The following is a 115343-nucleotide window of genomic DNA, read 5'->3' on the forward strand; positions in this document are numbered from 1 at the left end:
CGTCTGAGCATCAAAGAATACTGCTTTGGATAGGTCAAAATGCAGTGGTGCCATTTGACCAACCGATACCTCAAATTCCGGTGACAAGCGACACGCGACTTCTTGATCGTTCACTTTGACCATCGCGATGGTATCGGGCCCTGTCGGTTCCAATACCTCTAGCTGTAAGTCTAGCTTTGTTGAGGCAGAGACATCATCGCTTTCTTGTTCGGTAATGTGTTCTGGACGCAACCCAATCACCAACTCTTTGCCATCTTGGTCGCGCATACTTTGTGGCAAACGAATGTGGTGTTCTTGATCTGCGGTACCAACCACTTTAATTATCGGATTCTGTTCCTCATCCAAGTCCACCATAGTTTTAATGAAGTTCATTGATGGTGAACCCATAAAGCCCGCCACAAACATGTTGTTTGGCTTGGTGTAGATCTCTTGTGGCGTACCGAGTTGCTGTAGCTCACCGTCTTTCATTACTGCGATGCGATCCGCAAGAGTCATAGCTTCGATCTGATCATGGGTTACATAAACAATCGTGGTATTCAGCTTCTGGTGCAGACGTTTAATCTGATGGCGCATTTCAACACGCAGCTTGGCATCCAAGTTAGAAAGCGGCTCATCAAACAGATACAGCTTAGGACGACGAGCTAGAGCACGTCCCATCGCGACACGTTGACGCTGACCACCAGAAAGCTGCGACGGTTTACGATCCAGCAACTGTTCGATTTGCAGCATTTCCGCCACTCGGTTTACCTCTGCATCAATCTCGTCTTGTGGCATCTTGCGAATCTTCAAACCGAAGGCGATATTACCGCGTACCGTCATGTTTGGGTAAAGCGCGTACGACTGAAACACCATAGCAATATCGCGATCTTTGGGCTCAACTTGTGCCACGTCGACACCATCAATCACGATTTCACCCGAGCTAATATTCTCTAGCCCAGCAATGGTGTTCATTAGGGTCGATTTTCCACACCCCGAAGGGCCGACAAGTATCAAAAATTCCCCCGAATCGATACTGATGTCGATGCCCTTTAACGTTTCGTTGTCCGCGTTGCGATAGGTTTTACGGATCTGTTTTAAATCTAATGTTGCCATGGGTAATTATCCTTTTACTGATCCTGCCGTTAGGCCACGAACAAAATATTTTCCTGCGAAGACATACACCAGCAGCGTTGGCAGTGCGGCGATGATCGCGGCAGCCATATCGACGTTATATTCTTTAACGCCAGTGCTGGTGTTGACTAAGTTGTTTAATGCCACAGTGATCGGCTGAGTTTCTGAGCCGGAATAGACCACCCCGAACAAGAAATCATTCCAGATTGCGGTGAACTGCCAGATCACCGTCACCATGATGATTGGCGTGGAGATCGGTAATAAGATCTTAAAGAAAATCGTAAAGAAGCCCGCCCCATCTAGCTTTGCCGCTTTGATCAATTCATCAGGAATCGAGATATAGAAGTTACGGAAAAACAGAGTCGTAAACGCCATGCCGTAGATAACGTGCACAATCACCAATCCGATAGTTGTGTTTGCTAAACCCATTTTGCCGAGCATGGTTGCCATTGGCAGCAGCACAACTTGGAACGGAATAAAGCAACCGAACAACAACAAACTAAAGAACAGGTTTGAGCCTCGGAATTGCCACTTAGTAACCACATAACCATTGAATGCGCCGAGCAATGTTGATATCGCTACAGCAGGAATCACCATTTGGAACGAGTTCCAGAAGTAGCCTTTGATGCCTTCACATTTCACGCCAGTACAAGCGGTATCCCACGCTTTATACCAAGCATCAAACACCCACTCTTTCGGTAAGCTCATCAAGTTACCTGCCTTTATGTCTGGCAGAGTTTTGAATGAGGTCAGTACCATTACGAACAGTGGCATTAGGTACACTAAACAGAAGAAAAGCAGTGCTGAATAGATAAACATTCGAGCAAAATTGATGTTATTCATCATGACTTTTTCTCCCTAAGTTCAGAGTAAAGATAAGGCACGAGAATCGCTAAGATACCGGCAAGCATCATCATGGCACTGGCAGCACCTAGGCCGATCTGTCCACGAGTGAATGAGTGTGCGTACATAAATAGCGCTGGAAGATCCGATGAATAACCCGGGCCACCTGCTGTCATTGCCGTCACAAGGTCGAAGCTCTTAATCGCAATGTGTGACGTGATGATCACCGCGCTGAAAACCACAGGGCGCAAGCAAGGCAGAATGATTTTGAGATAAATAGTGGGTAAGCTTGCCCCATCGATTTGCGCAGCTTTAATGATCGAAGAATCGATACCACGCAAACCCGCTAAGAACATCGCCATCACGAAGCCCGATGATTGCCAAAGTGCTGCGATAACCAAGGTATATACCGACATTTCGGAGTCGACTAGCCAATCAAATTTGAAGTCAGTAAATCCCCAGTCTTGCATCAACTTTTCAATGCCAAGACCTGGGTTAAGGATCCACTTCCACGCCGTACCTGTCACGATGAATGACAGCGCCATTGGGTAGAGATAGATGGTGCGAATCGCCCCTTCTTGACGGATATTCTGGTCAAGCAATACCGCTAAACCGACACCAAGCAAGATAGCAATCGCCATAAATAGAAAACCAAATACGCCGAGGTTGGTGATTGAAGTGATCCAGCGATCGTTGTCCATCAGCTTTTCATATTGGGTTAAACCAACGAAGTTGAAGCTCGGTAGAAATCGAGAGTTAGTGAACGACAACGCTGCCGTCCAAAAAATGTAGCCGTAGATACACACCACGGTCACTAACGCGGTCGGCGCTAGCACAATCTTAGGTAGCCAATGTTGCAACCTGTCAGCAAAACTCGGTTTCGGTGCAGGCTGGCTCCTTGTGGGTTTTGGAGTCGACTCAGTCAAAACATGCTCCATAACTTATCCTTGTTGCACAATCGAGCCAATGGCTTACCTTTCGGCACCACATCAGCATCACACATATCAGAATTGGGAGTGAAGAGTAGATAGGCTCCCTACGAGCCTACCTACCCTGGGGGTTTGGTAAAGCAACACAACCCGTCACTCACGTGCGTTGTGTGTCGCTTATCAAGTTAGATTAGATAGCCGCTTTCACTGCTTTCGCTAACTTAGCTGCCGCTTCTTTTGGATCGGCATCTTTCTCATTGAAGAAGTTGGTTACCACGTCGTAAATTGCGCCTTGCGCGTAACTTGTCGTCGCTAGGCCGTGAGCCATACTCGGAACAAGGTCACCAGATTCCGCACTCGCTTTGAAGGTTGCCATAGAGTCCAACGCACATTGGTCGAACTTAGACATATCCATATCGAGACGTACAGGGATAGAACCTTTGTTTAGATTAAAGACTTCTTGGAAATCTTTAGTAAGAATGGTTTTTGCTAGGTCTTGTTGCGCTTTTTGGTTCTCTTTGTCACTTAGTTCAAAGAACGCAAAGCTATCGATGTTGAAAGTGAATTGGCCATCAGTACCCGGAGCCGGTGCACAGATGTAGTCTTTACCCGGTACTTTACCTGCTGCAGTAAACTCACCTTTCGCCCAGTCACCCATGATCTGCATCGCTGCTTCACCATTGATAACCATTGAAGTTGCGACGTTCCAATCACGACCCGGAGAGTTGCTGTCGATATAGTCACGCATCTTTTTAAACTTGGTGAATACTTCCACCATTTTGTCGCCAGATAAAACGTCCATATCAAGATCAACGAACGCTTTGTTGTAGTCTTCACTGCCTAGTACATCAAGCGCCACCGCTTCGAAGACTGTCGCGTCTTGCCAAGGTTGACCACCGTGAGCCAGTGGAATGAAGCCAGCCGCTTTGATCTTATCTGCCGCCACGAAGAACTCATCTAATGTGGTTGGAACCGTAACGCCTGATTTTTCTAAAACAACAGGGTTAGCCCAAAGCCAGTTAACACGGTGAACGTTGACAGGAACCGCCACATATTCTCCGTCCCACTTCATCACTTTAGTGACAACCTCTGGCAGTAACTCATCCCACTGTTCTTGTTTTGCTGTTGCATCGAGAGACGTCAGAAAACCTAAACCACCCCACTCTTGAATATCATGACCTTTGATCTGCGCAGCAGATGGTGGGTTACCTGATACTGCTCGCGTTTTCAAAACGGTCATCGCACTTTCACCGCCGCCACCAGCAACAGCGAAATCTTTCCAAGTATGACCTTGTTCTTCAATCATCTCTTTCAGTACCGCAGCGGATTTTGCTTCACCACCGGCAGTCCACCAGTGAAGCACTTCCACTTCACCAGCTTGAGAAAATGTTGAGGCAGCAAGAAGAGATAGAGTAAGTAGGGTTTTATTGATTTTCATTATTATCTTCCATGTTTAGCGGACTCGACGTCCGGTTCAATACAGAGTCTACTTATTCTGATTTGTAAGATTGAAACAAAAGGTAAGCTCAATGTAACACAATTGTTACATTACACTTCTAGGCCTCTAGGGATATAGACTTTGGCTTCTAAGCCGCCTTGAGGGGAGTTACGAATAATGAGATCTCCGCCGTGTCCGTGCAGGATATTTCGGCAGATCCCGAGCCCTAAACCGTGTCCTTGGTCGTCGGTGGCAAGCCTAAAGTAAGGTTCAAACACCAACTCTAACTTGCCTTCAGGGATACCTTTTCCGTGGTCTTGAATCGTCACGATAACCCACACCGAATCACTGTTGATACCGACCTCAGCTGATGTTCCATATTTCACAGCATTGTCGATAAGGTTGGTTAGCACACGTTTAATGGCTAATGGTTTGGCGACTAGCGGTTCAACCACAGTGGGCTCAAACTCAACCAAGGTTTGATGTTGGTTGTGCAATTCAATCACAGAGAGCATCATCTCATTGAGGTCGATAATAGCGTTGTTTTCGTGAAGGTCAGTATCTCTTACCGCTTGTAATGCACCTTTGACCATCATCTCCAGCTCATCCAAGTCTTTATTGAATTTGTCTTTCTTTACTTCACTCTCCAACAATTCAGCCCGCAATCTAAGACGTGTTATTGGTGTCTTTAAATCATGAGAAATAGCAGAGAAAAGGTGCTCACGGTCGGCAACATAACGGCGAATCCGCTGCTGCATGCGGTTGAATGCTTGGGTTGCGGTAACCAGTTCTGTCGCACCTTCTTCGTTAAGTGGAGGCTGCTGAATATCCATGCTCATTTCGTTGGCTGCCCTTGCTAGCTTTTTAAGCGGGCGAACTTGGCGGCGAATCATTAAGTAGGTCAACACCAATAGAATCAGCGTTGAAGAGAGCAAAAAGATCACCTGTTCACGACCAAGAATGGTGTCATCAAGTTTTACATAGGGAGCTGGTAACAGTGCGGCAATATACACCCATTCGTGACTGGCTAGCTCTATCTGAACAATCAAAATAGGTGGATTAAGAGGTTCTAACGTTAAAGTATGATGTGCCCACGATCGCGGGAGATCGCTTAAATATATGTCATTTTTAAGCAAACGGAGATGTTCAGGGCGAGAGAAATCAACACGGACTGATTCCACTTTATTGAGCTTGCTACTCAAAACACTTTCTATCGCTTCTATCGAGGCGGTTTTTAAGCGAGTATCGGGGATCGATTCAACAATCAAAGCCTCTTTATTGAAAGAGACAAAAAATCGCGTGCCACCCATATTTCGAATTTGGTCTAACACGATGTGGCGATATTTGACGGGTAAAGACTGAAAGAAAGTCACCGTTGAAGCAAACATGTTCGCCATGCTAGATGAGGCTGAGCGAATCCCTTCCAGTTCTTTATGTTTAGATTCGCTATACCAAATAGAGGTTGCGATACCTTGAGCAATCACCACCGCTAACAGAGTCAACAACAAGGTTCTTGCGACCAAGGAATTTGGTTTTAATCGACTTAACCATTTCATACGAGATACTTCATTAGCATTACTTGATAAACATTAGATCATGCTCAGTGCTCATACTGAACAGGCACAGCGAGAATATAGCCATTGCCACGCATGGTTTTGATGTAGTGAGGGTATTTGCCGCTGTCGCCCAATCGGCTTCTCAGACGACTAAGCTGCACATCAATGCCTCGTTCAAAAGGCAACGCTTCGCGGCCTCTGGTAGCGAAAGAGATGGTGTCACGGTCGAGAACTTCGTTAGGACGAGTTAAGAACAGCATCAACAGAGAAAAGTCACTGCCCGACAAGTCCATCTCTTCTGAGTGTTCATTGTGGGAAATTCGATGTGCGAGCGTATCAAGCGTCCAATCACCAAAAATAATCTGCTTTGGCAGTGCATCACTCGGCTTGTCATCCACCACTTGAACACGGCGCAATAACGCTTTGATACGCGCCATTAACTGACGTGGACTAAACGGCTTGGCAATATAATCATCGGCACCAATTTCCAACCCGATAATCTGGTCGGTTTCATCCGACACCGCAGTCAGCATGATAATAGGCACATTCGATTGCTTACGGACACGTTGACACAAGGTAAAGCCATCGTCACCGGGCAGCATCACATCAAGCAGAATCAGATCCGGGTAACCTTGGTTTTGCAGATGAGTTTCTAGTTCAACACCGTCTCCCACCGAAGAAACATCGAAACCAGATTTTGTGAGGTACTCTTCCAGCAGCTCGCGGATTTCTTGATCATCATCCACTACGAGAATTCGAGTATTTGTTGGCATCGCCCAAACCTATTAAATTTACAACTTATTCACATAGTGTATAGGCTGGCCGATTGTTTGATTATTGACATGTTTGTAAAGTTAGAAGAACGAACAGATAAAGATCACAACTTAGTGACCTCTACCTGTACTTAGCGACTCACAGAATCATAGAAGGTTAAGAGGAACAGCTAATTTCCATGGCCTTGCCCCACTCTGGCGGCAAGGCGGCAAGGTGTTCGTAGTCAGGATGTTCCGCATAAGGGTCTGCCAGCACCACCATTAGTGCATCAATATCGCTGCTATCACCGCGCTCAGCTTTATCTATCGCCAGTTGAGCAAGGTAATTTCTGAGGATGTATTTCGGGTTTACCTGCCTCATCTTTTCACAGCGCTCTACAACTGAACACTCCTCAAGTTCACAACGTTGCAAGTAGTTATCCACCCACAGCTTCGCAGCATCACGATCGATAACTAAATCAATCACCTCCTGTGGTGGCAAGGTGTCCAAGTTCGACAACGTTCTAAAGAACCTTGGATAATCAACTTTGTTTTGCGACATTAACTCGAACATAGATTCAAACAAGCGGCTGTCACCTTCTTGTTTCGAAAGTAGCCCCAACTTACGACGCATCAGCTGACTAAAGTAACCATTCATTTGCGGTTCGTATTGTTCAAGTGCCGCTTCTAAGTCAGCCCTCTCTATCAACGGTGACAACGAGTGTGCCAATGCAGATAAATTCCACATACCAATTCTAGGTTGTTGATTGAACGCGTAACGACCTTGGTAATCCGAATGGTTACAGATCAAACGAGGGTCATATTCATCAAGGAAAGCGAACGGGCCGTAATCGAAGGTTTGTCCGATGATTGACATGTTATCCGTATTCATCACGCCGTGAGCAAAACCATTTGCTTGCCACAACGCAATCATCTCCGCGGTACGATCGACAATTTGATTAAACATGGCTGCGTATGGCTTTTCTTCTTCAAGACACTCTGGGAAGTGCCATTCGATGACTTTATCAGCCAACAACTTATGCTCAGCTAACTGATTGGTATAAAAAAGATGTTCAAAGTGGCCAAATCGAATGTGAGATTCTGCAGCACGCACCAGTAATGCGCCCCATTCTTGTTTCTCTCGGTAAACCGGCGTGTCACTGGTCATCATGGCTAATGCACGTGTGGTTTGGATATTAAGCCCTGCCATTGCTTCGCTACACAGATACTCACGAACCGTTGAACGAATAACCGCACGGCCATCGCCCATACGTGAATATGGCGTTTTGCCTGCACCTTTAAGGTGTAAGTCGAACGTTTCACCGCTTTTAGCGACAACTTGTGCCAAAAGTAGCCCTCTTCCATCACCTAAGTCGGGATTATAAGAGCCAAACTGGTGGCCTGCGTATTTCATTGCTACAGGCGAAAACGGCTCAGGTTCAACATTGCCAGATAACGTCTCAAGCAGCTCTTCGGAGGCGTCATCAAATGACGGAAAACCGAGTTCATCCGCAAGGTTATGATTCCATGCAAGCCATTGAACATTGTTTAGCGGTGTAGGTTGAATTGGGGTATAGAACAGTCGAGGTAATGCCGTAAATCGATTGTTAAATGAAATAGAATCCCAGAGAGACATGAGCGGTACACTGTAGATAAAAGATGATTTAAGATTATCACAGTTTGATAACAACTTCAGATGAGGTTACGTGATGAACTTGTTAGAGAAGATTGCTTAGCTGTTTTACGAAGGGAAAAAGCTAAGTGGCTAGACTGATGAGAAGAGCCACATTTACGAGAGTAAGAGTTCTGACTTTGAAGACTTTTTGAAAAGTGTATTCATAATAAAAACTGAAAATATAGAGCCGAAAAATAGGCTACATTAGAGCAAGAATACCCAGAAGAGAAAGGGTAGAGAAAATCCAAGTACGACTGATTACGCCAAAATTACTGTGTTGAATCATTTCTTGATGCTGCATATGTCTCTCCTTGAGAACGTGATGGTGTAACTACAATATATCGGCTTTTCACCAAAAGCGGCAAGCACATTAATATTAACCTTTTATGACAGCATTAAGAATTTTCTGTAACTATTCAGCCCTTTGATAAATAAAAAAGTTATGCTCGGCTTGTCGTCGAAAGCAGCGCGCCTGCACCAATAAACACGCCCCCTGTAACACGATTGAAGACCTTAGCTCTGCCCTTCGCAAATAGCCAGTTTGACGACTTCGCACCTAAATACGCGTACACCAATAGCCAAGACAACTCCATCACAGCAAAGGTTAAAGCAAACACGGTAAACTGGGGAAGCAGAGCGATCGACGGGTCAATAAATTGAGGGAAAAGTGCGGTAAAAAACAGGATAGCTTTGGGGTTACTCGCGCCAACAATAAAGCCACTTAGGTAATGTTGCGCAGCGCTTTCTTTAACAGATTTAGAATCGGCTTGTTGACTAGATAGCTTGTCATAATCTTGCTGACTGGAACGCAGAGACTTCCAACCAAGGTAGATTAGGTAAGCGGCACCGGTCCATTTAATAACGTTAAACACCACTTCAGACGACGCAATGATCACCCCTAAGCCGGTAAACGATAGGGTTAGAATGCCAGTAATCGCAGTTAAGCTGCCCAGCGCGGTAAATATCGATAATTTAAAGCCTGATTGCACGCCTTTAGTCATGCACAACAAAGAGCTTGGGCCTGGTGATGCCGTTAAGATCAGCACCGCTAATAAGTAATAAATCCATGTATCTAAGCTCATCGTGAATTCTCCTTAACTCACTAAAACGACCAAACATTAAGCATCAATATCTAATAACCTATCATATTAATCAACTAAATATTGAGCTGAACGTCTTCGATATAAATACAAACATCCTTAATCTAGGCAATAAAAAACGCCATGCATTGCTGCACGGCGTTTAAATAAAAACGTTTCAAATCGAACGTCTTACTAGATTTCAGTCTCTAAGCTTACAACCCGATGATCGGGTCAACAACTCAATAGCCGACACAACCTAGTCTTTGTAGATAGAGAACTCATCGGCGCAAGCAACAAGCTGCTCACGAGTGATCATGAATACGCCGTGGCCACCGTTAGAGAATTCAATCCAAGTGAATGGAATCTCTGGGTACTGATCCATCATGTGAACCATTGAGTTACCCACTTCACAGATAAGAATACCGTCATCAGTTAGGTAATCTGGTGCGTTAGCTAAGATGCGACGAACCAATTTCAGACCATCTGTACCCGCAGCTAGGCCAAGTTCTGGCTCATGAGTAAACTCATCTGGCAGGCTGTTCATATCTTCTTCATCCACATAAGGCGGGTTCGATACGATCAGGTTGTATTTCTCTTTTGGCAGATCACGGAAAAGATCTGAACGGATTGGGAACACTTGCTGCTCCATGCCGTGATCTTGAACGTTCTGTTCTGCAACTTGCAGTGCGTCTGTAGAGATATCAATCGCATCTACTTCAGCGTCAGGGAATGCGTGAGCACATGCAATAGCAATACAACCACTGCCCGTACACATATCCATGATGCGAGTTGGCTCTTCAGTTAACCAAGGTTGGAACTGAGCTTCAATCAGCTCACCAATTGGAGAACGAGGCACAAGAACGCGCTCATCAACGAAGAACTCAAGACCACAGAACCAAGCTTTGTTGGTTAGGTAAGCTGTTGGTGTACGATCATTAATACGCTTGATTACGCGCTCAACAATACGCAGACGCTCGCTACTCGTTAGACGAGAGTTCATCACATGCGAAGGAACATCAATCGGCAGATAAAGAGTAGGTAAGATAAGTTGTACTGCCTCATCCCACGCGTTATCAGTGCCGTGACCATAAAATAGGCCCGCTGCGTTAAAGCGGCTAACAGTCCAACGAATCACATCTTGAAGCGTGTGTAGTTCTGATACCGCTTCTTCTACAAAAATCTTATCCAAAATTGTCTCCGAAAAGCGCTACAATACTGCTAATTACGTTTCTAATTAGAATTCATAACCTGATGAGCAAAAAAGACACCGACTTCGATGACGATTTCGCCCTGTTCAACGATGCAGTAAAGGGCGTTAAAAAGTTGCAACAGGATACCATAGTCCAGCAGCCAAAAAGAAATCCCAAGCAAAAAGAAATTACTCGAACGGCAAGACAAGCCAGTGATAGCGAGTTTTATTTCTCGGATGAGTTCATTCCACACCTTAGCGAAGAGGGTCCGACACGCTATGCTCGCGATGATGTCTCGAAATATGAGGTAAAGCGCTTACGTCGTGGTGTCTACGTTCCTGATGTGTATCTCGATATGCATGGTATGACTCAACAAGAAGCTAAACGTGAGCTTGGCGCGATGATTGCGCACTGCGTGAAAGAAAGCGTAGCGTGTGCCTGTGTTCAGCATGGTATCGGTAAACACATCCTTAAACAGAAAGTGCCGTTGTGGCTAGCACAACACCCTGATGTGATGGCTTTCCACCAAGCGCCGTTAGAGTTCGGCGGCAATGGCGCACTATTGGTTCTGTTGTCGATTCCTGAGAAATAATTCTGGTTTTCGAATCCGCTCGACGTCAAAAACAACAAAGGGCATCTCAAATATTTGAGGTGCCCTTTTCACTTTGCTTACGAGAGACAACTTAGATTAAGCGTCGACTATGGATTGATATTCCAAAGTAACTCGCCTTTTTGTGTCTCAAGATTGAAGTCGATACACGCTAAGCCAGAAGTTGGAAACATAGGCGGTGCCATGCCTGTTGCAAACTCTGCTGTTAGGTAGCCCACTAGAGGTAAATGAGAAACAAATAAAATGGTCTCTAGTTTTTCTACTTCAGCCATTGCCACGGTCAAATCAAACACATCGTCGGACATTCCATAAGGCGTAATATCATCACAGGTTTCTACTTTCTTTCCAGAAAACACCTGAGAGATCTCTAACCACGTTTCTTGTGCCCTCAAATATGGGCTCACAAGTACTTTATCGAACTGGCTGATGCCCTGCTCGTTTGCAGCTTGAGCCACCGCAAGAGACGCCATCTTACCGCGCTTAGTTAACGCTCGTTCTGCATCCGAGTTAGCAAAATGTTCTGCTTCACCGTGGCGCATTATGAATATTTTCATGTTCAGTCCTGTCTACGTAACATTTCGAAAGTCGATATATCCCATATCAGCGATACGCTACTTAGCGTTTGGCCCTCAATCCAGAGGGAGCCGCAGTCTATATAAATAATTATATCAAGTCACTTGCTAAAGAGTTCGACTTTCTTAACAATCTTGTTAAAAGAAAATAAATTACTGATAAAAATCGATAAAAGTGATTTAGAAATCACCAAAAAGCACTTCATATCCCAAAATATGATCACAAGGTTTGCACGCCGAATCATCGGGTACATAATTTAAAAACCACCTTCTCTGGAGATGCTCCTGTGCACTTAAGCCCAAATGATGAACATCAATACCGCTACATAACCTTAAATAATGGGTTACGTGTACTGTTAGTTCAGGATCAAAATGCTCAAAAAGCAGCAGCCGCATTAGCCGTCAATGTGGGGCATTTTGATGACCCTATAGACCGAGAGGGTTTAGCTCACTACTTAGAGCATATGCTATTTCTAGGAACTGAAAAGTATCCAAAGGTCGGAGAGTTCCAAAGTTTTATCAGCCAACATGGCGGCAGTAACAATGCTTGGACAGGAACAGAACACACCTGCTTCTTTTTTGATGTTGAATTGAATGCCTTTGAAACCGCACTCGATCGCTTTAGCCAATTTTTTACCGCTCCGCTGTTCAACGAAGAAGCATTAGATAAAGAACGCCAAGCCGTTGATTCCGAATACAAGATGAAACTCAACGACGATTCGCGACGCCTGTACCAAGTTACCAAAGAACTGGTGAATCACAATCACCCATTCTCGAAGTTTTCTGTCGGTAATATCGATACGTTGGGCGACAGAAACGGCGAGACGATTCGACAAGAGATCTTAGCTTTCCACCAGCAACAATACTCGGCTGACTTAATGACGCTAACACTGTCTAGCAATCAGTCTTTAGATGAAATGCAAAGCTGGGTTGAGGGTCGCTTTAGCTCGATCACCAATCACAACCTACAAGGCAAGAAGGTTGAAGTACCCATTGTTGGTGAGTTAAGCACCGGCGTTCAAGTCCACGTTGAGCCAATTAAAGAAGTTCGCAAACTGATCTTAACCTTCCCTATGCCAAGCATGGACGAGCACTATGGCGTTAAACCATTGTCGTTCTTTGCCCATCTTTTAGGTTACGAAGGTGAAGGCAGTTTGATGATGCAACTTAAAGAGAAAGGTTGGATAACATCCCTCTCTGCGGGTGGTGGCGCGAGCGGCAGTAACTACCGTGATTTCACAGTCAGTTGCTCGTTGACCATTGAAGGTTTAACCAAAACCGATAACATCATCCAAGCGATATTTCAGTACATCAAATTAATCGAGCAACAAGGCATAGAAGAGTGGCGCTACCTAGAAAAACGTGCCGTATTAGAGTCTGCTTTCCGCTTTCAAGAGCCAGCAAGGCCACTAGATGTGGTTAGCCACCTTGTTATCAACATGCAGCACTATCAAGAGCAAGATGTGGTGTATGGCGATTACAAGATGTCGCATTTCGATGACGAGTTGCAACGCTCTTTGCTTCCTAACTTAACCGTCGACAACATGCGTGCGACCATTGTTGCTCAGGGATTCGAGTATGACAGAGAAGCGAAGTGGTATTTTACGCCCTACTCGGTCACACCATTTAGCGCTGAACAAGTTCAATGCTTTGCATGCATTAACCCCGGTTGGCAGTTTGAACTCCCAAGCAAAAACCCGTTTATTTGCTACGATCTAGACCCAACTGAACTCGAAGGTGACGCTAAGTTCCCACAACTGTTAGAAGAGCTCGATGGCTTTAAGCTATGGCACCTGCAAGACCATCAATTTCGAGTACCGAAAGGGGTGGTGTATGTTGCTATCGACAGCCCACACTCAGTCGCTAGCCCAAGAAATATCGTTAAAACGCGCTTGTGTGTAGAAATGTTCTTAGACTCGCTCGAAAAAGATACCTATCAAGCTGAAATCGCCGGAATGGGTTACAACATGTATACCCATCAGGGCGGCGTTACACTCACACTTTCTGGATTCAGCGAGAAGCAACCACAATTGCTCAATATGATCCTTGAACGCTTTCAAGCACGCGACTTTAGTCCAACACGCTTCGAAACGATTAAGCATCAATTGCTAAGAAACTGGAATAATGCGTCGCAAGACCGCCCTATTTCGCAGCTGTTTAATGCGATGACAGGGATACTTCAGCCAAATAACCCGCCCTATTCTGTATTAATTGAAGCGCTGGAAACGATAGAGGTCGATGAACTCTCTTCTTTTGTTCAAGCAATCTTGGCTGAACTGCACGTAGAAATGTTTGTGTATGGCGACTGGAAAAAAGCCGACGCACATAAAATGGCGGAAACGCTAAAAGATGCCCTACGTGTTCAAGACCAAGCCTACGAAGAGTCATTGCGCCCGTTAATTATGCTAGGTGAAAACGGCAGCTTCCAGCGTGAAGTGGTGTGTAACCAAGATGATTCGGCAATCGTGGTTTATTACCAGTGCGCTGATATTTCTCCTAAAAACATTGCGCTGTATTCATTGGCGAACCATTTGATGTCAGCCACCTTCTTCCATGAGATCCGTACCAAGCAGCAGCTAGGTTACATGGTCGGCACAGGTAATATGCCACTCAACCGACACCCAGGTATTGTGTTGTATGTACAATCACCGAATGCTGCTCCAGCAGACTTATTAGCCTCGATAGATGAGTTCCTCAATGCCTTCTATATGGTGTTGTTAGAGCTTAACGACTACCAATGGCACAGCAGTAAACGCGGTCTCTGGAATCAGATTTCGACACCAGATACGACTTTGCGAGGACGTGCTCAACGCTTATGGGTTGCGATAGGCAACAAGGACTTGGAATTCAATCAGAGAGAGCGTGTGTTGGAAGATCTTAAAGGGTTAACTCGCTCAGACATGATGCGTTTTGTGGTCAGCCAACTAAAACCACGCACCGCAAATCGTCTGATTATGCATGCGCACGGTAATGCCCATTATGAGGAAGAGAAGTTGTCGGCAGGTGTGGAGATTGGCTCTATTGATGAGTTTCAGTTGCGCCCGAAAGATACTGAGCTTGGTTGATAAGAGTGTTTTAGAAATCAAAGGTTGATGTGAAAGCATCAACCTTTTTTATTGGTCGAACATAAAGCAGATCTCCTATTACGCTCCTTCGTCGCTTTAGGAGATGACGTTAGTTTCAATTGCAATGCATTTAGCCATAATTTCCCTATTAACACTAATAGCTTACTTTCATCTGTCTTTCGTCATTCCCAAGAGGAAGGAACGACCGAGTTGGGAATCTCCCGACACACCGATAATATCTGGTAAAACACACCTCTCCCCGTAATTCCCTAGAAGGAAGAATGACGGAGTCGGGAATCTCATCCCTTCCACACTGTTCATAAAACAAAAAGCCCACATCAATCGCTTGATGTAGGCTTCGTAATCAATGAGTTAGAGAGTTACTTATAAAAAGACTCATCCAAACCAGCACGCGTCAGTAGGCCATCACATGGCGCGAAACGATCACCGTACTTCACAGCAAAATCGTTCATCATCTCAACCAGTGACTTAATACCGATTTGGTCCATGTAACGGAACGGACCACCTAAAAACGGAGGGAAACCGATACCGAAAATAGCACCAATATCGCCATCACGAGGGCTACGGATAATACCGTCATCTAGACAACGAACCGCTTCGTTTAGCATCGGTAACACACAGCGCATTGCAATATCGTTATCGCTCAGCTTAGGTTCAGGTTGCAGTTTAAGCAGCTTGTAAACTGACTTGTCGACTTCCTTCTTTTTACCCTTGTAGGTGTAGAAACCTTTACCACTCTTACGACCTTTACGGTTGTCATTCAAAAGAATATCGAACACGTCTGGGCCTTGGAAACGATCGCCAAGTTCATTTACTAGAATAGGAATAATCTTCGCGCCGATATCCACACCGACCTCATCTAATAAGGTAATTGGGCCGACCGGGAAACCGAAGTCCAATAAGGTGCTGTCGAGCTTTTCAATCGGCTCGTTCGCTAGTAACAAATGCGCAGCTTCATTCATGTACGGAGCAAGAATGCGGTTCACATAAAAACCTGCTGTGTCTTTAACAACAATCGGCGTCTTGCCTTGCTTCTTCGCTAATGCCACAACCGTTGAAATCGTCTCTTCTGAGGTTGTTTCATGAGGAATTACTTCTACTAGCGGCATTTTTTCTGCTGGGCTGAAGTAGTGAAGACCGACCACATTTTCTGGTCGCTGCGCCTTCTCTGCAATCTTATGGATTGGCAGTGATGAAGTATTCGTCGCGAAAATCGTGTCTGGCTTGGCATTGGCTTCGATGTCCGCAACCATTGATTGCTTAAGGTCGAGATCTTCAAATACCGCTTCAATCACCACATCGGTGTGGTTAAAGCTTGTAAAGTCGATACCACCAGAAAGCTGAAGCATCTTACCTTCAAGACCAGCTCGGCTCAGAATGCGACGCTTACGCTGCTTATCGAACAACTTGAAGTTGTAGTTCAGCGCGTTCAGAACGCCTTCATTTGATACGTCTTTAATACGAACCGGTACTTTCGCTTTTGCAACGCTTACATGACTAATACCTGCGCCCATAAGGCCGCCACCCAGTATACCAACACGCTTAACGGCCTTTGGCTCTGCGTCTGCGCCATGTTCTTTTTTCATTTCGGTGGTTGCAAAGAAAATCGAACGAAGGGCTTTTGACTCAGAGGTCATCACTAGTTCAGAGAAACGCTTCGCTTCGTACTGAAGGCCTTTATCAAAGCCGTTCTCTAGGCCATAACGAATGACGTCTAGAATCGCATCTGCTGCTGGGTAATTTCCGCGTGTTTTCTGATTCGTCTTCTTTGAAGCCTGTTCAAAAATCACTTTGCGACCAAGACCCGTGCGTGAAATCAGCTTTTCTTTAGTCGACGCTTGGCTTTTCGACGCCAGACGCTTACCTTTTTTACTGCCCGTATTCTTTTCAACAAAGCTTTTTGCTACTTCAAGCAAAATGGTATCAGGGACACAAGCATCCACAACACCAAGTGATTTCGCTTTCTTAGCGCGCAGTTGCTTGCCCGTTAGGATTAGATCGAGTGACGGTAGCAAACCAATCAAACGAGGAAGACGCTGCGTACCACCAGAACCTGGTAATAAACCTAGTTGCACTTCAGGTAGACCAAGACGCGTCTTATCTGAATCAGTACATACACGGTAATCACACGCCAGTGCGAGCTCTAAGCCACCACCTAAACATGGGCCGTGAATCGCTGCAACAACTGGGTATGGAAGATCAGATAATGCTTGGAACATCTCTTGACCTTGGCGAGCTAAAGACTGCGCTTCATCAGCGGTTTTACAAGCATCCAGCATTCTTACATCAGCGCCAGCGATAAAGTTATCTGGCTTAAGAGAATGAACGATTAAGCCCTTAACTCGGCTCTGCTTTTCTTTGAGTTGCTCGAAGATCGCTTTCATTTCTTCAGCAAAAGCCGCTTGTAGCGTGTTCATTTTCTCGTTTGGCACATCAATCGCCAACCAAGCAATATCTTGGTCATCGATGTTAAGAGAAAATGCTGTCGTTTTCTTTTGGGTTGATTCAGTCGCAGACGTTGAATCTGGTTGAGCCACTGTTTCTTTTTCTGTTGTTGCATCAAGAGTCGTAGACATTATTCTACCTCCAAGATCATTGCTGCACCTAAACCACCAGCCGCACACGCTGTGTTAAGTGCCAAGCCGCCACCGCGACGTTTCAGTTCACGTAATGTTTGAGTCATCATTCGCGCACCAGTTGCCGCAAACGGGTGTCCGTAAGCAATTGAGCTACCCAGCACGTTGAACTTCTCCATATCAATCTCACCGATCGCTTTGTCACGGCCAAGATTCTTCTGAGCAAACTCATCGCTCGCAAACATTTTTACATTCGCAAGAACTTGCGCTGCAAACGCTTCATGCATCTCGATCAGTGTTAGGTCTGACAACTCTAGACCCGTATTCTTCAATACTTGAGAGGTCGCGTAAGTCGGCCCCATCAACATATCCGTTTCAACACCAATCGCTGAGAATGCGTAGCCACGAATATAGCCAAGCACTTCTAAGCCTAGCTCTTTCGCTTTGCCTTCGCGCATCAACATCACTGCTGCGCCGCCATCGGTAAGGGGCGTAGCATTGGCTGCCGTTACACTGCCGTACTTTCTGTCAAAAGCAGGGCGTAGCTTAGCGTAGCCTTCAACTGTTGAGTCGTGGCGAATGTTGTTGTCTTCCGCTAGGTACTTTTTGTAAGGCGCCGGGAATGCTGTCATCACTTCGTCTTTGATCTTGCCTTCTTTCCATGCTTGAGAAGCCAAAGAGTGAGAACGGTGAGCAAGTGCGTCTTGAGCTTCGCGAGTAATACCATGTGTCTTCGCCATCTGCTCAGCCGTTTGTCCCATGGATAAACCGGTCGAGTACTCTGCAACAGCAGGCGGCACTGGCATCAAATCTTTTACTGAAAGCGTTTTAAGAATCTTCAGCTTTTGACCCATAGTTTTCGTTTTACTCAGCGCTAATAGATTTGCCGCTAACTTTTTCGAAACACCGATTGGCAATACAGAAGAAGAGTCCGCACCGCCCGCAATACCGACATCAATCGTGCCAGCCATAATGCTTTCGGTCACGTTAACTGCCGCTTGGAAGCTGGTCGCACATGCTCGTGTGACACTGTAGGCATCGGTATTGATGTCCATGCCTGTGCCCAACACGATTTCACGCGCAATGTTCGGCGCTTCTGGCATTTGCACGACTTGGCCGAACACAACTTGCTCGATAAGCGCAGGATCGACATCCGTTCTTGCAAGCATTTCGCTCACAACCATTTTGCCTAGGTCAACCGCAGGCACTTGGCTAAATTCTGTACTCTGACGAGCGAATGGGGTTCGTAATCCAGCGACAACGGCAACACGTTCTCCAGAACGCGTTTTGACTTCCTGTTTGCCCATGGTTTCTCCTTAAAGTTAAGAGGTCTGACCTGAAGCATTGTAAAGAAGTTGTTAATTAAATCAAACGAGCGTTTAAATAAACGTGATACGAGTATCTCACTGTTTGAAAATATAACTGCACATTCAGGCGAACCTTTTTGGGGGAAAGGTTGTCGTAAGAGACTAAACTATTGTAAGTAAATACTGTTATCGCTTTGTAGGGAATGGTTTTCTTGAGGTAAAAAAAAACCACACAAAGCTGTGTGGTCGGAATGTATATAAAGCAATTAACTTAGCGCCAATTGAAATAATCAGTTTCCTGATTAGGAGAAAGTAAAGTCAGCCTTCAAAAGGAAGTGTCGTCTTGCTCAACATGCTAGCCACGAATGACTAACTAGACGACAAGGTGTACTATAGCTTGTTCGAGGCCTTAGATTTTGAAGTAGATCAATTTTAATGTGATTTTACGATTTCCTGCCGATCGTTAGCTCTAAAAATATAAAAACAAAGCACAACGTATAGAGGACAGCTATACGCAGAGCAATTATGGAGGCTCGTGTGTCAATAATAAAAATGTTTGGAAAGAAAACAGCCAAGCGTCCGGTCAACTCTGATATGGACAAACAAAGAAAATACGAAGCACTCGTGCGTGCCTATCATCGTGACCTCTTTCGCTACGCCTATTGGTTATGCAAAGACAAAAGCATTGCCGAAGACTTAGTTCAAGAAACTTGCCTTCGTGCATGGAAGTCACTCGATAGCCTTCAAGATGAAAAAGCCGCTAAATCTTGGCTGATTACTATCTTGAGACGCGAGAACGCTCGACGATTTGAACGCAAACAGTTTGATCTGGTTGATATCGACGATCACGGTAATGATGCTAGTGTTAGCGATGACCCGCACCATCAGCATCAGTGGTTGCAAGCGCAGATCATGAAACTTGAAATCGATTACCGTGAACCGCTCTTCTTGCAAGTGATTGGTGGTTTTAGTGGTGATGAGATTGCCGATATTCTCGATCTCAACAAAAACACGGTGATGACACGTTTATTCAGAGCTCGAAATCAGTTGAAAGAGCTGTTGGATACAGAAGAGGCAGAGAGGGGGCAACATAATGGATGATTTGGAATTTCGTCGTCGTGTATTGTCGGAACCTAAACAACGTACACAAGATATTGTTGATGCAACCGCCAATAACGAAGCCAATAGTAATTTCTTAGACGATGTATTAGCGCTAGATAAACAGATCCACTCTGCGATGAATGTGGATGTGCCAGACGATCTTGCTGATCGCATTCTGTTCAATCAGACCTCAAGCGAAGAAAGCAAAGTGGTAAGGCCTACGTTTGCGAGAAGAGCAATGGCAATGGCTGCCTCGGTAGCATTCGTTGCAGGCTTATTAGTTGGCCAAGTAAATTGGGGCAACGCATTCGTTTCACCAGCTCAAGCTAGTTTGGTTGATACAGCGATGAAGCATGTTGTTGATGAAAAGAGTTTTGTTAGTTCCATCGATGAACAGGTCACATCGCAGCAAATCAACGCAAAAATGAACCCATTTGCTTTTCAGTTTGATGATGCTTTCCCTTACCACGTCTATTACCTAAACCACTGTGGCTTTGGTAAATCCAACGCAGTGCATATGGTCTTCCAAGGCGCAAAAGGCAAAGTAACGTTGTTTTTAACCGGTATTCCGACAGACAAACCTATCGACTTTGATGAAAAAGGCATGTCCGGCTCGGTAACACCCGTAGATGGCAGCAGCTTAATCCTTGTTGGTGAAAATGGTGAGGATGTTTCCAAAATCGCCGAAAAGCTGACAAAAATGATCAAACCGATGAGCTAATTCGCTCTTAAAGCCCCGTAATAAAAGGCCCAGCAATTATATCACTGATATTGCTGGGCTTTATTTATAAATAACCCGCCAAACCATTCACAAGACCAATAACTCTAGAGTTAAAACTCTAAAAAATAGCATTTCGCACCATTTTCGTGCCAGATAGGCGTCATTTCCATAATTTTCCACTCAAATTTCTCAATGGTCGGATTTGTATATCGTATACTTCCGAATAGGATCAGCCACCATTGAGCAATTGCTCGAATTAATCGCCCTGTAGAGGCGGATATATAAAGGAATAAATGAATGACTACCAACAACACGCGTCTGTTTAAAAAGTCTCTTTTAGCAGTAACAATTACACTGGCGTCTTCGCAAGCGATGGCAGCAGGTTTCCAACTTAACGCACAATCAGCAACCGGCCTTGGCCGTGCTTTCGCTGGTGATGCTGTAATCGCAGATAACGCGTCAGTAATGGCTCGTAACCCAGCTGCAATGTCAATGTTTGATAAAACTGAGTTATCTCTTGGTTTTGAAACAATCACTACAGACATTAAAGTATCTGATGCAACATACACTTCAGCAATGAACCCAATTAGTACTCCAACCTCATCAAACTACGATGACGCAGGCGGTACATCAGTTGCACCGAACATCCACCTTATCGTTCCAGTAAATGAAAAGTTTGCTTGGGGTGTAAATGCTTACTCGAATTTCGGTACATCTACAGACTTTGGTAGCGATTTTGCTGCTTCAGAATTTGGTGGTGAAACAGATATCATGAGCCTTAACTTCGGCCTTGCTGGTTCATACCGCTTGAACGACCAATGGAGCTTCGGTGCTGGTCTTGATATTATCTACGGTAAAGGTACGCTTAAACGTACGACAAGTAGTAACCTATCAGCAAATCCGAACAGTCCATTTAATGGCTTGAGCTTAGTTGATATCGACGGAGCTGATGGTTGGGGCGTTGGCTTCAACGTAGGTACTGTTTATGAGCTAGACGAAAACAATCGCTTCGGCTTATCTTACCGCTACAGCCCAGAAATCACAGCAGAAGATAGTAAAGGTCAGGAGATCAAACTTCCTCTACCAGATATGGCAGAATTCTCTGGTTACCACAAACTTGAAGATACCAAGTTTGCTGTGCACTACTCTCTGCAGTGGGTTGGTTGGAAAGCATTCGATAAAATTGAGTTCGGTGGTACAGCAACAACACCTGATGCCGCTTACGAGTGGAAAAATGCCGGTCACATCTCTGTTGGTACTACTTACTACCTAAACAACGACTGGGATCTACGTGCTGGTTACATGTATGACATCGCTGCACAAGATGACCTAAAATCAGTATCAGTACCTGATTCTGACCGTCAATGGTTCTCAGCTGGTTTCACATACCATATCGATACTGCATCTAACGTAGACTTTGGCTTCACTTACCTATTAGGTGAAGACGTTAAAAACGTAAATGAAAGTACACCTCTAGGCACATCTGTTTCAGCAACTACTCGTGCAGATGCAATCCTTCTAGGTCTACAGTACAGCCGTAGCTTCTAATATAATCGAAGTTATAAGTCTTAAAGGGTCGCTTTATGCGACCCTTTTTTATTGCCTAAGTCACTGACCCGCATCAATTTAAGCTTACAGCTGTAGCCTGCAAGACCAATATATGACTACAAGTGTACGCTCAAACTTCGCAACACAGCCGAAACATTTAGATTATTTCTCTAATAATTAAACACATTTACTCATTAAATCCCTAAAACACTGTTTTATTCGAATTTCATTTTTAAAGTAATGACTCTAAAAGTAGAATCACGCCACTAAATACTTATGATTCAGCGAACATAATAATGAAAATGAATAAGACTCTTCTATCTGCTGCTGTGGCAGTTGGACTACTTTCGACTTCTACCGTAACTCACGCGGCAGGTTTTCAACTAGCAGAATACTCGGCAACAGGCCTAGGCCGCGCATACGCTGGTGAAGCAGCAATGGCTGACGGTGCAGATGCTCAATGGCGTAACCCTGCAATGCTGACTTATCTAGAAGGCACTCAGGTTTCTGTTGGTGCTATCTATGTTGACCCGAACATCGATATCGACGGTACTTCTACGTCTATGATGGGCAAAACAACTTCATCAAATTCTAGTGATTTTGCACACAGTGCAGTTATCCCAAACTTTTACGTTTCTCATAAGTACAACGAAAAATTTGCTTTAGGTTTTGCTGCTGGTACTAACTACGGTATGGAAACAGACCTAGGGAAAGACTTTGGTGGCGCTAACCATGGTAACGAAGCAAGTGTTACTACAATGGAGCTAAACCTAAACGCTGCATACCAAGTACTTGAAAGTGTATCTATAGGTGGCGGTATTCGCTACATCATGGCTGAAGGTAGCTTTGGTGCGGTATCTACAGCAAACTCGCTTGTTCCATTACCAGCAGGTACTCCTTTAAAATATATGGAAGGTGATGACACTGCATGGGGCTGGCAAATTGGTACAGCGTGGCAGATTAATGAAAACAACCGCCTTGGCTTTACTTACAAGTCAGAAGTTGATCTAACTCTAGAAGGTTATGCACAAGGCTTTGGTTTCAACCAGGCAAACCCGGCGGCGCACAAAAATGGTTCAATGGATCTTGCACTTCCAGCAACAGCAGAACTTGCGAGCTTCCACCAGCTAACAGAAAAAGTTGCAGTTCACGCGAGTGTTAACTGGACAAACTGGAGCAGCTTTAAAGAACTTGTAGCGGATTTCCCTGGTGAAAACAGCGTTGAGATCAAACAAGAGAACTGGGAAGACAACTACCGCTTTGCAATTGGTACGACTTACCAAATGACACCAAAACTGGCTCTGCGTTCTGGTATTGCTTACGACACTTCGGCAGTAAGCGAAGAGCACCGCACTGCGACTATCCCTGAAACAGATCGTACTTGGCTGAGTATTGGTGCAGGCTACCAATGGTCTGAGCAGCTAACTCTAGATGCTGGTTTCACTTACATCCTAGCGAAAGACGCTAAAATGCATGAAACCGATGCTGCAGCGGATTTATTTGGTGGCAACTTCGAAGGTGAAGTGACAGGTAGCATCTGGTTAGTTGGTATCCAAGCTAACTACCGTTTCTAATCTACTCCTCTGAAAGTAGAAAGCATTAAAAAGGCTCGATGTTGTTTTCAACATCGAGCCTTTCTTTTATCGATTTTCTAGTAATCTTCTAGATAACCATCGATGAAGTCCTCTTCTTCAAGATCGACCTCTTCAGGTTCAATCTCCGCTTTGAAGTCACGACGTTGAATATAAACATCACGGGTTAATGCGTATGGATCTGGGGAATCATCCAACAGCGCTTCTTGTGACACTAATTGAGCACGTGTTTCCATGCCTTCAAATGCCCATTTGCCTAAGCTAGCCCAAAAGTTCAGAAACGACAGAGGCACATACAAGCCATCAACGGTTTCAGTTACTTCACGCGTTGTTATTGGGCCATAACCCGGCACCATGAAGTAGGGACCATTCCCTACCCCGTAATGACCAATCGCATCAGAGAACGACTTATCATCGTACTTAGTGATCCCCGCTTCGCTGGCAATATCGATTAAGCCTAACAAACCAATCGTTGAGTTAATCCAAAAACGATTGAAATGGTCGAGTGCTTTTTCGCCATTGCCCATAATAAGGTTATTCACCATGCTTGATGGTTCGTCTAAGTTGGCTAGAAAATTGGATATACCAGAACGTACTGGCACAGGGGTGTAGTCAACATAAGCGAGGGAAACAGGGCGAACTAAATAAGGATCTAGATATTCGTAGTTGATATCCCACATCGCTCGGTTGAAGCCTTCAAAAGGATCATTCGGGTGGGACTCTTCGACGTATTCAGAGGTTTCGAGGTTATCATCGTTAACACTTTCGTCCGGCGCACTTGAACACCCAACCGTTAAGCTTGCGATAAAAAGTAAACTCGAGAGTCTTAAAACACTGACAGACATATCACCTTTTCCATAAGGAATAATAAAAAAGGCCAGCAATCGCTGGCCTCAATTGTTTGGCTAAGTCTATACCGTTTATCTGCAAATCGGAATAGCTAACACCTATGCAAAGTGATGATTAATATTGCTTATTGATATCAATGGTAACTGGAGCACCCAGTTCAACCACTTCACTTTCACCGTACCAATCGCCTTCGCGAGTTGAAACGTTGCGGTCTGTATCAAGCCTAGCTCTAACCATCAGAGTTTCAAGGCTAGACAGCTCTTGTCCTTCCAGCATGCTGTTGCCGTCATCTAGCACAACAGTACGAGGGAAAGTCCCTAGTGGGTAACGAGCGGCTGCGATAGGCATTGGAGAACCATCTGCTCTGTGTACTGAAACAATTAACACTGAGTTAGGGTCAGCATTCACGTCTGCAGATAGATCGAGCGTTACAGCAACAGTCTTACCTTGGTCGACACCCATATTGTCGCCCATTTTCTTCTGAGCACTTTCAATACTGCGCGAAAGCATTTCATAGCGACTGTCTTGTGGACCAATCATCTGTTGCATGATGCTCCAGTACTTCACAGCACCTGGGTAGTCTTGACGCTCAAACGCATCAAACGCAAGCAGTGAGAACACACGAAGGTCAACGTAATCGTTTTGAATCAAACGGCTCAAAATCAAACGAGCTTGGTTTTGATCAGCTTCATCAGGAGAAAGCATCAGTGCTTGTGCGAAACCTAACTGAACATCTTCATTCTTAGGTTCAAGCTTGTAAGCTCGTTCCATAGAATCTTTTGCTGTTTCAGCGTCGCGGTTAGCCAGTGCAATACGACCGAGTAGCAACCAACCTGTTGAATCTTTTGGTTGGTAATGCAGACGAGTACGAAGCGCTAGAGTCAAATCTTCCAACTCATCATCCGTTAGTGCACCACCTTCCGATGACATTAGCTTTTTAGACAATTCAGGAAGGTTCGAGCTCACTTCTTGCCAGTGTTGAACTTTGTCCAACGCACCGAACTTAAAGTACATACCATAAGTCACAACGACGACAAGGATGATCGACGGTACAACCACACCAACCGTTGAGATTTGAGTCTTCTTCATCTCTTCTTGTGCAGGAACATCATCAAGCAGAGACTGTTTCAAATCATCGATCAGTTCTTGTTGGTTATCAACAAGACCTTCCTCTGCTTCTACTTCTAACTCGACAAGACGGTCTTTATAGAATGCTTTGTTCAACTCGTCGCGAAGCATTTCGTCATTGTTTGCCTTCTTGTTAATGAAAGGCAGAACAATTAAGAAAATTGCCGCTAGCGAAAGGATAATGGTAGAAATCCAAAATAGAGTCATTACTTCTTATCTCCGTCGTTCTCTTCATCGAGTAACGCTTTTAAGCGAGCTTCTTTGTCTGCATCCCAGTCTTTATCTGACTCTACTGCCGCTTTCGATTTTGACTTTCTGCTTCGCAAAATGATCAAACCAAATCCAAACACAACCACCGCAAACGGACCAATCCAAAGGATCGATGTTGCTAGTGTCAGTGGTGGATTGTAAGTCACAAAGTTACCGTAGCGAGCAATCATGTAATCAATGATATCTTGCTTCGACTTACCGTCTTTTGTCATCTCGTACACTTTTTGACGTAAGTCGACCGCTAACTCAGCGTTCGAATCACCAATCGTGTTGTTCTGACATTTAGGGCAGCGTAATGTATTGCTTAGCTCTTTGAACTGCTGCTCTTGATCTACGGTATCAAATTCATGAAATTCGATAGGTGCAGCAGAAACCGTCGCTGAGATTGCGAACGTAGCAAATAGAGTAATCAATGCCTTTCTAATCATTTCGATTCCTCCAACAACTCTTGATACATCGGCTCAAGCGTCGATGCCCAGTTGGTCGGGTTCACATCACCAACATGGCGGTAACGAACCACACCGTTAGCATCAATTAGGAAAGTTTCAGGTGCGCCATACACGCCGAGGTCAAGACCTAGCATGCCATTACCATCAAACAGGCTGATTAGGTACGGGTTACCCAGCTCTTTTAACCAACCAACCGCTTTATTGCGATCATCTTTGTAATTAAGACCAATGATCTTAACCCCTTGACCAGCAAGTTTGTTCAGGTAAGAGTGCTCTGCATAACAAGTAGGACACCAAGTCGCCCATACGTTAAGAAGCAGCGGCTCACCTTTAAAGATAGCTTGATCATGCAGCTTACCTGGTTGCTCTAGATCTTCTAGGTCAAACTCAGGCACAGGCTTACCAATCAATACGGATTCAAGCTTAGTTGGGTCATCGCCCGACTGGTTGCGCATTAATTGCGTTGCAAAGATTCCAGCTAGAACCATGAACGCAATCAATGGAATGAATAAAATCTTCTTGTTCATTCGGATTAAGCCTCCTGCTCTTCAGCCGACTTTTTTGTTGGCTTACGGAAACGGTAACGACGGTCACTGATAGCAATAGCGCCACCAATCGACATGATCAAAGAGCCTGCCCAGATCCAACGTACAAATGGTTTGTAGTAGATACGTACAGCCCAAGATTTGTTATCGTCTAAACGTTCACCCATTGCGATATAAAGATCGCGCGTTACACCACGGTCAATCGCTGCTTCCGTCATCATAGACTTAGCGGTGGTGTAGAAACGTTTTTCCGCGTGAAGCGTGTTGATGTATTTGCCTTCTTTAGTAATTTCAAAGTCGGCAATGTAACCATCGTAGTTAGGACCATCTTTGTCACGAACCCCTGTAAACAGGAAGCTGTATTCTTCAAGCTGGTAGCTTTCACCAGGTGCCAGACGAACATCGCGTTCGATGCTGTAGTTTTGCACCATCGCGATACCAATCACTGTCACAGCTAAACCGATGTGACCACACACCATCGCCCAGTGACTACGAGGCAACTTAGTTAGACCTTTCATAAACGTATGACGGTGAGTCGCACGTTCATGCAGCTCAAAGCCGTGCATGAAGATGATCCAGAATGCCATTACCCAGCCAGCAAACGCAGTACCACTGAAGCGGTCAGCCAATAGAGCAACCATTAGCGCACTTAAGCCCAGTGAGAATGCACCTGAAATCAGCATTGGTTTAACAAGCTTAGACAGGTTGTCACGTTTCCAGCGGATCAGAGGACCGATACCAAGCAAGAACGAGAACGGAATCATTAGCCAGAAGAACAGCATGTCAAAGAATGGAGCACCGATAGATACCGATCCCAAGCCTAACTGTTTGTGAACTAGTGGTAATAACGTACCTACTAACACAACCACTAGGGCTGCAATCAATAAGATATTGTTGCCAAGCAGTGCGTTCTCACGAGAAACCAGATCGAAGTTACCACGAACACGAACCGATGCGCCTTTAACAGCAAACAACAGCAGTGAACCACCGATAACGAAGACTAGGAAACCTAGGATAAACATACCGCGAGCAGGATCCGACGCAAACGCGTGAACCGATACCAAGATGCCTGAACGAACTAAGAATGTACCTAGTAAGCTTAGCGAGAATGCAGAGATAGCTAGCAATACTGTCCACGCTTTAAATGTGCCACGCTTTTCGGTTACCGCTAGTGAGTGCATCAGTGCAGTACCAGCCAACCAAGGCATGAATGAAGCGTTTTCTACTGGATCCCAGAACCACCAGCCACCCCAGCCAAGTTCGTAGTAAGCCCACCAAGAGCCTAGTGCGATACCTACTGTTAGGAATAACCAAGCTGCGATTGTCCAAGGACGAGACCAACGAGCCCATGCCGTATCTAAACGACCACTCATTAGAGAAGCGATGGCGAAAGAGAACGCTACCGAGAAACCTACATAACCCATGTAAAGCATTGGCGGGTGAATAATCAAACCCGGGTCTTGCAGTAGTGGGTTCAAGTCGCGGCCATCTACAGGGAAGAAAGGCAATGTACGTAGGAACGGGTTAGACGTTACGATAATGAACAGCAAGAAGCCGACAGTAATCAAACCCATGATAGCCAGTACGCGAGCCACAGACTCTTGAGGCATACCACGGCTAAACGTCGCTACTGCAACTGTCCAACCCGCTTGGATAAGAACCCAAAGCAGTAATGAACCTTCGTGAGCGCCCCAAACCGCCGTAATTCGGTAGTACCAAGGCAGTTGGCTATTCGAGTTACTTGCTACGTATTGAATCGTAAAATCATTGGTGTAGAACGCGTAACACAAGATAAAGAACGAAATCGCTAAGAATCCGAACATACCCCACGACAACGGTCGTGCGCTGTTCATCAATAATGTGTTATTTCGAGCGGCTCCATACAATGGGAGCACGCTTAGCAGCAATGCAAGTCCCAAGGACAGGATCATCGCAAAATGGCCGATCTCGGCTATCATTGAGCATTTCCTTCTTTTTGTTCAGTCGTGTATTGCAAAGGCTCATGGGTTTTCTTCATTGCTTCCGCAACTTCAGAAGGCATGTACTCTTCATCGTGCTTTGCCAACACCTCAAACGCTTCGATTGTCGTTGCATTTTTAAGCACACCCTGAGCAACAATACCTTGGCCTTCACGGAAAAGATCAGGAAGGATGCCATCGTATAGAATCGTTACTTTAGGGCCTACATCTTGCAAATCAAAGCTTACACGTAGTGATTCATTGTCACGGCTTACAGAGCCGACTACGACCATGCCACCAATACGTAGGCGTTGACCAACTTCAGGTTTTTTACCATCTTTGCCGTTGACCAGCTCAGTTGGTGTGTAGAACAGATCCATGTTCTGGTTAAGTGCGTAAACCATCAATCCAACAGTCGCACTGATACCAAAAAAGATCGCTAAGACAATGCCCAGCCTCTTTTTACGTCTTGGGTTCATAGAGTGTTCTCCATATTTTTTGCTGCATCGATACGAGCCTGACGATCAATCTTAGCTTGTACTTCATTTAGTAATTGCTTACCACGACGAACGCTTACGACCAGTAAAATGATCATCGCGAGAAATGTGATTCCAAATGCACTCCATACATATGAGGCGTAGCCCCCCATGGCAAAGAAATCACTCAAAGATTCAAAATACATAATTACCTACCCTACTACGCTTTTTCGGCCGCAAGCTTGCGAACCCATGGACGGTGACTCTCTTTACTGATGATTTCGTTACGGAAACGAACCATAGTCACAGCACCAAAGAAAAAGGCGAAGCCGAAGATGTTAAGAAGAAGCGGCCATAGCATGTCACTTGATATAGAAGGCTTGTCGAATTTAGTGATCGTCGCGCCTTGGTGAAGTGTGTTCCACCACTCTACGGAAAAGTGAATGATAGGTAGGTTGATGACACCAACGATTGCCAAAATGCCTGCTGCTTTAGCGGCTGTTTTTTGGTCATCAAATGCGTGGTGAAGTGCAATCACACCCAAGTATAAGAATAGAAGAATCAGCTCTGAGGTTAAACGTGCATCCCAAACCCACCAAGCACCCCACATTGGTTTACCCCAAACCGCACCGGTTAGCAGTGCAATGAAGGTAAATACAGCACCAATCGGCGCCATCGCCAATGCGGCCATATCAGATAGTCTCACCTGCCATACCAAACCGATAAAGGCAGCAATCGCCATCGACATGTAAACGCCCATCGACCAGATGGCAGACGGAACATGGATGTAGATGATTCTGAAACTATCACCTTGTTGGTAATCTGAAGGCGCAAATGCAAGCCCCCACACGGTACCGACGGATAGACACAATAGCGCTAGGATCGAAAACCATGGCAAAAGTTTACCAGCAAGCTGATAAGAGGTTTCTGCTTTGGCATAGGGATGGAGCCATTTCCACATGTTGTAATCTCACTCTTACTTCATATTGCTTACAGCTATTAAAGCTATAATTATAATAATTTTATTTGTCTTGCTTTCAGTTTTACTGACTCTATGAGTCCAATCGACACGTTTGGTTCACATTAGCTATACGATAACGGAACCCTTATCAGTTCACACTCACTCTAAGTGCGGCACTGATCGCAAAAGGTGTCAGAGTCATCGCCCCCATTAACATCGCCCCAAGCACCGCCAACTGACCGTTGTATGCAATGCCCAATGCCGCAGCGTCAATAGCTGACGTCGCGAAAATCAAAATGGGGATGTAAAGCGGCAGAATTAACAGGCTTAATAGGACTCCGCCCTTCTGTAACCCAACGGTCAACGCAACACCAATCGCACCAATAAAGCTCAATGCGGGTGTACCTACCAGCAAGGTCAACACAACTGAGAGCCATGTATCAAAATCTAAAGACAACAAAACAGCTAACAATGGGCTGATTAAAATCAATGGTAACCCGGTCAACAACCAGTGTGCTATGACCTTGGACAAGACTACCAACTGCAACGGGATGGGCATCAGCATCATCTGCTCAAGGGCACCATCTTGAAAATCATCGCGGAAAAGGCGCTCTAAAGAGAGCAATGCCGAGAGCAAAGCGGCCACCCAAACAATACCCGCAGCAATACGTGCAAGTAGGTTTGGCTCAGGGCCGATACTTAAAGGGAAAAGCGTGATAACAATGATGAAGAACCACAGAGGGTTAAAGATATCCGCTTGACGTCGGAATGCGATAAGCAGCTCACGTCGGATAATCGTGGTCATAGAAGAGATCATATTACTCACCCAACTTTATTTTTCTTAGTTTCGGGCTATCAGCAAACATATCTTGGTGCGTGGTTAATAACACAATGCCACCGTTGTCTGCATGCTGAGAAAAAAGAGATTCGAGAACTTTCACGCCCTGCTTATCAATCGCAGTCAGCGGTTCATCGAGAATCCACAACATTTGCTTACTCAACCAAAGACGAGCCAATGCGACTCGGCGCTGTTGCCCCGCTGAAAGTTGCCCCGCAGGTACGTCTTCTCTGCCCGCAAGCCCGACTTGAGCCAACGCGTGGTAAAGCTCTTCTTTGCTCGCACCACCACTGTGAATCGACTGATAGAAACTCAGGTTCTCATAGGCACTTAGCTCGCGCTTCACACCAGTTTGGTGACCAAGAAAAAGCAAATTTTGATGATACACGTCTCGACTCGATTCGATAGACTCACCATCCCAAGAGATAGTGCCGTCATCGCGATCACCTAAGCCAGTAATAATCCTAAGGAGTGTCGTTTTCCCGGTACCGTTACGACCTTCAACCTGAACCAGTTCACCTGGTTTCAATTGAAAAGACAACGATTCAAATAGAACCCTGTCGTCACGAATAGCAGTTAAATTTGAGACTTCTAGCATAGGTAAATTTAGTCGAGTAATGAGAGGGCTATAGTAGCACACCAACATGGTGACAAAACAGGACTAGGCGTTTTCGATAGAACAAAGTCGGTAAGAAACTGTTACCACCGCATCACAATTTACACATTTTCATCAACAAACAAGATATTGCCTTAGATACAAGCACTTATAAACATCGTTCTATATAGATAGAACAGGCATAAAAAAAGAAGCCGAAGCTTCTTTTAAAAGGAATACGTAATAAACATCAATTGTTCAATACGAATTAAGCGCTCAATTTAACGACGTCGAGACGGATCTCTGCGATCGCGAGAGGCATCGGGTTGATCATCGTACGATGAAGGGTTACTTCTCAACGAAGGGATTTTCTCCTTACCCGCGAGCTTATTCTGTAGAGACATCATTAGCTCAGCTTCCGCTTTAGGTAGTTCACACTCTTCAATCAGTTCGTTTATCCCGGCACCAAGCTGAACCATTTTTGTCGCACGCGTGTATAAGCGGCCGTCAGTGTCAGCATGTTCCAACTCAACAATACGCTCATTCAAGTGCTTTATCAGATCTTGCTGTTCAGTTACTTTTTGGCCAAGGCCAACCACAACCGAGCGAACCTCAAGTAATTGCTTACTCGATTTTTGAAGCTCTTTGTCCAAGTTACGAACTTGCAGGCGTGACTGATCGAGCTGCTTTTGAATCGCACGTTTTACTTTGCTAATCAAAATCAGGATGAATAACGTAAAAACCCCTACTCCTGCAATCAGAGCAACAGGGGTTAAAGGAAGCGCTTCAAACATTACAGGTGAGCCATCTCATCCCATTCGTCTTCGCTTAGTAGTTTGTTTAGATCTACTAAGATAAGCAGCTTGCCATCACGGTTACTGACACCTTGAATGAACTTAGCACTTTCGTCAGTGCCAACACTTGGCGTTGTGTCGATTTCAGAAGAACGTAGGTAAACCACTTCAGCAACGCTATCTACTAGAATGCCAATAACTTGACGCTCAGATTCAATAACGATGATACGAGTGTTATCTGTGATTTCACCTTGCATCAAACCAAAGCGAGAACGAGTGTCGATAACAGTAACAACATTACCACGCAGGTTGATAATACCTAGAACGTAGTCTGGAGCACCCGGTACAGGAGCAATTTCACTGTAACGCAGTACTTCACGTACTTGCATTACATTGATGCCGTAAGTTTCTTCTTCTAGCTGGAATGTCACCCATTGAAGTACTTCATCATTGGTTGGATCTTTTCTTACTTCAACTTCACTCATATGAGACATAGATAATCCTCTTGCCGTCGTTACCGACCACTATTATTAACTTGACGCTTATTGTTAGCCTAATGCTTATGACTAGCTTAATGCTTTTACATCTAGCCCTGCGTTTAGCATGGCGATTAATGCTTCAACATGGATCAAAGCACACATTTTTTCTTTTACCATACCAGCGAGCCATGGGCGTTTCCCTGCCATTTCTCGCCAACGTACTTTATCTGTATTAAGTAGCTCGGTGCCTTTTAACTCGGTACCTGCAAGCCCCCACAAGCTCTCTCCAAGCATCACTATATATTGATAGTTTTCTTTGTATTCGTCACTCGATAGTTTCTCAGACATCACCCATTTTGCGGTGTCGACCACATCTAGCTGACTATCACGGTCGGTTTGTAAACCTAAATACCAAGCTGGCTTACCAATGATATGGCTTAACTCTTCAAGGCGATGGATGCCGCCAAGCTCATCAAGTGGCACCGCAAAGGTCACGCCGTTTACATCAAAATACAAAACTTGAAAGTCTTCTGTGCGAACCGTACTTTCCCAAGAGGTAAACTGGTCAGCACCTCCTGCTTGAGTTTCAGGTTCAATAACTGTCTCGGGCTTAGGGACGTCAAGTTCAGGTTCAACAGCCTTAACTTCTACTTGTTCCATCTCCAGCGATTCAGCTTGTAACTCTTCAAATTGCTGCGTTTCAACCAGTGGCTCTGCAGCAATTGATAAATCAGGTTGTGGAAGATTCCAATCTTGAATCTCTGGCTCTTCAAACACCTGAACAGATTCAACCGCGGCATCAAACATTTGCATATCTGCTTGCTGGGCGATTTTCTGGGTGTTCTGATCCATCAACTCATCAAGGTTCAGTTCATCAACAACATTGGTCGCCTCTAAACGACTCAGTAGCTTCTGAACATCCTCAAGGTTAGGAACCTCAAACTCAGCCGCGCGTATTTCTGCGTAACTTGAGTGGTGACTCGAAAATTGGCGCTCTGGCTCTGGCTCTGGCTCTGGCTCTGGCTCTGGCTCTGGCTCTGGCTCTGGCTCTGGCTCTTCAGATTGTGATTCGTCGCTCGACTCGTCAACAAAAAAATCGTCAGATTCAAAGCTTTCATCGCCTAATAACGCAGTAAAGTAGTCATCCAGTGCTTGTTCACTGGAGAGACTTGGCTGCGCCAATACTGATTCTTTATTCGCGCTCATTTATCGCCAACCTTTCGAGATAAATAAGCAACTGTTTATAAGCAAATACACCACGGCTACCCGATGCAAAATGAGATGCTGGTAGGCGTTTTAGGCTCGCATCTCGAAACTTAGTATCTATCGGCACAGCAGACGTCCAAACTTGGTTTGGATAATCATCTTTGAGCTGCGTTAATGTTTGCAGTGAGGCTTTGGTTCGTTTGTCGTACATGGTAGGGACAATCGTCACCTTAAACGGTGTTTTGCGAGACTTCTGCATGATGGTCAAAGTGCGAATCATGCGCTCTAAGCCCTTCATCGCCAAAAACTCAGTCTGTACCGGAATCAATATACGGTCACTCGCAGCCAATGCATTGACCATCATCACACCCAGAATTGGCGGGCAATCGATCAACACATAGTCATAGTCACCTTTCAAAGCGGCCAAAGCGCGCTTCAAGATCAACCCCATGCCGCTTCGATTTCCCATTACACGGTCTAATGTGGCCAAAGACATGTGCGCAGGAATAATATCGATACCTTCAACTTCCGTTTGTAAAAGCAAAGGTCTTACTGTCTGCGCGTTAAACTCACGCAACTGAAACAAATCAAACAGGCTCGATTCCACCGTATCTGAGTCGTAACCCAGATAGGTGGTCAGTGATGCATGTGGGTCAGTATCAACCAACAGAACACGGTGCCCCTTCAACGCAAGTAAACCTGCTAGAGTCACGGTCGTGGTCGTTTTACCAACACCACCTTTTTGGTTTGCAACACTCCAAACAATCATTTCGATTTACCTAAGCTAACCCAACTTCAACCAAAATCCTTTCCGCGATGCGGTCGAGAGGTAGGTCTTCAGTAGAAATGCCAGCTTTTGCTACAGCTTGAGGCATACCATATACAACACAACTATCTTCGTCTTGTGCCCAAATCGTCGAGCCCGCGGTTTTCAACATACGCGAACCTTCTCGACCATCTGCGCCCATACCGGTCAGTATCATAGACAACACTTTGTCACCGTAGATCTTCGCTGCAGAGCCAAATGTGACATCCACACAAGGCTTGTAATTCATTCGGTCGCCGCCATCGATAATTCTTAGACGTGCAGACCCTGCACGGCCATCAACCATCATCTGTTTACCACCCGGAGCAAGATACGCCACTCCTGGTTTCAACACATCACCGTCTTGCGCTTCACGGACTTCAATCTTACACAAGGTGTTCAATCGACTAGCAAAAGCAGCTGTGAATGTTGCTGGCATATGCTGAACTAACACAATCGGATGTGGATAGTTAGCAGGGATGCGCGTCAAAATCTTCTGTAGCGCAACCGGGCCACCAGTCGACGTACCAATTGCCGTTAATTGATATTTCTTACCTGACGCTCTGAATTTTGCCGTTGATGCAACCGCTGGCTTCGCTGTCGAAGTCGCAGCTGCTGTTGAAATCGGTTGGCGTAATGGCGTAGATGTTGAAGTCGTTGCTGTCGCTCTCGGTGCAATAGGAGCACGACGCATAAACGCACGCTTTGCAGCAATCTGAATCACACGCTGTTGAAGCAATGCAACCGCATCATCGCGGTTACGTGCGATGTCTTCAAACTTCTTAGGTAGGAAGTCGAGAGCACCTGCATCTAATGCATCTAACGTTGCTCTCGCTCCATCATGCGTTAACGATGAAAACATCAAAATAGGCGTTGGAGACGCGGCCATGATCTCACGAACGGCAGTGATGCCGTCCATGACAGGCATTTCAATGTCCATCGTGATTACGTCAGGTCTTAGCTGTTTCGCTTTCTCAACGGCTTCTTTACCGTTTACTGCTACATCAATGACTTCTAGGCGAGCCTCTGAGTTGATAATCTCGCTAACGCGACGACGAAAGAAACTCGAATCATCAACGACTAATACTTTAATCGCCATATTTATCCTTAAATTAAATTCTTGACGCAGCTGCGTACTGCTTCAACAAGTCCGGCACATCTAGAATCAATGCAATGTGTCCGTCACTTGTAATTGTCGCGCCTGCCATTCCTGGCGTGCCTTGCAGAAGCTTATCAAGTGGCTTGATCACGACTTCTTCTTGACCGATAAGCGTATCGACAACAAAACCAACTCGTTGGCTACCAAGTTGTACGATAACAACATGGCCGTGCCCTTTACGCAGTTCAACAATACCCGCTTTAGGAGCAAGCCAGTTTTGCAAGTAGAACAACGGAATAGACTTATCGCGAACGATGATCGTTAGCTGACCATCAACCACATTTGTGCGGCTTAAGTCTAGGTGGAAGATCTCGTTAACCGATGCCAATGGCAATGCAAATGGGTGACCCGCAACACCGACCATCAAGGTTGGTAGAATAGCTAGGGTTAGTGGAACCTTGATGGTGATCTTGGTGCCTTGTCCCATTTCTGAATCAATATCAATAGAGCCGTTCAGTGTGTTGATCGCCGTTTTCACAACGTCCATACCTACACCACGACCAGAGATATCCGAGATCTGCTCTTTGCTTGAGAAGCCAGGAGCAAAAATCAGGTTGAAACACTCTTTATTTGATAAACGAGACGCTGCATCTTCATCCATCAGGCCACGTTTGACCGCAATAGCACGAAGCTTATCAGGGTCCATACCGCCACCGTCATCAACGATAGCCAGCTCAATGTGATCACCTTCTTGAGAGGCAGACAGAATCACTTTACCCGTTTGTGATTTACCCGCAGCAACACGGTCGTTCGGCATTTCGATACCATGGTCGACAGAGTTTCTCACCAAGTGAATCAGGGGATCAGCAAGTGCTTCTACCAAGTTTTTATCAAGGTCAGTTTCTTCGCCACGCATTTCAAGAACGATGTCTTTCTTCAAGCTACGCGCAAGGTCACGGACAACTCGTGGGAAGCGACCAAATACTTTCTTGATCGGCTGCATACGAGTCTTCATTACCGCGCCTTGTAGGTCTGCAGTAACAACATCTAAGTTAGAGACAGCTTTCGACATTTCTTCGTCATTGCTGTTTAGGCCAAGACTGACAAGTCGGTTACGCACCAATACCAGTTCACCCACCATGTTCATGATGGTATCCAGTGTTGATGTATCGACACGAACTGTAGCTTCAGCTTGCTGCTTCTTCGCTGGCGCTTTAACTTCAGTTTTTGCTGGAGCACTAGGTTTCGGTTCTTCTTTAACCACAACCGGAGCAGCAGGCTTAGGCGCAGCTTGTGGTGCAACTGCCGCAGACTTCACTTCTGCAGGCTTAGTCGCAGCATCGAGCTCTTCAATCGAAGGTCCGTTACCTGAACCATGCAATTGGTCCAGTAACTTCTCGAACTCTTCGTCAGTCATCAGGTCATCGCCTTCAGACATCGCCGAAACAGGTGCTGCCGGAGGCGCTGGCGGTGGAGGAGGCGTTGAACTTGCCGCTGTCGGGCTGTTACCCGCGCCGTGCAATTCATCCAACAACTTCTCAAATTCGTCATCAGTAATATCACCACTGTCAGCAACAGGCTGAGGTGCAACTGGTGCTGGCGGCGGTGTGGGTGCAGAAGGTGCTGTTGGTGAACCACCTTTACCGTGAAGTTCATCAAGCAGGCGCTCAAACTCGTCTTCAGAGATATCATCCACAGATGAGGCACTGATGCTTGAACTTTCGACAACCGGTTCAGGGGCTGTAACGACAGGCTCTGGGATAACAGGTGCTGGCGCTTCTACTGGTGCAACTTCATCCGCTGATTCTGGTTTGCAGAGGCGGTGAAGTTCATCCAATAAAGCTTGGTCTGCTGGTACTAAAGGCTCCTGATCTTGCACGGCTTGGAACTGTGTATTAACAGTATCTAACGCCTGCAGCATAGTATCCATCAAGCCTGATGTTACGCTGCGCTGACCGTTTCGTAGAATGTCGAACACATTCTCGGCACCATGACAAGTATCCACCAGCTCAGTTAATGCTAAGAAACCAGCACCACCTTTTACTGTATGGAAACCACGGAAAATAGCATTTAATAGGTCTTTGTCGTCAGGGTTATTCTCAAGCTCTACCAGTTGCTCTGATAGAAGTTCAAGGATCTCTCCTGCTTCGACTAAAAAGTCCTGAAGAATATCTTCGTCTAAATCGTAGCTCATACGTTACCTTTAAAATCCAAGACTGGATAACAAATCGTCGACTTCATCCTGAGAAGCAACAGCGTCTTCGCGCTCTTCTGGATTCATGATTGGCCCTTCTGGAGCAATCGATGCTTTCTTCTCTGATTTTGGAGTTGGCTCAGTCTGATTCGCACCAAATACGGTGAGAATCTCAACTAAGCGTCCTTCAACCTCATTCACCAAGGTAATAACTTTGCTAATTATCTGCCCAGTTAAATCTTGGAAATCCTGAGCCATCAAGATTTCAGTCAGTTGTCCACGTAGTTCGGTACTATCGCCCTCTACTTGGACAAGCAATCCATCAATGCGGTGACATAAAGCTTTAAATTGTGCCAGCTCAATGCGGCCATGCATCAGTTCATTCCATTGAGGCCTTACTTGAAGTAAACACTCGTGTAGGTTGTCTGCAATTGGCATACAGCGATCGACAGCGTCCATCGTCTTATTTGCCGCAACTTCCGTTTTATCAATGACATACTGAAGGCGGTCCCTTGCATCGGGGATTTCGTCATTTGCGATAACGCTAATGCGCTCATCGAAATTAAATTGAGTCAAAGAGTCATGGAGGTCGCGAGTCAGACTTCCTATTTCTTGAAGCATTGGATTGTCTTGAAGACTAAAATTATCTTCATAAATGCTTCTAACAAGAGAATCAGCATCTTGCTGCTCATCGTTCTCAAGCAGCTCTACTAATTTTTTTGCTTGTTCTAATGAAATCATCCTGAGTTCGGCCTTACTCCGCATACTTTGTGCGCTTAGGCTATCGAGATAAACAGATAACTTATCAGTCAGCGTTTATCTAGAAGTACCTAAAACTTATTGATGCTTATAAGCGATCAAAAATCTTATCAAGTTTCTCTTTCAGCGTTGCAGCAGTGAAAGGCTTCACAATGTAACCATTAACACCCGCTTGCGCTGCTTCGATGATCTGCTCACGCTTCGCTTCTGCTGTGATCATAAGCACTGGAAGGTGCTTAAGTTCTGCATCTGCGCGAATGTGTTTAAGCAAGTCAATACCTTGCATGCCTGGCATGTTCCAGTCAGTTACCACGAAATCAAATTCGCCTTTTTTCAGCATAGGTAACGCGGTCAAGCCATCGTCTGCTTCTTGAGTGTTGTTGAAACCTAAATCGCGAAGTAGGTTTTTAACAATTCGGCGCATCGTTGAAAAATCATCAACAATGAGAATTTTCATGTTTTTGTTCAAATTAGCCTCCACTGAATAGGATCAGTGTTGTTAGTCGTTCTGTGTCCAAGCACTTAACTTAGTGCGTAAACGCTGCATAGATTGGCTCAGTATTTGGCTGACACGAGATTCGCTGACACCTAGCACTTCCCCAATCTCTTTTAAATTGAGTTCTTCGTCGTAATAAAGCGAAAGCACAAGGCCTTCTCTTTCCGGAAGTTGTTTTATCGAGTCGATCAGAGCTTGGCGGAATGACTCATCAGCAACCCCTTGAAAAGGCGTGTTATCTTGAGAGTCTTCATTCGGAGATATTACATCATCTGAGACGCCTAAATCTTCGATCCCAACCAGTCTTGAGCAATTAATATCAGTTAAAGCACTGTGGTACTGCTCCAAAGTGAGTCCCATATGTTTTGCCACTTCGGCATCACTCGGGTCGCGGTTGAGGATACCCTCTAATTCCGCGATTGCACTGCTGATTTCTCGATTGTTTTTATGAACCGATCTCGGTACCCAGTCCCCGCGGCGAATGTCATCCAACATTGCCCCACGAATCCGAATACCAGCATACGTCTCAAAGCTTGCGCCTTTGGTACCATCATAGTTTTGTTGCGCTTCAATCAAGCCGATCATGCCAGCTTGAATTAAGTCATCAACCAATACATTAGGCGGTAATCGCCCCAACAAGTGATGAGCGATACGTTTAACCAACACAGAATACTTCTCAAAAAAAGCCTGTTGGCTATTGTGATTAGCATGTTGGTCGTAAGTAAGCGCTTTATTCACCAAATGGTTCCTCTATAAATTCAGTACGATTCAGCAGCCTTTCAACAAAGAACTCCAAGTGCCCACTTGGTGTTTTTGGTATTGGCCAGGTCAATGCTTTATTAGCCAAAGAGCTGATTGCCAACGCAGCTGGAGAGCGAGGATACGCATCTACTACGATCTTCTGTCTCTTGACTGATTGACGTACTTTATCATCTAAAGGAATACATGCTACGAGTTCGAGGCTCACATTCAAGAAGCGCTCTGTGACCAAAGTCAACTTTGCAAATAATTCTCGGCCTTCTCGGTAGCTTCTGACCATATTTGCAACAACTTTGAATCGCTGAACTTGGTGCTCTCTGCTCAAAAGCTTAATCAAAGCATATGCATCTGTGATTGAGGTAGGTTCATCACATACCACAACAACCACGTCTTGCGCCGCTCTTGAGAAACTGATCACCATGTCCGAAATTCCGGCAGCGGTATCAACCAACAAGATATCCATCTCGTCTTCAAGCGAACCAAATGCGCGAATCAAACCAGCATGCTGTGCGTGTGAAAGTTCAGTCATGCTTTGTGTGCCCGATGTCGCTGGAATAATTTTAATTCCGTGCGGCCCTTCGACAATCGCATCCTTAAGTTCACATTCGCCAGCCAACACATGCCCAAGGTTTCGTTTAGAACGAATACCCAGCATGATATCGACGTTAGCTAGCCCTAAATCGGCATCTAACACCATGACTTTTTTGCCTTGGCGCGCCATGCAAATAGCCATACCTAACGTCACATTGGATTTACCAACGCCTCCCTTACCACCGGTGACAGCGATAACTTTTGTGAGTGAAGGCTTGGTTAAGCGACGGAGGCCGCTAGCTTGATCATGTATCATATTTTCATTCATATTTATCCGCCGCCTAGAGCCCTTCAGAATCGCTATTCCAGTAATGAGGTTCATTCTCTGTAGATTTTTCTAATAACTCATTAGCCTTAGCAATCATGTACTTTGGCTGAGCTATAACGATATCTTCAGGAACTCGTTGACCATTTGCTATGTAAGCAACTGGTAATGCATTTTGTATTACGACACTGATGAATTCACCAAGACTGAGGGATTCATCCAATTTAGTCATGATGCATCCCGACAACGGGATTCTTCTAAAGTGTTCAATTGTTTCTTGTAGCACTTTGCGTTGTGCAGTTGCAGGCAACACAAGGTAGCTATTGATAACGGAACCACTCTCTTGCATCAATGTGTCTAACTGCTCAGATAGGCGAACATCTCGTTGTCCCATGCCTGCAGTATCGACCAGAATCAGGCGACGATTACGTAACTGATATATTACATCGGCCAGTTCGCTAGAATCTTTAGCAACTCTTACAGGACAACCCATAATTCGACCATAGATCGATAACTGCTCATGTGCACCTATACGATATGTGTCAGTTGTCACTAGTGCGACGTTATCTGCGCCATATTCCATGGCAGCGCGTGCCGCTAGCTTTGCAACAGTTGTCGTTTTACCCACACCGGTTGGGCCAAGTAGAGCCACAATACCGCCGCGTTTTAAAATATCTTTCTGAGTGACAGAGATTTGGTCAGCAACCAGTGCTAACAAAGCCTTCCATGCACGCGCTGGTTTGGTATCTTCAGGAATGTAACAAGCCATCTGATCGGCCAGCTCTGCAGAAACACCCATACGCTCAAGGCGCTTAATAAGCATCGCTCTGAGCGGTTCACGACGCTCAACTTCTTGCCACATTAATCCAGATACTTGATGTTCTAACAGACGACGAATTGAGGTCATCTCTTCGCGCATCGTTTCCATTTCAGAATCAGAGCCTTTCGAGTGAGTGTTCTCACGACCGCGATCATAACGAGTAGGATCCAAGCGAGGTGCCGGACGCTCGACTCTGCGGTCTTCAGCAATCAACTTAGACAAACCTGTTTCACGAGCAAATGCTGAATCAAGATTGCCGTGAGACTGTTGGTTACCGTGAGACTGCTGATGGCCATGAGACTGCAGATTGCTTTGAGTCTGATGACTATGAGTGCTTGATTGGCGATTAAGCAATGCTGACAATGAATCTTCATTTTCAGCACGATGTTGTGGTTCATCCTCGGCGCCATGACTGTATTGTTTTAGCATATTCGCAAAGCGCTTAGTCATTGAGCGTCCACCTTCAGCATTCGACTGCAGGCTAACCTTGTCATCGTCTAGTTGACGTCGCCCTGCAGGAGCTGCGGGCGCGGCCATTTGCGTATATTGGCTTTGTGCAGGCTGCTGAGGTTTATTTAGTCTCTGGCTTGCTGTTGAAGGGCTAGATTCGCCATCAATAGCGGCAACAATTTCCACGCCACCTGCGACCTTTTTGTTAGACATGATCACCGCCTCTGAGCCAAGTTCTTCTTTAACTTGGAGCAGCGCCGTTCGCATATCTTTTGCAAAAAATCGTTTAATTTTCAATTCGATCGTCCGTTCTAATTAGGCGGCTTAATTACCAACAGCTTGTACTATACGTATCTGTTTTTCGTCCGGTATCTCTTGGTAAGACAAGACTCTCAAGCTTGGGATCGTGTTTTTCACGAACTTAGCCAGAGTCGAGCGTAACACACCAGAGGTCAGTAGCACCGCTGGTTCACCTTTCAGCTCCTGCTCTTGCGTAGCGTGGCTGAGGGAGGTCTGTAAACGTTCGGCTAAACCAGGTTCAATACCAGCAGATTCTCCGCCGGATGCCTGCATGGTTTGATGCAAGATTTGTTCCAGCTCAGGAATTAGGGTTATCACTGGCAACTCTGGCTCTATACCATTGATTTCTTGAACAATTAATCGTTTCAATGAGATACGAACCGCCGCAGTAAGTATGTCAGGTTCTTGACTCTTACCTGAATACTCCGACAAAGTTTGGACTATAGTTCGAATGTCACGAATTGGAATAGCTTCATTCAATAGGTTCTGTAGCACTTTCACAACCACACCCAACTGCAATTGATCCGGTACAAAACCTTCGACCAGCTTAGGTGTTGAGCGGCTAAGCATCTCAAGTAAGTTCTGAACTTCCTCGTGACCAATAAGCTGTGATGCGTTGTTGGTAAGCAGTTGGCTAAGATGTGTCGCCAATACTGTAGAAGAATCGACAACGGTATAACCTAGAGCTTGTGCGTGTTCACGCTGCTCTTCACGAATCCATACCGCTTCTAATCCAAATGCAGGGTCGATTGTCGGCTCACCATCGATCATACCGTACACTTGGCCCGGGTTGATCGCGAGCTCCATGTCAGGCTTGATCTCAGCTTCACCTACTGCGACACCCATCAGGGTAATTCGGTAGCTGTTTGGTGTCAGCTCTAGGTTATCGCGAATGTGTACCGCTGGGATCAAGAAACCAAAGTCTTGAGACAACTTCTTACGCACACCTTTAACGCGTTCAAGCAGTTCGCCCCCTTGGTCTCTGTCAACCAAAGGAATTAAACGGTAACCCACTTCTAAACCAATAATATCGACAGGTTGAACATCATCCCAAGAAAGCTCCTTCTGAGAGCCTACTTCTCCATTCGCTTCAACGGTTGCCGGAAGATTAGGTTCTTCCGCCTTCTTTTTGTTTTTCTTATCGATGTAATACGCACCCGCGCCCGCAATAACAGCAAGGCTCAAGAATGAGAAATGTGGCATACCCGGAACAATACCCATGATGCCAAGGATAGCGGCGGTGATCATCAAGGCTTTTGGATTGTCGAACATCTGGAAGACGAGCTGTTGCCCCATGTCTTCATCAGTATTTTGACGCGTTACCATCATTGCAGCTGCTATAGAAAGGAGCAGTGACGGGATTTGTGCAACCAGACCATCACCGATAGTCAGTAGCGTGTAGATCTCGATTGCTTCACCAAAACCAAGGTCAAACTGAGCCATACCAATGCTCAAACCGCCAATGATGTTGATGAACAAGATTAAGATACCAGCGATCGCATCGCCTTTAACAAACTTAGATGCACCGTCCATCGAACCGTAGAAGTCGGCTTCTTTGGTTACTTCAAAACGTCGCAGACGCGCCTGGTCCTGGTCGATCAAACCTGCGTTCAAGTCGGCATCGATTGCCATCTGTTTACCCGGTAACGCATCCAAGGTGAAACGCGCGCTTACTTCCGAGATACGGCCCGCACCTTTGGTTACAACCATGAAGTTGATGATCATCAGAATCAAGAACACCACTAGACCGACAGCGTAGTTACCACCGATAACCACGTTACCGAAGGCTTCGATCACGTTACCAGCAGCGTCACCACCTTCATGGCCATGGAGCAATACCACACGTGTTGAAGCAACGTTCAAGGCCAATCGAAGCAGAGTCGCAATCAGCAGCACGGTCGGGAATGCAGCGAAGTCTAAAGGCCTACGGGTATAAACCGAAACCAATAGCACAACCATAGACAGTGCAATATTAAAGGTGAAGAACATATCCAACAAGAAAGCTGGAATGGGCAACACCACCATAGCAAGCGTGGCAAGTACCATAACAGGCGCACCAATCGCAGGCATGGCACGGTTAGGGATTTTAGGTAGCTTGTCCGCAAAAGGCAGGGAGAATTTCATAAATCTAGACAGTTTCGCTATGTTGTAGCTCTCTGAAGAAGTGGATTAGATCTTAGTCAGGGCTGTTTTGCTATGGGCTTATAATGTTCAGGCTTACTACAGCAAACACTGTACCAACATCTCACGTCAAATTATCGCCATCACCTCAATAAAAAGAAGATTAGCTAGCTCGCTATTATCAAGGTTCATCACGCAGAGCTCAAGCAATTGATCTAATGACGTAAATCAGGTGGGATCGGCATATTAGAATCTTGCAGTTTTGGCCTCTCCCCTCCTCGTTTTCGGTACTGCTTAAGCTGGAAAACATATGCAAGTACCTGCGCAACTGCCGTAAACAGACCGTCAGGAATTTGTTGTTCTAGCTCAGTGGTGTGATAAAGCGCCCTCGCCAATGGTGGCGCTGGAACAATATAGATGTCGTTTTCGCGCGCAATTTCTCGGATTTTCATCGCCATGTGGTCGACACCTTTGGCAACCACAATCGGCGCTTTATCTTGATTCTGCTTATAGCGCAATGCCACGGAAAAGTGCTCTGGGTTGGTCACAATCACATCCGCTTGAGGAACATCAGCCATCATTCGACGTTGAGCCGCTTCCCTTTGAAGCATACGAATTCGCCCTTTCACTTCCGGCTTACCTTCAGTATCTTTGAATTCGTCTTTGACTTCTTGTTTGGTCATCTTCAATTGATCGGCGTGTTGCCAGATCTGGAACGGGATATCAATCGCCACCACAATAAGCAGAGAGCAACTGATTAAAAGAATAAAGTTGAGCAAGATATCCAAAGCATGAAAGATATTCTGCGGATAAACATCCATGCTCAGCTGCATTAAATCATGCTGAGAGGCCTGAATCAGATAAATGGCCATGCCTGATACAAGAGCTACTTTCAAAATAGATTTGAGAAGTTCAACCCAACTTTGTAGGCCAAACATACGCTTGATACCACTGAGTGGATTGAGCTTAGACGCCTTTGGCATCGCGGCTTGCATTGAAAAGTTAATCCCACCGACACCCGCCGCACCAATGACTGCTGCAACGAATAAGGTTATCAGGATCAAAAACAGCGGAAACAGCAAATTCACCAGTGCACCACCGGCAATTTCGAAGAGTTTATTGGTATCAAAAATCTCGTCGCGGCTCAGAGAAAACAGACGTTGCATAGCCTCGAACAACGCCTTCGCCATCGATTCGCCAAACCACATTAATGCAATCGCACCTACTATCAGTACCGACGCCGACGCTAGCTCTTTCGACCTTGCAACCTGCCCTTTTTCTTTGGCCTGTTGCAAGCGTTTGGGCGTGGCGTCTTCTGTGCGTTCTTGACCGTCTGACTCTGCCATTTCAGTCCCCTAGCAATCTAACCGGATTAGACGACATATCTGTTGTTCGCCTTGCATCCAGAATAGCTCATAGTGACTATACAAGCCGCCAAGGATGTACCAACAAAGTAACAGACCCACGAGTAGCGCAAATGCAAAACCCAAAGAAAAGATGTTTAACTGAGGTGCAGCACGCGTCATTACACCAAAAGAAAGGTTAATCGTTAGTAGCGCGATAATGCCCGACAACGACATTGCTAATGCCGTTTTGAACATGATACCGAGCCACAACGCGAGTTCTCGAAAATCGACCGAAGTCAGAGAGCCACTGCCAATCGGCAAAGTCTTAAAACTGAACACCACCAACTGCAGCATTTTCAAGTGACCATCGGTCGCCAAAAAAAACATGGTCGCAAGCAACATGAACAACTGACCAAGTACTGGCGTATTCTGTCCGTTAGCGGGGTCAACCATTGAGGCAAAGCCCAAGCTAGATTGCATACCCAAGATCTGGCCGAGCATGACGAAGGTCTGAATCATAAACTGAGTAACAAAGCCCATGGCAACACCAATCACGATTTGCTCAAACACCGTTAAGAACCCTTGGAAAGAGAGCAGTTCGATCTCTTTGGGAACAGCAGGAATTGCGGGCATCACGGCAAAGGTGATAGCCAAACCTAAATACAGACGAATACGCGGCGACACGAAGCGTGCCCCTGTTACCGTCATCACCATCAGCATCGCTGAGATGCGAGTGTATGGCCAAAAATAATTGGCTAACCACTCTAGTACAAGGCTCGTTGGGTATTCCATATCGGTCTAATACAGAACTTGCGGCAAGCGTTCGATGAGTTCGAAAAAGAACTCCATCATCATCTGGGTCATCCAGTGTGCAAATAGCATCAACGCCAACAAAGTTACTATCAAACGCGGCAGGAAACTCAGTGTTTGTTCATTGATAGAGGTCGCCGCTTGGAATACAGCGACGACTAAACCGATCAGCAGGCTCGGGATGATAATGGCGCAAACCATGATGAGTACCATCCAAAGGGCATCTCGGAACAACTCTACGAATATTTCAGGATTCATTATTCCCCCAGCTACAAGGCAAAACTGCCGGCGAGTGTGGAGAGGATCAAGTTCCAGCCATCAACAAGAACAAACAACATCAACTTAAACGGCAGCGATACAATCATCGGTGACAACATCATCATACCCATGGCCATCAATACCGATGCCACCACCAAGTCGATGATTAGGAACGGTAAGAACAACATAAAGCCTATCTGGAAAGCCGTTTTTAATTCCGATGTGATAAACGCTGGAATCAGAACCGCCATTGAAACATCTTCAGGGTTGGTCACTTCCGCACCAGAGATCTCAACAAAGGTTTCAAGATCTTTGATTCGAGTCTGTTTGAGCATGAAAGACTTGATCGGACCTTGGGCAACATCGAATGCCTGCCGTGCCGATATCTGTTCATTGAGATAAGGTTGAACCGCCTGTTCGTTAACCTGATTGATTACCGGTGACATAATGAAAAAGGTCAAAAATATTGCGATACCAATAATCACTTGGTTAGACGGTGTTTGTTGTAAACCCATCGCCTGACGCAAAATAGACATCACCACCACAATACGGGTGAACGAGGTCATCAAAATCACCATCGCTGGCAAGAAGCCAAGCATGGTCATTAACGCCAAGATCTGAAGGTTTATCGAGTAGTCTTCACCGCCATTAGCATTGGTTGTCATGGTAAAGGCAGGTATGCCGCCACCATTGCCGGTTAAGCTGCCCGTGGTCATGGTTGTCGATTTGGCTTGGTCTTGTTCCATCGTGCTGATGGTTACCGACTCTGAGCCAGCGGTATTCGCCGGAATGACGGTGCCATCTTCAGTCTGTGCAAATACCGACATACTGAATACGAGTGAGCAGAGAAGAGTGAGCTGAACCAACAACACTTTAACCATTCGGAAAGCTCCGTTTTGGCAAACGTAAGATGAGTTCAAAAGTCCGTTACTTGTTTGCATCTTTTTTTATTAGCTGGGAAAGCTGACTTGAAAATGTACTTTTTTCCAGCATCTCCTGAGTAAGAGGTTTATCGAGCTTAGAAATTAGCTGAATAGATTGCGTGGTAATCCCGACTAAGAACTGCTCATCACCCGCTTGAACAATAGCGATGCGTTCTTTAGTACCTACAGGAATTTGCCTAACAATCGCCAAGCCTTGCTGATTCGACATTGCAGGCACTTGCATGCGCTTGAGTAGCCAAGCAATAAATAAGATGAAGGCGATAACGAAAATTAGCGACCCAAAAGTGGTCGCTAAATCGAGAGATGGCGGCGTTGCAGCAAAGGCAATGGAGGGAACAATTAATAGCCCTACTCCCAAGCCCCCTCTTAACAGCTTTGTCATTCCGAGAGAAGAGCTCGCCAGTCTTTGAGACAAAAAGCTCATTAACGCAGCTTCTTAATTCGTTCTGTTTGGCTAATAACGTCAGTCAAACGAATACCAAACTTGTCGTTCACCACAACCACTTCACCATGAGCAATCAAGGTACCGTTGACCATGACGTCCAGTGATTCACCAGCAATTCTATCTAGCTCAACGACCGAACCTTGGTTCAACTGAAGTAAATTACGGATACTGATCTGAGAGCGGCCAACTTCCATTGAGATAGTCACTGGAATATCCATGATGGTATCCAGCTTACGACGCTCATCTTCAGAAATCGGAGATGATGAATCAGTTAGCTCATCAAGTGGTGCCGCAAGCACGTCATCAACATCAATTGACGGTGCTGAAGGATCTTCACCAAGTGCTGCAGCCCATTCGTCTGCTAGCTTTTGATCTTCACTAGGTTCCATTACCAATTCCTATACTTTTATCTATTTTCTATTCGTCATCATCGCTGTTTTCTAGTTCAGACATTAAGTCCTTGCCTAGAAAAGCGAGATCAGTTTTAACCACATGGGGTCTTTGAATTTTTTCAGAAATCTGTACCGCAAGCTTCTCACCAGAACGCCCCATTTTCACACGGTAGGTCGGCAGTTCTTCGACAAACATCGTTGCGTGCTCAGGCATGTTCATTGGAATGACGTCACCGGGACGCAGCTCCATCAAATCACGCAGAGAAATATCTTGCTCTAGAAGGTTCACACGAAAGTTAACCGGCACATCCATGATTTCATCACGCAGTGCGGTACTCCAACGAACGTCGGTTTCCATTTTGTCAGATTGAACACCCGCATCAAGCAGTTCACGGATCGGTTCAACCATTGAATAAGGCATCACAACGTGGAAGTCACCACCACCGCCATCTACCTCGATGTGGAACGAACTCACAACGATCACTTCTGTTGGGCTCACAATGTTCGCCATACTTGGGTTCACTTCAGAATCCAGGTATTCAAACTCAACCCCCATCACTGGAGACCAAGCTTCTTTGTAATCTTCAAAAACAATTTTCAGCAGCAGCTGGATAATACGTCTTTCAGTCGGCGTAAATTCACGGCCTTCAATCTTGGCGTGGAAACGACCATCACCACCAAAAAAGTTCTCTACAAGAATAAAAACAAGACGTGCTTCCATGGTGATCAGCGCCGTACCTTTTAACGGACGGAAACGCACCATATTTAAACTGGTGGGTACATACAATGTGTTTTGATACTCACCAAACTTCATCATCTGTACGCCGTTGATCGACACTTCAGCCGTTTTACGCAACATATTAAACAAGCTAATCCGCATATGACGTGCGAAGCGCTCGTTAATAAGTTCAAGGGTCGGCATTCGACCACGGACGATTCGATCTTGAGATGAGAAGTCGAAATTGACCGCACTGTCATTCTCGGTTTCTAAGACATCTTCTACGTCTTCAACATCATCAACGCCATGTAACAGCGCATCAATTTCGTCTTGGCTTAATAAATCGGTCACAAATTACCTATTGAATTACGAAGTCAGTGAATAGCACTTTTTCAATCACAGGCTGGCCAACAGCTTGAGCCAGACTTGCTTTAATATCTTCAGTCGCCTTGTTTCGCAGTTCAACTCGTCCGGTTGGAGAGCGCAATTGATCGACCGTGGCCGAAGCGAACGTTGCTAGTAGCGTACTTTCTACAAGAGGAGAGTGATAGCGAGCCAAGTCTTCATTCTTGCTGCCTCGTACCATCAGCTGTGCTTTTATCTGCACTAGGCGATCTTTTTTATCACCTGTCACATTGAACAAGAAGGGCTGAGGAATATTAACATACATAACTGGCTCTGCAGCGACCATAGCAGTGGCTGGCTGAGACTGAGATTCAGAGGCACTATCATCGGAGCCTAAGAAAAAGAACAAAGCACCACCGATACCAAGCAGTAAAACGACTACCGCTATAATGATGATGAGGAGCTTACTCTTCCCTTTAGGTGCATCTTGTTCTTCGGCCATATCTTACTCTAACTTCCTGTTCTTTCTATTAACTAACGGTTCTTTCTATTAACTGATGTTTTTATTAACTTAGTCTTCTTAGCCTGATATTAGGCATAATAACTAATTCCATCACGCTTTGATGAGACATTCAATTCAAGATTGCTGCCACTATCAAGGTTTTCGTCACCTTGACCATCATTTGTGCGGTTAGCGCCGGATTGTTGCTCACCACTGTTGTACCTCTCCTGCCCCTGACCAGAGTTCTGTTGTTGAACTGACGAATCAGCAAGCTGCATCCCTTGTTGAGCCAACATCTCTCTCAACCGAGGTAAGGTTTGTTCAATCACATCTCTCGCCTGCTGATTGCTCACAGTAAAGTGCACGTTTGCCACGTCATTATTCATGGTCATTCGAATTTTCATTTGACCCAGCTCTGGTGGGTCGAGGCGGATGTCCAAGTTCTTAAGGTTCTTAGACATCATCATTTGTACTTTTTCCGCTACCTGCTCGTTCGCGAGTTCTTTAGTAAGCTGCAAAGGCGCTTGTTGAGCAGCTTGAATTTCAGCTCGAGTTGGCGCAGAACCCGCGGTGGCAGCGCCTTGAACACCCGCAGCAGAAGCGATCTGCTGAGCAAAGGGCGAATCTTTAGAATCTTCCTTAGCACTCGCTTTTCCAAGACCAGACAGTGCCGCTGCACCAGCTCCGGCTTTAAGTAACATGTCCGTTGAACCTGCTTTGGTCGCGGCAGGCGCAGCATTCATCGCCACCCCTTGTGCAGTTAAAGCAGGGTCTAACGCAGCTTGCTGTTGAGGTGAAGAAAGATTGGCTTGTTGAGCCGCTGCCTGTTGGGCCGCGTGCGCATTATTGGCGTGCAGCATTGCCGCCTTATCCGTAAGAGCATTGTTTGCTGATTGAGAAGCGGCCTGCGCTGACACTTGTTGTGCCGCCGTCGCTACAGCTGCTGTTGATGCTGCCGCAGCTAAGGCTTTAGTTTCGCTTGAATCCGTATTATCCCAATCGATAGCAGCGGGTTCACCAGACGCACTGTTCGCAGCCGGAGCTTGACTTAGCAGAGCTGTTGCTTGTTGTTGAACGTTTGCGAGCTGTTGATTCAACAGGTCTAGGTTAGAGGTCGCTTTAGCCAAAGCGGCTTGCTCATCAACCGTCAACTTAGCACCACTTTGTTGCTTGTGAAGCAAGCTATCGACAACAGACTGCTCTGATTCGATTTGTCCATTCAATTGGTTTAGCGCTTTGGTATGGGCATCTACTTGCTTTGCCAGTTCAATATCCGCGGCTGACAATGCTTGACTCTGATCGGCAGCAACCGCACTAGCTGCATTCTTTTGGCTCAGCTCTCGGCTCATACTGGCTTCAATTTGTTCTGGAGTGACGCCTTTATCCATCAACTGTCGGATTTCATCATCAGTCAGCTGAGAAACACCCTTACCTCCGGTAAGTACAGCGATTTCAGAATCAACTTCTAGAGCGCTACCTTGATTCGCTGCATTGGCTTGGCTCACTTGCTTACCCGCTTCACCTGCAACTGAAAGACCAGCAACTGAAGCTCCTGGGATATTACCTTGAGCTTGGTTGAACTGAGACTGTTGTGGCAAGGCTTTGCCGTTCGGAGTCTGATTCAGCGTTTTATTTGCCTCATCCAACTGGCCAAGCAACTTATTACCTTCATTCATCGCGGCACTTGCTTGCGATGCCTGCTTAGACTCATCTACCGCAGATGAAGCCTGCTCTTGGGGTTGAGCAACCTGTTCTTTCGAATCGTTAGTCGTAGCCTGCGCGTCTTTACCAACCGCCTTATCTGCGACATTGTTATCAGCGACAGTGCTATCAGCGCTCGAATGGGCTTTGAGCTGAGCCGCGGAATCAGACGCTGCCTCTGTAGATGTTTTATCTGTGGCTTTGTCACCCTCTACTCCTGAAGCTGCTTGCTTACTTTGCGCTTCGCTCACTTCCTCAGTCGCCTTTGATTCGGCTGAATCACCTTTATCCGCTTCAGCTGACGCCTCACCTTCGGTAGAGGCCTGTTTAGCATCAGATTTTGTGGTGCTTTCTGAGTCTTTTACTGCAGCTTTACTGTCACTTTCTTCAAAGCCGAGCGCTTCCTTAAAGGATTCAAAGAAACCTTTAGAGTCTCCGGTTTCTTCTACCTTGGAAGAGGCAGAACCGGTGTCCAACAACGATGACGTTTTGTTGGCCGCTGAATTTGAGGAAAGACTAACATTCATATATACAAGCTCTATCTACTAGCTTTGCTGCCATGAATCAGGCAACAAAAAGAAAGTCGGGTGCTTTTTATGCCTTTGGTGGGCATAACGCGCAATTTTATATAAAACGGAGCAAGAAACATGCCTATAAGTTCTGTTCTCACAATATCGAGAACAGCACCTGCGTCATTCGTGGCTTAGGATCACATCTTTTTTCGGCTGTATAACAGCGTCGAGAACTCATCCATTTGCTTTTGATCTCTTAGGTCTTGCAACTTTGCTTTTTCTTTTTGCTTTTTCTCCATCAACCACTCGTAGGATTTACGTTTTTTTCGTAACTCCATCCAGTAGTTTTGGCAATTGTCGACTTGATTTTTAAAGTGGTGCTCGGCTTCTCGCTGCTTGGATAATGTTTCATCTAACTGGGTTAAGAAACGATTCAAGTGACCATATTGACTCGCCGTTAAGCCAGCCTTACCACGGTCGACAAGCTGCTGGCAGTAATCAAGTCGATACTTTTCAATCTGCGCAACCTGCTCATAGTAACCTTGCAGCTCAGAGTTCGCTTTGTTAAGCGCAAGTACGGCTTGGTTCTCTTGATCTTTAGCTTGATCGAGCAAAAATTCTAATGCGTTATCCATGACTAACCTTATTCACTCGTTAGCCACCCAATACATGCTTCAACATGTTGACACACATGTCGTACGGGACAGTTTCTTTCATCTTCTGTTGCAAGTATTCGTCCAATTTCGGCTTCAAAGTGAAGGCACTATCAATTGCAGGGTCAGTTCCTGGCTTATAAGCACCAATCGAAACCAAATCTTGGTTTTTACGACAAATAGACAGCACTTGCCTTACCGCTTTCGACATCAAAACATGTTCTTCAGTGGTAATTTGCGGCATAACACGACTGACGGATTTCTCGACATCGATCGCAGGGTAATGACCCGCATCGGCCATCTCACGCGACAATACAACGTGACCATCGAGAATCGCTCGCGACGCATCCGCAATCGGATCTTGTAAGTCATCGCCTTCGGTTAACACGGTAAAGAAAGCCGTGATAGAGCCTTGTTCATCGTTGCCGTTACCCGCACGTTCCACCAGCGCAGGAAGCTTGGCGAATACTGATGGCGGATAACCTTTGGTTGCTGGCGGCTCACCCACAGACAGAGCAATTTCACGTTGAGCCTGAGCAAAACGGGTCAATGAGTCCATCAACAACAGAACATCTAAGCCTTGGTCTCGGAAATACTCGGCGACGGCCAGTGCGGTTTGGCAGCCTTTCAGTCGCATCAATGGCGATGAATCAGCAGGAGCCGCGACCACTACAGATCGCTTACGACCATCCTCTCCAAGAATCTCTTCAATAAATTCTTTAACTTCTCGTCCACGCTCACCGATTAGGCCTACGACCACTACTTGCGCAGTTGTGCCTCGAGTCATCATGCCCAGAGTTACGGATTTACCGACACCAGAACCTGCGAACAGACCGATACGCTGTCCTTTACCCACGGTTAACAATCCATTAATGGCTTTTAATCCAACATCAAGGGGTTCAGAAATCGGTTTGCGTGCTAACGGGTTGATTGGCTCAGCATTGAATGAAGCACGTTGCTCGGTATAGATTGGACCTAGGCCGTCGAGTGGATTACCGACGCCGTCGATCACTCGACCAAGCAGTTCCATTCCTACAGGGATACCACTTTCGGTGGTCATTGGCGTGACGCGAGCGCCAGGTAAGATCCCGGTGATTTGTTCGCTCGGCATCAAGAATAGATTATCGCCAGAGAAACCGACAACTTCGGCTTCCATCTGACCAGACATAGTTTCAACTAAACACAAACTGCCGATTGGTGCTTTACAGCCAGTCGCTTCAAGCGTTAAGCCAACAACACGGACTAACTTACCAGATGCAATTGGTCGCGATTTTAGCCCTTCGACTTTGTACTGACTGAGACGGTTCGCTAACTCAAGCATTACTCATGACCTTGGTGACGGTTTGCGCCGCAGAAGTTTTGAATGACGTTTTTCACGCGATCTTCCATGCGGTAGTTAACGCTCGACTCACCCGCTTCGATTTGTACATCACCACGATTAAGTGCGGGCTCCGCAACTAACGTCCAATTACGGCAGTCCAATTCTGTTTCACCATATGCAGAGCGAATGATCGCCACATCTTCCGGGTTAAGCTTCAATGTAATTGCATGACCAGAAATTGGCAGGGACTCTACCGACTCTTTGACGGTATCTAATATGATTTGTGGATTGGTTTGCACTTCAACATGAACCACTTCTTTGACCATGGTCAGTACCATGTCTACCAGCTGCTTCTCAACCTGAGCATTCATCAGCTCTAGTGGCTGAGCAAACTGGTTGGCAAGCCCCATAAAGATGGCCACTTGTTGCTGAATGTACTCTTGGCCAGCGGTCACGCCTTCAAGCTTACCAGCTTGATTGCCTTCTTCATGGCCAGCGGCAAACCCTTCTTCTTTGCCTTTTTCGTAACCTTGTTTAAAACCAGCCTCTTGCCCTTGATGAAGGCCTTCCTGATAAGCACCTTGTTTGATCAGCTCGATCTGCTCTTCAGTTAGAACCAGCTCTTCATCTTCAATGGCTTCTTCAACCGTTGGCATCCAACCAGGATCGTAGTTAAAGGCCGTTTCTTTGGCTTGTTTGTTCACATCAGAGGTATAGTCAGGTAGCCCCCATTTCTGAGGTTGGGCAACCGTATTATCTTCTTCAGGGCGAAGGAAGCCGCGTTTTCTATCACCTGACATATCAGTACCTATCTATGAGTGCATCCAACTGCATTGTAAATTCAAACAGTTAAACGGAGTTAATCTGTGGTTCGAGATTGGATAAAGAAAAGCCCCAACAGTGTGGGGCTTTTGAGGTTTCTGTATTAAAGGAACTCGTCGGCGCCACCAGACAGCATAATCTCGCCACTGTCTGCCATCTTCCTCGCAATACCCAATATCTCTTTCTGAGCCGCTTCCACATCAGAGACTTTCACTGGCGGCATCGCCTCAATATCGTCTCTCATCATATCGGCAGCACGTTTAGACATATTCTTGAAGATCTTCTCGCGTAGACCATCATCAGCACCTTTAAGCGCTTTCTGTAGAATGTCTTGTGGAACATCACGCAGCAGTCGCTGAACACCTTGGTCATCAACTTCAATTAGGTTTTCAAAGACAAACATAAGATCTTGAATCTGGGTTGCCATGTCTTCGTCTTGATCTCGGATTTGATCCATCAAGACACCTTCTACGTTGTTGTCCATGTAGTTCATGATCTCAGCCGCAGCTTTCAGGCCACCAATTTTGGCAGCTTGAGCACCCGCTTGACCCGCAAACTGTTTCTCCATGATTTCGTTCAGTTCAGCAAGAGCTGACGGTTGAACTTCTTCAAGGTTCGCAATACGCATCATTAGATCCAGACGAACACGCTCTGGGAACTGTGACAGAATCTCAGCCGATTGATCGGCATCGAGATACGACAAAACAATCGTTTGAATTTGAGGGTGTTCGTTGATGATGATACTCGCCACCTGACGAGGATCCATCCACTTAAGCGAATCCAAACCTTTCGAACCTGTGCCGAGAAGGATTTGATCGACAAGGTTATTCGCCTTGTCTTCACCCAGAGCAGCCACCAATGCGTTACGCATAAAGTCTTCGCTGCCCATACCAATGTTGGTGTACTTCTGAATATCATCTAAGAAAGCACGGTGCACTGCGCCGACTTTCTCTTGAGATAAATCCGTAGCTCGCGCCATCGCACTACCGACACGCTGAACCTGCTTTGGCTCTAGGTGACGAATAATACCAGCAGCGTCTTCTTCGTTTAAACTGAGCAACAAGATCGCAGCGCGCTCATCGCCTGAGATAGAGCCGATATCCACGCTAGAGACATCAAGCACTTCACCGCCTTCAGTTTGTTGTGGAACTATTTCGTTAGCCATCTACCATCCAATTCTTAACTACTTGAGCTGCTAGCTCTGGTTCATTCGCTACAAGTGCACGTACTGCTTTCAGCACGTCCTCGTCTTTATGAAGGTTTGGCAAGTCAATGCTTGAACCAAATTCAAACAGCTCACCACCTTCAATATCACCACCAATTAAGCTGGTTTCGCCGTCGACACCAATTGGCATGCCATCAGGGCCGTACATTTGATCATCATTGTCAGCTGCAGGATTAAGCAGTTTCTTCATTGCAGGGCGAACAAGTACCAATACCACCACAATAATAACCAAGGCACTCGCAAACCAACGAACCCAATCATTAAAGTTTGGATGCTCCCAGATAGGCACATCTGCCACAACATCTGTCACTTGTGGTGCGAACTGCATGCTTAACACGTTCAGTAAATCACCGCGGCTTTCATCAAATCCAACAGTACCAATCAATACCTGACGAATCGCGTTGATTTCGCTGGCAGGGATTGGAGTATGAACCACTTCGCCCGTATCTGGGTTCAACGATTGACGGTCTTTGATCGCTACCGATACCGTCTGGCGATTGACCGTGCCACTCTGTTTACGTTCATGGCTGATGGTGGTGTCTAACTCAAAGTTTCGGGTCGCTTCTTTGTGAACCGAGCCTTGCCCCGTCATTGCGCCGTCTTTCATCTGAGCAACATCTTGTGGGATTGAGGCATCAGCAGGTGGCTGATTACTCAAAGCTCCAGGAATACCCGCCACAGTATTACCGTTGTTGTAATCTTCTAAGGTGTATTCACTTCGAGTCGCAGGTGTATTCGGATCAAAACGCTTTCGGGTTTGTTCCACTGCACTGAAGTCGAGCTGAATATCAACCTGAGCGGTATAGTTACCAAACCCAAGAATAGGAATCAGAATAGAATCAATTTTTTCACGTAGAGCCTGTTCTTGATTGCGCTCTAACTCGTGTTCTTTACGACGCGCTGCAGACATTGGGTCTTGAGAGCCTGAGCTCAACAATCGACCATGCTGATCGGTTACCGTAATACGTGAGGTTTTCATTCCCGGAACGGCACTAGCGACCATATCAACAACAGAATCGACTTCTTGTTGCTTAAGATTGTTGCCCGTTTTAAGGGTTAGGAATACGGAAGCGGAGGCTTCTTGATTGTGACGCACAAACACGCTTTGCTTCGGCAACGCCAGTAAAACCTGAGCTTTACGCACCTGTTTCATCTGCTCAATCGCTTTGGCAAGCTGTCTTTCACGGCTTAATTTAAGGCGTTCTTGTTCTAAACGTTGTGATACACCAAAGCCCATGTCTTGCATGAGGATGTCATCACCCGCGTTTCGCTCTTGGTTCAAACCCGCTCGTACCATATTAAGCTTCAATGAGTTGTACTCACTCGCCGGTACTGAGATGGTATTGCCTTCAAGCGTGTACTCGATCTTTTGCAGATCCAAGTAATCAAGAACGGGGATCAATTCTTCTGTTTCGTAAGCCCCTAGTGGACGCATTTCTGGCTCTTTCACCCAGAAAAACAGCATCACAATCAGCGCTACACAGATAGAGATAGAAAGGACTAATACGACCTGACGGAGTAAATCGAGATCACCGACAGCCATATCGAACTTCGATGAACTGCGTTCACCTAGATCGGGATTTTGCCCTTCTCCGTCTAGCTCAGAGCCTGCAATAAGTGCGTGGTCGTTGCTATCGCTTACGGTTAAATCTGTTGTTTGACTATTATCTGCCACTATTTAACTACCCAACTTATACCGGCATATTCATCAGCTCTTTGTACGATTCAACCAATTTATTTCTAATTTGGATCGTCGCCTCAAAAGCCACGCTAGATTTATTACGAGCAATCATCACGTCCGATAGGGATACGCTTTGGTCGCCACTATCAAAACGAGCTTGAAGATCACCAGAGGTCTTTTGTAATGAGTTCACATTATTGATGGCATTAGTCAGCATGTTGCCAAAATCTGCACCGACCGCTTGCCCCGTTGCTGCGGGACGCGCGCTGGCAGCTTCGACCATCATCGCCTGCATTTCGCCTTGTAAACCATCTATTCTCATCTACTACCTCAGGAGTCAAAATTATGACCATCTATTTAGCTGTATTATTGACAGAGCAATTAGCGTGCCACACATTAAATTGACTAGATATCGTATTACACTAGTCAGAAAGCTGACACTACTAATCTATCCTCAGTTTGGGATATCTATTCCAGCATCGCGCATTTTCGCCAGCTTGTAACGCAATGTACGAGGGCTAATCCCCAGTTTTTCAGCCATATCTTTGCGTCGGCCATTACATGCTATCAGGGTTTCAAGAATGATCGCATACTCTTGATCTCTAAGCTCATTACCTAACCCCTCGCTGCTAGCCGCGATTTTATTAATTGGGTTTGCTTCGGCAATAGGCTTGATTTCTGGCGCAGCAACATCACTGCCTTCGACGATTTGTTGTAGGCTGCTTGCGTCTTGCCAATCAACACCTTCAAGAAGGATGTGCTCGCCAGAGATGTTCTCTTGTTCGCTCAATATTAACGCACGCTGTACCACGTTGTCTAATTCACGAACATTTCCCGGCCACGGATAATTGACGAGTTTGCTGATCGCTTGTGCCGACATCACTGGCACTGGCATACCAAGCTTGGTGCAGTGGCGCTCAACTAAGTGCTTGGCCAAAGGCTCAATATCACCTTTACGCTCGCAAAGCGGAGGCCAAGAAATTGGGAATACATTCAGGCGATAGTATAAATCTTCACGAAAGTTCCCTTCAGAAACATACTGTTTTAGATCACGGTTACTGGTCGCTAATACGCGGACGTCTAATTTGATGCTCTTGCGGCTACCTAACCGCTCAACTTCGCGTTCTTGCAATACACGCAGTAGTTTGGCTTGTAGGCTAAGATCCATTTCACTGATCTCATCCAACAAAATAGTGCCGCCCTGCGCTTGCTCGAATTTCCCTGGGCAAGCTTGGATCGCGCCAGTAAATGCGCCTTTTTCATAACCAAACAGCGTCGCTTCTAACATGTTGTCTGGGATCGCCGCGCAGTTAATCGCGACAAACGGGCCATCTTTTCGGCTAGAGGCATTGTGAATGTAACGAGACATCACTTCTTTACCAGAACCACTTGGGCCTAATACCATGACGTTGGCATCGGTTTTAGCCACCTTATCAGCCAACATCATTAACTTGATGCTTTTCTCATCGGCAACGATAGCGTCGCCATTATCATCCGATTTTACGGGAGCATAACGGCTCACCATATTTAGCAGAACTTCAGGCGCAAATGGCTTTGCCATATAGTCTATGGCGCCCTCTTTCATTGCAGCAACGGCATCTTCGATGTTGGCATAAGCTGTCATCAACAGCACAGGCAAATTTGGCCAATGCTGCTTGATATTTCTCAATAGTGCCAAACCACCCATGCCTGCCATCTGAACATCAGATACGACAATATCAACGGAGTTAGACTTTAATTTGACCAGAGCATCTTCCGCACAATCCGCTTCCAGCCATTCATAGCCAGCAAGCGCGAGCGTGTCGACAAGGGCTTCGCGTAGACCTTCATCATCTTCGACGATTAACACTTTGCTTTGAGCCATAGGATTCTCCAGTGTAAATTCAGTTAAAACTTATTCGTTTTCAGAAGAAGCACTTCTTTCCAGCGGCAAGCACATGGTAAAGCATGCGCCGTCCCCTTCTTCTGATATCAATTCAAGTCGGCCTTCATGTGCACGACATACCATTTGTACAACCGCTAAGCCTAGACCTGTACCTTGCGAACGAGTGGTAAAGAAGGGTTCCATGATTTTACCTTGAAGCTCTTTCGGTACGCCCGGCCCACTGTCTTGCACTGATATCTTAAGCTCGCCGTTTACGGGTCTAAAAAAAACATCAATCTGCGATTCTTTACCCGCTATTTGAACCGCGTTCAAAACCAAGTTACTTAACGCTGAAGCGATGGCGTTGGCGTTGCCAAACATTTGAGTCTGTTCGCCCTCAACTTCCTGGCAATAATCAATCTGACTGGTTTTCAATGCCGCTTCCACCATAGGGTGAAATTCGGTAATCAATTCAGCCACGGTAAAAGGTTTCACCACCTTATTATCGCCACCTTTGGCAAACAACAACATGTCATTCACTTGCTTCTCTAAGTCATGCAATCTATCCATAAGCTTAGATTGAAAACGCGTTTTTGTTGCCGGCGGCAGATTCGGCGCGGCAAGGTTTGATGCATACAGCATCGCACTAGATAACGGCGTACGAACCTGATGAGCAAGCGAAGCCACCATTCGACCTAACGAAGACAAGCGTTGAAGATCACTCACTCGAGACTGCAATAGACGAGTTTCTGTCAGGTCAGTAATCAAAATTAGCTGACCTGTAGTAGAGGCTGAAATGGCCAAACGTACCTTTCGACCGTTCTTTAATGAGATCTCATGACCATCATCGTCTTTTGGGTCGAAGGCACTTTGAATCACTGAAAACCACTTCTCACCAACCAACTCAACCCCAAGGATACGGTGCGCTTCAGGGTTCGCTTCTCTCACTTCGCCATGAGTATCTAACAAGATAACCCCTGCAGGCATTACATCGAGTACTTGCTTATAGCGTTCAACCTGCTGCTCAACAGAATCTAGGTGTGATTGATTTTCTGGTTCATTCGATACGTGCATGTCAAAAATTTGCCTCAAATACTAAAACAGCCTGAGACGTATAACACGAGTCAGGCTATTTGCTATATTTATCACATAGTTAAGCAAGCAACAACTCGACTATGGTTTATCTGTTCACTTAGCTAGAATTGCCAAATAGCTAAAAAGTGTGTGCTAGTTTTTCGTTTTCATCTAAAACTGGACACTATCGCTGCAAGTTATATTTACGCATTTTTTCAACCAGAGTGGTTCTGCGCATTCCAAGCATGTCAGCAGCACGGGCAACAATGCCTCCTTGCGCTTCCAAGGCTTGATTGATCATATTCACTTCCATATCCGCGAGTAACTCTTTCAGGTTAACCCCTTCTGGCGGTAACTCTTGAGGTGCATTGGCGTTGTCAGCAAGTTCATCTTGCTGATCAAAGCTGAAATCTTCTGCGAACAAGTCGGAAAGTGCATCACGCTCTTGCTCTTCTTCAGATACAAAGCTATTAAACTCAGGCTGGAACTCAGGAATATCGCTGTATCGATATTTAGTTGGAAGGTGATTCACATCAACCAAGCTGTTTGGATACAGGATAACCATTCGCTCAACCAGGTTCGCTAATTCACGAACGTTACCTGGCCAGTAGTGCTCCATTAGAGAGTTAATCGCACGAGCGGTAAAGCAGATAGGCATGCTGCCTTCCGCTTCCATTCGAGTCATCAACTCTTGAAGCAACAGTGGAATATCTTCTTTACGGTCCTGAAGCGCCGGCATTTCGATTGGGAATACGTTCAAGCGGTAGTAAAGATCTTCACGGAACAAATCATCATCGATCATATCTTCAAGGTTGCGGTGGGTTGCCGCAATCACACGAACATCAGCTTGTATGGTGCTGTTACCACCGACGCGTTCAAAGCATCGCTCTTGCAGTACACGCAACAACTTAACTTGCATCGCCATTGGCATATCGCCAATTTCATCAAGAAACAGTGTGCCACCCTCAGCCAATTCAAAACGACCTTTACGTGCGGTAATCGCACCAGTAAACGCGCCCTTCTCATGACCAAACAATTCACTCTCAAGTAAATCTGGTGGGATAGCACCACAGTTTACCGGCACGAAAGGCCCAGTACGACGTTTAGAGTGATAGTGAATATTACGCGCTACAACTTCTTTACCGGTACCAGATTCACCAAGAATCAGCACGTTCGCTTCCGTAGAAGAGACTTGTTCAATTAAGTGACGTACTTCTTGAATGCCAGCACTTTGTCCTACTAGGCTACGAAATAGAGTGTTCTTGCGTGCCGAAGACACCACTTGAACACCTTTGCGACCTAAGAAGTCTTTACAGTGTCTTAATGCATCACTTAATTGAGGGTAGTTAAGAGGAAGTTCAAGCTCACCAACATAGTTAGTCAACTCGTCAACCGGGTGATTGTTTTTGCCAATCACCAGTAAAGGGATGTGATTGGCGTGAACAAGCTTTTCATTCAGTAATGCGTTGAAGCCTTTACCTTTAATGGTACCAATAATGCAGCCGGCCCACTGTAGTGACCAGTCAACTTTACGTGCTTGTTCAGAGCTGATTACTTCGCAGCTCTCTCCTACAAACTCTAATATTGTGCTTAAATTGTGACGATCTTGAGCGCTATCGTCGACGACAAGCAGTTTTGCCAAACCTTGCATAAGTAGGAATTATTGCCTTTATTTTGGTGCGATGCGGAAAAACGGTGAGCTACGTAGTCTATAAAACAATGAAAAGTATCAATGATTATGGTCTACGTGGACAAATTTAGGAAATCAGCAACGAAAAAAGCCATTAGGCTATCTAATGGCTTCTATTTTATTTGATTAAAAAAATAAGGCAACCAACCAATTAAGGGATATGAGATTGGTTAAAACTGCAATTTTTCTTTAAATACCTACGTCAGCAGACGTCAAGTTGTGATATTCGTTCGGAATTTGGTCCCAAGCGCTCTTAATTTCGCGAATAATATCGATAACATCATCAATAGGCTGTGGGTCATTTTTGTGATTTGCCGCAGAAATTTGCGTGATCATGAACTCATAAAGTTGATCTAGGTTTTTCGCAATATCGCCACCATCGTCCATAGATAGGCAACTGCGTAGGCTAATAATGATATCTAGAGCCTTACCAAGTCGCTCACCTTTCACCGGGATGTTACCCGCTTGCATTGCCGCTTTACCTTGAATCAAACGCTCGATAGCACCTGCCATTAGCATCTGTACAATCTTATGCGGTGAGGCAGCCGTTAGCTGACTATCCACTGATACCTTTTTATATGCCTGTAAAGAACCGCGCATAGTAAACCTCTTCTATAAAAACTTTTTGTATTGTTGAACTGATTTAGCACCGTGACGATATTTGTGTAGGGCCTTACCTACTCGACTCGTCTCAGACTGCATCAATTCGACTAATTTTCTGGTTCTGATAATGGCTTCAAACCATTCAGAACTTTGCTTAACGTCGGGGTGTGAGTCGATTATTTGAAGCACGTTTTGCAATAACTGTTCTCTGTTATCGACAAGCAGCGTTATTTCTTCAGCATTAATTTCACTAAATTCAAGCTTAGAGAGAATTAATTGATCGAGTTCACAAAGCTCTTTTAGCTGGCTATTCATCTATTAGCCCAACGCATTCATCATACTGCCCAACTGAGATTGCATCTTACTGGTCGCATCTTGCATGGCCGTGAACTTAGAGTGGGTACGGCTCTCAAGGCTGTCCATGCGGCGGTCAAGCGCGCTTTGGTCATCTGCTAGGCGGTAATTTTGCTCGACCAAGCTCTTTTCTCGAGTACGGATTGAACCCGTGATACCTGTAATGCCTTGAATCGCGTCTTCCACTTTTTTGGCGAAGCCGTTGTTGCCACCAAAGAACTCACCCAACTTATCAAAGTTATTGTTAAGTTGACGGTCAAGCATGTCGTAGTTGATTTCTAACGAGCCTTGTCTTGTGGTCGTGATACCAAACTCGGTCAAAGATTTTAGGTTATCAGGCGCGCCTTCAATGCTTGATGAGAACACACCTTTTAATCGTGAGTCGGCGTTACGCACGGTACTGTCACCAGACAGCGGGCCTTTTTGGCCAGTCGTTGGGTCAACACCCGCCAAGTTTTTAGACACTTGGTAAAACTGATTATAAGAATTAACAAAAGCTTCAATGTCTTGGCGAACACTATTACGGTCGTACTCCACACCAATTTCTGCCGGCGGCTTATCTTTAGGTGTTTTTCCTTTTACCGTAATATCGATGCCTTCCACGGCATCTTCAATCACATTGTTGTTACTTGAGAGCTGAGCAACGCCATCCAATACAACCATTGAATCTTGTCCGGCTTGAACTTCCGTCATACCACTGTAGGTATCGAAAGACTCTTGAGCCTGAGCAAGATCAGCTTGGGCTTTATCGACCTTCTCTAATTGCTCACGCTCTTCCGGATCGAGTTTGGCACGTTCAATTTTTTTGGCTTGTTCAGCGGTCAATTCGCCTTTTTGAACTTTCTCAGCGAGCTCTGCTTTTTCTTGTGAGATCTTTTCTTCGATACGCGCTTGTTCAGCCTCTAGCTTTTGCTGGGCTTCTTTTGGCGTCACGTAAGAATCTGTCAACGTACCTGAAGCAGCATTTGACCACCCCGGCACATCAGGAGCTTTCTCTATCGCTTTTTCATCAAGCTCAAGTTCAGGTGTGTAGTAAGAATCAAGAAGCGTACCAGATGCAGTTTCCGTCCAACCTGGGATATTGTCTTCCGGCATGACAGATTTTGCCGCTTTAGCTGCATCAAGGGCAGCTTGTCCGTCGGCGGCGGCTTGCTCACCGTAGCTAAGGCTTTGAGAGCCTTCATCAGCTAATGAAGTAGCGTCGGTCTGGGATGCAGAAAGGGCATTACCGTCTTCATCGATTGTTTCACTCGCATTTGGATCATCGTTCGAAATTACGTCATCAACGAGTTGTGCGGCTTTTCCTGCAGGAGTTAGAGCAAGAACATCTTGAGCTGCAAGGCGCGCTTTCTCTAAAGCTTTAACGCGCTCTTCAAGAGTTTTGTATTCGAGTTTTTTTAGGGGATTAGCGGCATCTGACTCAACGTTGATGCTGATCTGCTGGTCTGAACCAGACTGATTCGAGGCAACGATAAGTCGTGGGCCTTCAACATCGTTGATAATAGATGCACGAACGCCTGGGTTGCTATCTGCACCGTTTATACTGCGAACAACATCGATAAGTTTCGATCTGTCGCCAACTTGCACATCAAAGCTGTCATCACCAAGCGAAACCTGCAGCTTACCTGGGCCAAATTTCATGTCCTCTGACAGTACATCAGAAGCCACTTTATGGCTTTGGGCAAGCTGCAACACATCGATGGCATATTTGCCAGCGATCGCTTCGGTAGTCGCGGTTGCAGAGACAAGAGCTTCATCAGTACTTTCCACTGTTCGCACAGCGAAAGCTTTTTCCTGACGAAAGTTTGTCATCAGGTTTTTCATCGAATCGAGGGATTCTCTGAGTCTTCCATAGGCACTAATGCTGGTATCGATTCGCGTTCGTTCATTGTCAATTCGTTGCTGTTTAGGTACACGCTCCGAATCAACAATTTTGCTGACCATGGAATTGATATCCATGCCAGACGAAATCCCCATTGGGCCAAAACTCATTAAACCACCTCAATAATACGACTTAAACCTTCACCTCAAATATTCGACTATTTGAGTTTTGGGCTGCTAGGCGTCTTAGAATTTCAAGCATTTCTTCATCGGGTATTTGGCGAATAATATCACCGGTTGTGGTCTCATAAATGGTCACCACATCCCTACCCGACTCTTCATCGACCTTAAAGGCAACACCCTTATTGAGGGAGGAGATAAACTCGTTTACCTTCTCCACCATTTTGACTCGCTCTTCATCATTTAGCTCTTGTCTATGTTGAGCTAATTGAATCGCTGCTTCGGTAGCTTCCTCTTTCGATTTCTCTACCTTGCCATAAGATGTTGCTTCTTTTAGTCGCGAAATACTCGACGCACTACTACCTTCATCGCTTGCAATTTTAATGCCATTAGGTGAGCCATAAGGCTGGATGTTCGATGCGTTGGATGATATTTCCATAACACTCTCCCTCCCTCCTTTATGAGCCATACAGTAAAACTCTACCCAGAGTAGAGTTTACCGCTACTTACCGAGGTAAGTTTAGCCCAATAAGCTTAGAGCTGCTGATGGTGATTGTTTTGCTTGAGCTAGGATAGAAGTACTCGCCTGTTGTAGGATTTGAGACTTAGTCATAGCCGTTGTTTCTTTCGCGTAATCGGTATCTTTGATACGGCTCTTAGACGCATTAACGTTTTCGTTAATGTTATCTAAGTTGCTAATTGCATGGTCAAAACGGTTTTGGAAAGCACCAAGAGATGCGCGGTTACTATCAACAGATTTTAGTGCGCCATCAATGATAGATACCGCTTCGTTTGCACCTGCAACCGATGTTACGTCGATATCGTTAACAGTAACGTCTTTACCTGCACCGATACCTAGTTCACCAGCAAGACTGCCACCGAACTCGACATCACCATCAACTTTTTGGCTTGAAGCGAAAAGTTGCAGTTTACCGCCTTCGCCTACCGACGCTTTAACATCTTGGCTTTGACCGTTGATGTAAGTTGCTAGCTCTTCCATATCGTTGCCTTCCTTCGCAGAAATAGACAACTCTTGTGCTTCACCAAACTTATCGTTGTATTTGATTGTTAAGTCAGCACCAGCACCTACACGCCAAGAAGCATCTTTGCCTTCTGTAACGCCGTAGCTCTTACCACCCATGTCTTGAGTGTCGGTACGCATGTTGTTCATAGTCAGCATTACTGCTTCACCAGAATCTGCACCGATTTGGAAAGATTGGCTGCCGTAAGTACCGTTAAGAAGCTTATTACCACCAAAAGAGGTCGTTTCAGCAATACGGTTAAGTTCTGTATTTAGAGCAGAGACTTCTTCTTGGATCGCAACACGTTCAGATTTGCTGTTTGAACCATTTGAAGATTGAAGAGAAAGGTCACGCATACGTTGCAGAATGTTGGTTGACTCATTCATTGCACCTTCAGCTGTCTGTGCAATAGAGATACCGTCATTCGCGTTTTTCACAGCCATATCTAGGCCACGGCTTTGCGACGTTAAGCGGTTAGAGATTTGTAGGCCAGCAGCATCATCTTTTGCGCTATTGATTTTATAGCCAGAAGACAAACGCTCCATTGATTTTTGAGTACCTTCAGCCGCGCTATTTAGGTAGCGCTGAGCCGTCATTGCAGACACATTTGTGCTTACATTAATCGCCATAGTTGATCTCCTTTAGGCATTTTTAATGTACTTATGTGACTCTCACCTCACACAAATACATGTCAATTTTGTTTATGCACCAGTGTCTCTCTCACCTTACATTGGTACATATCATTTCTCTCAATCCCTTTAACGGCCCCTTAATTAGAAGCTTTAATAAAAAATGCGCTTTTTTTCATATTCTTTTCAACAACAAAGGAAAGTGTGATCGGGCTTCAATTAATAGGGCGACATTCGCTAAAGTTTCCCGTTTTCTTGATTATTGAGCGTGGTGTTGAATATAAAACCAAAAGAGATCCCTGATATCTCGTTCTACTCGATTCTGGGATGACGATGAATCTTCTCATCGACCAATAAGTAGCTCGTCACTCCCTAGAATGATAAGCGAGAACTAAACAAGTCCGCTCATTAAAAGTCAGATTCCTGATACCTCGTTTTACTCGGTTCTGGAATGACGAAAGGTAGCTTCGGTACAATAAGCGATGAAATTATCATTTCCCGATCCCGTCATTCCCTACAGTGAGGAACGAGCGTGATAGGGAATCTCGCTTTTGCTTCTGTTTACCCGCACTACACTTTTCCAAATACACCTTCACCAAATTTCAGGCAATAAAAAACCCAGCCGAAGCTGGGTCTGTTTAGCGCTCATCTCTCACCACGAGCTAATTTGTGGAAGCCTAACGTTAACGCTTATGATCAAAACTACTTATAGTCAACGTGGCCTTTCAATCGATTAACCTAGTAGGCTAAGTGCCGAGTTCGGTGCTTGCTTCGCTTGAGCAAGAATCGAGCTTGAAGCTTGAGAAAGGATCTGAGACTTAGTCATCTGAGTCGTTTCTTTCGCGAAGTCGGTATCTTTAATACGGCTCTTAGATGCATTAACGTTTTCGTTAATGTTGTCTAAGTTGCTGATAGCGTGGTCGAAACGGTTTTGGAAAGCACCCAGTTCAGCACGGTGGCTGTCGACATACTTAAGTGCCGCATCGATAACCGCTACAGACTCTTGTGCGCCGCCAACAGACGTTACGTCGATAGTATCAACCGTTACGTCTTTGCCAGGTTGCATGCCTAGTTCGCCAGCAAGGCTACCAGAGAATGCCACTTCGCCTTCAACTTTGTTGTTACCAGTAAACATTTGTAGCTTACCATCTTCAGTTACAGACGCTTTCACAGAGTCTTGTTGACCGTTGATGTAAGTTGCTAGCTCTTCGATGTCGTCACCCGCTTTTGCGCTGATGTCGATTTCTTGTGCTTGACCGAAGTTATCAGTGAACGACAGTTTTAGGTCGTTAGAGCCAGCTTGAACGTTCCAATCTTTGTCTTTCGCGTTCTCAGTTTGGTAGCTCTTACCACCCATCTGAGCATTATCAGAGCGCATGTCTTTCAGTTGAAGCATTACCGCTTCACCGTTATCCGCACCGATTTGGAATGATTTAGTACCGTGAGTACCGTTAAGCAGCTTGTTGCCACCAAAAGACGTAGTTTCCGCGATACGGTTTAGTTCGTCGTTAAGTGCTGTTACTTCTTCTTGAATCGCTACACGCTCAGATTTTGAGTTTGAGCCGTTTGAAGATTGTAGAGACAAATCACGCATACGTTGCAGGATGTTCGTTGTTTCGTTCATTGCACCTTCAGCAGTTTGTGCAATAGAGATACCGTCATTCGCGTTACGTACAGCAACATCAAGGCCGCGGCTCTGAACATTCAAACGGTTAGAGATTTGTAGGCCCGCAGCGTCATCTTTCGCGCTGTTGATTTTAGAGCCTGAAGCTAGACGCTCCATTGATGTTTGTTGTGCGCTGTTTGCGTTGTTTAGGTAACGTTGTGCTGTCATCGCTGAAACGTTTGTATTTACATTCACTGCCATGGTGATTTCTCCAATTGATTTTCCGGTATAGCGGTTTCCGACGTCTCGGAAAACCAAAGTAGTTCTCTCAAAGTTACTTTTAATAACGGCGCGAAATTCAGAAGCTTTAGAAAAACTTTTAAAAAACCAAAAAAAAATTATTAACCTGATATTTATCAATAATTTAATTTTCATCACTTTCTATTACAGAGATAGATTTCAATTGAAAAAAGATTTCAACCTGTTTAAAAAACGTACGAATCGACATCTAAATTAGTCAAGGTGGAGAAATGATCAATCACCAAAGATCTCTGGGGTAGGCAAATCTTGTGCAATAGATGAAATTATTTGTCGTGAAGAAGAGCCGTCAAATAGAGATCTAAGAAAGGTAGAGCGAGAAAATTCGCAGGGAAGTAAGTAGCAAAAACAAGAAACACAGAAAGGAAAAAGCCCCTTTTCCTTTGAGAGAACCGGGGCTAGTTGGCGCGTCAGAGCCTGTGTGGAGATCATCGAGAAATGAACACATTTCCGACTTGCCGTTGCATTCTTACCGTAAAAATGGATAGCAGGTGAGAGATGAGAGAGCTAAACACTCAATAGTAAGCATGCTTGCCAGTTTCCCTTGCTGCATGGCTCACGTCTGAACACGAGCAGCAAGTTCAACCAATAACTATTGCAACAATGTCATTGCAGAGTTAGGCAACTGTTTTGCTTGAGCAAGTATCGAAGTACCTGCTTGTTGCAGAATTTGTGACTTGGTCATTTGCGTCGTCTCTTTCGCAAAGTCCGTATCTTTGATTCGGCTGTTAGAAGCGTCTACGTTCTCTTGTACGTTTGCCAAGTTATTAATACTGTGGCTTAGACGGTTCTGTTTCGCACCCAAATCAGCACGCTGTGAATCTACGTACTTCATTGCAGAATCAATCACACTGATTGCGTTCTGTGAACCTGCAACGCTTGTTAGGCTGATATCTTGAACTGATGTTGCACGGCCTTCACTCTTAATACCTAGCTCAGATGCTAGACCACCAGAGATAGACATTGAACCCTCAAGATCAGGTTCAGCAACGAACAACTGTAAACGCCCTTCATCGGTAACCGATGCGTTCACTAGATCAGATTGACCATTAATGTAAGTCGCCAGTTCTTCAATATCGTCACCCGCTTTGGTGTTGATATCTAGAATGATGTCTTCGCCCGCTTTAGTCTTAAATTCGAACTTAAGATCGCTTGCAGTTGGCGGCACTTGCCAATCTTTATCTTTCGCGTTTTCTGAATCAAACGTAGTACCACCCATGCGGAAATCATCGGCACGAATGCTAGTCAACGCCATGATCATCGCTTCACCAGAGTTAGAACCAATCTGGAACGACGCTTCACCAAATGAACCATTCAGTAGACGACGGCCACCAAAAGAGGTTGTTTCCGCGATACGGTTAAGCTCATCTTGAAGTGCCATTGACTCTTCGTTCAGTGCAGTACGCTCTGCTGGAGAGTTAGTGCCGTTTGATGATTGAATCGCTAGATCACGCATACGTTGCAGTACGTTGGTTGATTCATTCATCGCGCCTTCAGCGGTTTGAGCAATCGAAATACCGTCGTTAGCATTACGCATTGCTACATCAAGGCCACGAGATTGAGCCGTTAAGCGGTTCGAGATTTGCAGACCTGCTGCATCATCTTTCGCGCTGTTGATCTTGTGACCAGATGACAAACGCTCCATAGAAGTCGCTAAGTCATTAGACGCTTTATTCAGGTAACGTTGTGCTGTCATAGCAGATACGTTAGTGCTTACATTGATAGCCATTTTGCTCTCCTTATGAGTTCGCAAACTTTCTGCGAAGCGGCCAGCTTTACTCTCATATGGATAAGCACTGACCGTGTATTACTCGATAAACCCTATTCAGGGTTTAAGATCTGTATTAATCATTTATAACCAACACAGATACAAGTTGTATGCCAAGTTTAATTTTGTATAAATAATTTTTTAATTAAATAAAAATCAAAAACTTACAAAAAATTAAACGCGATTATGATTGTTTGTTCTTTGAGGGTGAAACAACGTATACCCTCCTGATTGCCGTTTTTTGCCGCTATCTTGAAAAACAAAACGTTTCGTATAAAAAAGCGGCAAGTATTGAAGTCATTCGCACGTATGGCATAGCACATAAGGCAAAGAATCGACTCCGTGATGAACAGCAGCTCACCACTAAATACCGATTGATCATTAAATATAATTAAACAAGGTCAGGTCTTTTGTTTTGCCAAACGCTTGTTGTGAAGCTTGGAGTGCTCGAGAGTTTTCATTGAATTCAATGATGGCTTTCGAATAATCCAAGTCTTCAAAGTTGCTTTTTGCTTTCGCCAAAGACAACTTAAAATCTTCATGTTGTTGCTCTTGAATATCCAAGGTACTCAAGCGTGCACCGACATCGGTTCTCGCCTTAGTTAAATGGATAAACGCAGCATGGAACTCTTCTGTTACTTGGTGCAATTTCGCCGTTGCCGATGCATCCGACACAGGGTTTTCTGCCTGTTCTGCCGCCTCTTTGAACGTATCAAAGATAGAGAATGTCTCTCTCGGCTCTAAGGTGATGGAGTCACCCTTAGTGATCTGGCCTTTGACTTGAATATTCAGCCCTTCGTAAACAATGCCTGTCGAAGGATCAAAATCTTCTGCTGCAACCACTGCACCGTCTTTTTCAAGCTGATAAGCGAAATTACCCGTCTGCATGTCGACAAAAGTCACTTTATAAGTAGACCCATCTTCATCGCTGTTGGTCGCACGCCCGAGCAATAACTCAGACGCAGGCTCAAGCTCATATTGAGGCTCGTAATCCCCGAACGGGTTGTCTATTTCCATAAACATTTTGCTGCCGGGATCATTCATCGCCATTTCAAAGCTGCTTGCCACACGCATCTTGCGTTGATAGTCATCACCTTGGTAAGTCACGTTCCCTTCATTATCTCGAAAGAAAGGTTGGTTCTTTGGTTTAGTACCCGCAAATGTGTAGTTACCCGACTCATCTTGAGAGTTGGCTAAATGCAGAAAGTTATTCGCCAGTTCTTGAATTTCACGCTTCTTAGCTAAGCGGTCTTCTGGAGAAAGTGCACCGTTGATCATTTCCATCACGGTTCGTTTTGCTTCATCAGCAAAGCCTTCAGTGTTGGAGACCAATACCTCATGATGTTCAAGACGGTTTCTTACTAAAGTAATCGCATCTACATACTGTTTAAGCTGCTCTGACTGCTGACCAATATTCTGTAAATAGTGCGTCGCCAATGGGTCATCACTCGGCGACTGCAACTTCTTACCAGAAGCGAGCTGCGCTTGGTTGTGATGCACCTTGTTCTCTTGGCGGCGCAAGTCGTTTTGTACTGACTGATAATTGTGGAAGCTAGAGATGCGATTCAACATTTATACCTTCCTATCTCAGAGCCAAAATGGTGTTAAACGTATCGTTGGCTGCTTGCATGATGCGTGACGAAGCCATATACGCTTGTTGAAATTTCATCATATTTGCCGCTTCTTCATCGAGGTTAACCCCCGAAATCGAAGCAATACGTTCTTGAGCTGACTGCTTTTCTAGCGTCGCGATATCACTCAAGCGATTTGCCGTGGAAGACTTCAAGCCCGTATTGGTGTTCAAATTGTGGTAAAGGTCTAAAATCGTAGACTCACCATCATTCAAGATCTTACCTGTTTGGAGATCTTGTAGCTTACGTAGGTTTCCGTTATCGCCTTCTGATGGGACAAGGTTTGCCGTAAATTTATCGTTTGCCACCGCACCGGCTGTTAGCTCAAAGGTGGTGCCATTGATGGTCACAGGCCCTTGTGGCGGATACGGTTGCGGCTGCATTAAAATGTTGCCCTTTGGATCCGTCACGGCAAATTGCTCACCCTTTGGCGATACAACCACTTCGAACTCACGTAATTGGCCAGCCGCTAAAATTTTGAACCCCGCAGTGCCTTTAGCAAAGGTGGTCGATGCCTCATAACTTTGTGCGGCAATATCTCTAGGGTCTTTAGTTTCCATCTGAATCTGCGCAGCAAAGTTGCGCGTAGGGCGCAGTAATAACTTCTCGCCAAGTTCAGGAGGATTACGTATTTCCACTCGCATGCCATCAAGATAAAAAGCGTTACCACTAGAGTCGGTCGTCACCTTAACGGTTTCGCCATTCGGCTTAGTCACGACATAATCACTGCCGTCATACTTAAGGCCGTACTCACCACCTTTTAAGGCAGAGGTGTCATCGATATATACCGCAACATCCGCTGTTGACTGCCCACTAGCCGTGACACGAGATTTTGCCACCAGCTCTGAGTTCACATCGGTGAAAATATCTTGGCCTACGTTGCCGTTGAGATCCAAACCTTGCTCTTGAAGACTATTTACCTTGTACGAAAACGCCGTCGCCAAACGACCAAGCTCATCCATGATTGCTGGAATATGCTCGTCTCGCATGTCTAACATGGCACCGATTTTTCCGTCGATATCACTGCTGGTGATCGGTTTTAAAGACTTCCCTTCAACAATCGCCAAGCGACGCTGATGCGCATCGGGCAAGCCATCAACCATTTTCAGTTGGCTTGCTTCACTACCTGAAACCAAGGTATGGCCATTACCGATATGGACGTTAAATCCTTCGGCGTTTGAGCGCGGAGTTACCGTGACTTTGGTATAACCAGACAGCTCATTAATAAGCTTTTCGTGCTGATCCCGAAGGTCGTTATGTGGCCCAGGAGTTCGCATCATTAAGCGTTGTACGTCACGGATCTCGTAAGCCAGTTGGTTAACTCGCTCGATACCCATATCTAACTTTTTATTAGTAGAATCAGACTGTTGTCGAACTGTTTCATGAAATTCGTTCAAGGTTTTAGTTAATAGCCCAGCCTTTTCTAATACAACCTTTCGCGCACCAACATCATTCGGTGTATCGGCCAATGTTTTAACCGAGTCAAACCACTCGTTGAGGTTTTCTGGGATCTTCTTCGAAGCAACCGATGACAACATGCCCGACAGCATATCTAGGCTGGCTTCGGTATCACCTTTGTTGGCGGCATTGGTTGTCGATAGGTTAAGTTCATTGACGGCAAATTGGTCCCAAGAGCGGCGAACATTTTCCACATGCACACCCATACCATAGGTTTGGCCACCGTACTGGCGCGGGTCATTCACACCTTGAATCACAGATTGGCGGCTATAGCCCTCTGTGTTGGCGTTAGAAATGTTATGACCTGTGGTGTTTAGCTGTCTCTGAGCGGTAAGAACACTTTGTGCCCCTACATTCAGAAGATCCGACGCCATAATGCCCCCAAAAAACTTAACAAAATCAGCGCAAACTGATTAACTACAACTGCATATCATCAAGAGATAAAGCAATATATATGCCAATAGATAAAACTGAGAATTCAAAGGCAATAATTTATTGAAGTGTAAGGAGATAACTACAGACTTCGCAGCAAAACTTGAGGTGATAGATAGGAAAAGAGCCTGCCAATGGCAAGCTCTCAATGTTCATTAAAGGTGATTAGTTCATCTCATCAATCTTAGCTTTAACGCGCAATACCTTATCTGCATAGTTAGGGTCAGTTGCGTAACCTGCTTGGTGGATACCTTTGATGAAGTTCTCTGAGTTACCTTGATGCTGCAATGCCGTTTCGTATCTTGGGTTTTCGTTCAAGAACTTCACATAGTCGTTAAAGCTATCTTCAAAGTTTGAGTAAGAACGGAAAGAAGCCGACTCTTTAACGGCTGTTTTACCGTGGAACTCAAGTGTCTGCGTAGCAACCTTATCGCCCTTCCAACTTCTGTCTGCTTTGATGTTGAATAGGTTATTGCTGTTGCCCAAAGAGTTCTTAACCATTTTAGAACCCCAACCCGTTTCAAGGGCAGCTTGTGCCAATAGTAGAGACGAGTCCACACCAAGCGCGCTCGCTGCTTTTTCTGCGTAAGGCTTCATTGAGGTCACAAACGATTCTGGAGAATCAAAGGATACTGGCTGTTTTGCTGCTTGCGCAGATTGTACTTCTGATGCTCGACCTTCTGAACGGCCTGAGTACTGAGGTCTTTGCAATGAAGTATCAAAGCCTTCACTACGAACCTTATCTTCCGTCGCATCGCTTGCTTGACCCGCGCTTAACTGCGCCACAATCATATCCGCAAGACCTAACGAACCCGAAGCACTCAACTCACTCGCCATTTGCTCATCTTGCATTTGGCGATAAAACTGCTCGTTCTGGCTATTCAGCATATCCGATTTGAAGCTTGAGTTTGCATCGCGCATCGACTTAAACAACATTGAGGTAAAAATTGATTCAAACTGTTTTGCCGCAGCGGTTAATGCTTCTTTCTCGCTGCCTTCTTCACCGTTTACCGCTTGTTGACGAAGGCGGTCTAGGCTGCCGATGTCGTGGATAAAGCCGATGTCATTGTTATTCTTAATCATGCTTAACCCCTTAGATAATGATCAATTGGCCTTCAATCGCACCCGCTTGTTTCAGTGCTTGAAGGATTGCCATTAGATCAGAAGGCGCTGCGCCGACTTCGTTAACTGCTCGAACCAAATCATCCAGCGTTAGGCCAGGTTCAAACTTAAACATCTTGCCATCAGCTTCAGTGACTTCGATATCTGAATCAGGAACCACTACTGTTTGGCCGCCAGAAAATGCATTCGGTTGGCTTACGTTGAGATTTTCTTTGATTGCGACCGTCATACCACCGTGCGTTACCGCCGCCGCTTTTAAGCGAACGTGCTTACCAACCACGATCGTACCGGTACGAGAGTTAACAATGATTTTTGCAGAACCTTCTGCAGGGTCGAATTCGATATTTTCAATTGCAGACAGGAAAGCCACACGTTGGCTGATTTCTCGAGGTGCACGAACTTTTACTGACGTCGCGTCTACCGCAGACGCCATTTGTGGGCCTAAGAAGTTGTTAACCGCATCAGCCAAACGCTGAGCCGTTGTAAAATCTGATTGGATTAGGTTGAAGGTAATATAGTCACCGCGACCGAATGGGGTTGGAATCTCTTGTTCAACCGTTGCACCGCTAGAGATGATGCCAACGTTAGGGTTGTTACCGACAATCTTAGAACCGTCGTTACCCTGCGCGCTAAAACCACTTACTACCAAGTTACCTTGCGCTACGGCATACACCTGGCCATCAAGACCTTTTAAAAAGGTTTGTAGCAGCGTACCACCACGTAGGCTTTTTGCCGAACCGATAGAAGACACGGTTACGTCAACTTCCTGACCTTGCTTAGAGAAAGCTGGCAGTTCAGCAGTCACAATAACAGCCGCTACGTTTTTGGTTTTTGGCTTAGTGCCGGGCGGCAATTGGATGCCAAAATTTTGCAGCATTGCGTTAAACGTTTGATCGGTAAAGGGAGTTGTCTCACCTGTACCCGGCAAACCTGTCACCAAACCGTAGCCAACAAGTTGGTTACTACGAACACCCGCCACTTTTGCCACGTCTTTAATACGCGCAGCATGGGCACTGGTGGCAAGAAATAGCATGCCGAATAGTACGAGTGTTAGTTTTTTCATTGAGTAACCTGTCTGTATTGCTTTAATTTATAATAGCTTAGCTAAATATGGCTGAGTGATAGAGGCTATCAGTATGTCGACACCCTCTCAAGCCCTACAGAGATACATTAAAGAATCGTGCCAAGAATCCAGGCTCTTGCATATCTTTCTGCACGCCCGTACCCGAGTACTGAATTCTTGCGTTAGAAACACGGTTTGAAGCGATGGTATTTTCGAAATCAATATCGTCTGGACGGATAGTGCCACTCAGGCGGATATACTCATCGCCTGTGTTCAATGTCATCCACTTTTCACCACGAACCACTAGGTTACCGTTGGCTAATACTTCAATAACTTCTACGGTAATGTAGCCGCTGATGCTGTTACTTTGGTTGGCTGATGCGTCACCAGCGAAGGTATTGGTGTTGCTCAGATCGTAAGAGAAGTTGTACTTATCGATCGTTAGCTCTTGACCACCAACGGCCAAAGGCTCCATCGATGCATCGTTCGACTTAGACATGTCTGCGTTGGCTTTTTTGGTCGCTCGAGTATTCTCATCTAGCGCCACAGTAATGATGTCACCAATACCACGCGGTTTTGAGTCATCGTACATGCTGCCAATATGATTCACATTGAATAGTGAACCCGTTGCCGCTGCGTAATGCTCTGGTTTCTGCTTTGGATTGATTGGCGCCCATGCAGGGTCACCTGCAATTGGATCGGTTCTACCACGAAGCGTGTCGATAATGCCTGAGCTCTCTTCAGCCGACTTATCACCTTCCACTGCATCAACTACTGTGGTTGCGTTTTCTTCTGCTGGAGTCTCTATCGGGTCCAGCACAGCACAACCCGTCATAGACATAAACAGAGCTAAACAAAAAATACGTTTCATGGCGATATACTCTCAGCAGGCAGTGGTCAATGGATCAATTAGTAGAAACACGTTGATGAATTCGAATAAGTAAACGGCTAACAAACCAATTACAGCTGTTGGTTAACAAAGCTCATCATCTTGTCTACTGACGAGATAACTTTTGAGTTCATTTCGTATACACGTTGAGCTTCAATCATGTTTACCAGCTCTTCGGTTACGTTTACGTTCGATGTTTCTAGCATCGACTGACGAATGTTACCTAGGCCATCGAAGCCCGGTACACCTTCTTGCGGGTCACCACTCGCACCAGTCGGTAAGTAAAGGTTTTGACCGACTGGCTCTAAACCGCCTGGGTTTACGAAGTCTGTAATCGTGATTTGGCCAACTACGACGTTGTTTTGCTCACCACGTAGACGAACCGATACTTCACCGTCGTTACCAACCGTTACTGAGATCGCGTCTTCAGGAATCACTATTTCTGGTTGTAGAGGGTAACCTTGGCCCGATGTTACGATTGCGCCGTCACCGTTCAGAGTAAACTGACCATTACGGCTGTAACCAGTTTCACCGTCTGGCATCTCAACTTGGAAGAAGCCGTCACCTTCGATCATCATATCTAGGCTGTTCGACGTTGTTTGTGCGTTACCGTGCGTGTGCACTTTCTGAGTAGCAACAACTTTAGAACCAGCACCCAACATCAAACCACTTGGCAGCTCAGTGTTCTGAGACGATTGACCACCCGGTTGGTTGATGTTCTGGTAGAACAGATCTTCAAATACCGCGCGGCTCTTTTTAAAACCAATGGTCGAGGCGTTGGCAAGGTTGTTCGAAATCGTTGAGATATTGGTTTGTTGGGCGTCTAAACCTGTTTTACTTACCCATAGTGCTGGATGCATAGCAATTTCCTTTAAACTCTATTAGCTCATACGAAGCAGTGAATCAGACGACTTGTCCATTTCCTCTGCTGTGCTCATCATCTTGACCTGCATTTCAAACTGACGTTGTAAGTCAATTAAGCTGGTCATTTCACCTACGGCATTTACGTTACTGCCTTCGATAGCACCTTTTAGCAACGTTACCGCTGCATCTGCTTCGTATGCCTGATCTGGGTTTTTCGAACGGAATAGACCATTCGTATCTTTAAACAAAGTTTGGTTGTCTGGACGTACAAGCTTAATACGATCAACTACGGCCAATTCTTCAGCTGGAGCGCCTTGAGGAATCACCGAAATCGTACCGTCAGTACCAATTTCTACTTTACTGATTGGGATGGGCAGTGTGATTGGCGCATCGTTCTCACCTAGCACCAAATGGCCACTTGCGTTAGTTAGCAAACCGTTTTGGTCAACCCTTAGATTACCGTTACGCGTTAAGCCTTCGCGGCCGGTGTTATCCATCACTGAAATCCAACCATCACCTTGAACGGTAACATCGAGATCTCGGCCAGTGGTAACCACACTACCTTGCGCAAAATTATGACCAGGACGCTCTGTCATGCTGAAAACACGAGTAGGCATGCCTTCACCATACGCTTGCATTGAACGTGCTTGTGCTAAATCAGCACGGAAACCAGTTGTACTCACGTTGGCAAGGTTGTTTGCACGTAGCTGCAAAGCCTGCATATTTTGCTTTGCGCCACTCATGGCAAGAAACAGTGCGCGATCCATAATTTTGCTCCAAAAAATCATCTTCTAGAGCTTATAAAGCAAACACTGTGCCAATATTTTTAACTGTTACTTATCAATAGTTTAAATATAAAATGAACAAGGATGGGTGATCATTAAAGGAGCATTCAGGAAGAATTGTTGCCAGTGGCATTACCGTGCGGCAATAGGGGCGGCAAATAAGAAGACAAACAACAATACCCAATTCAATAACATTGAATTGGGTATTCGCAGATGATTCAAACGCTCGAAACGATTAACGAATCTGAAGAATATTCTGTTGTAGCTGGTTGTGTACTTCTAGAGAACGCGAGTTCGCTTGGAAGTTACGTTGAGCAGAAATCAAATCAACCAGTTCTTGAGTCATATCGATATTCGACTGCTCTAGCGAGCCGTTGTTGATGCTACCAAATGAACCTTTGTTCGATTCACCCCAGATCTTATCGCCAGAGTCGTTGGTAGAATCCCATTGAGTACCGCCTTTCTTATCCAGGCCTTGCTCATTTGGTACACGAACCAAGCCTACACGGCCAAGCATCACGTTTTCACCATTTGAGTAAGTACCTAGAACACTGCCGTACTCATCGAAATCGATTTTTGTTAAGAAACCTGTTGTCGCGCCATCCTCATCAAACTTAGTCAATTCAAACGGAGCGGCAAACTGAGTTGAAGAATCCAGACCAAACTTAAGCACCTGTGTTGGATCGGCACCGTTCAAGTCAATTGGGTTCGCACCTGCCCCTAGAGGATCAGAGTTAATTGGCTGACCACTGTTTAGGCTTGCTAACGTACCATCATTGTTGAACTTCATTGTGTGACCAACATGACCTGTTGCATTCGTCGCATCACCGCCAGTAATGTTCAATGGCTTCTCACCATTCTCATCTGACATGGTGTAGTACGTTTGCCAAGTGTTTGGTTGAGTCTGATCTTTGAGGTAGTAAGTCGTTAACTTGTAAGACTGACCCATAGAATCGTATACCGTCGAAGACGTTGCACGGTTATAAGTATCAGCATCTTGGTAGTTAAATGCAGCCGGGTCTTTAAGATCACCATTTGCAGGAAGGTTGACCCCTACTTCAATGTTTTCTGTCTGTTTTGGCTTACCAAACTCAGCAGGAATGTCGAGAGGCTTTGGCGCGTAAGAAAGAACTTCACCCGAGTTTGGATCCACATCGTAACCTAAAAGAAACTCATCATTAGCCGTAACCATGTAGTTGTCTTTGTTTAGGTGAAATGCACCATTACGCGTTAGTTCGTTAATCTCTGGCACCATGCGATCTTTCGATACTGCAAAGAAACCTGTACCACTTACACGCAAATCCATTGGGTTGTTCGTATAAATACTTGAACCTTCGTGGAACTGTTGCGCCACTTGGCTAGCTTGCGCACCACCACCAGACGTCGTTTTTGCGTTAGTAAACAACGAGTTTGAGTAAACATCACCGAACTCTGCACGAGACTCTTTAAAGCCAAACGTGTTTGCGTTCGCAATATTGTTACTGGTTGTATTCAGGTCTAATTGTGCAGCGGATAGGCCGCTTAAAGCTACATATGACATTCCAATATTCTCCTAATCTATCTAGCTAGCATAGTCACTCAATAAAGAGCTACGCTTTACCAACTTCTAGTACTTCAGCAAGTCGTACTGGCGATGTGAAACCAGCCAGATTGAGTAGTACGTTGCCATCACCCTTACCAAGAAGCACACTGTTCACGTTCGCATAACTGGAAACTTGGAACTCTGTGTTCTCGCCATCCAGTAAACCCGACGCTTTCACGTTATATTTACCGGCCGGCAATGGGTTACCGTCTTCGTCTTTTCCGTCCCATTCAACACGTGTATCACCAGATGGTTTAGAGCCGATATCAAATGTGCGAACCAATTGGCCAACTTCGTTCTCAACACGGACCATTACATTGTCCATTGCCTGAGGAAGCTTAACCATTGCCGCCATACCGCCATCACCGGGTTTTACACCTGCCGCACCAGGAACCAATACGTCACGACCAACCAAAGAGGATGCCTGAAGTGCTTGGTTAGAGGTCATTGATGAATTCAAGCTTTCAAACTGTGTATTCATTTTGCCAATGCCATCTACAGTCGCAAATGAAGCCATTTGCGCAATCATCTGGTCATTGCTAACCGGCTTGAAAGGGTCTTGTTGTGCTAGTTGCTTAGTCAACAAAGATAAGAAATCTTCTTGTTTAAGATCCTGCTTACCTGTTGTTTCATCGGGCTTTTTAGCGCCATCTTGAAGACTCTTCAGCTGGTCAACATAGGACAAGCCGCTTTGACCAACATTGTTGTTGATTCCAGCCATGTGCTACCTCCTTATCCTTATTGACCCATCTGCAGCGTACGCAGCAGCATTTGTTTACTCGAGTCAGCAACCTGTACGTTCGTTTGGTACGCACGTGATGCCGAAATCATGTTTGCCATCTCTTCCATAACGTTCACGTTAGGCTTGTAGATGTAGCCTTCGTTGTTCGCTAATGGGTGATCAGGGTTGTACTCCGCGCTCAGCGGCTTATCGCTTTCTACAATACCCAATACTTTCACAGGCACAGTGTGGTCACTGTTGCGTGCTCGATTTAACTCAGCGCCGAACACTGCGTGGCGAGCCTTGTAAGTTTCTTCAGCAGAACTACTTACACTGTCCGCGTTTGCAAGGTTGCTCGAGGTAGTATTTAGACGAACAGATTCAGCACTCATCGCAGAACCAGTCACATTGAATACATTAAATAAGCTCATCTAATTATTCCCCTTTAATCGCTTTAGTTAAATTCTTGAACTTACTTCCTAAGAAGTCGAGAGAGGCTTGATGCCTAATTTGGTTTTGCATGAAAAGGTTTCTTTCCAAATCCAAATCAACCGTGTTGCCATCTCCTGTATCAGGTTGTGTAGGAATTCGATACTTCGTTTCCCCGTTCACCGTTGTTGAGGCAGAAATGTGCCGACCATCTGTACGGCTAAGACCAATGCTTGCCCCAGAACTTGCCGCTTGCAGTGATTTCTTAAAGTCTAATCCCTTTGCTTTATACCCAGGCGTGTTTGCTTGCGCGATATTGGTGGAAAGCACCTCAGCGTTACGCTCACGTACACCAACTGTGTGCTGGTGAATGCCCAAAGCATTGTCAAAAGAAATAGCCATGTAAACCTCAACTCAAGAACTGACTGTTATGAAATAACCAAAGCAATATATATACCAACTTTTAAAACAAAGCGGTCTATCAATACTTTTACAGGTTACTCGTAGGTAAACTTGCAATATACAAGCCAAAAAATAGAGTAAATTGGAATGTCACTCTGACTTAAAGATATAGCTTAAGCAGGAAAAAGAAAACCCAGCACTTGGCTAGGTTTTGAATTTAAGCAGTAACGTCGCACCTTATACTGGTGCTATTCATTACTTTAATTTGTAGATGATGCCTGGATTACAGCGAACCATTTCAAAACGATCCGTTAAGCCTGTTAACGATTCAGACGCACCCAATAGTAGGTAACCACCAGGGTTGAGGCTGTTTGCCATCTGGTTAAGTACCTTTGACTTCATATCAGGTGAGAAGTAAATCAGCACGTTACGACAGAAAATGATGTCGAACTTGCCTAACAATGCATAGCTGTCCATCAAGTTTTGAGGACGGAAGTTCACCATGCGCTTCACGTTGTCTTTCACTTTCATACGACCATCACCCGCATCTTCAAAGAAGGTACGACGACGCTCAGGAGAAAGTCCGCGTCCCAAAGCTAGGTTGTCGTACGCGCCCGTGCGGCACATATCCAACATACTTGCTGAGATGTCAGTTGCGGTAATCGATACATTTGGCAGCATACCCGGCTTACGAGCTTGAGTTTCAAGAATCGTCATTGCCATTGAGTATGCTTCTTGGCCTGAAGAGCTTGCGGCAGACCAAATCTTAATAGGACGTTTATTTGCCGCTATTTCCGGTAGAAGCTTATCCGCAAGCACAGCAAACGGGTAAGTATCACGGAACCAAAGTGTCTCGTTCGTCGTCATGGCATCGACAGCAGCCACACGCAGCTCACGGTTTCGACCTGTTACTACATCTCTCAACAAATCAGATAACGAAGCTAACTTAAACTTCGTTACTAATGGGCTTAAACGACTGCGCACTAAATACTGCTTGCTGTCACCTAATACAATGCCACATTGAGATTCTAAGAAACGGCTGAAATCGCGATACTCTTGATCACTTATTGTTATAGCAGTCATTAATGTCTCTTTTAGTTAGTTAACGCAGCTTTTACCGCTGCACCAAGCTCATCAGGGTTGAATTTCGCGATGAAGGAGTTAGCTCCTACGCGTTCAACCATGGCTTGGTTAAATACACCACTCAATGATGAGTGTAAAATTACGTATAAATCTTTAAGTTCGGCGTGACGACGAATCTCAGCAGTTAGCGTGTATCCATCCATCTCTGGCATTTCGATATCTGAAATCACCAACGAAATCTGGTCGTAAATACTGCCTTCTGATGACATCTGCACCAGCTTCTCATAGGCCTCTTTACCATCTTTCACTGAGATAACTTCAAAGCCAATTGACTCAATAGCACGTTGGACCTGCTTACGAGCAACGGTCGAGTCATCAGCGATCAAAATGCGACGAACCAGTTCTTTCTCTTGTTCTACTTTCGCAATGTCTTCAGCAATCTTGCTGTCCATTGTTTCATCAACAGGAGAAATTTCTGCAAGGATCTTCTCAACATCGAGAATTTCTACCAATTCATTGTCAATGTTGGTTACCGCTGTCAGGTAGTTAGCTCTACCTGCGCCATCCGGCGGCGGAAGAATCGATTCCCAGTGCATGTTAATAATGCGCTCTACTGAACTTACCAAGAAACCTTGAATGGTTCGGTTAAACTCAGAGATAACCACAAAACACTTTTCAACATCCGTTGTAGGACGGCCACCAATCGCTAAGCTCAAGTCGATCACAGAGATCGTTTGGCCACGAATGTGTGCGACACCTTTAACCAGTGGGTTCAAGTTTGGCATCTTCGTCAGCTTAGGGCATTGAAGCACTTCTTTTACTTTAAAGACATTAATGCCGTAACGCTGACGCCCCATTAGGCGAAAGGTTAGTAATTCTAATCGGTTTTGACCGACGAGTTGCGTACGCTGATTCACCGAATCAAGAATACCCGTCATGAGCTCATCTCCATATCAAACTTTTTTGGATAAAAAGTGTTAGTCTACTGCAGGCTACGAACCACTAGAGAAACGGAATGATGTATTATAAAACAAATCTGCCGCTTTTTTCCATAGCAATGTGTAGAGCTACTTTTAAAACTGTCGCTAAGTTTATCGGCATTTTATCAATATTGTTTAGTTTTTTTGTACAAGCTGCGACCCCAGAACAAATTGAGATGATTCAGTCTGCAGCAGAACAACATATCCTTGATACGGTAGAGCAGCCACAAGGCGGCGAACTCTTTGTTAATTCAGCAAATGTTGATTCAAGAATCAAAGCGACAGACTGCCCAATTCCTTTAGAGACCAGCGCCTCAACCACCACCAATACCCGCAGCAGTATTACGGTTTTAGTGCAATGTGTTCCTGATGAGTGGCGCGTTTATGTACCCGTGCGTCTTTCGATGTCGGTGCCCCTTGTCACCACCACTCGTTCACTCGCGAGAGGCGAAATCGTCGGTCAATACGATGTCACCACCGCTATGATTTCTCTTAACAAGTTTCGTCGCCAAGGTTTCACAGCCCCACAACAAGTCATCGGCGCTAAGGTAAAAAAGAACCTAAGACCGGGCGATGTTGTAGAAAGAGGTGATATCTGTGTCGTCTGCCGAAACGAGAAGGTTATCATACAGGCAGTAAAAGGTGGCATGACCATTACCACCAAAGGGACTGCGCTTACCGATGGCTCTATGGGTGATCAAGTAAGAGTGAAAAATGACAAATCACAGCGTATAATTGAAGGAATTGTTACCAGCATGTCTGAAGTCACAGTTTACTTTTAACTCTTTACTTCTAAATTGACGGTATCGTTAACGATTTCACTCTCTACTCTAACGCCAAATATGACGGCGGCGGTGTTTTGTCGCTTTTCGACTATTGAGCTAAAAATTGCTAAAGTATTCGAACCCTTGGTCGATATTGACTGTACAGGTTCCCATTTTTGAAGAAAAAGGCTTAACTATGGCAGGCATTGATAATATTCGTTCAGGGCAAACCCTAACGACCACTAACCGATCAGCAGTACGCTCTGATTCTAGTTCTGAGGCATCACGTTCTGATGTATCAACTAAATCACCAGCAAGCAAAGATGCGGTTTCACTTAGCCAACAAGGCAAAGCGATTGGTCAGCTCCACCAAGATATGGCAGCACAACCAAGCTTTGATTCTGTGAAAGTAGCAGCGATCAAAGAAGCGATTGCGAACGGTTCATACACTGTTGATCCAGAAAAACTGGCAGACAACATGATCAAGTTCGAAGATGAATTAAAAGGTCTTTAAGCCAACACTCACTTTTGATTGAAGTGATTGTCTTAAAGCATACGAGGTTATGAATAGGTTTACGTTATGGCGGCACTAGCAGATTTAGTTAATTTTCAACTTCAAAATGCCAAAGCCTTATCTGAATTATTAAGTTCAGAGAAAACCGCTATTACGAGCCGACAATCAAACGATATTGAGCGAATCGCCAAAGAAAAAGTAGTCCTTGTTGAACAATTAAGATCAACCGATCAGCGAATCGCGACCCATACCAATATCTCAGAACTGACCGAGAATCCTGAACTTGCTCAGTTAGTCACAAAGATCCAGTCGATAGTGCACGATTGCCAGCAAGCGAACCTTGTTAATGGCGAAGCCTTGAATCGAGCACACCTTAGCTTCAAAAAACTTAGCAATATGATGCAGCAAAGCCACGGTAAAATTGGCATGACCTACAATGCCGGTGGTCAAACGCATACTATTTCCACGCTGGGAACCAACGTAAAAGCCTAGTTAAGCTACCTCTTCAACAACACTCCTACTTAAGTCTGTATCTGTATCTGTATCTGTATCTCAGGCTATTTCTGTCGTTGTCCTTTATCAAAATTTCTAATCAGCCTTTGAACACCCTGACAAAATCGATAAACAAAAAAGCGGCAAGTATTTTCATACTTGCCGCTTTTACATCCATATTAGTTATTGGTTGCCGATATGCCATCTGGAAAGCGAGTAGCAACCAATATCACTGAATATTCAATTCGAACACCGAAATTAGAACAGTGTTTGTTGTCTCTTCTCAGGTACTGCCTGAACTTCACCGTAGTTACGTAGCTGATCCATCTTGCGAATATCCAACTGAAGCTCTGTTACGTAGCTATCACCCACAGGGTAACTGCGCACCACTTCTGCGCCACGGATAACACCATCAACCGCACCTGACGTACGCTCTGTACCAAGCCGTTGATCTTCAAGTTCTGCTCGACCGCTTACTCGCATGCCGTAAACCTGTTCAGCAAGCTCACGATAAGCATCGATCTTAGAGGCTCTCATCGCACGGATACGTCTCTCTTCGTCGTTACGACCTTTCTGCTCACTGATACTCGCATAGCCAACAGCCACTAAGAAATCATCAGGTCTCATGCTCTGCAATGGCTGACAGCCAACAAGCAATAAAGCGGCAACAACAAACATTAACTTCTTCATCTCGAACTCCTAAGGGCGAAGAATAACAGTATAAGGCTGACTGATCGTTGGATCGGAACGAATGATCACGCCATCTTGAGTTCGAATACTGTTGAGAGTATCTAGGTCACGGCCAATACGGTCTGCAGGTAAGAAGCCTTGTGCCGTCGCCACTACAATTCGAGTTTGCATGCCAACAACGCGAGCATTTACTAGTACACCGCCTTCTTGGCGAAGCATGGTGCCTGTCAGTACATACTGTACGTCTTGCTCTTGAGCTAAGTCTTTCCAATCGCGGCTCAACGCAAAGTCACCTTGGTGAGTCACTTGGATAGAGCCAGTAGTTTTAAAATCAACCACCTTGAAGCCACGACGCTGAAACTGATGAATGAAGCCTTCTGATACCGAGTTGCCTAGCCAGTTCGTTGTGTCCATGTGCTGCAGGTCCACAAACGAAGTAATTGCTATTGGCGTTCTCGCTGAAATACTTGTATTCGAAATGATCAAATCTTCAGTCATACTTTCCACAAAAAAATCCATGGTATGGCGAGGGCTGTCCATCAACATAAACTGACTGCCTGAATATTCAGACTTGCCGTTATAGATCGGCGAATAAGCGCATGATGTCAGTAACATGACACTCATTACTACGAGCCATTTTTTCATTCTCTAATCTCCAGATAGTTTTAGTGCCACCTGTTCCAATATGTTCTCACCATTATTCTTTTCAATGGATTACAATGTTGGAACAGTCTTTGCTTTTCATTAATGGTTCAGATTAAGAAAAACGCACTTAAGTCAGCTTCAAGCTTATAGTTATTTGTTAAGCAATATTTATACCCAACTGGTAACGAATAGATGAAAAAAATAATTTCTTACTTATTTTCAATAAGTTCACTGATAACCATAAGCTTCAGTGCTCATGCCTCTTGGTATGAGGTTACCGGTACAGCAGCCATCGTATCGTCAGAGGAAACGGCAAGGGTCCATGCTCTGGAAGACGCGGTATATAAAGCGATCCAGTTCTCAGGAGCCGACATTGGTAGCATTGCCAACCTCACGCCCTACCTCGACGCAAACAAAAAAGAGTTTCAATTTACCAATCATGAAGTGCGCTACATCTTGGTAGAAAAAGAGAAAAAACGCAGTGGCAATATAATGATCACCGCAAGGATCGATATCTATCCTTCGGCAAATGCTTGCCATGAGAGCCAATATAAGAAGACATTTTTGGTCGGCAACATCGATGTGACTTCCCCACAGCAAGCTGTAATGGGCAGAATCTATAACATCGGTGATGATTTTGGTCATGTCGTAGATCGACAGCTGGCGCAAGAGTCTCGCAGCTTTGTTTCCGTTGGCACGACCAATTACGACATCGACAAACGTCGACCTGAAGTGATCAAGATGATCGCCCAAGACACTGGCGCACAATACATCATTGGTGGCGACATTACCGATTTAACCGCGACCATCGAGTCCAAACTGTTGAAAGACGACATCATCAATCGCCAGTTTGCGTTAGAGATGCAAGTCTTCGATGGTAAAACAGGACATCAGGTTTACAACCGTAGCTATCGTGAAGTGGCAAAGTGGCCATTTGCTAAGACCAGTGAAGTCGACACCCGCAGTGCCCGTTTCTGGGCATCAACCTACGGCAGCATGATGCTGCGTGTTAGCCGTAATATTATGTTGGACTTAGAATCGGAAGTGTCATGTAAGATCACCCTTCCAGAGGTTGCAGCGGTATTTGGTAACACTGTGACCATTGATTTAGGTCGAATGCATGGCGTACAACAAGGTGACAAGTTGCAACTGTGGCACACAGGTTCGTTTATCGACCAACGCGGCTTGCCACGCAACAAGGTTTCTCAAAGCGACATCACCCTAACGGTTTCTCGCGTTTACGAAAACGAAGCGGAACTCACGATTGATCAGCCAAGCCTTGCGGGAAGCATTCAAATTGGTGATGTGATGCAGAAAATCATGTAGTTAGCGACACTCTCGTCTCAGAGTTTCTAATAAAGCCTTAGCAAAGATGCTAAGGCTTTATTTTTTTCATGGGTATTAGTTTCGGTTTTGCAGTATTTGGCGTAATCTTATTAATAACATAATCATCACTTAGCAAACTATGAGTCAGAATAATCTAATTGGTGCTACCGGTTACCGCTTTATCTCGAAAGGTAAAACCGCTTTTAAGATCCACATCCATACTCCCGAAGATACGGTGCTGCATCGGTCGGTCGGTTTTGTTCGTATGGGTGAAGACAAAGCACTAAAGAAAACCATTAAATTAAGAGATGAACTGGGCAGACAGCTTTGGGGTAAATTTTGGCCCAAAGTCCTCAAAGAGCCCTACCTAATGACGCGCCTGCCTCATAGTTTAGAACCCAAAATTGTATTCAAGCCAAATCCAACTCAGAGTGATCCTGAGCACCGCGACGAGTGCTACATCGCTAAGTGGCGCGTCTTCTCTGAGAATGGTGACTACAAGTACAAAACCAAGGTATGTTCAATCAGAAAGCACGGCCGACTTGCCGCTTATAGCCAAACCAAACGTGCGCTGCTTGATGCTCACAAAGACGTAATTGATCTACTTATATTTATGGGACGGTTGAACAGCATCGACTTAAAATAGGCTTAAATCCGATTAAGCTGACCGCCCATATTTTTCAGATACAAAAACAGCCGCACATTGCGGCTGTTTTTAATTTATGACGATCCATCGTGGCAATTTAGAGTATTGCTACATACAAAATCGATTACCTAGTTTCGGCATATCTCAGCCAGTGTCGCCAATCGGCGCTTAGACTCTTTCACATAAGGGTTGGCTTGATCCCATGCGTAACCCGCCAGAATTGAGCACACCATCTGCTTAATCTTTGGATTTGGATCTTGATAGAAAATCACATCCTGCAAAGTACCTGAGTACCACCCCTCAACATACGTTCTAAAGGTGTTTACACCAACCATCAAAGGAGCGGCATAATCGCGTTCCCAATCTACCTTCTCACCGTTAAGTTGCTTTTCGACACACTCAACCGCAAACTGTGCCGACTTCATCGCAATCGTCACGCCTGACGAGAACACCGGGTCAAGGAACTCACCAGCATTGCCAAGCAACGCGTACTTATCCGTCGCCAAATGTTTTACATTGGCAGAATAGCCACCAATTTCACCCGCAGGGTTTGGATACTCGGCGCTTGCCAGTATCTCAGCCAAGCCCGGCTCTTCCGCTGCCAGCTGTTTAATTGCAGCAATCTTGTCTTCTGGATAGGACTCAAAGAACTTAGGCTCTCCTACGACACCAAACGAAGAGACACCGTTACTAAACGGGATCAACCAATACCAAACATCAGGGTTGGTTGGATGCACAGAGATAAGAATTTTATTTCGGTCATATTCAAGATCGGTATCCACCTCTGCAATATGATCGTTAATGTGCGTAAAAATAGCTTTGCGTGGAGGGAGCGATGACGGCTCTGCCAAGTTAAGCATTTTTGGTAGCACTCGACCAAAACCACTGCCATCCAGAACGTATTGCGCTTCTATCTGATAACGCTCTCCACCCAGCACTTGTACATCTAAAATGGTGCTGTCGTCGGTGAAATTAATGCCCATTAACTCATGTTGGTAATCAATGCAGACACCCTGCGCCTCAGCCGTATCTGCCAAAACCTTATCAAAGGCACCTCGCTGAACCTGAAACGTAGTTCCAGGGCCAGAAGAGAACTTGTCTTCAAAATTAAACGCCGTATAAACGCCATTTTTGCGAAAGGCAGCGCCATCTTTGTATTGGAAGTTAGCGTTGATCACTGCGTCAGTCATCCCAGCCTGTTCAATCACTTCCATACAAGCTGGTAATAGGCTTTCACCAATAGAAAAGCGAGGGAATACGCTCTTTTCAATCACTCGAACATCGATGCCTTTTTTATGAAGTAAAGACGCAGCAATAGACCCTGATGGCCCAGCTCCGATGATCACCACTTGAGTTGATAGTTTTTTCATTATTTAAGCCATGTTTGTTATTTTTATTGCGCGCCAGCTTTCAATTCTAGAAGCGTGTGACCAAGACCGATATCGTCGGTACGCGTTACCACTTCAAAGCCCGCTTCTTCAACAATCTCTAAGAAATCTTCACTGCGGTAAAAACGACTGTTGCCATTGGCCAAGCAGGTAAAGTAGAGAGACGTCGCGTTTAAGCTATAAGAAGCCGCATCGTATTTCTGTGAATCCCAAAACAGTTCAAGGATATAGACAGTCGCATCTTCTGACATATGAGAGCGAACGCGCTTTAATATGCTCAGAATCTCCATTGGCGAGAAACAATCAAGGAACTGACTCATCCACCAAACATCCGCGCCCGTTGGCAGAGTTTGCTGTTTATCGAGCATATTCGCTGGGAATGGCGTGACTCGCTCTTGATGACCATGCTTTGCCGCGTTTGCCATTGCCATTTCTAGCTGCTGTGGCAAATCAACAATCGTCACCTCAACGTCCGCATCATGGTTGCAGCATTGCATCGCCCACTTACCCGTGTTGCCGCCGATATCCACCAGCGACTTAGGTTTCTTGCTGAAGACTTTTTCAAGTAACACAGGGAACGAGCGATCCGAATAGAAGTGATCAAACTTGAACCAACTCTCTTTTGCTTTTTCTGGCAATTGAGACAAGCCTTGGTAAATGGTTTCCCAATCACCCAACTCTTTCAAGCCTGCAGGTGTGCCTTCTTCAATCGCTTCTGTTAGATGCATCATCGCGGCATAACAAACATCGGCTGTGAAATCCATGTTTGCGTTAGTCATACCATCATGCAGAAGGTAGAAACCAAGGTTAGCCATTTTGTAGTTAGGCTTTTCCCAAGTCACAATATGAGCACTTAACGCCATATCGAGCAGGACTTTCACGCCGTACTCAGAGACACCGGTCGATTCAGAGATAGACTCTGCTGGTAAACCCTCGTTGCCCGCGTCATCTAACGCTTTCAAAATGCCTAAATCACGAAGTGTACGAGCAGTATGAAAAACAATCGGAGCGAAAGACAATTTCTGCGCTTCTGTTTTTGCTTCTAATGCGTTGAATGGATCTAATTTATATTCCGACACGAAAAACCTAACTTTAAATAATAGAGAGTTACTCAGCTGCCATTTGCGCAAGCTTACGTTTAATATCAACGTTTAAGTTATTAACCCAACGGTTGTAATTACGGTGTATTTCACCATCGTCGTACTTCAAATTCTCTGATTCAACGTAAAGAATAGAGTAAAACTTATCACTATAAGGAATTTCAACCACAGCGTGGTGCGAACGAACATACAATTCAGCGCGGATCAAACCAGGCTTTATTTCTGAAACCAACCAGCCTCGATTTTCAGCAGATTCAGAAATAGCTGATTTAACCTGTTTACTTTGAAGATTCAGTGCAACTGGAGTATCCTCAACATTCATTACAGGTTGGACGCGTCCACATCCTGCAAGAACGAATATGAATAACATTGAAACTGCTATTTTTAGTAATTTCATTTAAATTCCTTATCTGTGTTTATTTATAAGCGCGCATAGTATTTAGTTAGACTCAAAGCAAATCAATACTCTATGTCAAATCAATCCCAATTAATGTCGTTTAATATTGAGAAATGGTCTGCAAATTCAGCGGGGCTCAATTCTATTGCTGAATGGCAAGCGTGGAGCACTAATTTAGATTGGCCACAAGATGGCTCAACTGAATTTAAAGCTATTCCTCCAATGATGCGCCGCCGAATGAGTGTGCAAAGCAAACTTGCTGTCCAAACCGCGTTAACCCTATTAAAAGACACCTCGATTGATTATCTGGTCTTTGCTAGCCGACATGGTGAGTTGCATCGAACCGCCACTTTGATTCAGTCGATATTAGAAGGTGACGATGCCTCACCAATGGCGTTCTCGCAGTCGGTACATAATACCGCAGCCGGTCTAACCACCATTGCCGCCAAAGCACCGATTCCACTGACTTCAATAGCCGCAGGGCAAGATACTTTCCATAACGCTCTGATCGAAGCTTATCTTTACCTTCATCAATATCCGTCGCATCGAGTGTTAGTTATCGATTTCGACCAACCTCTGCCCGAGCTCTACCAAGAGTACGAAACACAGAACTTTGCTGATTATGCGCTGGGCTTAATGCTCACCGCTGGCAGTGAATACTCTATTACTAGGACAGTAGAGACCAACCAAGCATCTTCCGTGTTACCACAAGGGTTACAAACGCTCCAACATATCTTATTAGGTACAAATAAGTGGGCTATTGCTGGCAAGCACCAAACTTGGTCTTGGGTAAATAACACCGAGACAGGTACAGCGTAATGAGCAGAGTAGACCAGTATTGGCGAGTATTCGCGACAGGCCTCTGCTTTACCATCTTTGGTTTGGGTGGCTTAGTATTGAGCTTCTTAATCTTACCGACTATCGCGCTAACCACTCCCAATACCATTAAAAGAGAGCTTAAAGCACAGCGATTAATCCGTTTCTCATTCAATGCGTTTTGCCAGATCATGAAGTTCACCGGAGCAATCGATTACCGAATTGATGGTGCCGAGCTGCTACGTGAAGATCGTAATTGCATCATCGTTGCCAACCACCCAAGTTTGATTGACTATGTGCTGATCGCCTCCCAACTTCCTCAATGTGATTGCCTCGTCAAAGCGGCCATTTGGGAAAACCCTTTTATGAAAAGGATTGTCAAAGCGGCAGGTTATATACCGAACCAAGCCCCTGACGATCTTTTAGAGCGCTGTGAAGAACGCTTCTCACGTGGCAATGTCCTGCTGATTTTTCCCGAAGGAACTCGCACAACGCCAGGAATTGAACCATCCTTACAGCGTGGGGCGGCACAAATCGCGACTCGAACACAAACCGATTTACGCGTGATTCATATTACGGTTTCTCCGACATTCTTAACGAAAGAGAAAAAATGGTATCAAGTTCCTGCGTCGAAGCCCTTTTTTCATGTCGCGGTGAAAGGTAAAATAGAAGTCGAACCATTTATTGAAGGCTCAAATAATTTAACTTCGGCAGCAAGGCGCCTTAATCATCATCTTGCACAAACAATTTTCCCTTCCGAAGAAAACATTTAGCGTATCAATAACATAACAGGCGATATCGGCATTTCGAAAATACCTCATATAATGTAGAATCGCCCCCTTAAAGCAGCATTCAGATAAAGCATTAAGTAGGCCAAAGTGGAAACATTACACAACGAACTGAAACAACTGATCATCGACGCATTGAACCTTGAAGACATGAGCATTGATGAGATTGAAACGGAAGCTCCACTATTTGGTGATGGACTTGGACTAGACTCTATCGATGCCCTTGAGCTTGGCCTTGCTATCAAGAAAAAGTACAACATTGTTATCGATGCAGATGATTCAAACACTCGACAGCACTTTGCGTCAGTTGAAAATCTAGCGAACTACATCTCTTCTCAAACGAATAACTAGACAGATCTTTATGACACAAGCTAACCAACAAGAAGTATACAACCAGGTTAAAGATGCGCTTATTGAGCTGTTCGAGCTTGACGCTGAAGATATCACCCCTGAAGCTCATCTCTATCTTGATCTAGACCTAGACAGCATTGATGCCGTTGATTTGGTCGTTCACCTACAGAACGTCACAGGTAAGAAGATCAAACCTGAAGAGTTCAAAGCAGTGCGCACCGTTAATGACGTTGTCGAATCTGTGGTTGAACTATTGAAGGACGCCTAATGCGTCCTCTGCTGACTTTACTGTCGGCAATTATACTTTTCACTTATCCAATAGCGGTTTACTTTGGACTCAACAAGTTTGGCTTACAAACCGTTGGTATTGCCTTAGCCGCTATCTTTGCTGTACGCATTTTCACCGGCGGTCAGGCTAAAATCAAAGAGCTAAAACACCTAGCTTGGATCAGTGGAAGTGCCGGTATTGTTCTGCTGGCTTTAGGCTTAGCCTTTAAGCAACACGGCTGGCTAACCTATTATCCCGTTATCGTTAATGTTTGTATGCTGGTTGTATTCGCTTCGAGCCTATGGCAACCACAAACGATTATCGAACGTCTTGCTCGCCTTCAAGAGCCTGAACTTCCGCAAAGTGGCGTTGATTACACACGAAAAGTCACCAAAATGTGGTGCTTGTTCTTTGTTATCAATGGCTCTATTGCCCTTTACACCTGCTTCCAACCGCTAGAAGTATGGACCCTATACAATGGCTTACTCAGCTATCTGTTTGCAGGGTTACTCTTTGCAGGAGAGTGGGTAGTAAGACAGCGCATTCGTCAGAGTTAAATTGTTATGACCCAAACCGTATCTTACACCTCGTTGTCTGAGCTTCTCAGCCAGGACAGAGCCCCTGAATCTATTGTCTGCTTTGACGACAATAGCGAGATTACGTGGCAAACACTTAACGACGACTTATCTCAACTCGTACAATTTTTGTCTTTATCCCCTTTTCAACGAATCGCGATTTGTCCCCAAGACAGCTACCTATTTGCGGTGGCCTTTTTGGCATGTGCAGCAGCCAACAAACACATCATCTTACCGGGCAACTACCAGCCATGTGCGCTTGCTGAGTTAAGTAAGCAGTTTGATTGCCTGCTAGTTGATAACTCGATTGGCGAAGTTGAGGTGAGTGACGTTCGTAATATCCAAACCTTATTGGATTCAAACACTGAAGCACAAAAACCTCTAACCGAGAATCTTACGACCATTGATTTGGCAACAGTCCCATTAACTCTGTTCACTTCAGGTTCAAGTGGCACGCCAAAAGCGATAGATAAAACGTTAGAACACCTCGATATTGAGACCGCTCAGTTACACAAGAACTGGGGGGAGTTACTCAAGGGAAACCAAATCCAAAGCACAGTTTCTCATCAACATATCTATGGTTTGCTGTTTAGAATCTTATGGCCACTATGCTCTGGTGTTCCATTTGCTCGACACAACCTTGAATACCCAGAACAGATCTTATCTCACGCAAATCAAAACTGTGTACTGATCAGCAGCCCAGCGCTACTTAAACGATTAAAGCATGAGACCAACAAGGTACAACTTGCAGGAATCTTCTCTTCGGGTGGTCCATTGCCTACCGAGTCGGCTCACCAGTCACGAGATCTACTAGGACATTTACCTATCGAGGTATTTGGCAGCACAGAGACCGGTGGCATCGCCTTTCGCCAACAAGAGAGCGCTCAAACCCCTTGGCAACTTTTTGAGTGTATTGAGGCTAGTCTCAACAGTGAGAATTGCATTAAGTTATTGTCGCCCTACATCGATAAGAATAGCTGGTATCAAACCGCTGATGAATGCGAAATGGTCTCGGATAATCAATTCATATTGAAGGGCCGAACCGACCGAGTGATCAAGATAGAAGAGAAACGAGTATCACTGGTTGAAGTGGAGAAACGACTGGAGCAACTGCCTTGGATAAGTGAGTGCGTGGTGATTCCATTTGAGGAGCCTGAGCGATTAATCTTAGCCTCTGTTTTGGTATTATCAGATGAAGGCCAAGCCGCTCTATCGACCATGAGCAAAGGCAAATTCTGGTTGATGCTGCGTACAGAGCTCAGAAAGTGGTTAGAGCCAATCGCTATCCCACGAAAGTATCGTATTGTTGATGAGATTCCTCTCAACAGCCAAGGCAAGCGATTAACGTCTCACATAGAACAGCTAATAAAATCATAGAAACCGCTGATCGTATTTTACACTGAGATTATCTTTTTATATTTTTGTCAAAGAACCAATATTTGCCCAAGGATTCTAAGCACGCCCTATGGATAAAAGAAAACCAAACATCATTGCTGTAGACACGGTAGAAAATGAATCGACCCTGACACTTCATGTTAGCGGAGATATCACCGATTTTAAGGGGCACTTCAAGAGCTTCCCTATTCTACCGGGCGTCACGCAAATTGATTGGGCACTTCACTACGCTGTCCAAGAGCTAAACGTCCCTGGTTTCTTTAAAGGCATGGAAGTCATCAAGTTCCAAGAGCCTATCCTGCCTGATGCTACAATCCAGCTATCACTCAAATGGGATGCTGACAAAGACAAGCTGAGCTTCAGTTACACCTCAAACAACGGTGAACAGACCCACTCTTCAGGCAAAATGAAGCTGGGAGAGAAAAGTGAATAGCACTCCCGTCGAGGCTACTTCTCAACACCACACAAAAGAAAGCAGCTACAAGGCTTGCTTCCTTATCCCGTGCTTTAACCATGGCGCAACCATGCCGGCTGTGGTGTCGTCACTCCATCATTTTGAGTTACCGATCATCATCGTTGACGATGGCAGTGAACTCACAACAAAACAGTTTCTGTCTCCCCTAGCAGAGAATTCAAACGTAACCTTGGTGACGCTTGAACAGAACCAAGGTAAAGGCGGCGCAGTAAAAGCCGGAATCAAAAAAGCGCAGCAACTAGGCTTTAGCCACGCTATTCAGATAGATGCTGATGGGCAACACGACCTGGAAGCCTTGCCAACATTGATTGAGGCCTCACAAGCTAAGCCACAACGTCTGATATCAGGCCAGCCTATCTACGACGACAGCGTACCCAAAGCAAGGCTCTATGGGCGCTACGCGACACATATCTGGGTATGGATAGAAACCCTTTCTTTATCAATTAAAGACAGCATGTGTGGCTTTAGAGCGTATCCTATCAACCAAACTCAAACTGTGTTGAATAAGTACGATGTTGGTTCGAGAATGGACTTCGATATCGAGATTTTGGTTCGCCTGTATTGGGAAGGTTGCGAGATAGACTTCGTTGAAACGCGCGTTATCTATCCTGAGAACGGCATCTCTCATTTCGATGCGTTGTGGGATAACGTCAAAATCAGTTGGATGCATACACGTCTATTCTTCGGCATGCTACCAAGAGCACCAAAACTGATTGCTCGCCATTTCAAATCCGATTCAGCTGATAATAACCCAAATTTATCGACTGATTCAGAGCCGCAAGCTTCTGAACAACCACACTGGTCCCGCACTCAAGAACGCGGCACAGTATTAGGCATTAAGCTGTTATTAGCCATTTATACCTTGTTGGGTCGCGGTGTGTTCAACCTCATTCTGCGTGGTGTGATGCGTTACTACCACTTGACGGGCCAGCGTGCGCGAAACGCTTCCGAACAATATCTATTCCAATTAAAAGCCTATGCGGAACAGCAAAATATTGAGCTCCCCGGAGAACTAACCAGTTACAACCATCTGCTTTCATTTGGCCATACGATGCTCGACAAGCTCGCGGCATGGAAAGGTGATTTCTCGGCAGATAACCTGACTATTCATGGCCAAGACCAGTTCGAGAGCATGGTGGCAAATAAGCAAGGTGTGCTAATCCTTGGATCTCACCTTGGCAATATTGAGCTGTGCCGAGCTTTGGGTCGTAGACACTCGAACATTAAAATCAACGCTCTGGTTTTCACTGAGCACGCAGAACGTTTTAATTCAGTAATGAAAGCAGTTAACCCGCAGTCTGATTTAAACCTGATTCAAGTGACATCAATGGGGCCAGATACGGCTATCTTATTACAACAGAAGTTGGAGCAAGGAGAATGGATCGTCATTGTTGGCGATAGAACTTCCACCAGCAAAGAGAGCCGCTCAGTATGGGCTGAGTTCTTAGGTAAGGAAGCTCCATTCCCTCAAGGTCCATTTATGTTAGCCTCTGTGCTAAAAGCACCCGTATTTTTACTGTTTGGCCTACGTGACGACTCACAATCTAAGCCGCATTTTAATGTCTATTTCGAGTATTTTAGCGACAAAATCGAGCTACCAAGAAAGACTCGCGAACAATCTTTACAGCAAGTCGTGCAGAAATACGCAGACCGACTTCAACACTACACACTGCAAGCACCGCTTCAGTGGTACAACTTTTTTAACTTTTGGACATTGAGCAACCAGCACCATGACGAAAAAGAATCCAAATAGCATCACTTTTGGTGCCGAACGCCTCACGATTGAGGATGTTGTCGCTATCTCACAGGGCGCAAAAGCCTCGATGAATTCAAGTAACGAGTTCACATCTAAGATCGACCGAGGAGTCGCTTTCTTAGAACGCCTGTTGAAAGAAGAAGGCGTGATTTATGGCGTGACAACGGGTTACGGAGATTCATGTACCGTAGCAATTCCACCAAACCTTGTTGATGAATTACCATTGCATCTAACACGCTTCCACGGTTGTGGCTTGGGTGAAATACTGTCTCATGAGCAAGCTCGTGCAGTATTAGCAACGCGTCTTTGTTCGTTGTCGCAAGGTGTCTCTGGTGTGACTCACGATCTGCTCAATCAAATCGTTACCCTGATCAACCAAAATATTTCACCGCGCATTCCTCAAGAAGGATCGGTGGGTGCTAGTGGCGACTTAACACCTCTGTCTTACTTAGCCGCAGCACTGATTGGTGAGCGTGATGTAATCTACAAAGGTGAAGTGCGCCCAACCAGTGACGTTTACAAAGAGTTAGGCATTAACCCTATCAAGCTCAAGCCAAAAGAAGGCTTAGCATTGATGAATGGTACATCAGTGATGACGGCACTGGCTTGTATCGCCTACAAACGCGCGGAATATCTAGCTCAGCTATCAACTAAGATCACCGCAATGGTATCTGTCGGCATGCATGGCAACGACTTCCACTTCGATGAAGCGCTATTTGCTGTTAAACCACATCCAGGCCAGCAGCAAGTTGCGGCATGGCTGCGCGATGATCTACAAGCGGATCGCCCGCCACGTAACAGTGATCGACTCCAAGATCGTTACTCTCTGCGCTGTGCTCCACATGTTATCGGCGTGGTTCAAGACTCTCTGCCTTGGCTACGCCAAATGATCGAGAACGAGCTAAACAGTGCCAACGACAACCCGATTATCGATGGTGATAATGAACGCGTACTGCATGGTGGACACTTCTACGGTGGACACATTGCAATGGCGATGGATACGTTAAAAACTGCAGTTGCGAACCTTGCTGATCTGCTTGACCGTCAAATGGCTCAGCTGATGGACTACAAGTTCAACAACGGTTTGCCATTCAACCTAACGGGTGCTGAAGGCGAACGTAAGCCAATCAACCACGGCTTTAAAGCAGTACAGATTGGCGTTTCAGCTTGGACAGCAGAAGCATTGAAGCACACCATGCCAGCAAGCGTATTCTCTCGCTCAACTGAGTGTCACAACCAAGATAAAGTGAGTATGGGCACCATCGCAGCTCGTGACTGTTTACGCGTTCTAGAGCTAACCGAACAAGTGGCAGCAGCGTCGCTATTGGCGGGGACACAAGCACTCGAACTTCGTAAGCGCCACAATGAGCTTGATGAGCACCACATGAGTGAGAACCTCAAGCACATTCGCGACGAAGTGCTTAAGGAGTTTGAATTTATCGTAGAAGATCGACCACTTGAAGGCGATCTACGCCATTTCATTGCTCGTATTCAAAGTCAGCACTGGTCACTTTACTCATAAAGTAGCCAACCCTTTACGCAATATTGTTGAGAGCGATTTATGTCTGAAATCCTTCACCCATTACAATCTGAGGTGACGCTTATCACCTCATTCCAAGATGCCGACCCAATGGGCGTGATCTATCACGGCAACTACTTCCGATTCTTTGAAGAAGTTAGGCGCATCATGATGGATAAGATTGAGTACAACTACCATGAGATGAAGGATTCTGGCTACATGTGGCCTATCATCGATACCCGCGTGAAATACATTAAGGCGATACCGTTTAATCACAAGATTAAGGTAACGGCGAAACTCACCGAGTGGGAAAATCGCCTGCGCGTCGATTATGAAATTCATGATGCTCTAACCGGTGCTCGAATGACACGTGCTCACACCATGCAGGTTGCCGTCACCATCGAAGAACAAGAGATGTGCTTTGCCTCACCCAAAGTGTTTACTGACAAAGTCGAACACTGGCACCAATTTGGTTGCTTACCTCTAGCAACTGAACATCAAACACAAACCTCTAACCCACAGCAGGTGAACCATGAATCTGTTTAAACGCAGTCGCAAATACATCAATATCGCGCTAATTGGACTTACTACGATGATGGCAAGCGGCCTTGTAGGCGCCAAAGAAAACTCTGCAGCTGTCAGTTCTATTTCAGAGCTGCAGACGGTGCTCAGCGAGAATAGTATTGTGCGTGGTGAGTTCACTCAAACACGCAATATGGAGATGTTCGCCCAGCCTTTAACGTCGCAAGGTACATTTCTGTTAGACAAATCAAGTGGCCTACTTTGGACGCAAACCACTCCGTTTCCCGTGAACTTAGTGCTCACCGATAACAAACTGAGCCAAAGGTTTGCCGATCAACCCGCAAAAATCATCACCGACAAAGAAAATCCAATGGCGTTTTATTTCAGCCATATCTTCTTGTCAGTGTTTCATGGGGACACGCAAAAACTTCAGGAACAGTTCGCACTCGATTTTGAGCCCGCAACTAACACCAGCTCTGATGAAAATGTACAAGCATGGACACTGACTCTAAAGCCAAAAAATGCACCGATGAATGCGGTGTTTGAGGCGATCACGCTGCAAGGCAACAGCGATATTGAACGTATTGAGTTGAAAGAGATTCGTGGAGATAGCACAGTGATCGAATTCAGTCAGTTAAGCCATCTACCGGAAGTATTATCAGATGCTGAAGCGAAACAATTCCAACTCTAGTCTTGCCCTTGTTTGGCTTGTTGTTGTAATGCTATTTAGCGGGTTGTTGATCAAACAATTCGCTTTTTCTTCGTCGGTACCGATTGAAAGCAACATTCTAAAGTTACTGCCCGAAAACCAGCAAGACCCAATGGTAGAGCAAGCCTTTCAGCAGATATCCAGCTCGATGAGCGAGCAAGTGGTATTTATCATAAGCGCTCCCGATATCGAACAAACCATGGTTGCGACTGACGCTTTTGAAAAAGCTCTCAACCAAAGAACTTTTTCAAATCAGCCAACTCTGTTTAAGCAAGTTCAAGGTAAAATCAACGCCAGCACTCAAAGCCAGTGGAGCGATTTCTATTTTCGTCACCGATCTCAACTGCTGACCCAACAACAAAAAGAGACGCTGACACACTCGCCTGATTCGCGAGCTCAATATGTCATTCAGTCTCTGTACAATCCATTCTCAGGCGTCACTGCAGCAGAGTTATCTCTCGACCCATTCTTGTTATTTCGCGACTACATCAGTGCTGTTGGCGTCCAATCAAGTAACTTTGTTCTGAAAGAGGGCTATCTCACGGCCCAGTCGAATGAGCAAACTCATATTTTAGTCACGGCTACTCTGGCGGGCTCACCTTATAGCTTGGCGATTCAAGAACAACTTCCAGATCTTGATTCAATTGAGCGCGAGGTCGAAAAACAATTTGGCGTCAAGGTGCAGCATACTGGTGTGGTGTTCTACGCCAATTACGGTACCGAAAGCGCGAAATCAGAAATCAGTACCATTGGTTTGGGCTCATTGGCAGGCGTTATTTTATTGGTGTGGCTGACATTTCGTAGTGCGCTACCACTTGCCTTATCTTTACTCTCAATCAGTACAGGATTATTGGTTGCACTGGCAAGCACTGTCGCTATCTTTGGTAAGGTGCATCTATTCAGCTTGGTGTTTGGCGCTAGCTTGATTGGCGTATCCATCGATTACTCTTTTCACTATCTCACTGACCGTTTGGCCGCAGGAAGCCACTGGCAGAGCGATAAAGGCCTAAAGCATATTTTCATTGCCATCACTCTAGGTTTAATCACCAGCTTAATCGGATACTTAGGGCTACTGGTTGCGCCATTCCCAGGCTTGCAGCAACTGGCTCTGTTTTCGTCGATTGGACTGATCGCAGCGTACGCCAGTGTGGTGTGCTGGTACCCCGTTTTAGCGGTAAAACCAGGCCAAGAGCGTCCTCTTCCCCTGTCGAAACTTTGGCATACTTGGTTAAGCCTTTGGAGCAACCACAAATTTAGAATTGGCTTACCGTTAACAGTAACTGTCGTTAGCTTGATGTCACTCAGTCAAATTCGTTACGACGACGATATTCGCCAGCTTCAGGCTATGCCAGAACAACTCAAACAACAAGAGCAAGCCATTACTGAAATATCAGGGTTAGGCAGTGGTCAAAATATGCTTTTGGTCACAGCTCAGAGCGACCAAAAGCTACTCAAGAAATTGACAGAAATCACCACAAGCTTAGATTCGCTGGTCAATAGCCAAGGTATCTCCGGGTATCGCAGCATCAATCAACACTTGTTAAGTAAACAAGAACAGCATGATAACTATCAGTTGGTTGAACAACTCTATAGCCAACAAAGTCATATATTACAAAGCTCTTTCGGTTGGTCTACCTTTCCAGAACTACCAAAATTCGAACCAATCACAGTATCTGGATTTTTGGAGTCTCCGGTATCAGAACCCGTTCGACCACTTTGGTTAAAACCTATCGACGGGCAAGCAGCGTCGGTCATTTTGATAAAAGACGTCACTGATGCTGAGCTGTTCTCACAGTGGTTGGAGTCAGATTTTGCTCAGAAGCAAGGTGTGAAACACCTCAATAAAGCGGATGAAATCTCCTCTCTTTTTGCTGAGTACCGCGTCAAGATTACCGAGCTGTTATTGATAGCATTGGCAGCTATTGGCATGCTGTTAGGCTGGCGCTATGGTGTGAAGCAAAGCCTGTTAATGCTGTTGCCTTCATTGATTGCAGGCGTTGCAGGTTTGGCGGTGACCGGAGTTTTAGGCTCGACACTGAACCTATTTAACCTGCTTGGTTTGATTCTGATTTTAGGGATTGGCATAGACTACACCCTGTTCTTTGCTGAGCAAAAGAAATCGCTGAGCACCTTATTAGCGATCACCTTGTCAGGTCTCACAACACTACTTTCATTCGGCTTACTGTCGCTGAGCCAGACTCATGCTATTCATAGCTTCGGGGTGACGGTTCTGACAGGGATCTTTGTCGCTTGGCTGCTTTCTCCACTCGCGATCAACAGTAGTAAAAACGTAGAAGGACCAATTACTCGAGAGGCTTTTAGATGATCCAGACATTAAAGGTAACCTTCGCCATACTAGTGGGCATTCTAATGAGTGCCTGCTCGATGGTTTCTCAGCAGCCAAGTGGTGCGAGCGTGTCTATCGATCAAGACACCGATCTAGCACTACCACTGCCAGCTGAACTGGGATACTCATTAACAGCCAGTCAGTTGATTAGCGCTACGTGGGAAAATGATACACAGCAGCTTCCGGTTCAAGTCGAAGTCACACCGGGTAAAGTGGTTTTGGCGGGGTTCTCCTCTTGGGGTACTCGCATTCTATCGCTGCAATACCAGAATCAAGTAATTGATACGCAGGTTTTGTCTGGGCTTGGCGCAACTTTGCCACAACCTGAACAGGTGCTATTTAATTTAATGCTTACCTTATGGCCGGCTGAAGCATGGGCTCAGCCTTTACAAAGCATAGGTTGGCACCTAGTCGATACCGACGAAACAAGAACCGTATTTGATGAAAACCAACAGGCAATCATTCAAATTGATTACCAAACAGATCCTGGTACACACAAAACGGCAGGCGACATTGTTTTCAAACATTTGACCCAGGGCTACAACATCACCATACAAACGTTGAACTCAACGATTGTCGACAATCCAAGTAAGAGTTGAACACTATGCCTATTTACATCCAAGACTGTGGTTTCCACTCAGCGCTAGGCTCTGAGGTTACCGATATTCATGGCTGTCTGAAAGACGAGCGTGAATCAAATATGGTCGAAGTGCACGATATGCTGAACGATGGTAAACATACTGTCGTTGGTCAGATCGCGGGTGAACTACCACCGATTCCTTCAGATCTTACGCAATACGCCACTCGCAACAATCAACTGGCGCTGTCGGCTCTTCACCAAATTGAAGATTCTATCGAGCAAGCCAAATCTCAGTTTGGCGCAGATAGAATTGCTGTTGTTATTGGCACCAGCACCTCTGGGATCTCCGATGGTGAAGCAGCCTTCAAACAAAAATTGGCAAACGGCGAGTTTCCAGCAGATTACCATTACTCAAAACAAGAGCTTGGTGATACCTCAGAGTTCGTTAGCCAGTATTGCGCATTAACGGGGCCAAACTACGTAATATCTACGGCTTGCTCATCCAGTGGCCGCGTATTTCTGACCGCCCAGCGCTTATTAGATTCAGGTATGGCTGATGCCGTGTTAGTGGGTGGTGTGGATACCTTATGTAAGCTGACACTCAATGGTTTCCACGGCCTTGAAGCACTCTCAACAACACATTGTAAGCCATTTAGTGCAACCCGAGATGGTATCAACATAGGAGAAGCAGCGGCATTTATGTTGCTCAGCAAAACAAAGTTAGCCGGTGTTAATGCAGCACAAGACACGTCAAACATTGCCTTATTGGGCTGTGGGGACAGCTCTGATGCACACCACATTTCAGCGCCTCACCCTGAAGGCAATGGTGCTGAACAAGCAATGAAAAAAGCGCTACATTCTGCACAGTTAAACGCAGAAGACATTGGTTATATCAATGCACATGGTACAGCAACGCCACTCAATGACTCGATGGAAAGTAAAGCCATTCATCGTATTTTTGCAAACAAGGTTCCCGTCAGTTCTACCAAACCGCTGACCGGGCATACTCTAGGCGCAGCAAGTGCGATTGAGGCTGCAATTGCGTGGCATATTTTGAAATATGACTTACCGCTTCCCTTACAAAAATGTCAGGATAAAGCTGAAGATATTGAGATTGATTTGGTAAACTGTTCACAGAAACTTAAAGCAAAGAACATCTTAAGCAACTCGTTTGCTTTTGGTGGCAACAACATTAGCCTGATTTTTGGTGTAGTAAATGACTGATATCCCTTCTGTAGACCAACTTCTCCCTCACGATGATCCGATGATATTAATCGATCGTGCTATCAGCGTAGAAGCGTTGTCGATCCACTGTCAGGTCGATATTGGTGACCATAATCTGTTCTTTGACGCCGAATCTCAAACGGTCCCAGCTTATGTTGGCATCGAGTTTATGGCGCAGTCTGTAGCGGCGTGGTCTGGATACCATGCGCTGAAAAGCGGCACCACTCCCCCTATCGGTTTTCTGCTTGGCTCTCGTCGCTATAAATCACTGTGTGATGAGTTTACTCAAGGTCAGACCCTTGATATCTATGCCGAACAGCTTATGGAAGACAGCGGCATGGCCGTATTTACCGCAAGAGTCGAAGACCAAGGCGAGTTGGTAGCTCAATGCCAACTCAATGTTTACGTGCCAACCGAACAAAAATTACAAGAAATGAAAACTAGGAGCCCATCATGACCCGTCAGGTTTTAGTCACTGGTGCCAGCAAAGGCATTGGTAAAGCGATCGCTATTCAACTCGCGAAAGACGGATTTGAAATCGCCGTTCATTACATGGGTGACAAGCAAGGTGCTGAGGAGACTCTACAATCGATCACCGAGCAAGGTGGCGCTGGACGTCTTATCCAATTTGATATCAGCAACCGCAGCGAGTGTCGCGAAAAGCTTGAGTCTGATATCGCTGAACATGGTGCTTACTATGGTGTAGTGAACAACGCGGGCATTACTCGTGACACTGCATTCCCCGCGATGACGGAAGAAGAGTGGGATGGTGTGATCCATACCAACCTAGATAGCTTCTACAACGTACTTCACCCTTGTGTCATGCCTATGGTTCAAAAGCGTAAAGGTGGCCGTATCGTCACTCTAGCGTCGGTATCCGGCATTATGGGTAACCGTGGTCAAACTAACTATGCGGCAGCAAAAGCGGGGGTGATTGGCGCAACTAAGTCTCTTGCTCTAGAACTCGCAAAACGCAAGATCACGGTAAACTGTGTCGCTCCTGGCTTAATTGACACAGGTATGGTTGACGAGCACGTGAAAGATCATGCACTTCCTCAAGTACCACTGCGCCGTATGGGTGAACCGGAAGAAGTAGCCGGCCTAGTCAGCTACCTAATGTCTGATATTGCAGGCTACGTAACTCGCCAAGTGATTTCAGTAAATGGAGGCTTAGTATGACCCGCCGCGTTGTTGTAACTGGAATGTCTGGTGTTACTGCTTTTGGTAACGACTGGCAACAGATAGAGCCTAAGCTAAAGGCCTGTGAAAATGCGACTCAATATATGCCAAGCTTCGAGCAATATGATGGTCTCAACACAAAACTTGCCGCGCCTATTGATGACTTCCAACTGCCTAAACACTACAAGCGTAAGCAAGTGCGTGGCATGGGCCGTGTATCACGCCTAGCTACCGTTGCGACTGAGAATGCATTGGAGCAAGCCGGCTTAATTGGTCACGATGTATTGACCAATGGCGAAACTGGTATCGCTTACGGCTCTTCAACTGGCAGTACCGATGCGGTTGGTGCTTTCGGAGTAATGCTGAACGAGAAGTCGACACGAGCAATCACAGCAACCACTTACGTTCAAATGATGCCACACACAGCCGCGGTAAACGTAGGTCTGTTCTTTGGTCTGCGTGGCCGCGTGATTCCCACCAGCAGCGCCTGTACTTCAGGAAGCCAAGCCATTGGTTACGCCTATGAAGCGATCAAGCATGGTTACCAAACCGTAATGGTTGCCGGTGGTGGTGAAGAGTTATGCCCAACTGAGTCTGCCGTTTTCGATACCCTTTTCGCTACCAGTTTAAAAAACGACACACCCAAGAAATCCCCTAGCCCATACGACAGCGAGCGTGATGGCTTGGTTATCGGCGAAGGCGCTGGAACCCTGATCCTTGAAGAGTACGAACATGCTGTTGCTCGTGGCGCAAAGATCTACGCAGAAATCATAGGTTTTGCGAGCAACTGTGATGCGGCTCATGTGACTCAACCTCAGATGGAAACCATGCAAATCTGTATGGAGAAAGCATTGAGAGACGCACAACTTCCAGCTGAGAAGATTGGCTATGTTTCTGCGCACGGTACTGCGACTGAAAAAGGTGATATTGCAGAGAGTAACGCGACAGCGAATATCTTTGGTGAAGTACCAATCAGCTCTCTTAAGAGTTACTTTGGCCATACGCTTGGTGCGTGTGGTGCAATTGAAGCGTGGCTCAGCCTAGAGATGATGCATAGCGGTTGGTTCAGCCCAACCCTAAACCTTAAGAATGTCGATGAACAGTGCGGCAAGCTCGATTACATCACGGGCTCAGGTCGCGAATTGGATGTTGAATACTTGATGAGCAACAACTTTGCTTTTGGTGGAATCAACACCTCTATCATCTTCAAGAAAGTCTAAGCTTAGCTACATAAAACGCTAAGTAAATAAAAAGGGCCAGTAACCAAGTTACTGACCCTTTTTTGATTCTATCAATCGCTCAAATTAAGCGTTAGCTTCACGCTCAGCGATGAACTCAAGAGCCATCTTGATACGAGCGATTACGCGCTCTTTACCAACAAGCTCCATCACTGCATCAACAGAAGGAGACTGACCGCCGCCTGTTACTGCTACGCGAAGTGGCATACCGATTTTACCCATGCCGATCTCTAGCTCTTCACATACTGCTGCGATCACACCGTCTTTGATGTTTGCAGTCGTGAAATCTTCAAGCGCTTCAACCTTAGCAAGCGCAAGCTCTAGCGGGCCTTTAGCAACACCACGTAGGTGCTTCTTCGCTGCGCCAGCTTCAAACTCAGAGAAATCTTCGTAGAAGTAACGAGATTGCTCAGCAAGTTCGATAAGCGTGTTACAACGCTCGCCAACTAGCTTGATCACTTCAGTGATAGCTGGACCGTTTGTTGTATCGATCTTCTGTGCGTCTAGGTGCCATTGCAGGTATTTTGCAACGTACTCAGGCTCAGATGTCTTGATGTAGTGGTTGTTCAACCAAAGTAGCTTATCAGTGTTGAATGCAGAAGCAGACTTGCTGATAGCGTTCAGGCTGAAGAATTCAATCATCTCTTCTTGAGAGAAGATCTCTTGGTCACCGTGAGACCAGCCTAAACGAACTAGATAGTTGTTTAATGCATTTGGTAGGTAACCTTCATCGCGGTATTGCATTACAGAAACAGCACCGTGACGCTTAGAAAGTTTCGCACCGTCATCACCAAGAATCATTGCACAGTGAGCGAACGTTGGAACTGGCGCGCCTAGTGCTTCATAGATGTTGATTTGACGAGGTGTGTTGTTGATGTGGTCTTCACCACGAACAACGTGTGTGATACCCATGTCCCAGTCATCCACTACTACTACGAAGTTGTAAGTTGGTGCACCGTCTGTACGACGAATGATCAGGTCATCAAGTTGGCTGTTTGCGATTTCAATGCGACCACGGATTTGGTCATCAAATACTACGCTGCCTTCTTTAGGGTTACGGAAACGGATAACGCACGCATCGCCTTCTTTTGCTGCTTCGTTTGCTGCAACAATTTTAGGGTGGTTAGCATCGTAGCGAGCCATTTCCTTGTTTTCTTCTTGCTCTGCACGAATTTCATCAAGCAGCTCTTTAGACGCGTAGCATTTGAATGCTTTGTCTTCAGCAAGTAGCTTATCAACCATTTCGTTGTAACGGTCAAAACGCTTAGATTGGTAGTAAGGACCTTCGTCCCATTCCATACCCATCCATTGCATGCCTTCTAGAATTGCATCAACCGCTTCTTGAGAGTTACGCTCAAGGTCTGTGTCTTCGATACGTAGAACGAATTCACCGCCTTGGTTTTTAGCGAATAGCCAAGAGTAAAGTGCAGTACGTGCACCACCAACGTGAAGATAGCCAGTTGGGCTAGGAGCAAAACGAGTTTTAACCGTCATTTAAATACCTTGATTATGTAGGTGATTCTTTTAGTGCTCGCCATTACAAAGCCTGTAACAGAAAAATATCACTAAATTTTGGGCGCTATTTTATCACCACCGCTTAAATCTACAATCAGTAGTGAATGATTAATGCACTGTTGTTGTACGAAAGCTGTTATTGAAAGACTAATTACGTCTTCAAAGTAGCAAATCGATGGTATTAGCCTGTAGATTATAGTCGCACATTCTTTATTCCCCTCTCTCATTCCCAAATTGAATCCACCAGCTAATGCACCACTAAGATCAAATTCTTGAATTTATGTTTGACCTTACCCTTACGGGAAGGTTTATGTTGGGCGTAGATGAGAATTGGAGTATCGATATGAACCACTACACAACCGCGCTCAACGGCTTAAATTGCATGGGTTGTGCGAAGAAAGTCCGCACCCTGTTTGCTGATCTCGACAACACGACGATCAATGATATATCGCCGACCTACATCGATATTTCGACTCCATTTAATTACGTTCAACTCAACGAACAGTTGGCGACGCTTGGTTATAGCATGGGCAATAAACTGCACCTTTCGTTATCCGGTCTTAGCTGCGGTAAGTGCGTTAGCAAGCTGACTCAAGCACTTGAACAAACCGAGCAAATCTCAGACCTAGAAATCAGCAAACATGAATTGTCCTTGGTTACTCAGCTTTCAGAACCCGAGCTTATTGAGTTGATCGAAAGCGTGGGTTATCACGCGGCTTCCTACTCAGAAGTTAATGAGCCTTTATCTAATTCAGATTCAGAATACGATAAAAAAACAGCGCCAGTGGAGCCGACACAAGATAAACCTGCTGCTAGCCAATATACCTATCACCTTGTTCTTGAGGGAATGACGTGTGCGAGTTGTGTTTCTTCGGTAGAGAAAGCACTGAAAAAGAATGAGTTCGTCGACCAAGCTCAGATCAATCTCGCAGAACAGACAGCCTTAGTTTTCACCTCTAAAACACGAGACGTCATCGAAAGCGCGCTAATAGAATCCGTAAAAACCGCAGGTTATGGTGCAGAGTTCGTTGATGACGCGGCGACTCAACAACAAAAACAGCAAGAACAACAACTTCGTACCCAAAAAGCTTTCCTAAAAAATTCGGTAAGCGCGCTGCTTATCGGTGCTCCGCTGATGGCGTGGGGTCTGTTTGGTGGCAGCATGACTATTGCTACATTTAACGACCAATTGGCTTGGGGCTTAATCGGTGTCGTCTGTTTGGTACTGCTAGCCACTTCAGGTCGTAGCTTCTTCACCAATGCTTGGCAATCACTGATGCACAAGCGCGCGACCATGGATACGTTAGTTGCTTTGGGTACAGGCGCAGCATGGTTCTACTCCATGCTAGTTGTGTTGATTCCGTCATGGTTCCCTGAGGCCTCTCGCCATGTCTACTTTGAGGCGAGTGCGATGATCGTTGGTCTAATTTCTTTGGGCCACTACATTGAAGCCAAAGCCAAAGCTCGCACCACAAAATCACTACAAGCTTTGATTAACCTACAACCTCAAAAAGCGGTGGTGATTGTCGATGGCAAAGAACAAACTATTGCTGTAGAAGCTATCCAAGTAGGCATGCAAGTACGCGTCAAACCGGGTGAGAAAGTGCCAGTTGATGGTGTTGTGGTATCGGGTGAGTCTTACATCGATGAATCCATGTTGACCGGTGAACCACTTCCCAACGTTAAATCGATGAGTGATGGCGTTTCAGCGGGCACTATTAATGGTGATGGCAGCTTAGTTATTGAAGCGACAGGAATTGGCTCAAGCACCATGTTGGCTAGAATCATTCAAATGGTTCGCCAAGCACAAAGCAGCAAACCAGCAATTGCGAAACTAGCCGATTCTATATCTGCCATTTTCGTACCAGTTGTAGTCGCGATCGCAGCTGTTGCAGCCCTAGTTTGGTTTTTTGTAGGCCCACAGCCAAGTGCCAGTTACATGCTTGTTGTATCGACCACTGTGCTGATCATCGCTTGTCCATGTGCATTAGGCTTAGCCACACCGCTTTCGATTACTGTCGGCGTTGGTAAAGCGGCTGAGTTTGGCGTTCTGATCAAAGACGCCGATGTGTTGCAATCTGCAAGCAAAATCGATGCTGTTGTATTTGATAAAACAGGCACTCTAACCCAAGGTAAACCAAGCGTTCAGCAGGCGTTTTACCCTAATCTAACGGAACGGGAATTACTGGCTTACGCTTATTCAGTGGAAGTAGGATCTGAGCACCCACTCGCCAAAGCCGTTTGCCAATATGCAGAGAGCTTGCATGTTTCAGCACTCCCACACAGCGACTTTGAAAACCGCCGAGGCCTTGGAGTACAAGCCAACATTAACGGAAAACACGTCCAAGTCGGCTCTCTTAAATACTTAACCCAACTTGGTATTGATACTCAAATAGGCCGTGACTTTATCGAACTTTGCCGTACACAAGCATGGACGCCAATCTTCGTAGTCATCGACCAAAAACTGGTAGGCATATTAGGCATTTCAGACGCATTAAAAATAGATAGCACACAAGCCATTGCTCAACTAAAATCCGCCGGAATTCACACTGTGCTATTAACAGGCGACAACGATTCTGTTGCTCAAGCGATTGGCAAAAGCGTCGGTATTGATGAGGTTATCTCGGAAGTACTACCAGAGCAGAAAGCTCAGCATATTGTTCAGCTTCAACAACAATATAAAAGTGTGGCTATGGTTGGAGATGGCATTAACGATGCACCAGCGCTTGCTCAGGCCGACATAGGTATCGCAATGGGCAGTGGCAGTGATGTTGCGATTGAAAGTGCACAAATGACACTCCTCAACTCGTCGCCACTGTCTGTAAGCAACGCGATCGAGCTATCTCAAGCGACCGTAAGAAACATGAAGCAAAACCTATTTGGTGCCTTCATCTACAACTCGCTAGGCATTCCAATAGCAGCCGGTGTGCTCTACCCACTTTTTGGATTTTTGCTTAGCCCAGTAGTTGCAGGTGCAGCAATGGCGATGTCGTCAATTACTGTGGTAAGCAACGCCAACAGGCTGAGATTGTTCAAACCCACTCATTCTAATATCAATAATAACCATATTCATGAGGTTAACCATGATTCGTAAAGTTATGACTCTTACTGCACTCGCTGCAATTTCAGGACAGGCTTTGGCTACTGATGTGCTAAACCATAAATCTCCATATTGCGGCTGCTGCACTGAATGGACGGAGCATATGCGTGATTCCGGGTTCGATGTAACAGAGAAGCTCCACGATGATATGAACCCTATCAAGCAAAAGTTAGGCGTAACACAAGAGCTGGCTTCTTGCCACACCGCAGAGATCGACGGTTATGTATTTGAAGGTCACATTCCAGCAGAAGACGTAAAAGCCTTTTTAGAAAACCCACCACGTAATGCGATTGGTTTGGCGGTTCCGGGTATGCCAATGGGCTCACCAGGCATGGAGTATGGCGATAAGAAAGACGAGTATTCTGTGTATGCGTTTAATGAAAAAGGTCAGGTGTTTGAATACCGTCACTACAACGGGAAATAGAACCTAAACAGACCAACACACAACTATAAAAAAGAAGTCATAAAAATAGAGCCTAGCATTCAGTAAACCCAAGACTGTGGTTTACTTGCTAGGCTCTTTGCTTTTGGACAGTAAAGCAAATCTTGTCGCGGCACTAACCGGGCTGTTGATACCGCTATGTTCCCCTCGCTAATTAGCTAGCAAGCTATTTAACAAAGAAGTTCATTCAGCTAATAATCGAATCGACTAAACAGCTAAGCGAATCAGCTTAGAAGCCGTAAGAAGCACCGAATACGAATGCGTTGTTAGCATTATCAGCTTGGTTACGGTACTCAAAGTAAGGTTGAACACCTTGACGAGTCCATGTAGCACGAAGCTCGTGGTCCATTGTGTTGTCAGCATCGCTGATTACGTATACGTTGTTGTAGCTAAGCGCTAGTTCAGCATTTACTGCATAGCCGATACGGTTATCAAAACGAGTTTGGTCGTCAGCTTTGCTGTCTTCCATTGCGTGGTAACGAGTACGGTTGCTGATAGAGATACCGTTGTCGAAGTTATAACCGATCTTAACTAATGGACGATACTGAACCGTTTCGCCGTTGTTTAGTAGGTGGTGGTAACCAGCAGCAACCCATAGGTTGTCGTTGATGTTGTACATCTGCTCAACACCAAGAGTGATGTATGGAGAGTTACCTAGACCGCTATCTTGGATTGCGTCGTTGTCGTACTTACCAAGAGAGATACCATCAAACTCTGTTAGTAGCGTTGTACCTGAATCAAACGTGTGGCCCGCTTCTAGCGTAGACGTAGCGTTTGGTTGGAAATCAGAGTGAAATTGAACGTTACCTGTAACGTAAGAAGAACCAGCAAAAGCACTAGAAGCGAAAGCAAGAGAAAGAGCACTTAGAGCGATAATTTTTTTCATAGTAAACTGCCTTAGTTTGATTTTTTCAGCGGCATATCTTCGGTACATCATTCACCTTCACCGCTTGAGTAGTTGGTCGCCTCCCTGGCATGAAATCTATGTTGCTCGAATTAATTTGCGTTTCAAAATAAAAGGGGCGACAGAGTGATCCCTCTCACTATCAAAAAAAGACAAGTTATTTAACTCTTTAAAATCAATAATTTAAAAACATAAAAATTGATAAAAAACTCAAGATGGAAAAATATACAGATCGGGATCACGTTATTTCATGAAGAAAAATTAGATTCAGATAGTTGAATCACATCTGATTTAGAGTTTTTTACAGGGGACTTATTTTTTGAAGAGAATAATGAGAAGCGCGTCACTTTTGGGATTAAAGTCACCTTATGTGCATTGTTGACGATATAAACAAAGGCGATTTCTATATGTTTCAGTTTTGGATAAACACCTAATTCGCATCAAACAAAAAGAGCTCCCGTTTTATCTTGAATAAGATAAAGGTCAGGAGCTCTTTTACTAATAGTGCTTATCGATTATTTAACTGAGGTAACTCGACTTACTTTCTCACCACTTTCTGAAATAGAGCGGATGTAAGTTTCACCAGAGACCGATGGACGTTGTTGCTCATCATACGTTAGCCACTTTTCACCATCTGCTGAGTATTGAAGCTCTACACCTGGGAATTGAACGTTCATCGCTAACTTACCATCCACAACCAGAGCGCCCGGCACGGGTAGTCGGTAATCAATGCCCGCT

Annotated in this window: 110 protein-coding genes (2 of these 110 cut by a window edge); 30 read left to right on the forward strand and 80 right to left on the reverse strand. The window is 45.4% G+C overall.

Translation table 11 applies throughout. From position 1 onward, the window contains the following. The 9 genes from CWO13_RS19595 to prmB all read right to left on the reverse strand — a co-directional run. Positions 1 to 1092 carry the 5' portion of an ABC transporter ATP-binding protein gene (locus tag CWO13_RS19595; RefSeq protein WP_019824809.1) on the reverse strand. Its footprint begins 21 nt before the window's first position, so 1092 of the gene's 1113 nt are visible here — the first part of the coding sequence; it begins with the start codon at positions 1090 to 1092; the stop codon falls past the left edge of the window. A 6-nt stretch (positions 1093 to 1098) separates the two neighbouring features. Next, positions 1099 to 1956: a carbohydrate ABC transporter permease gene (locus CWO13_RS19600; RefSeq protein ID WP_048661487.1), complete on the reverse strand. Its 858-nt coding sequence runs from the start codon at positions 1954 to 1956 to the stop codon at positions 1099 to 1101. After that, entirely contained in the window at positions 1953 to 2891 is a 939-nt protein-coding gene (locus CWO13_RS19605; protein ID WP_009848503.1) for a carbohydrate ABC transporter permease, read from the reverse strand. The genes CWO13_RS19600 and CWO13_RS19605 overlap by 4 nt, the downstream gene beginning before the upstream one ends. Positions 2892 to 3072: 181 nt before the next feature. Next, the gene (locus tag CWO13_RS19610; RefSeq protein WP_048664276.1) at positions 3073 to 4320 is read right to left on the reverse strand and encodes an ABC transporter substrate-binding protein; all 1248 of its coding nucleotides are present in this window, start codon (positions 4318 to 4320) and stop codon (positions 3073 to 3075) included. A gap of 110 nt (positions 4321 to 4430) precedes the next feature. Next, positions 4431 to 5876, reverse strand: coding sequence for an ATP-binding protein (locus CWO13_RS19615; protein ID WP_108083418.1), 1446 nt, complete (start codon positions 5874 to 5876; stop codon positions 4431 to 4433). A gap of 44 nt (positions 5877 to 5920) precedes the next feature. Next, the gene (locus tag CWO13_RS19620) at positions 5921 to 6649 is read right to left on the reverse strand and encodes a response regulator (protein WP_048661490.1); all 729 of its coding nucleotides are present in this window, start codon (positions 6647 to 6649) and stop codon (positions 5921 to 5923) included. 157 nt (positions 6650 to 6806) lie between these two features. After that, the gene (locus tag CWO13_RS19625) at positions 6807 to 8264 is read right to left on the reverse strand and encodes a protein adenylyltransferase SelO (protein ID WP_102432843.1); all 1458 of its coding nucleotides are present in this window, start codon (positions 8262 to 8264) and stop codon (positions 6807 to 6809) included. Between the two features lie 479 nt (positions 8265 to 8743). Further along, complete coding sequence (locus CWO13_RS19630; RefSeq protein WP_102432844.1) at positions 8744 to 9385, reverse strand: LysE family translocator; 642 nt, start codon at positions 9383 to 9385, stop codon at positions 8744 to 8746. Between the two features lie 256 nt (positions 9386 to 9641). Beyond that, positions 9642 to 10574, reverse strand: a complete 933-nt coding sequence (gene prmB / locus CWO13_RS19635; RefSeq protein WP_017060640.1) for a 50S ribosomal protein L3 N(5)-glutamine methyltransferase — start codon at positions 10572 to 10574, stop codon at positions 9642 to 9644. Positions 10575 to 10636: 62 nt separating this feature from the next. Between prmB and smrB the strand changes: the two genes are divergently transcribed. Beyond that, entirely contained in the window at positions 10637 to 11167 is a 531-nt protein-coding gene (gene smrB / locus CWO13_RS19640) for an endonuclease SmrB (protein WP_102432845.1), read from the forward strand. A gap of 107 nt (positions 11168 to 11274) precedes the next feature. Here smrB and sixA read toward each other — a convergent pair whose 3' ends face one another. Next, positions 11275 to 11739, reverse strand: a complete 465-nt coding sequence (gene sixA, locus CWO13_RS19645) for a phosphohistidine phosphatase SixA (RefSeq protein ID WP_048664281.1) — start codon at positions 11737 to 11739, stop codon at positions 11275 to 11277. A gap of 305 nt (positions 11740 to 12044) precedes the next feature. On the opposite strand from sixA, the gene CWO13_RS19650 reads away from it, so the two are divergent. After that, on the forward strand, positions 12045 to 14822 hold the full coding sequence (locus CWO13_RS19650; protein ID WP_108083419.1) for an insulinase family protein: 2778 nt from the start codon (positions 12045 to 12047) through the stop codon (positions 14820 to 14822). A 380-nt stretch (positions 14823 to 15202) separates the two neighbouring features. Here the strand turns inward: CWO13_RS19650 and fadJ are convergent, their stop codons facing one another. Together fadJ and fadI are read right to left on the reverse strand one after the other, a co-directional pair. Next, positions 15203 to 17419 carry a fatty acid oxidation complex subunit alpha FadJ gene (gene fadJ, locus CWO13_RS19655; protein WP_170960914.1) on the reverse strand — a complete coding sequence of 739 codons (2217 nt, stop codon included), beginning with the start codon at positions 17417 to 17419 and terminating at the stop codon, positions 15203 to 15205. Next, the gene (fadI, locus tag CWO13_RS19660; RefSeq protein WP_048607862.1) at positions 17419 to 18726 is read right to left on the reverse strand and encodes an acetyl-CoA C-acyltransferase FadI; all 1308 of its coding nucleotides are present in this window, start codon (positions 18724 to 18726) and stop codon (positions 17419 to 17421) included. The genes fadJ and fadI overlap by 1 nt, the downstream gene beginning before the upstream one ends. Positions 18727 to 19278: 552 nt before the next feature. Here fadI and CWO13_RS19665 point away from each other — a divergent pair. The 4 genes from CWO13_RS19665 to CWO13_RS19680 all read left to right on the forward strand — a co-directional run bounded on the left by CWO13_RS19665 (position 19279) and on the right by CWO13_RS19680 (position 23670). Next, positions 19279 to 19827 carry a sigma-70 family RNA polymerase sigma factor gene (locus tag CWO13_RS19665; RefSeq protein WP_017060646.1) on the forward strand — a complete coding sequence of 183 codons (549 nt, stop codon included), beginning with the start codon at positions 19279 to 19281 and terminating at the stop codon, positions 19825 to 19827. Continuing rightward, positions 19820 to 20548: a DUF3379 domain-containing protein gene (locus tag CWO13_RS19670; protein WP_102432847.1), complete on the forward strand. Its 729-nt coding sequence runs from the start codon at positions 19820 to 19822 to the stop codon at positions 20546 to 20548. Before CWO13_RS19665 ends, CWO13_RS19670 begins: the two co-directional genes overlap by 8 nt. Before the next feature lie 297 nt (positions 20549 to 20845). Further along, complete coding sequence (locus CWO13_RS19675) at positions 20846 to 22096, forward strand: outer membrane protein transport protein (RefSeq protein ID WP_102432848.1); 1251 nt, start codon at positions 20846 to 20848, stop codon at positions 22094 to 22096. 296 nt (positions 22097 to 22392) lie between these two features. After that, entirely contained in the window at positions 22393 to 23670 is a 1278-nt protein-coding gene (locus CWO13_RS19680) for an outer membrane protein transport protein (RefSeq protein ID WP_102432849.1), read from the forward strand. A gap of 77 nt (positions 23671 to 23747) precedes the next feature. Here the strand turns inward: CWO13_RS19680 and CWO13_RS19685 are convergent, their stop codons facing one another. The 60 genes from CWO13_RS19685 to CWO13_RS19985 all read right to left on the reverse strand — a co-directional run bounded on the left by CWO13_RS19685 (position 23748) and on the right by CWO13_RS19985 (position 84898). Beyond that, positions 23748 to 24533 (reverse strand): MlaA family lipoprotein, encoded by a 786-nt coding sequence (locus tag CWO13_RS19685; protein WP_102432850.1) that lies wholly within the window; start codon positions 24531 to 24533, stop codon positions 23748 to 23750. 118 nt (positions 24534 to 24651) lie between these two features. Then, positions 24652 to 25872: a c-type cytochrome biogenesis protein CcmI gene (gene ccmI, locus CWO13_RS19690; RefSeq protein ID WP_108083420.1), complete on the reverse strand. Its 1221-nt coding sequence runs from the start codon at positions 25870 to 25872 to the stop codon at positions 24652 to 24654. Further along, a complete protein-coding gene (locus CWO13_RS19695; protein WP_017066364.1) occupies positions 25872 to 26363 on the reverse strand; it encodes a cytochrome c-type biogenesis protein in 492 nt (163 codons plus the stop codon). The genes ccmI and CWO13_RS19695 overlap by 1 nt, the downstream gene beginning before the upstream one ends. Further along, positions 26360 to 26911: a DsbE family thiol:disulfide interchange protein gene (locus CWO13_RS19700; RefSeq protein WP_017066365.1), complete on the reverse strand. Its 552-nt coding sequence runs from the start codon at positions 26909 to 26911 to the stop codon at positions 26360 to 26362. Before CWO13_RS19700 ends, CWO13_RS19695 begins: the two co-directional genes overlap by 4 nt. A gap of 5 nt (positions 26912 to 26916) precedes the next feature. Then, positions 26917 to 28887, reverse strand: a complete 1971-nt coding sequence (locus CWO13_RS19705) for a heme lyase CcmF/NrfE family subunit (RefSeq protein WP_048661502.1) — start codon at positions 28885 to 28887, stop codon at positions 26917 to 26919. Then, positions 28884 to 29366 (reverse strand): cytochrome c maturation protein CcmE, encoded by a 483-nt coding sequence (gene ccmE / locus CWO13_RS19710; protein ID WP_017064106.1) that lies wholly within the window; start codon positions 29364 to 29366, stop codon positions 28884 to 28886. Before ccmE ends, CWO13_RS19705 begins: the two co-directional genes overlap by 4 nt. Beyond that, positions 29363 to 29569 carry a heme exporter protein CcmD gene (ccmD, locus tag CWO13_RS19715; RefSeq protein ID WP_009848525.1) on the reverse strand — a complete coding sequence of 69 codons (207 nt, stop codon included), beginning with the start codon at positions 29567 to 29569 and terminating at the stop codon, positions 29363 to 29365. Before ccmD ends, ccmE begins: the two co-directional genes overlap by 4 nt. 14 nt (positions 29570 to 29583) lie before the next feature. Further along, the gene (locus tag CWO13_RS19720) at positions 29584 to 30324 is read right to left on the reverse strand and encodes a heme ABC transporter permease (protein WP_017064107.1); all 741 of its coding nucleotides are present in this window, start codon (positions 30322 to 30324) and stop codon (positions 29584 to 29586) included. A 148-nt stretch (positions 30325 to 30472) separates the two neighbouring features. Continuing rightward, a complete protein-coding gene (ccmB, locus tag CWO13_RS19725) occupies positions 30473 to 31141 on the reverse strand; it encodes a heme exporter protein CcmB (protein WP_108083421.1) in 669 nt (222 codons plus the stop codon). A gap of 1 nt (position 31142) precedes the next feature. Next, positions 31143 to 31760 (reverse strand): cytochrome c biogenesis heme-transporting ATPase CcmA, encoded by a 618-nt coding sequence (gene ccmA / locus CWO13_RS19730; RefSeq protein WP_108083434.1) that lies wholly within the window; start codon positions 31758 to 31760, stop codon positions 31143 to 31145. 278 nt (positions 31761 to 32038) lie between these two features. After that, complete coding sequence (locus CWO13_RS19735; RefSeq protein ID WP_048661503.1) at positions 32039 to 32551, reverse strand: DUF2802 domain-containing protein; 513 nt, start codon at positions 32549 to 32551, stop codon at positions 32039 to 32041. Next, positions 32551 to 33045: a chemotaxis protein CheW gene (locus CWO13_RS19740; protein WP_017056895.1), complete on the reverse strand. Its 495-nt coding sequence runs from the start codon at positions 33043 to 33045 to the stop codon at positions 32551 to 32553. Before CWO13_RS19740 ends, CWO13_RS19735 begins: the two co-directional genes overlap by 1 nt. Positions 33046 to 33117: 72 nt before the next feature. Then, positions 33118 to 34236: a chemotaxis protein CheW gene (locus tag CWO13_RS19745; RefSeq protein ID WP_108083422.1), complete on the reverse strand. Its 1119-nt coding sequence runs from the start codon at positions 34234 to 34236 to the stop codon at positions 33118 to 33120. Further along, on the reverse strand, positions 34223 to 35005 hold the full coding sequence (locus CWO13_RS19750; protein WP_048661505.1) for a ParA family protein: 783 nt from the start codon (positions 35003 to 35005) through the stop codon (positions 34223 to 34225). Before CWO13_RS19750 ends, CWO13_RS19745 begins: the two co-directional genes overlap by 14 nt. 10 nt (positions 35006 to 35015) lie before the next feature. Beyond that, the gene (locus CWO13_RS19755) at positions 35016 to 36140 is read right to left on the reverse strand and encodes a protein-glutamate methylesterase/protein-glutamine glutaminase (RefSeq protein ID WP_048616090.1); all 1125 of its coding nucleotides are present in this window, start codon (positions 36138 to 36140) and stop codon (positions 35016 to 35018) included. 13 nt (positions 36141 to 36153) lie between these two features. Then, positions 36154 to 38334, reverse strand: a complete 2181-nt coding sequence (locus CWO13_RS19760; RefSeq protein WP_048664304.1) for a chemotaxis protein CheA — start codon at positions 38332 to 38334, stop codon at positions 36154 to 36156. Positions 38335 to 38343: 9 nt separating this feature from the next. Further along, positions 38344 to 39075 carry a protein phosphatase CheZ gene (locus CWO13_RS19765; protein ID WP_048661507.1) on the reverse strand — a complete coding sequence of 244 codons (732 nt, stop codon included), beginning with the start codon at positions 39073 to 39075 and terminating at the stop codon, positions 38344 to 38346. A 106-nt stretch (positions 39076 to 39181) separates the two neighbouring features. Then, complete coding sequence (gene cheY / locus CWO13_RS19770) at positions 39182 to 39550, reverse strand: chemotaxis response regulator CheY (RefSeq protein ID WP_016767062.1); 369 nt, start codon at positions 39548 to 39550, stop codon at positions 39182 to 39184. 42 nt (positions 39551 to 39592) lie between these two features. Further along, positions 39593 to 40327: an RNA polymerase sigma factor FliA gene (locus CWO13_RS19775; RefSeq protein WP_048661508.1), complete on the reverse strand. Its 735-nt coding sequence runs from the start codon at positions 40325 to 40327 to the stop codon at positions 39593 to 39595. After that, entirely contained in the window at positions 40320 to 41207 is an 888-nt protein-coding gene (locus CWO13_RS19780) for a MinD/ParA family protein (protein WP_048661509.1), read from the reverse strand. Before CWO13_RS19780 ends, CWO13_RS19775 begins: the two co-directional genes overlap by 8 nt. A gap of 13 nt (positions 41208 to 41220) precedes the next feature. Beyond that, positions 41221 to 42771 carry a flagellar biosynthesis protein FlhF gene (gene flhF, locus CWO13_RS19785; RefSeq protein ID WP_108083423.1) on the reverse strand — a complete coding sequence of 517 codons (1551 nt, stop codon included), beginning with the start codon at positions 42769 to 42771 and terminating at the stop codon, positions 41221 to 41223. Between the two features lie 27 nt (positions 42772 to 42798). Then, positions 42799 to 44898 carry a flagellar biosynthesis protein FlhA gene (flhA, locus tag CWO13_RS19790; protein WP_048664306.1) on the reverse strand — a complete coding sequence of 700 codons (2100 nt, stop codon included), beginning with the start codon at positions 44896 to 44898 and terminating at the stop codon, positions 42799 to 42801. Positions 44899 to 45110: 212 nt separating this feature from the next. Next, positions 45111 to 46241, reverse strand: coding sequence for a flagellar biosynthesis protein FlhB (gene flhB, locus CWO13_RS19795; protein WP_048661512.1), 1131 nt, complete (start codon positions 46239 to 46241; stop codon positions 45111 to 45113). Positions 46242 to 46250: 9 nt separating this feature from the next. Continuing rightward, positions 46251 to 47033, reverse strand: coding sequence for a flagellar biosynthetic protein FliR (gene fliR / locus CWO13_RS19800; protein ID WP_017060672.1), 783 nt, complete (start codon positions 47031 to 47033; stop codon positions 46251 to 46253). Between the two features lie 6 nt (positions 47034 to 47039). Further along, on the reverse strand, positions 47040 to 47309 hold the full coding sequence (gene fliQ, locus CWO13_RS19805) for a flagellar biosynthesis protein FliQ (RefSeq protein WP_029235191.1): 270 nt from the start codon (positions 47307 to 47309) through the stop codon (positions 47040 to 47042). Between the two features lie 11 nt (positions 47310 to 47320). Beyond that, positions 47321 to 48250, reverse strand: a complete 930-nt coding sequence (gene fliP, locus CWO13_RS19810) for a flagellar type III secretion system pore protein FliP (protein ID WP_170960824.1) — start codon at positions 48248 to 48250, stop codon at positions 47321 to 47323. Then, positions 48237 to 48677, reverse strand: a complete 441-nt coding sequence (gene fliO, locus CWO13_RS19815; RefSeq protein ID WP_048664311.1) for a flagellar biosynthetic protein FliO — start codon at positions 48675 to 48677, stop codon at positions 48237 to 48239. The genes fliP and fliO overlap by 14 nt, the downstream gene beginning before the upstream one ends. Next, positions 48677 to 49087: a flagellar motor switch protein FliN gene (gene fliN, locus CWO13_RS19820; RefSeq protein ID WP_004739851.1), complete on the reverse strand. Its 411-nt coding sequence runs from the start codon at positions 49085 to 49087 to the stop codon at positions 48677 to 48679. The genes fliO and fliN overlap by 1 nt, the downstream gene beginning before the upstream one ends. A gap of 28 nt (positions 49088 to 49115) precedes the next feature. After that, positions 49116 to 50159, reverse strand: coding sequence for a flagellar motor switch protein FliM (fliM, locus tag CWO13_RS19825; RefSeq protein ID WP_048661515.1), 1044 nt, complete (start codon positions 50157 to 50159; stop codon positions 49116 to 49118). Between the two features lie 7 nt (positions 50160 to 50166). After that, positions 50167 to 50655 (reverse strand): flagellar basal body-associated protein FliL, encoded by a 489-nt coding sequence (gene fliL, locus CWO13_RS19830; RefSeq protein WP_048664313.1) that lies wholly within the window; start codon positions 50653 to 50655, stop codon positions 50167 to 50169. 89 nt (positions 50656 to 50744) lie between these two features. After that, complete coding sequence (locus CWO13_RS19835) at positions 50745 to 52883, reverse strand: flagellar hook-length control protein FliK (protein ID WP_108083424.1); 2139 nt, start codon at positions 52881 to 52883, stop codon at positions 50745 to 50747. A 182-nt stretch (positions 52884 to 53065) separates the two neighbouring features. Further along, the gene (gene fliJ, locus CWO13_RS19840; RefSeq protein ID WP_048661518.1) at positions 53066 to 53503 is read right to left on the reverse strand and encodes a flagellar export protein FliJ; all 438 of its coding nucleotides are present in this window, start codon (positions 53501 to 53503) and stop codon (positions 53066 to 53068) included. Positions 53504 to 53522: 19 nt separating this feature from the next. Further along, the gene (fliI, locus tag CWO13_RS19845) at positions 53523 to 54842 is read right to left on the reverse strand and encodes a flagellar protein export ATPase FliI (RefSeq protein ID WP_017060680.1); all 1320 of its coding nucleotides are present in this window, start codon (positions 54840 to 54842) and stop codon (positions 53523 to 53525) included. After that, positions 54842 to 55642 (reverse strand): flagellar assembly protein FliH, encoded by an 801-nt coding sequence (gene fliH, locus CWO13_RS19850; RefSeq protein ID WP_048661519.1) that lies wholly within the window; start codon positions 55640 to 55642, stop codon positions 54842 to 54844. The genes fliI and fliH overlap by 1 nt, the downstream gene beginning before the upstream one ends. A 125-nt stretch (positions 55643 to 55767) precedes the next feature. Further along, positions 55768 to 56829 carry a flagellar motor switch protein FliG gene (fliG, locus tag CWO13_RS19855; RefSeq protein WP_048661520.1) on the reverse strand — a complete coding sequence of 354 codons (1062 nt, stop codon included), beginning with the start codon at positions 56827 to 56829 and terminating at the stop codon, positions 55768 to 55770. After that, positions 56822 to 58564, reverse strand: a complete 1743-nt coding sequence (gene fliF, locus CWO13_RS19860) for a flagellar basal-body MS-ring/collar protein FliF (protein WP_048664320.1) — start codon at positions 58562 to 58564, stop codon at positions 56822 to 56824. The genes fliG and fliF overlap by 8 nt, the downstream gene beginning before the upstream one ends. 16 nt (positions 58565 to 58580) lie before the next feature. Then, positions 58581 to 58892, reverse strand: a complete 312-nt coding sequence (fliE, locus tag CWO13_RS19865; RefSeq protein ID WP_017060684.1) for a flagellar hook-basal body complex protein FliE — start codon at positions 58890 to 58892, stop codon at positions 58581 to 58583. A 132-nt stretch (positions 58893 to 59024) separates the two neighbouring features. Beyond that, complete coding sequence (locus tag CWO13_RS19870; protein WP_017060685.1) at positions 59025 to 60434, reverse strand: sigma-54-dependent transcriptional regulator; 1410 nt, start codon at positions 60432 to 60434, stop codon at positions 59025 to 59027. 30 nt (positions 60435 to 60464) lie between these two features. After that, positions 60465 to 61508: a sensor histidine kinase gene (locus CWO13_RS19875; protein ID WP_048661522.1), complete on the reverse strand. Its 1044-nt coding sequence runs from the start codon at positions 61506 to 61508 to the stop codon at positions 60465 to 60467. A 184-nt stretch (positions 61509 to 61692) separates the two neighbouring features. After that, complete coding sequence (locus tag CWO13_RS19880) at positions 61693 to 63159, reverse strand: sigma-54 dependent transcriptional regulator (RefSeq protein WP_048661523.1); 1467 nt, start codon at positions 63157 to 63159, stop codon at positions 61693 to 61695. Positions 63160 to 63387: 228 nt separating this feature from the next. Beyond that, a complete protein-coding gene (fliS, locus tag CWO13_RS19885) occupies positions 63388 to 63798 on the reverse strand; it encodes a flagellar export chaperone FliS (protein ID WP_004736194.1) in 411 nt (136 codons plus the stop codon). A 12-nt stretch (positions 63799 to 63810) separates the two neighbouring features. After that, positions 63811 to 64116 carry a flagellar protein FliT gene (locus CWO13_RS19890; RefSeq protein ID WP_048661524.1) on the reverse strand — a complete coding sequence of 102 codons (306 nt, stop codon included), beginning with the start codon at positions 64114 to 64116 and terminating at the stop codon, positions 63811 to 63813. A gap of 3 nt (positions 64117 to 64119) precedes the next feature. Next, entirely contained in the window at positions 64120 to 66147 is a 2028-nt protein-coding gene (gene fliD / locus CWO13_RS19895) for a flagellar filament capping protein FliD (RefSeq protein ID WP_108083425.1), read from the reverse strand. 22 nt (positions 66148 to 66169) lie between these two features. Continuing rightward, entirely contained in the window at positions 66170 to 66595 is a 426-nt protein-coding gene (flaG, locus tag CWO13_RS19900; RefSeq protein WP_048661526.1) for a flagellar protein FlaG, read from the reverse strand. 81 nt (positions 66596 to 66676) lie between these two features. Continuing rightward, positions 66677 to 67807, reverse strand: coding sequence for a flagellin (locus CWO13_RS19905; RefSeq protein WP_048661527.1), 1131 nt, complete (start codon positions 67805 to 67807; stop codon positions 66677 to 66679). A 733-nt stretch (positions 67808 to 68540) separates the two neighbouring features. After that, positions 68541 to 69674 (reverse strand): flagellin, encoded by a 1134-nt coding sequence (locus tag CWO13_RS19910; protein WP_048659821.1) that lies wholly within the window; start codon positions 69672 to 69674, stop codon positions 68541 to 68543. A 649-nt stretch (positions 69675 to 70323) separates the two neighbouring features. Further along, the gene (locus CWO13_RS19920; RefSeq protein WP_076651682.1) at positions 70324 to 71460 is read right to left on the reverse strand and encodes a flagellin; all 1137 of its coding nucleotides are present in this window, start codon (positions 71458 to 71460) and stop codon (positions 70324 to 70326) included. Positions 71461 to 71880: 420 nt separating this feature from the next. Next, a complete protein-coding gene (gene flgL / locus CWO13_RS19925; protein ID WP_048661936.1) occupies positions 71881 to 73071 on the reverse strand; it encodes a flagellar hook-associated protein FlgL in 1191 nt (396 codons plus the stop codon). A 10-nt stretch (positions 73072 to 73081) separates the two neighbouring features. Then, entirely contained in the window at positions 73082 to 74962 is a 1881-nt protein-coding gene (gene flgK / locus CWO13_RS19930; RefSeq protein ID WP_108083426.1) for a flagellar hook-associated protein FlgK, read from the reverse strand. 223 nt (positions 74963 to 75185) lie between these two features. Further along, positions 75186 to 76103: a flagellar assembly peptidoglycan hydrolase FlgJ gene (gene flgJ / locus CWO13_RS19935; protein ID WP_048661934.1), complete on the reverse strand. Its 918-nt coding sequence runs from the start codon at positions 76101 to 76103 to the stop codon at positions 75186 to 75188. Positions 76104 to 76113: 10 nt separating this feature from the next. Then, entirely contained in the window at positions 76114 to 77205 is a 1092-nt protein-coding gene (locus CWO13_RS19940) for a flagellar basal body P-ring protein FlgI (RefSeq protein ID WP_017106350.1), read from the reverse strand. A 94-nt stretch (positions 77206 to 77299) separates the two neighbouring features. Continuing rightward, entirely contained in the window at positions 77300 to 78076 is a 777-nt protein-coding gene (gene flgH, locus CWO13_RS19945) for a flagellar basal body L-ring protein FlgH (protein WP_048659814.1), read from the reverse strand. Between the two features lie 89 nt (positions 78077 to 78165). After that, positions 78166 to 78954 carry a flagellar basal-body rod protein FlgG gene (gene flgG, locus CWO13_RS19950; protein ID WP_004739713.1) on the reverse strand — a complete coding sequence of 263 codons (789 nt, stop codon included), beginning with the start codon at positions 78952 to 78954 and terminating at the stop codon, positions 78166 to 78168. A gap of 21 nt (positions 78955 to 78975) precedes the next feature. Then, on the reverse strand, positions 78976 to 79725 hold the full coding sequence (locus tag CWO13_RS19955; protein ID WP_102432357.1) for a flagellar basal body rod protein FlgF: 750 nt from the start codon (positions 79723 to 79725) through the stop codon (positions 78976 to 78978). 253 nt (positions 79726 to 79978) lie between these two features. After that, on the reverse strand, positions 79979 to 81283 hold the full coding sequence (gene flgE, locus CWO13_RS19960; protein WP_048609567.1) for a flagellar hook protein FlgE: 1305 nt from the start codon (positions 81281 to 81283) through the stop codon (positions 79979 to 79981). A 49-nt stretch (positions 81284 to 81332) separates the two neighbouring features. Next, entirely contained in the window at positions 81333 to 82046 is a 714-nt protein-coding gene (flgD, locus tag CWO13_RS19965; RefSeq protein ID WP_010439286.1) for a flagellar hook assembly protein FlgD, read from the reverse strand. Positions 82047 to 82063: 17 nt separating this feature from the next. Beyond that, positions 82064 to 82477, reverse strand: coding sequence for a flagellar basal body rod protein FlgC (gene flgC / locus CWO13_RS19970; RefSeq protein ID WP_017631739.1), 414 nt, complete (start codon positions 82475 to 82477; stop codon positions 82064 to 82066). 4 nt (positions 82478 to 82481) lie between these two features. Then, positions 82482 to 82877 (reverse strand): flagellar basal body rod protein FlgB, encoded by a 396-nt coding sequence (gene flgB / locus CWO13_RS19975; RefSeq protein WP_004736175.1) that lies wholly within the window; start codon positions 82875 to 82877, stop codon positions 82482 to 82484. Between the two features lie 255 nt (positions 82878 to 83132). Further along, entirely contained in the window at positions 83133 to 83960 is an 828-nt protein-coding gene (locus tag CWO13_RS19980; protein ID WP_004736174.1) for a protein-glutamate O-methyltransferase, read from the reverse strand. Between the two features lie 11 nt (positions 83961 to 83971). Next, positions 83972 to 84898, reverse strand: coding sequence for a chemotaxis protein CheV (locus CWO13_RS19985; RefSeq protein ID WP_048609568.1), 927 nt, complete (start codon positions 84896 to 84898; stop codon positions 83972 to 83974). 77 nt (positions 84899 to 84975) lie between these two features. Between CWO13_RS19985 and flgA the strand changes: the two genes are divergently transcribed. The 3 genes from flgA (at position 84976) to CWO13_RS20000 (ending at position 86710) form a co-directional block, all read left to right on the forward strand. Then, a complete protein-coding gene (flgA, locus tag CWO13_RS19990; RefSeq protein ID WP_048659809.1) occupies positions 84976 to 85722 on the forward strand; it encodes a flagellar basal body P-ring formation chaperone FlgA in 747 nt (248 codons plus the stop codon). A gap of 178 nt (positions 85723 to 85900) precedes the next feature. Beyond that, positions 85901 to 86218 (forward strand): flagellar biosynthesis anti-sigma factor FlgM, encoded by a 318-nt coding sequence (gene flgM, locus CWO13_RS19995; protein WP_017062263.1) that lies wholly within the window; start codon positions 85901 to 85903, stop codon positions 86216 to 86218. A 66-nt stretch (positions 86219 to 86284) separates the two neighbouring features. Next, the gene (locus CWO13_RS20000) at positions 86285 to 86710 is read left to right on the forward strand and encodes a flagella synthesis protein FlgN (protein ID WP_017062264.1); all 426 of its coding nucleotides are present in this window, start codon (positions 86285 to 86287) and stop codon (positions 86708 to 86710) included. 258 nt (positions 86711 to 86968) lie between these two features. Here CWO13_RS20000 and flgP read toward each other — a convergent pair whose 3' ends face one another. Together flgP and CWO13_RS20010 are read right to left on the reverse strand one after the other, a co-directional pair. Continuing rightward, complete coding sequence (gene flgP / locus CWO13_RS20005; protein ID WP_016791311.1) at positions 86969 to 87400, reverse strand: flagellar assembly lipoprotein FlgP; 432 nt, start codon at positions 87398 to 87400, stop codon at positions 86969 to 86971. 9 nt (positions 87401 to 87409) lie between these two features. Then, positions 87410 to 88045 (reverse strand): FlgO family outer membrane protein, encoded by a 636-nt coding sequence (locus CWO13_RS20010; protein ID WP_017064137.1) that lies wholly within the window; start codon positions 88043 to 88045, stop codon positions 87410 to 87412. Between the two features lie 192 nt (positions 88046 to 88237). Between CWO13_RS20010 and CWO13_RS20015 the strand changes: the two genes are divergently transcribed. Together CWO13_RS20015 and CWO13_RS20020 are read left to right on the forward strand one after the other, a co-directional pair. Continuing rightward, positions 88238 to 89371, forward strand: a complete 1134-nt coding sequence (locus CWO13_RS20015; protein ID WP_017062267.1) for a flagellar assembly protein FlgT — start codon at positions 88238 to 88240, stop codon at positions 89369 to 89371. 139 nt (positions 89372 to 89510) lie between these two features. Further along, positions 89511 to 90017 (forward strand): hypothetical protein, encoded by a 507-nt coding sequence (locus CWO13_RS20020; RefSeq protein WP_017062268.1) that lies wholly within the window; start codon positions 89511 to 89513, stop codon positions 90015 to 90017. A 128-nt stretch (positions 90018 to 90145) separates the two neighbouring features. On the opposite strand, the gene CWO13_RS20025 is transcribed toward CWO13_RS20020, so the two are convergent. From CWO13_RS20025 to CWO13_RS20035, 3 genes are read right to left on the reverse strand one after another with little or no spacing between them, the layout of a single operon-like run. Next, positions 90146 to 91387 carry an NAD(P)/FAD-dependent oxidoreductase gene (locus tag CWO13_RS20025; protein WP_017062269.1) on the reverse strand — a complete coding sequence of 414 codons (1242 nt, stop codon included), beginning with the start codon at positions 91385 to 91387 and terminating at the stop codon, positions 90146 to 90148. A gap of 23 nt (positions 91388 to 91410) precedes the next feature. Continuing rightward, positions 91411 to 92484, reverse strand: a complete 1074-nt coding sequence (locus tag CWO13_RS20030) for a methyltransferase (RefSeq protein ID WP_017062270.1) — start codon at positions 92482 to 92484, stop codon at positions 91411 to 91413. A 28-nt stretch (positions 92485 to 92512) separates the two neighbouring features. Beyond that, on the reverse strand, positions 92513 to 92902 hold the full coding sequence (locus tag CWO13_RS20035; protein WP_017062271.1) for a hypothetical protein: 390 nt from the start codon (positions 92900 to 92902) through the stop codon (positions 92513 to 92515). Between the two features lie 72 nt (positions 92903 to 92974). Here CWO13_RS20035 and CWO13_RS20040 point away from each other — a divergent pair, with 72 nt between their 5' ends. The 17 genes from CWO13_RS20040 (at position 92975) to CWO13_RS20120 (ending at position 108626) form a co-directional block, all read left to right on the forward strand. Further along, positions 92975 to 93721 carry a beta-ketoacyl synthase chain length factor gene (locus CWO13_RS20040; protein ID WP_170960949.1) on the forward strand — a complete coding sequence of 249 codons (747 nt, stop codon included), beginning with the start codon at positions 92975 to 92977 and terminating at the stop codon, positions 93719 to 93721. Continuing rightward, positions 93721 to 94491, forward strand: a complete 771-nt coding sequence (locus CWO13_RS20045; RefSeq protein WP_102393643.1) for a lysophospholipid acyltransferase family protein — start codon at positions 93721 to 93723, stop codon at positions 94489 to 94491. Before CWO13_RS20040 ends, CWO13_RS20045 begins: the two co-directional genes overlap by 1 nt. A 105-nt stretch (positions 94492 to 94596) precedes the next feature. Then, positions 94597 to 94857 (forward strand): phosphopantetheine-binding protein, encoded by a 261-nt coding sequence (locus CWO13_RS20050; protein ID WP_004736154.1) that lies wholly within the window; start codon positions 94597 to 94599, stop codon positions 94855 to 94857. A 10-nt stretch (positions 94858 to 94867) separates the two neighbouring features. Continuing rightward, the gene (locus tag CWO13_RS20055) at positions 94868 to 95125 is read left to right on the forward strand and encodes an acyl carrier protein (protein ID WP_004739745.1); all 258 of its coding nucleotides are present in this window, start codon (positions 94868 to 94870) and stop codon (positions 95123 to 95125) included. Beyond that, complete coding sequence (locus tag CWO13_RS20060) at positions 95125 to 95682, forward strand: septation protein IspZ (RefSeq protein WP_048661929.1); 558 nt, start codon at positions 95125 to 95127, stop codon at positions 95680 to 95682. Before CWO13_RS20055 ends, CWO13_RS20060 begins: the two co-directional genes overlap by 1 nt. Positions 95683 to 95688: 6 nt before the next feature. Beyond that, positions 95689 to 97077 carry an AMP-binding protein gene (locus CWO13_RS20065; RefSeq protein WP_108083427.1) on the forward strand — a complete coding sequence of 463 codons (1389 nt, stop codon included), beginning with the start codon at positions 95689 to 95691 and terminating at the stop codon, positions 97075 to 97077. 88 nt (positions 97078 to 97165) lie between these two features. After that, complete coding sequence (locus tag CWO13_RS20070; protein ID WP_108083428.1) at positions 97166 to 97528, forward strand: ApeI family dehydratase; 363 nt, start codon at positions 97166 to 97168, stop codon at positions 97526 to 97528. Further along, entirely contained in the window at positions 97521 to 99323 is a 1803-nt protein-coding gene (locus tag CWO13_RS20075) for a glycosyltransferase family 2 protein (RefSeq protein ID WP_108083429.1), read from the forward strand. The genes CWO13_RS20070 and CWO13_RS20075 overlap by 8 nt, the downstream gene beginning before the upstream one ends. Then, the gene (locus CWO13_RS20080; RefSeq protein ID WP_108083430.1) at positions 99301 to 100848 is read left to right on the forward strand and encodes an HAL/PAL/TAL family ammonia-lyase; all 1548 of its coding nucleotides are present in this window, start codon (positions 99301 to 99303) and stop codon (positions 100846 to 100848) included. The genes CWO13_RS20075 and CWO13_RS20080 overlap by 23 nt, the downstream gene beginning before the upstream one ends. 39 nt (positions 100849 to 100887) lie before the next feature. Further along, positions 100888 to 101391 (forward strand): acyl-CoA thioesterase, encoded by a 504-nt coding sequence (locus CWO13_RS20085; RefSeq protein WP_017062279.1) that lies wholly within the window; start codon positions 100888 to 100890, stop codon positions 101389 to 101391. Continuing rightward, positions 101378 to 102058 (forward strand): LolA family protein, encoded by a 681-nt coding sequence (locus CWO13_RS20090; protein ID WP_107899475.1) that lies wholly within the window; start codon positions 101378 to 101380, stop codon positions 102056 to 102058. Before CWO13_RS20085 ends, CWO13_RS20090 begins: the two co-directional genes overlap by 14 nt. Beyond that, positions 102030 to 104402 (forward strand): MMPL family transporter, encoded by a 2373-nt coding sequence (locus CWO13_RS20095; protein WP_108083431.1) that lies wholly within the window; start codon positions 102030 to 102032, stop codon positions 104400 to 104402. The genes CWO13_RS20090 and CWO13_RS20095 overlap by 29 nt, the downstream gene beginning before the upstream one ends. Further along, entirely contained in the window at positions 104399 to 105022 is a 624-nt protein-coding gene (locus CWO13_RS20100; protein WP_108083432.1) for a DUF3261 domain-containing protein, read from the forward strand. The genes CWO13_RS20095 and CWO13_RS20100 overlap by 4 nt, the downstream gene beginning before the upstream one ends. Positions 105023 to 105027: 5 nt before the next feature. Further along, positions 105028 to 106227, forward strand: coding sequence for a beta-ketoacyl-[acyl-carrier-protein] synthase family protein (locus CWO13_RS20105; RefSeq protein WP_048669161.1), 1200 nt, complete (start codon positions 105028 to 105030; stop codon positions 106225 to 106227). Then, positions 106220 to 106684, forward strand: a complete 465-nt coding sequence (locus tag CWO13_RS20110; protein ID WP_102480677.1) for a hotdog family protein — start codon at positions 106220 to 106222, stop codon at positions 106682 to 106684. The genes CWO13_RS20105 and CWO13_RS20110 overlap by 8 nt, the downstream gene beginning before the upstream one ends. Further along, positions 106681 to 107406 (forward strand): 3-ketoacyl-ACP reductase FabG2, encoded by a 726-nt coding sequence (locus CWO13_RS20115; RefSeq protein ID WP_019824153.1) that lies wholly within the window; start codon positions 106681 to 106683, stop codon positions 107404 to 107406. The genes CWO13_RS20110 and CWO13_RS20115 overlap by 4 nt, the downstream gene beginning before the upstream one ends. Continuing rightward, entirely contained in the window at positions 107403 to 108626 is a 1224-nt protein-coding gene (locus CWO13_RS20120; protein WP_017062286.1) for a beta-ketoacyl-ACP synthase, read from the forward strand. The genes CWO13_RS20115 and CWO13_RS20120 overlap by 4 nt, the downstream gene beginning before the upstream one ends. An 84-nt stretch (positions 108627 to 108710) precedes the next feature. Here the strand turns inward: CWO13_RS20120 and gltX are convergent, their stop codons facing one another. Then, on the reverse strand, positions 108711 to 110138 hold the full coding sequence (gene gltX / locus CWO13_RS20125; RefSeq protein WP_017069020.1) for a glutamate--tRNA ligase: 1428 nt from the start codon (positions 110136 to 110138) through the stop codon (positions 108711 to 108713). A gap of 331 nt (positions 110139 to 110469) precedes the next feature. On the opposite strand from gltX, the gene CWO13_RS20130 reads away from it, so the two are divergent. Together CWO13_RS20130 and CWO13_RS20135 are read left to right on the forward strand one after the other, a co-directional pair. Continuing rightward, complete coding sequence (locus CWO13_RS20130; protein ID WP_102480680.1) at positions 110470 to 113253, forward strand: copper-translocating P-type ATPase; 2784 nt, start codon at positions 110470 to 110472, stop codon at positions 113251 to 113253. Beyond that, positions 113243 to 113683, forward strand: a complete 441-nt coding sequence (locus CWO13_RS20135) for a DUF411 domain-containing protein (RefSeq protein WP_065675626.1) — start codon at positions 113243 to 113245, stop codon at positions 113681 to 113683. Before CWO13_RS20130 ends, CWO13_RS20135 begins: the two co-directional genes overlap by 11 nt. 247 nt (positions 113684 to 113930) lie before the next feature. On the opposite strand, the gene CWO13_RS20140 is transcribed toward CWO13_RS20135, so the two are convergent. Further along, positions 113931 to 114587: an oligogalacturonate-specific porin KdgM family protein gene (locus CWO13_RS20140; RefSeq protein WP_019824160.1), complete on the reverse strand. Its 657-nt coding sequence runs from the start codon at positions 114585 to 114587 to the stop codon at positions 113931 to 113933. 533 nt (positions 114588 to 115120) lie between these two features. After that, positions 115121 to 115343 carry the end of a beta-N-acetylhexosaminidase gene (locus CWO13_RS20145; protein ID WP_102431664.1) on the reverse strand. 2429 nt of this gene lie beyond the right edge of the window, so only the last 223 of its 2652 coding nucleotides appear in the window; the start codon falls outside the window, past its right edge; the stop codon is at positions 115121 to 115123.

The organism is Vibrio sp. ZF 223 (assembly GCF_003050585.1).
In the GTDB taxonomy this organism is placed as follows: Bacteria; Pseudomonadota; Gammaproteobacteria; order Enterobacterales; family Vibrionaceae; genus Vibrio; species Vibrio crassostreae.

Coding starts and splice junctions, on each gene's coding strand:
- CWO13_RS19985 (WP_048609568.1), bottom strand. CDS start 84,898: ATGACGGGTATTCTTGATTCGGTGAATCAGCGTACGCAACTCGTCGGT.
- flgD (WP_010439286.1), bottom strand. CDS start 82,046: ATGGCTGGAATCAACAACAATGTTGGTCAAAGCGGCTTGTCCTATGTT.
- fliO (WP_048664311.1), bottom strand. CDS start 48,677: ATGAGCTTTTTGTCTCAAAGACTGGCGAGCTCTTCTCTCGGAATGACA.
- CWO13_RS19700 (WP_017066365.1), bottom strand. CDS start 26,911: ATGAACAAGAAGATTTTATTCATTCCATTGATTGCGTTCATGGTTCTA.
- CWO13_RS19745 (WP_108083422.1), bottom strand. CDS start 34,236: ATGAGCGCGAATAAAGAATCAGTATTGGCGCAGCCAAGTCTCTCCAGT.
- CWO13_RS19600 (WP_048661487.1), bottom strand. CDS start 1,956: ATGATGAATAACATCAATTTTGCTCGAATGTTTATCTATTCAGCACTG.
- CWO13_RS19720 (WP_017064107.1), bottom strand. CDS start 30,324: ATGTGGAAATGGCTCCATCCCTATGCCAAAGCAGAAACCTCTTATCAG.
- CWO13_RS20140 (WP_019824160.1), bottom strand. CDS start 114,587: ATGAAAAAAATTATCGCTCTAAGTGCTCTTTCTCTTGCTTTCGCTTCT.
- CWO13_RS19615 (WP_108083418.1), bottom strand. CDS start 5,876: ATGAAATGGTTAAGTCGATTAAAACCAAATTCCTTGGTCGCAAGAACC.
- CWO13_RS20105 (WP_048669161.1), top strand. CDS start 105,028: ATGCCTATTTACATCCAAGACTGTGGTTTCCACTCAGCGCTAGGCTCT.
- flgB (WP_004736175.1), bottom strand. CDS start 82,877: ATGGCTATTTCTTTTGACAATGCTTTGGGCATTCACCAGCACACAGTT.
- flgE (WP_048609567.1), bottom strand. CDS start 81,283: ATGTCATATGTAGCTTTAAGCGGCCTATCCGCTGCACAATTAGACCTG.
- CWO13_RS20055 (WP_004739745.1), top strand. CDS start 94,868: ATGACACAAGCTAACCAACAAGAAGTATACAACCAGGTTAAAGATGCG.
- CWO13_RS19675 (WP_102432848.1), top strand. CDS start 20,846: ATGACTACCAACAACACGCGTCTGTTTAAAAAGTCTCTTTTAGCAGTA.
- ccmA (WP_108083434.1), bottom strand. CDS start 31,760: ATGCTAGAAGTCTCAAATTTAACTGCTATTCGTGACGACAGGGTTCTA.
- CWO13_RS19955 (WP_102432357.1), bottom strand. CDS start 79,725: ATGGATCGCGCACTGTTTCTTGCCATGAGTGGCGCAAAGCAAAATATG.
- flgL (WP_048661936.1), bottom strand. CDS start 73,071: ATGTTGAATCGCATCTCTAGCTTCCACAATTATCAGTCAGTACAAAAC.
- fadI (WP_048607862.1), bottom strand. CDS start 18,726: ATGGGCAAACAGGAAGTCAAAACGCGTTCTGGAGAACGTGTTGCCGTT.
- CWO13_RS20000 (WP_017062264.1), top strand. CDS start 86,285: ATGGCGGCACTAGCAGATTTAGTTAATTTTCAACTTCAAAATGCCAAA.
- flhB (WP_048661512.1), bottom strand. CDS start 46,241: ATGGCAGAGTCAGACGGTCAAGAACGCACAGAAGACGCCACGCCCAAA.
- CWO13_RS20020 (WP_017062268.1), top strand. CDS start 89,511: ATGAGTCAGAATAATCTAATTGGTGCTACCGGTTACCGCTTTATCTCG.
- flgH (WP_048659814.1), bottom strand. CDS start 78,076: ATGAAACGTATTTTTTGTTTAGCTCTGTTTATGTCTATGACGGGTTGT.
- CWO13_RS19920 (WP_076651682.1), bottom strand. CDS start 71,460: ATGGCTATCAATGTAAGCACTAACGTATCTGCTATGACAGCACAACGT.
- CWO13_RS19750 (WP_048661505.1), bottom strand. CDS start 35,005: ATGATTGTTTGGAGTGTTGCAAACCAAAAAGGTGGTGTTGGTAAAACG.
- CWO13_RS19705 (WP_048661502.1), bottom strand. CDS start 28,887: ATGATAGCCGAGATCGGCCATTTTGCGATGATCCTGTCCTTGGGACTT.
- fliG (WP_048661520.1), bottom strand. CDS start 56,829: ATGGCTAACGAAATAGTTCCACAACAAACTGAAGGCGGTGAAGTGCTT.
- CWO13_RS20070 (WP_108083428.1), top strand. CDS start 97,166: ATGGATAAAAGAAAACCAAACATCATTGCTGTAGACACGGTAGAAAAT.
- CWO13_RS19760 (WP_048664304.1), bottom strand. CDS start 38,334: ATGAGCTACGATTTAGACGAAGATATTCTTCAGGACTTTTTAGTCGAA.
- gltX (WP_017069020.1), bottom strand. CDS start 110,138: ATGACGGTTAAAACTCGTTTTGCTCCTAGCCCAACTGGCTATCTTCAC.
- CWO13_RS20080 (WP_108083430.1), top strand. CDS start 99,301: ATGACGAAAAAGAATCCAAATAGCATCACTTTTGGTGCCGAACGCCTC.
- fadJ (WP_170960914.1), bottom strand. CDS start 17,419: ATGTCTACGACTCTTGATGCAACAACAGAAAAAGAAACAGTGGCTCAA.
- CWO13_RS19740 (WP_017056895.1), bottom strand. CDS start 33,045: ATGTCTCATATGAGTGAAGTTGAAGTAAGAAAAGATCCAACCAATGAT.
- CWO13_RS19680 (WP_102432849.1), top strand. CDS start 22,393: ATGAAAATGAATAAGACTCTTCTATCTGCTGCTGTGGCAGTTGGACTA.
- CWO13_RS19605 (WP_009848503.1), bottom strand. CDS start 2,891: ATGGAGCATGTTTTGACTGAGTCGACTCCAAAACCCACAAGGAGCCAG.
- CWO13_RS20045 (WP_102393643.1), top strand. CDS start 93,721: ATGAGCAGAGTAGACCAGTATTGGCGAGTATTCGCGACAGGCCTCTGC.
- flgP (WP_016791311.1), bottom strand. CDS start 87,400: ATGAAGAAGTTAATGTTTGTTGTTGCCGCTTTATTGCTTGTTGGCTGT.
- CWO13_RS19880 (WP_048661523.1), bottom strand. CDS start 63,159: ATGCAAGGTTTGGCAAAACTGCTTGTCGTCGACGATAGCGCTCAAGAT.
- CWO13_RS20135 (WP_065675626.1), top strand. CDS start 113,243: ATGATTCGTAAAGTTATGACTCTTACTGCACTCGCTGCAATTTCAGGA.
- CWO13_RS20025 (WP_017062269.1), bottom strand. CDS start 91,387: ATGAAAAAACTATCAACTCAAGTGGTGATCATCGGAGCTGGGCCATCA.
- CWO13_RS20040 (WP_170960949.1), top strand. CDS start 92,975: ATGTCAAATCAATCCCAATTAATGTCGTTTAATATTGAGAAATGGTCT.
- flhA (WP_048664306.1), bottom strand. CDS start 44,898: ATGAAATTCTCCCTGCCTTTTGCGGACAAGCTACCTAAAATCCCTAAC.
- CWO13_RS19735 (WP_048661503.1), bottom strand. CDS start 32,551: ATGTTTGAAGCGCTTCCTTTAACCCCTGTTGCTCTGATTGCAGGAGTA.
- flgK (WP_108083426.1), bottom strand. CDS start 74,962: ATGGCGTCGGATCTTCTGAATGTAGGGGCACAAAGTGTTCTTACCGCT.
- CWO13_RS19695 (WP_017066364.1), bottom strand. CDS start 26,363: ATGATTAGAAAGGCATTGATTACTCTATTTGCTACGTTCGCAATCTCA.
- CWO13_RS19625 (WP_102432843.1), bottom strand. CDS start 8,264: ATGTCTCTCTGGGATTCTATTTCATTTAACAATCGATTTACGGCATTA.
- CWO13_RS19665 (WP_017060646.1), top strand. CDS start 19,279: ATGTTTGGAAAGAAAACAGCCAAGCGTCCGGTCAACTCTGATATGGAC.
- CWO13_RS20015 (WP_017062267.1), top strand. CDS start 88,238: ATGAAAAAAATAATTTCTTACTTATTTTCAATAAGTTCACTGATAACC.
- fliH (WP_048661519.1), bottom strand. CDS start 55,642: ATGTCAGGTGATAGAAAACGCGGCTTCCTTCGCCCTGAAGAAGATAAT.
- CWO13_RS20065 (WP_108083427.1), top strand. CDS start 95,689: ATGACCCAAACCGTATCTTACACCTCGTTGTCTGAGCTTCTCAGCCAG.
- CWO13_RS20130 (WP_102480680.1), top strand. CDS start 110,470: ATGTTGGGCGTAGATGAGAATTGGAGTATCGATATGAACCACTACACA.
- CWO13_RS19980 (WP_004736174.1), bottom strand. CDS start 83,960: ATGACTGCTATAACAATAAGTGATCAAGAGTATCGCGATTTCAGCCGT.
- CWO13_RS20010 (WP_017064137.1), bottom strand. CDS start 88,045: ATGAAAAAATGGCTCGTAGTAATGAGTGTCATGTTACTGACATCATGC.
- CWO13_RS19610 (WP_048664276.1), bottom strand. CDS start 4,320: ATGAAAATCAATAAAACCCTACTTACTCTATCTCTTCTTGCTGCCTCA.
- fliD (WP_108083425.1), bottom strand. CDS start 66,147: ATGAGTTTTGGCCCAATGGGGATTTCGTCTGGCATGGATATCAATTCC.
- CWO13_RS19780 (WP_048661509.1), bottom strand. CDS start 41,207: ATGAATGAAAATATGATACATGATCAAGCTAGCGGCCTCCGTCGCTTA.
- flgJ (WP_048661934.1), bottom strand. CDS start 76,103: ATGATTAAGAATAACAATGACATCGGCTTTATCCACGACATCGGCAGC.
- CWO13_RS19835 (WP_108083424.1), bottom strand. CDS start 52,883: ATGAATGTTAGTCTTTCCTCAAATTCAGCGGCCAACAAAACGTCATCG.
- ccmD (WP_009848525.1), bottom strand. CDS start 29,569: ATGTATTTTGAATCTTTGAGTGATTTCTTTGCCATGGGGGGCTACGCC.
- fliL (WP_048664313.1), bottom strand. CDS start 50,655: ATGGCCGAAGAACAAGATGCACCTAAAGGGAAGAGTAAGCTCCTCATC.
- CWO13_RS20110 (WP_102480677.1), top strand. CDS start 106,220: ATGACTGATATCCCTTCTGTAGACCAACTTCTCCCTCACGATGATCCG.
- fliR (WP_017060672.1), bottom strand. CDS start 47,033: ATGGAATACCCAACGAGCCTTGTACTAGAGTGGTTAGCCAATTATTTT.
- ccmE (WP_017064106.1), bottom strand. CDS start 29,366: ATGAACCCAAGACGTAAAAAGAGGCTGGGCATTGTCTTAGCGATCTTT.
- CWO13_RS20100 (WP_108083432.1), top strand. CDS start 104,399: ATGATCCAGACATTAAAGGTAACCTTCGCCATACTAGTGGGCATTCTA.
- CWO13_RS19670 (WP_102432847.1), top strand. CDS start 19,820: ATGGATGATTTGGAATTTCGTCGTCGTGTATTGTCGGAACCTAAACAA.
- flgM (WP_017062263.1), top strand. CDS start 85,901: ATGGCAGGCATTGATAATATTCGTTCAGGGCAAACCCTAACGACCACT.
- fliI (WP_017060680.1), bottom strand. CDS start 54,842: ATGCTTGAGTTAGCGAACCGTCTCAGTCAGTACAAAGTCGAAGGGCTA.
- CWO13_RS19890 (WP_048661524.1), bottom strand. CDS start 64,116: ATGAATAGCCAGCTAAAAGAGCTTTGTGAACTCGATCAATTAATTCTC.
- CWO13_RS20085 (WP_017062279.1), top strand. CDS start 100,888: ATGTCTGAAATCCTTCACCCATTACAATCTGAGGTGACGCTTATCACC.
- CWO13_RS20090 (WP_107899475.1), top strand. CDS start 101,378: ATGAATCTGTTTAAACGCAGTCGCAAATACATCAATATCGCGCTAATT.
- CWO13_RS19870 (WP_017060685.1), bottom strand. CDS start 60,434: ATGGCTCAAAGCAAAGTGTTAATCGTCGAAGATGATGAAGGTCTACGC.
- ccmB (WP_108083421.1), bottom strand. CDS start 31,141: ATGATCTCTTCTATGACCACGATTATCCGACGTGAGCTGCTTATCGCA.
- CWO13_RS20035 (WP_017062271.1), bottom strand. CDS start 92,902: ATGAAATTACTAAAAATAGCAGTTTCAATGTTATTCATATTCGTTCTT.
- fliS (WP_004736194.1), bottom strand. CDS start 63,798: ATGCGCGGTTCTTTACAGGCATATAAAAAGGTATCAGTGGATAGTCAG.
- fliE (WP_017060684.1), bottom strand. CDS start 58,892: ATGAGAATAGATGGTTTACAAGGCGAAATGCAGGCGATGATGGTCGAA.
- CWO13_RS19910 (WP_048659821.1), bottom strand. CDS start 69,674: ATGGCAGTGAATGTAAATACAAACGTTTCAGCGATGACAGCACAACGT.
- CWO13_RS19630 (WP_102432844.1), bottom strand. CDS start 9,385: ATGAGCTTAGATACATGGATTTATTACTTATTAGCGGTGCTGATCTTA.
- CWO13_RS19620 (WP_048661490.1), bottom strand. CDS start 6,649: ATGCCAACAAATACTCGAATTCTCGTAGTGGATGATGATCAAGAAATC.
- flaG (WP_048661526.1), bottom strand. CDS start 66,595: ATGGAAATATCATCCAACGCATCGAACATCCAGCCTTATGGCTCACCT.
- CWO13_RS19940 (WP_017106350.1), bottom strand. CDS start 77,205: ATGAAAAAACTAACACTCGTACTATTCGGCATGCTATTTCTTGCCACC.
- fliJ (WP_048661518.1), bottom strand. CDS start 53,503: ATGGATAACGCATTAGAATTTTTGCTCGATCAAGCTAAAGATCAAGAG.
- CWO13_RS19875 (WP_048661522.1), bottom strand. CDS start 61,508: ATGCACGTATCGAATGAACCAGAAAATCAATCACACCTAGATTCTGTT.
- flgA (WP_048659809.1), top strand. CDS start 84,976: ATGATGTATTATAAAACAAATCTGCCGCTTTTTTCCATAGCAATGTGT.
- CWO13_RS19765 (WP_048661507.1), bottom strand. CDS start 39,075: ATGATTTCATTAGAACAAGCAAAAAAATTAGTAGAGCTGCTTGAGAAC.
- CWO13_RS19685 (WP_102432850.1), bottom strand. CDS start 24,533: ATGTCTGTCAGTGTTTTAAGACTCTCGAGTTTACTTTTTATCGCAAGC.
- CWO13_RS20120 (WP_017062286.1), top strand. CDS start 107,403: ATGACCCGCCGCGTTGTTGTAACTGGAATGTCTGGTGTTACTGCTTTT.
- CWO13_RS19755 (WP_048616090.1), bottom strand. CDS start 36,140: ATGGCGATTAAAGTATTAGTCGTTGATGATTCGAGTTTCTTTCGTCGT.
- sixA (WP_048664281.1), bottom strand. CDS start 11,739: ATGAAAATATTCATAATGCGCCACGGTGAAGCAGAACATTTTGCTAAC.
- smrB (WP_102432845.1), top strand. CDS start 10,637: ATGAGCAAAAAAGACACCGACTTCGATGACGATTTCGCCCTGTTCAAC.
- CWO13_RS20115 (WP_019824153.1), top strand. CDS start 106,681: ATGACCCGTCAGGTTTTAGTCACTGGTGCCAGCAAAGGCATTGGTAAA.
- cheY (WP_016767062.1), bottom strand. CDS start 39,550: ATGAAAATTCTCATTGTTGATGATTTTTCAACGATGCGCCGAATTGTT.
- fliN (WP_004739851.1), bottom strand. CDS start 49,087: ATGGAACCTAGTGAAGATCAAAAGCTAGCAGACGAATGGGCTGCAGCA.
- fliQ (WP_029235191.1), bottom strand. CDS start 47,309: ATGAATCCTGAAATATTCGTAGAGTTGTTCCGAGATGCCCTTTGGATG.
- fliP (WP_170960824.1), bottom strand. CDS start 48,250: ATGCAAACAAGTAACGGACTTTTGAACTCATCTTACGTTTGCCAAAAC.
- ccmI (WP_108083420.1), bottom strand. CDS start 25,872: ATGACTCTATTTTGGATTTCTACCATTATCCTTTCGCTAGCGGCAATT.
- CWO13_RS20060 (WP_048661929.1), top strand. CDS start 95,125: ATGCGTCCTCTGCTGACTTTACTGTCGGCAATTATACTTTTCACTTAT.
- CWO13_RS20095 (WP_108083431.1), top strand. CDS start 102,030: ATGCTGAAGCGAAACAATTCCAACTCTAGTCTTGCCCTTGTTTGGCTT.
- flgG (WP_004739713.1), bottom strand. CDS start 78,954: ATGCATCCAGCACTATGGGTAAGTAAAACAGGTTTAGACGCCCAACAA.
- CWO13_RS19905 (WP_048661527.1), bottom strand. CDS start 67,807: ATGGCGATTAATGTAAGCACAAATGTGTCTGCAATGACGGCTCAGCGC.
- flgC (WP_017631739.1), bottom strand. CDS start 82,477: ATGAGCTTATTTAATGTATTCAATGTGACTGGTTCTGCGATGAGTGCT.